The organism is Haloferax marinum, assembly GCF_009674625.1.
GTDB classification, from domain to species: Archaea; Halobacteriota; Halobacteria; order Halobacteriales; family Haloferacaceae; genus Haloferax; species Haloferax marinum.
This window is the reverse complement of sequence record NZ_WKJQ01000002.1, coordinates 1-111,235: the sequence shown is the minus strand read 5'-3', so window position 1 is coordinate 111,235 and position 111,235 is coordinate 1. Positions and strand designations below refer to the sequence as shown.

116 protein-coding genes (1 of these 116 cut by a window edge) are annotated in these 111,235 nt (G+C 60.1%); 73 read left to right on the top strand and 43 right to left on the bottom strand.

Features of this window, described 5'->3' with window-relative positions:
• The 5 genes from GJR99_RS16130 to GJR99_RS16110 all read right to left on the bottom strand — a co-directional run.
• Positions 1–939: the 5' portion of a M20 family metallopeptidase gene (locus GJR99_RS16130; RefSeq protein WP_151114085.1), read on the bottom strand. Its footprint begins 405 nt before the window's first position; 939 of the gene's 1,344 nt are visible here — the first part of the coding sequence; it begins with the start codon at positions 937–939; its stop codon lies beyond the left edge, outside the window.
• 137 nt (positions 940–1,076) lie between these two features.
• The gene (locus tag GJR99_RS16125) at positions 1,077–1,562 is read right to left on the bottom strand and encodes a type IV pilin (protein WP_151114084.1); all 486 of its coding nucleotides are present in this window, start codon (positions 1,560–1,562) and stop codon (positions 1,077–1,079) included.
• Between the two features lie 243 nt (positions 1,563–1,805).
• Complete coding sequence (locus tag GJR99_RS16120; protein WP_151114083.1) at positions 1,806–2,243, bottom strand: type IV pilin; 438 nt, start codon at positions 2,241–2,243, stop codon at positions 1,806–1,808.
• Positions 2,244–2,568: 325 nt separating this feature from the next.
• On the bottom strand, positions 2,569–3,045 hold the full coding sequence (locus GJR99_RS16115; RefSeq protein WP_151114082.1) for an SRPBCC domain-containing protein: 477 nt from the start codon (positions 3,043–3,045) through the stop codon (positions 2,569–2,571).
• A 98-nt stretch (positions 3,046–3,143) separates the two neighbouring features.
• Positions 3,144–3,512, bottom strand: coding sequence for a hypothetical protein (locus GJR99_RS16110; protein WP_151114081.1), 369 nt, complete (start codon positions 3,510–3,512; stop codon positions 3,144–3,146).
• 93 nt (positions 3,513–3,605) lie between these two features.
• Between GJR99_RS16110 and GJR99_RS16105 the strand changes: the two genes are divergently transcribed.
• Positions 3,606–4,025 carry a VOC family protein gene (locus GJR99_RS16105; protein ID WP_151114080.1) on the top strand — a complete coding sequence of 140 codons (420 nt, stop codon included), beginning with the start codon at positions 3,606–3,608 and terminating at the stop codon, positions 4,023–4,025.
• Between the two features lie 91 nt (positions 4,026–4,116).
• A complete protein-coding gene (locus GJR99_RS16100; RefSeq protein WP_151114079.1) occupies positions 4,117–4,725 on the top strand; it encodes a hypothetical protein in 609 nt (202 codons plus the stop codon).
• Between the two features lie 55 nt (positions 4,726–4,780).
• On the opposite strand, the gene GJR99_RS16095 is transcribed toward GJR99_RS16100, so the two are convergent.
• The 3 genes from GJR99_RS16095 to GJR99_RS16085 all read right to left on the bottom strand — a co-directional run bounded on the left by GJR99_RS16095 (position 4,781) and on the right by GJR99_RS16085 (position 8,306).
• On the bottom strand, positions 4,781–5,662 hold the full coding sequence (locus GJR99_RS16095; RefSeq protein ID WP_151114078.1) for a CPBP family intramembrane glutamic endopeptidase: 882 nt from the start codon (positions 5,660–5,662) through the stop codon (positions 4,781–4,783).
• A 90-nt stretch (positions 5,663–5,752) separates the two neighbouring features.
• Positions 5,753–6,613, bottom strand: a complete 861-nt coding sequence (locus tag GJR99_RS16090) for a winged helix-turn-helix domain-containing protein (RefSeq protein ID WP_151114077.1) — start codon at positions 6,611–6,613, stop codon at positions 5,753–5,755.
• A 46-nt stretch (positions 6,614–6,659) separates the two neighbouring features.
• A complete protein-coding gene (locus tag GJR99_RS16085) occupies positions 6,660–8,306 on the bottom strand; it encodes a PAS domain-containing protein (RefSeq protein WP_151114076.1) in 1,647 nt (548 codons plus the stop codon).
• 167 nt (positions 8,307–8,473) lie between these two features.
• Between GJR99_RS16085 and GJR99_RS16080 the strand changes: the two genes are divergently transcribed.
• The 5 genes from GJR99_RS16080 to GJR99_RS16060 all read left to right on the top strand — a co-directional run bounded on the left by GJR99_RS16080 (position 8,474) and on the right by GJR99_RS16060 (position 14,512).
• A complete protein-coding gene (locus GJR99_RS16080) occupies positions 8,474–9,538 on the top strand; it encodes a DUF7350 domain-containing protein (RefSeq protein WP_151114075.1) in 1,065 nt (354 codons plus the stop codon).
• 130 nt (positions 9,539–9,668) lie between these two features.
• Positions 9,669–9,926, top strand: a complete 258-nt coding sequence (locus tag GJR99_RS16075; protein ID WP_151114074.1) for a DNA-binding protein — start codon at positions 9,669–9,671, stop codon at positions 9,924–9,926.
• Positions 9,923–11,320 (top strand): hypothetical protein, encoded by a 1,398-nt coding sequence (locus GJR99_RS16070; RefSeq protein ID WP_151114073.1) that lies wholly within the window; start codon positions 9,923–9,925, stop codon positions 11,318–11,320. The genes GJR99_RS16075 and GJR99_RS16070 overlap by 4 nt, the downstream gene beginning before the upstream one ends.
• 98 nt (positions 11,321–11,418) lie before the next feature.
• A complete protein-coding gene (locus GJR99_RS16065) occupies positions 11,419–14,049 on the top strand; it encodes a heavy metal translocating P-type ATPase (RefSeq protein WP_151114072.1) in 2,631 nt (876 codons plus the stop codon).
• Between the two features lie 82 nt (positions 14,050–14,131).
• Positions 14,132–14,512 carry a high-potential iron-sulfur protein gene (locus tag GJR99_RS16060; protein ID WP_151114071.1) on the top strand — a complete coding sequence of 127 codons (381 nt, stop codon included), beginning with the start codon at positions 14,132–14,134 and terminating at the stop codon, positions 14,510–14,512.
• Positions 14,513–14,543: 31 nt separating this feature from the next.
• Here GJR99_RS16060 and GJR99_RS16055 read toward each other — a convergent pair whose 3' ends face one another.
• Both GJR99_RS16055 and GJR99_RS16050 read right to left on the bottom strand, forming a co-directional pair.
• The gene (locus tag GJR99_RS16055) at positions 14,544–15,002 is read right to left on the bottom strand and encodes a hypothetical protein (protein WP_151114070.1); all 459 of its coding nucleotides are present in this window, start codon (positions 15,000–15,002) and stop codon (positions 14,544–14,546) included.
• Positions 15,003–15,040: 38 nt separating this feature from the next.
• Entirely contained in the window at positions 15,041–15,616 is a 576-nt protein-coding gene (locus tag GJR99_RS16050; RefSeq protein ID WP_151114069.1) for a hypothetical protein, read from the bottom strand.
• A 109-nt stretch (positions 15,617–15,725) separates the two neighbouring features.
• Between GJR99_RS16050 and GJR99_RS16045 the strand changes: the two genes are divergently transcribed.
• The 6 genes from GJR99_RS16045 to GJR99_RS16020 all read left to right on the top strand — a co-directional run bounded on the left by GJR99_RS16045 (position 15,726) and on the right by GJR99_RS16020 (position 22,098).
• On the top strand, positions 15,726–16,340 hold the full coding sequence (locus GJR99_RS16045; protein WP_151114068.1) for a hypothetical protein: 615 nt from the start codon (positions 15,726–15,728) through the stop codon (positions 16,338–16,340).
• Positions 16,337–17,689 carry a hypothetical protein gene (locus GJR99_RS16040; protein ID WP_323849373.1) on the top strand — a complete coding sequence of 451 codons (1,353 nt, stop codon included), beginning with the start codon at positions 16,337–16,339 and terminating at the stop codon, positions 17,687–17,689. The genes GJR99_RS16045 and GJR99_RS16040 overlap by 4 nt, the downstream gene beginning before the upstream one ends.
• A gap of 74 nt (positions 17,690–17,763) precedes the next feature.
• The gene (locus GJR99_RS16035; protein WP_151114067.1) at positions 17,764–18,810 is read left to right on the top strand and encodes a metal ABC transporter substrate-binding protein; all 1,047 of its coding nucleotides are present in this window, start codon (positions 17,764–17,766) and stop codon (positions 18,808–18,810) included.
• A complete protein-coding gene (locus GJR99_RS16030; protein ID WP_151114066.1) occupies positions 18,810–19,643 on the top strand; it encodes a metal ABC transporter ATP-binding protein in 834 nt (277 codons plus the stop codon). Before GJR99_RS16035 ends, GJR99_RS16030 begins: the two co-directional genes overlap by 1 nt.
• On the top strand, positions 19,643–20,614 hold the full coding sequence (locus GJR99_RS16025; RefSeq protein WP_151114065.1) for a metal ABC transporter permease: 972 nt from the start codon (positions 19,643–19,645) through the stop codon (positions 20,612–20,614). The genes GJR99_RS16030 and GJR99_RS16025 overlap by 1 nt, the downstream gene beginning before the upstream one ends.
• A 173-nt stretch (positions 20,615–20,787) precedes the next feature.
• Positions 20,788–22,098, top strand: a complete 1,311-nt coding sequence (locus GJR99_RS16020; RefSeq protein WP_151114064.1) for an MFS transporter — start codon at positions 20,788–20,790, stop codon at positions 22,096–22,098.
• 36 nt (positions 22,099–22,134) lie between these two features.
• Here GJR99_RS16020 and GJR99_RS16015 read toward each other — a convergent pair whose 3' ends face one another.
• Positions 22,135–22,716: a hypothetical protein gene (locus GJR99_RS16015; RefSeq protein WP_151114063.1), complete on the bottom strand. Its 582-nt coding sequence runs from the start codon at positions 22,714–22,716 to the stop codon at positions 22,135–22,137.
• Positions 22,717–22,994: 278 nt separating this feature from the next.
• On the opposite strand from GJR99_RS16015, the gene GJR99_RS16010 reads away from it, so the two are divergent.
• From GJR99_RS16010 to GJR99_RS15995, 4 genes are all read left to right on the top strand, one after another.
• Positions 22,995–23,633, top strand: coding sequence for an NADPH-dependent F420 reductase (locus GJR99_RS16010; protein ID WP_151114062.1), 639 nt, complete (start codon positions 22,995–22,997; stop codon positions 23,631–23,633).
• Between the two features lie 171 nt (positions 23,634–23,804).
• A complete protein-coding gene (locus GJR99_RS16005; RefSeq protein ID WP_151114061.1) occupies positions 23,805–24,119 on the top strand; it encodes a HalOD1 output domain-containing protein in 315 nt (104 codons plus the stop codon).
• 159 nt (positions 24,120–24,278) lie between these two features.
• Complete coding sequence (glmM, locus tag GJR99_RS16000; RefSeq protein WP_151114060.1) at positions 24,279–25,604, top strand: phosphoglucosamine mutase; 1,326 nt, start codon at positions 24,279–24,281, stop codon at positions 25,602–25,604.
• A 229-nt stretch (positions 25,605–25,833) separates the two neighbouring features.
• Positions 25,834–26,439 carry a nitrous oxide reductase accessory protein NosL gene (locus tag GJR99_RS15995; protein WP_151114059.1) on the top strand — a complete coding sequence of 202 codons (606 nt, stop codon included), beginning with the start codon at positions 25,834–25,836 and terminating at the stop codon, positions 26,437–26,439.
• A 104-nt stretch (positions 26,440–26,543) separates the two neighbouring features.
• Here the strand turns inward: GJR99_RS15995 and GJR99_RS15990 are convergent, their stop codons facing one another.
• Both GJR99_RS15990 and GJR99_RS15985 read right to left on the bottom strand, forming a co-directional pair.
• A complete protein-coding gene (locus GJR99_RS15990; RefSeq protein ID WP_151114058.1) occupies positions 26,544–26,966 on the bottom strand; it encodes a hypothetical protein in 423 nt (140 codons plus the stop codon).
• Between the two features lie 808 nt (positions 26,967–27,774).
• On the bottom strand, positions 27,775–28,053 hold the full coding sequence (locus GJR99_RS15985) for a PadR family transcriptional regulator (protein ID WP_151114057.1): 279 nt from the start codon (positions 28,051–28,053) through the stop codon (positions 27,775–27,777).
• A gap of 345 nt (positions 28,054–28,398) precedes the next feature.
• On the opposite strand from GJR99_RS15985, the gene GJR99_RS15980 reads away from it, so the two are divergent.
• The 5 genes from GJR99_RS15980 (at position 28,399) to GJR99_RS15960 (ending at position 34,190) form a co-directional block, all read left to right on the top strand.
• Positions 28,399–28,932, top strand: a complete 534-nt coding sequence (locus GJR99_RS15980; RefSeq protein WP_151114056.1) for a winged helix-turn-helix domain-containing protein — start codon at positions 28,399–28,401, stop codon at positions 28,930–28,932.
• A gap of 524 nt (positions 28,933–29,456) precedes the next feature.
• Complete coding sequence (locus GJR99_RS15975; RefSeq protein ID WP_151114055.1) at positions 29,457–30,098, top strand: DUF7344 domain-containing protein; 642 nt, start codon at positions 29,457–29,459, stop codon at positions 30,096–30,098.
• 301 nt (positions 30,099–30,399) lie between these two features.
• Complete coding sequence (locus GJR99_RS15970) at positions 30,400–31,569, top strand: sugar phosphate nucleotidyltransferase (protein WP_151114054.1); 1,170 nt, start codon at positions 30,400–30,402, stop codon at positions 31,567–31,569.
• Positions 31,569–33,386, top strand: coding sequence for a glutamine--fructose-6-phosphate transaminase (isomerizing) (glmS, locus tag GJR99_RS15965; RefSeq protein ID WP_151114053.1), 1,818 nt, complete (start codon positions 31,569–31,571; stop codon positions 33,384–33,386). Before GJR99_RS15970 ends, glmS begins: the two co-directional genes overlap by 1 nt.
• Before the next feature lie 243 nt (positions 33,387–33,629).
• On the top strand, positions 33,630–34,190 hold the full coding sequence (locus GJR99_RS15960; protein WP_151114052.1) for an ArsR/SmtB family transcription factor: 561 nt from the start codon (positions 33,630–33,632) through the stop codon (positions 34,188–34,190).
• 104 nt (positions 34,191–34,294) lie between these two features.
• Here GJR99_RS15960 and GJR99_RS15955 read toward each other — a convergent pair whose 3' ends face one another.
• Entirely contained in the window at positions 34,295–34,519 is a 225-nt protein-coding gene (locus GJR99_RS15955; RefSeq protein ID WP_151114051.1) for a harpin-binding protein, read from the bottom strand.
• A gap of 161 nt (positions 34,520–34,680) precedes the next feature.
• On the opposite strand from GJR99_RS15955, the gene GJR99_RS15950 reads away from it, so the two are divergent.
• Entirely contained in the window at positions 34,681–35,451 is a 771-nt protein-coding gene (locus GJR99_RS15950; protein ID WP_151114050.1) for a DICT sensory domain-containing protein, read from the top strand.
• A gap of 107 nt (positions 35,452–35,558) precedes the next feature.
• Complete coding sequence (locus GJR99_RS15945; RefSeq protein WP_151114049.1) at positions 35,559–35,915, top strand: hypothetical protein; 357 nt, start codon at positions 35,559–35,561, stop codon at positions 35,913–35,915.
• A gap of 46 nt (positions 35,916–35,961) precedes the next feature.
• Here GJR99_RS15945 and GJR99_RS15940 read toward each other — a convergent pair whose 3' ends face one another.
• Positions 35,962–36,384 (bottom strand): hypothetical protein, encoded by a 423-nt coding sequence (locus GJR99_RS15940; RefSeq protein ID WP_151114048.1) that lies wholly within the window; start codon positions 36,382–36,384, stop codon positions 35,962–35,964.
• Positions 36,385–36,624: 240 nt separating this feature from the next.
• On the opposite strand from GJR99_RS15940, the gene GJR99_RS15935 reads away from it, so the two are divergent.
• On the top strand, positions 36,625–36,990 hold the full coding sequence (locus GJR99_RS15935) for a winged helix-turn-helix transcriptional regulator (RefSeq protein WP_151114047.1): 366 nt from the start codon (positions 36,625–36,627) through the stop codon (positions 36,988–36,990).
• Between the two features lie 5 nt (positions 36,991–36,995).
• Here GJR99_RS15935 and GJR99_RS15930 read toward each other — a convergent pair whose 3' ends face one another.
• Positions 36,996–37,439 (bottom strand): Rrf2 family transcriptional regulator, encoded by a 444-nt coding sequence (locus GJR99_RS15930; protein ID WP_151114046.1) that lies wholly within the window; start codon positions 37,437–37,439, stop codon positions 36,996–36,998.
• A gap of 267 nt (positions 37,440–37,706) precedes the next feature.
• On the bottom strand, positions 37,707–38,924 hold the full coding sequence (gene glmU / locus GJR99_RS15925) for a bifunctional sugar-1-phosphate nucleotidylyltransferase/acetyltransferase (protein WP_151114045.1): 1,218 nt from the start codon (positions 38,922–38,924) through the stop codon (positions 37,707–37,709).
• A 425-nt stretch (positions 38,925–39,349) separates the two neighbouring features.
• Here glmU and GJR99_RS15920 point away from each other — a divergent pair, with 425 nt between their 5' ends.
• Complete coding sequence (locus GJR99_RS15920; RefSeq protein WP_151114044.1) at positions 39,350–40,444, top strand: guanosine monophosphate reductase; 1,095 nt, start codon at positions 39,350–39,352, stop codon at positions 40,442–40,444.
• Positions 40,445–40,490: 46 nt separating this feature from the next.
• Here the strand turns inward: GJR99_RS15920 and GJR99_RS15915 are convergent, their stop codons facing one another.
• Positions 40,491–41,630: an MFS transporter gene (locus GJR99_RS15915; RefSeq protein ID WP_151114163.1), complete on the bottom strand. Its 1,140-nt coding sequence runs from the start codon at positions 41,628–41,630 to the stop codon at positions 40,491–40,493.
• A gap of 736 nt (positions 41,631–42,366) precedes the next feature.
• On the opposite strand from GJR99_RS15915, the gene GJR99_RS15910 reads away from it, so the two are divergent.
• Together GJR99_RS15910 and GJR99_RS15905 are read left to right on the top strand one after the other, a co-directional pair.
• Positions 42,367–42,768, top strand: coding sequence for a hypothetical protein (locus GJR99_RS15910; protein ID WP_151114043.1), 402 nt, complete (start codon positions 42,367–42,369; stop codon positions 42,766–42,768).
• Positions 42,765–44,450: a hypothetical protein gene (locus GJR99_RS15905; protein ID WP_154326123.1), complete on the top strand. Its 1,686-nt coding sequence runs from the start codon at positions 42,765–42,767 to the stop codon at positions 44,448–44,450. Before GJR99_RS15910 ends, GJR99_RS15905 begins: the two co-directional genes overlap by 4 nt.
• 75 nt (positions 44,451–44,525) lie before the next feature.
• Here GJR99_RS15905 and GJR99_RS17870 read toward each other — a convergent pair whose 3' ends face one another.
• Positions 44,526–45,176 carry a helix-turn-helix domain-containing protein gene (locus GJR99_RS17870; protein ID WP_151114042.1) on the bottom strand — a complete coding sequence of 217 codons (651 nt, stop codon included), beginning with the start codon at positions 45,174–45,176 and terminating at the stop codon, positions 44,526–44,528.
• An 87-nt stretch (positions 45,177–45,263) separates the two neighbouring features.
• On the opposite strand from GJR99_RS17870, the gene hutU reads away from it, so the two are divergent.
• Genes hutU through hutH form a run of 4 tightly spaced genes read left to right on the top strand, consistent with a single transcriptional unit; the run spans position 45,264 to position 50,769 of the window.
• Complete coding sequence (gene hutU, locus GJR99_RS15895; protein ID WP_151114041.1) at positions 45,264–47,018, top strand: urocanate hydratase; 1,755 nt, start codon at positions 45,264–45,266, stop codon at positions 47,016–47,018.
• Positions 47,015–47,944, top strand: coding sequence for a formimidoylglutamase (gene hutG, locus GJR99_RS15890; RefSeq protein WP_151114040.1), 930 nt, complete (start codon positions 47,015–47,017; stop codon positions 47,942–47,944). Before hutU ends, hutG begins: the two co-directional genes overlap by 4 nt.
• The gene (hutI, locus tag GJR99_RS15885) at positions 47,937–49,196 is read left to right on the top strand and encodes an imidazolonepropionase (protein WP_151114039.1); all 1,260 of its coding nucleotides are present in this window, start codon (positions 47,937–47,939) and stop codon (positions 49,194–49,196) included. Before hutG ends, hutI begins: the two co-directional genes overlap by 8 nt.
• Positions 49,189–50,769 carry a histidine ammonia-lyase gene (gene hutH, locus GJR99_RS15880; protein WP_151114038.1) on the top strand — a complete coding sequence of 527 codons (1,581 nt, stop codon included), beginning with the start codon at positions 49,189–49,191 and terminating at the stop codon, positions 50,767–50,769. Before hutI ends, hutH begins: the two co-directional genes overlap by 8 nt.
• 84 nt (positions 50,770–50,853) lie before the next feature.
• Here the strand turns inward: hutH and GJR99_RS17535 are convergent, their stop codons facing one another.
• Positions 50,854–50,997, bottom strand: coding sequence for an HVO_A0556 family zinc finger protein (locus GJR99_RS17535; protein ID WP_191967162.1), 144 nt, complete (start codon positions 50,995–50,997; stop codon positions 50,854–50,856).
• 331 nt (positions 50,998–51,328) lie between these two features.
• Between GJR99_RS17535 and GJR99_RS15875 the strand changes: the two genes are divergently transcribed.
• From GJR99_RS15875 to GJR99_RS15830, 10 genes are all read left to right on the top strand, one after another.
• Entirely contained in the window at positions 51,329–54,064 is a 2,736-nt protein-coding gene (locus GJR99_RS15875; RefSeq protein ID WP_151114037.1) for a type II/IV secretion system ATPase subunit, read from the top strand.
• A gap of 3 nt (positions 54,065–54,067) precedes the next feature.
• On the top strand, positions 54,068–54,256 hold the full coding sequence (locus GJR99_RS15870) for a P1/P2 acidic ribosomal protein (protein ID WP_151114036.1): 189 nt from the start codon (positions 54,068–54,070) through the stop codon (positions 54,254–54,256).
• Positions 54,253–56,280: a type II secretion system F family protein gene (locus GJR99_RS15865; RefSeq protein ID WP_151114035.1), complete on the top strand. Its 2,028-nt coding sequence runs from the start codon at positions 54,253–54,255 to the stop codon at positions 56,278–56,280. The genes GJR99_RS15870 and GJR99_RS15865 overlap by 4 nt, the downstream gene beginning before the upstream one ends.
• On the top strand, positions 56,281–56,763 hold the full coding sequence (locus GJR99_RS15860; protein WP_151114034.1) for a DUF7287 family protein: 483 nt from the start codon (positions 56,281–56,283) through the stop codon (positions 56,761–56,763). It abuts the gene before it with no gap.
• Positions 56,760–57,392 carry a DUF7288 family protein gene (locus GJR99_RS15855; RefSeq protein ID WP_151114033.1) on the top strand — a complete coding sequence of 211 codons (633 nt, stop codon included), beginning with the start codon at positions 56,760–56,762 and terminating at the stop codon, positions 57,390–57,392. The genes GJR99_RS15860 and GJR99_RS15855 overlap by 4 nt, the downstream gene beginning before the upstream one ends.
• Positions 57,380–58,366 (top strand): DUF7261 family protein, encoded by a 987-nt coding sequence (locus tag GJR99_RS15850; RefSeq protein WP_151114032.1) that lies wholly within the window; start codon positions 57,380–57,382, stop codon positions 58,364–58,366. The genes GJR99_RS15855 and GJR99_RS15850 overlap by 13 nt, the downstream gene beginning before the upstream one ends.
• On the top strand, positions 58,359–58,817 hold the full coding sequence (locus GJR99_RS15845; protein WP_151114031.1) for a DUF7266 family protein: 459 nt from the start codon (positions 58,359–58,361) through the stop codon (positions 58,815–58,817). The genes GJR99_RS15850 and GJR99_RS15845 overlap by 8 nt, the downstream gene beginning before the upstream one ends.
• Positions 58,810–59,523: a DUF7289 family protein gene (locus GJR99_RS15840; protein ID WP_151114030.1), complete on the top strand. Its 714-nt coding sequence runs from the start codon at positions 58,810–58,812 to the stop codon at positions 59,521–59,523. The genes GJR99_RS15845 and GJR99_RS15840 overlap by 8 nt, the downstream gene beginning before the upstream one ends.
• 246 nt (positions 59,524–59,769) lie before the next feature.
• On the top strand, positions 59,770–60,393 hold the full coding sequence (locus GJR99_RS15835; protein ID WP_151114029.1) for an RAD55 family ATPase: 624 nt from the start codon (positions 59,770–59,772) through the stop codon (positions 60,391–60,393).
• A complete protein-coding gene (locus tag GJR99_RS15830) occupies positions 60,390–62,219 on the top strand; it encodes a DUF7289 family protein (RefSeq protein WP_151114028.1) in 1,830 nt (609 codons plus the stop codon). Before GJR99_RS15835 ends, GJR99_RS15830 begins: the two co-directional genes overlap by 4 nt.
• A 10-nt stretch (positions 62,220–62,229) precedes the next feature.
• Here the strand turns inward: GJR99_RS15830 and GJR99_RS15825 are convergent, their stop codons facing one another.
• Entirely contained in the window at positions 62,230–63,732 is a 1,503-nt protein-coding gene (locus tag GJR99_RS15825; protein ID WP_151114027.1) for a cobyric acid synthase, read from the bottom strand.
• Between the two features lie 189 nt (positions 63,733–63,921).
• Here GJR99_RS15825 and GJR99_RS15820 point away from each other — a divergent pair, with 189 nt between their 5' ends.
• The 7 genes from GJR99_RS15820 to GJR99_RS15790 all read left to right on the top strand — a co-directional run bounded on the left by GJR99_RS15820 (position 63,922) and on the right by GJR99_RS15790 (position 69,648).
• A complete protein-coding gene (locus GJR99_RS15820; protein WP_151114026.1) occupies positions 63,922–65,538 on the top strand; it encodes a long-chain-fatty-acid--CoA ligase in 1,617 nt (538 codons plus the stop codon).
• 187 nt (positions 65,539–65,725) lie between these two features.
• Positions 65,726–66,307 (top strand): nitrous oxide reductase accessory protein NosL, encoded by a 582-nt coding sequence (locus GJR99_RS15815; protein WP_151114025.1) that lies wholly within the window; start codon positions 65,726–65,728, stop codon positions 66,305–66,307.
• Between the two features lie 152 nt (positions 66,308–66,459).
• Entirely contained in the window at positions 66,460–66,984 is a 525-nt protein-coding gene (locus GJR99_RS15810) for a DoxX family protein (protein WP_151114024.1), read from the top strand.
• Positions 66,985–67,170: 186 nt separating this feature from the next.
• A complete protein-coding gene (gene trxA / locus GJR99_RS15805; RefSeq protein WP_151114023.1) occupies positions 67,171–67,512 on the top strand; it encodes a thioredoxin in 342 nt (113 codons plus the stop codon).
• 86 nt (positions 67,513–67,598) lie between these two features.
• The gene (locus GJR99_RS15800; RefSeq protein WP_151114022.1) at positions 67,599–68,948 is read left to right on the top strand and encodes an FAD-dependent oxidoreductase; all 1,350 of its coding nucleotides are present in this window, start codon (positions 67,599–67,601) and stop codon (positions 68,946–68,948) included.
• 94 nt (positions 68,949–69,042) lie between these two features.
• Entirely contained in the window at positions 69,043–69,273 is a 231-nt protein-coding gene (locus tag GJR99_RS15795) for an AbrB/MazE/SpoVT family DNA-binding domain-containing protein (RefSeq protein WP_151114021.1), read from the top strand.
• The gene (locus GJR99_RS15790; protein WP_151114020.1) at positions 69,274–69,648 is read left to right on the top strand and encodes a type II toxin-antitoxin system VapC family toxin; all 375 of its coding nucleotides are present in this window, start codon (positions 69,274–69,276) and stop codon (positions 69,646–69,648) included. It begins immediately after the preceding gene.
• A gap of 327 nt (positions 69,649–69,975) precedes the next feature.
• On the opposite strand, the gene GJR99_RS15785 is transcribed toward GJR99_RS15790, so the two are convergent.
• The 3 genes from GJR99_RS15785 to GJR99_RS15775 form a co-directional block, all read right to left on the bottom strand.
• Positions 69,976–71,073, bottom strand: coding sequence for a Gfo/Idh/MocA family protein (locus tag GJR99_RS15785; protein ID WP_151114019.1), 1,098 nt, complete (start codon positions 71,071–71,073; stop codon positions 69,976–69,978).
• 485 nt (positions 71,074–71,558) lie between these two features.
• Complete coding sequence (locus tag GJR99_RS15780; protein WP_191967161.1) at positions 71,559–72,143, bottom strand: YdeI/OmpD-associated family protein; 585 nt, start codon at positions 72,141–72,143, stop codon at positions 71,559–71,561.
• A gap of 225 nt (positions 72,144–72,368) precedes the next feature.
• Positions 72,369–73,295, bottom strand: coding sequence for a DUF1028 domain-containing protein (locus GJR99_RS15775; protein WP_151114018.1), 927 nt, complete (start codon positions 73,293–73,295; stop codon positions 72,369–72,371).
• Positions 73,296–73,446: 151 nt separating this feature from the next.
• Between GJR99_RS15775 and GJR99_RS15770 the strand changes: the two genes are divergently transcribed.
• The 3 genes from GJR99_RS15770 (at position 73,447) to GJR99_RS15765 (ending at position 75,913) form a co-directional block, all read left to right on the top strand.
• Complete coding sequence (locus tag GJR99_RS15770; protein ID WP_151114017.1) at positions 73,447–73,698, top strand: hypothetical protein; 252 nt, start codon at positions 73,447–73,449, stop codon at positions 73,696–73,698.
• Positions 73,699–73,756: 58 nt separating this feature from the next.
• Positions 73,757–73,909 carry a DUF7837 family putative zinc-binding protein gene (locus GJR99_RS17530; protein ID WP_191967160.1) on the top strand — a complete coding sequence of 51 codons (153 nt, stop codon included), beginning with the start codon at positions 73,757–73,759 and terminating at the stop codon, positions 73,907–73,909.
• Positions 73,910–74,098: 189 nt separating this feature from the next.
• Positions 74,099–75,913, top strand: coding sequence for an acyl-CoA dehydrogenase family protein (locus tag GJR99_RS15765; protein WP_151114016.1), 1,815 nt, complete (start codon positions 74,099–74,101; stop codon positions 75,911–75,913).
• Between the two features lie 237 nt (positions 75,914–76,150).
• Here the strand turns inward: GJR99_RS15765 and GJR99_RS15760 are convergent, their stop codons facing one another.
• A complete protein-coding gene (locus GJR99_RS15760) occupies positions 76,151–77,401 on the bottom strand; it encodes a M24 family metallopeptidase (RefSeq protein ID WP_151114161.1) in 1,251 nt (416 codons plus the stop codon).
• A 151-nt stretch (positions 77,402–77,552) separates the two neighbouring features.
• Here GJR99_RS15760 and GJR99_RS15755 point away from each other — a divergent pair, with 151 nt between their 5' ends.
• From GJR99_RS15755 to GJR99_RS15735, 5 genes are all read left to right on the top strand, one after another.
• Positions 77,553–78,275, top strand: coding sequence for an EthD domain-containing protein (locus GJR99_RS15755; protein ID WP_151114015.1), 723 nt, complete (start codon positions 77,553–77,555; stop codon positions 78,273–78,275).
• A gap of 7 nt (positions 78,276–78,282) precedes the next feature.
• Positions 78,283–78,876 carry an HD domain-containing protein gene (locus GJR99_RS15750; protein ID WP_151114014.1) on the top strand — a complete coding sequence of 198 codons (594 nt, stop codon included), beginning with the start codon at positions 78,283–78,285 and terminating at the stop codon, positions 78,874–78,876.
• Between the two features lie 44 nt (positions 78,877–78,920).
• On the top strand, positions 78,921–79,292 hold the full coding sequence (locus GJR99_RS15745) for a cupin domain-containing protein (RefSeq protein WP_151114013.1): 372 nt from the start codon (positions 78,921–78,923) through the stop codon (positions 79,290–79,292).
• 120 nt (positions 79,293–79,412) lie between these two features.
• Positions 79,413–80,156, top strand: a complete 744-nt coding sequence (locus GJR99_RS15740; RefSeq protein ID WP_151114012.1) for a hypothetical protein — start codon at positions 79,413–79,415, stop codon at positions 80,154–80,156.
• A gap of 61 nt (positions 80,157–80,217) precedes the next feature.
• Positions 80,218–80,409 carry a hypothetical protein gene (locus GJR99_RS15735; RefSeq protein ID WP_151114011.1) on the top strand — a complete coding sequence of 64 codons (192 nt, stop codon included), beginning with the start codon at positions 80,218–80,220 and terminating at the stop codon, positions 80,407–80,409.
• A gap of 9 nt (positions 80,410–80,418) precedes the next feature.
• Here the strand turns inward: GJR99_RS15735 and GJR99_RS15730 are convergent, their stop codons facing one another.
• The 3 genes from GJR99_RS15730 to GJR99_RS15720 all read right to left on the bottom strand — a co-directional run bounded on the left by GJR99_RS15730 (position 80,419) and on the right by GJR99_RS15720 (position 83,532).
• The gene (locus tag GJR99_RS15730; protein ID WP_151114160.1) at positions 80,419–81,363 is read right to left on the bottom strand and encodes an NAD-dependent epimerase/dehydratase family protein; all 945 of its coding nucleotides are present in this window, start codon (positions 81,361–81,363) and stop codon (positions 80,419–80,421) included.
• Between the two features lie 146 nt (positions 81,364–81,509).
• Complete coding sequence (locus GJR99_RS15725) at positions 81,510–83,204, bottom strand: thiamine pyrophosphate-binding protein (RefSeq protein WP_151114010.1); 1,695 nt, start codon at positions 83,202–83,204, stop codon at positions 81,510–81,512.
• A 7-nt stretch (positions 83,205–83,211) separates the two neighbouring features.
• Entirely contained in the window at positions 83,212–83,532 is a 321-nt protein-coding gene (locus tag GJR99_RS15720; protein WP_151114009.1) for an EthD domain-containing protein, read from the bottom strand.
• Positions 83,533–83,654: 122 nt separating this feature from the next.
• Here GJR99_RS15720 and GJR99_RS15715 point away from each other — a divergent pair, with 122 nt between their 5' ends.
• Positions 83,655–84,419 (top strand): IclR family transcriptional regulator, encoded by a 765-nt coding sequence (locus tag GJR99_RS15715; protein WP_151114008.1) that lies wholly within the window; start codon positions 83,655–83,657, stop codon positions 84,417–84,419.
• A gap of 722 nt (positions 84,420–85,141) precedes the next feature.
• On the opposite strand, the gene GJR99_RS15710 is transcribed toward GJR99_RS15715, so the two are convergent.
• The gene (locus GJR99_RS15710) at positions 85,142–85,954 is read right to left on the bottom strand and encodes an enoyl-CoA hydratase/isomerase family protein (RefSeq protein WP_151114007.1); all 813 of its coding nucleotides are present in this window, start codon (positions 85,952–85,954) and stop codon (positions 85,142–85,144) included.
• Complete coding sequence (locus GJR99_RS15705; RefSeq protein WP_151114006.1) at positions 85,951–86,835, bottom strand: 3-hydroxyacyl-CoA dehydrogenase family protein; 885 nt, start codon at positions 86,833–86,835, stop codon at positions 85,951–85,953. The genes GJR99_RS15710 and GJR99_RS15705 overlap by 4 nt, the downstream gene beginning before the upstream one ends.
• Positions 86,836–86,920: 85 nt before the next feature.
• Between GJR99_RS15705 and GJR99_RS15700 the strand changes: the two genes are divergently transcribed.
• Positions 86,921–88,066, top strand: a complete 1,146-nt coding sequence (locus GJR99_RS15700; protein WP_151114005.1) for a thiolase family protein — start codon at positions 86,921–86,923, stop codon at positions 88,064–88,066.
• 18 nt (positions 88,067–88,084) lie between these two features.
• On the opposite strand, the gene GJR99_RS15695 is transcribed toward GJR99_RS15700, so the two are convergent.
• Together GJR99_RS15695 and GJR99_RS15690 are read right to left on the bottom strand one after the other, a co-directional pair.
• A complete protein-coding gene (locus GJR99_RS15695; protein WP_151114004.1) occupies positions 88,085–89,509 on the bottom strand; it encodes a zinc ribbon domain-containing protein in 1,425 nt (474 codons plus the stop codon).
• Positions 89,506–90,669, bottom strand: a complete 1,164-nt coding sequence (locus GJR99_RS15690) for a thiolase domain-containing protein (protein ID WP_151114003.1) — start codon at positions 90,667–90,669, stop codon at positions 89,506–89,508. Before GJR99_RS15690 ends, GJR99_RS15695 begins: the two co-directional genes overlap by 4 nt.
• Before the next feature lie 27 nt (positions 90,670–90,696).
• On the opposite strand from GJR99_RS15690, the gene paaK (GJR99_RS15685) reads away from it, so the two are divergent.
• Positions 90,697–92,061: a phenylacetate--CoA ligase PaaK gene (gene paaK, locus GJR99_RS15685; RefSeq protein ID WP_255518313.1), complete on the top strand. Its 1,365-nt coding sequence runs from the start codon at positions 90,697–90,699 to the stop codon at positions 92,059–92,061.
• Positions 92,062–92,155: 94 nt separating this feature from the next.
• Here paaK (GJR99_RS15685) and paaI read toward each other — a convergent pair whose 3' ends face one another.
• Positions 92,156–92,563, bottom strand: coding sequence for a hydroxyphenylacetyl-CoA thioesterase PaaI (gene paaI, locus GJR99_RS15680; protein ID WP_151114001.1), 408 nt, complete (start codon positions 92,561–92,563; stop codon positions 92,156–92,158).
• Positions 92,564–92,657: 94 nt separating this feature from the next.
• Here paaI and GJR99_RS15675 point away from each other — a divergent pair, with 94 nt between their 5' ends.
• Positions 92,658–93,128, top strand: a complete 471-nt coding sequence (locus GJR99_RS15675; protein WP_151114000.1) for a MaoC/PaaZ C-terminal domain-containing protein — start codon at positions 92,658–92,660, stop codon at positions 93,126–93,128.
• A gap of 72 nt (positions 93,129–93,200) precedes the next feature.
• Here GJR99_RS15675 and GJR99_RS15670 read toward each other — a convergent pair whose 3' ends face one another.
• Complete coding sequence (locus tag GJR99_RS15670; protein WP_225317667.1) at positions 93,201–93,704, bottom strand: VOC family protein; 504 nt, start codon at positions 93,702–93,704, stop codon at positions 93,201–93,203.
• Positions 93,705–93,757: 53 nt separating this feature from the next.
• On the opposite strand from GJR99_RS15670, the gene GJR99_RS15665 reads away from it, so the two are divergent.
• The 7 genes from GJR99_RS15665 (at position 93,758) to GJR99_RS15635 (ending at position 101,430) form a co-directional block, all read left to right on the top strand.
• Positions 93,758–94,762, top strand: coding sequence for an LLM class flavin-dependent oxidoreductase (locus GJR99_RS15665; RefSeq protein ID WP_151113999.1), 1,005 nt, complete (start codon positions 93,758–93,760; stop codon positions 94,760–94,762).
• A gap of 168 nt (positions 94,763–94,930) precedes the next feature.
• Positions 94,931–96,115, top strand: a complete 1,185-nt coding sequence (locus tag GJR99_RS15660) for an ABC transporter substrate-binding protein (protein ID WP_151114158.1) — start codon at positions 94,931–94,933, stop codon at positions 96,113–96,115.
• Between the two features lies 1 nt (position 96,116).
• A complete protein-coding gene (locus GJR99_RS15655) occupies positions 96,117–98,093 on the top strand; it encodes an ABC transporter permease (RefSeq protein WP_151113998.1) in 1,977 nt (658 codons plus the stop codon).
• Entirely contained in the window at positions 98,086–98,850 is a 765-nt protein-coding gene (locus tag GJR99_RS15650; RefSeq protein WP_151113997.1) for an ABC transporter ATP-binding protein, read from the top strand. The genes GJR99_RS15655 and GJR99_RS15650 overlap by 8 nt, the downstream gene beginning before the upstream one ends.
• Complete coding sequence (locus tag GJR99_RS15645) at positions 98,847–99,575, top strand: ABC transporter ATP-binding protein (protein ID WP_151113996.1); 729 nt, start codon at positions 98,847–98,849, stop codon at positions 99,573–99,575. The genes GJR99_RS15650 and GJR99_RS15645 overlap by 4 nt, the downstream gene beginning before the upstream one ends.
• Before the next feature lie 47 nt (positions 99,576–99,622).
• On the top strand, positions 99,623–100,915 hold the full coding sequence (gene paaK / locus GJR99_RS15640; RefSeq protein ID WP_151113995.1) for a phenylacetate--CoA ligase PaaK: 1,293 nt from the start codon (positions 99,623–99,625) through the stop codon (positions 100,913–100,915).
• 128 nt (positions 100,916–101,043) lie between these two features.
• Entirely contained in the window at positions 101,044–101,430 is a 387-nt protein-coding gene (locus GJR99_RS15635) for a PaaI family thioesterase (protein ID WP_151113994.1), read from the top strand.
• Positions 101,431–101,496: 66 nt separating this feature from the next.
• Here GJR99_RS15635 and paaE read toward each other — a convergent pair whose 3' ends face one another.
• The 5 genes from paaE to paaA are packed head-to-tail and all read right to left on the bottom strand — an operon-like array spanning position 101,497 to position 104,246.
• On the bottom strand, positions 101,497–101,667 hold the full coding sequence (gene paaE / locus GJR99_RS17525; protein ID WP_191967159.1) for a 1,2-phenylacetyl-CoA epoxidase subunit PaaE: 171 nt from the start codon (positions 101,665–101,667) through the stop codon (positions 101,497–101,499).
• 2 nt (positions 101,668–101,669) lie between these two features.
• A complete protein-coding gene (paaD, locus tag GJR99_RS15630) occupies positions 101,670–102,095 on the bottom strand; it encodes a 1,2-phenylacetyl-CoA epoxidase subunit PaaD (RefSeq protein ID WP_151113993.1) in 426 nt (141 codons plus the stop codon).
• On the bottom strand, positions 102,088–102,960 hold the full coding sequence (paaC, locus tag GJR99_RS15625) for a 1,2-phenylacetyl-CoA epoxidase subunit PaaC (RefSeq protein WP_151113992.1): 873 nt from the start codon (positions 102,958–102,960) through the stop codon (positions 102,088–102,090). The genes paaD and paaC overlap by 8 nt, the downstream gene beginning before the upstream one ends.
• The gene (gene paaB / locus GJR99_RS15620) at positions 102,960–103,289 is read right to left on the bottom strand and encodes a 1,2-phenylacetyl-CoA epoxidase subunit PaaB (protein WP_151113991.1); all 330 of its coding nucleotides are present in this window, start codon (positions 103,287–103,289) and stop codon (positions 102,960–102,962) included. The genes paaC and paaB overlap by 1 nt, the downstream gene beginning before the upstream one ends.
• A 12-nt stretch (positions 103,290–103,301) precedes the next feature.
• Entirely contained in the window at positions 103,302–104,246 is a 945-nt protein-coding gene (paaA, locus tag GJR99_RS15615; RefSeq protein WP_151113990.1) for a 1,2-phenylacetyl-CoA epoxidase subunit PaaA, read from the bottom strand.
• Positions 104,247–104,349: 103 nt separating this feature from the next.
• On the opposite strand from paaA, the gene GJR99_RS15610 reads away from it, so the two are divergent.
• Positions 104,350–104,988 carry a helix-turn-helix domain-containing protein gene (locus tag GJR99_RS15610; RefSeq protein ID WP_151113989.1) on the top strand — a complete coding sequence of 213 codons (639 nt, stop codon included), beginning with the start codon at positions 104,350–104,352 and terminating at the stop codon, positions 104,986–104,988.
• 53 nt (positions 104,989–105,041) lie between these two features.
• Positions 105,042–105,806, top strand: coding sequence for an enoyl-CoA hydratase/isomerase family protein (locus GJR99_RS15605; RefSeq protein WP_151113988.1), 765 nt, complete (start codon positions 105,042–105,044; stop codon positions 105,804–105,806).
• Positions 105,807–105,809: 3 nt separating this feature from the next.
• Here the strand turns inward: GJR99_RS15605 and GJR99_RS15600 are convergent, their stop codons facing one another.
• The 3 genes from GJR99_RS15600 to GJR99_RS15590 form a co-directional block, all read right to left on the bottom strand.
• The gene (locus tag GJR99_RS15600) at positions 105,810–106,685 is read right to left on the bottom strand and encodes an amidohydrolase family protein (protein ID WP_151113987.1); all 876 of its coding nucleotides are present in this window, start codon (positions 106,683–106,685) and stop codon (positions 105,810–105,812) included.
• A 62-nt stretch (positions 106,686–106,747) separates the two neighbouring features.
• Positions 106,748–107,344, bottom strand: a complete 597-nt coding sequence (locus GJR99_RS15595; RefSeq protein ID WP_151113986.1) for a hypothetical protein — start codon at positions 107,342–107,344, stop codon at positions 106,748–106,750.
• A gap of 453 nt (positions 107,345–107,797) precedes the next feature.
• Positions 107,798–108,403, bottom strand: coding sequence for a class I SAM-dependent methyltransferase (locus tag GJR99_RS15590; protein WP_151113985.1), 606 nt, complete (start codon positions 108,401–108,403; stop codon positions 107,798–107,800).
• Positions 108,404–108,528: 125 nt separating this feature from the next.
• Here GJR99_RS15590 and GJR99_RS15585 point away from each other — a divergent pair, with 125 nt between their 5' ends.
• The 3 genes from GJR99_RS15585 (at position 108,529) to GJR99_RS15575 (ending at position 110,512) form a co-directional block, all read left to right on the top strand.
• Positions 108,529–108,897, top strand: a complete 369-nt coding sequence (locus GJR99_RS15585; RefSeq protein ID WP_151113984.1) for a rhodanese-like domain-containing protein — start codon at positions 108,529–108,531, stop codon at positions 108,895–108,897.
• A 109-nt stretch (positions 108,898–109,006) separates the two neighbouring features.
• Positions 109,007–109,474, top strand: coding sequence for an FKBP-type peptidyl-prolyl cis-trans isomerase (locus GJR99_RS15580; RefSeq protein WP_151113983.1), 468 nt, complete (start codon positions 109,007–109,009; stop codon positions 109,472–109,474).
• 156 nt (positions 109,475–109,630) lie between these two features.
• On the top strand, positions 109,631–110,512 hold the full coding sequence (locus tag GJR99_RS15575; RefSeq protein WP_151113982.1) for a universal stress protein: 882 nt from the start codon (positions 109,631–109,633) through the stop codon (positions 110,510–110,512).
• Positions 110,513–110,539: 27 nt separating this feature from the next.
• Here GJR99_RS15575 and GJR99_RS15570 read toward each other — a convergent pair whose 3' ends face one another.
• Positions 110,540–111,235 carry a cob(I)yrinic acid a,c-diamide adenosyltransferase gene (locus GJR99_RS15570; protein WP_151113981.1) on the bottom strand — a complete coding sequence of 232 codons (696 nt, stop codon included), beginning with the start codon at positions 111,233–111,235 and terminating at the stop codon, positions 110,540–110,542.

The following is a 111,235-nucleotide window of genomic DNA, read 5'->3' as shown; positions in this document are numbered from 1 at the left end:
GTCGCGGAGTGTGTCGAGAACCTGTAGGGTATCGACGCCTGCAGTCAGGCGAATATCCAGTTCTGCCTCGGCTACGTCGGGAACGACGTTGACTCGGTCACCGCCGGAGACGACGCCGAGATTGACCGATGGGCGGTCGAACAACGCCCGTGCGGTGTCGCTTCCGAAGACTGGTTCGTAATACTCGACAGACTCGTCGACGATGGCCTGGACGACAGGGTCGAAGTCGAACTGTAGTTCACGCAGCGACGCCTCGACGTCGTCGACGGCGTCCCAGAGCAACCGTATCGCGTTCGTCCCGAGCATCGGCCGCGACCCGTGGGCGGCTCTCCCGGTCGCTCGGAGGCTCACCCAGATGCTCCCTCTGTCGGCAACCGTAACCGAGTGCGCGCCGTTCTCACAGGTCGTCTCTCCGATGACACACGCGTCTGCCGAGAGCGAGTACTGGTCGAGAAGCGTCGGGAGTCCCGCTTCGCCGGCCACTTCCTCGTCGCTCACGAACGCGAAGACGAGCGTCGCCGCCGGGACGGTGTTCGTCTCTGTATAGGCTTTCGCGACGGCCAGCATCGACGCCACTGCACCCTTCATGTCGGTCGCTCCACGACCGTAGATTCGGTCGCCGTCCCGTTCTCCGAGAGGGTCGTACGTCCACTCTTCTTCGTCGAACGGGACCGTATCGAGGTGGCCCTGTAAGAGAAGTACTCGGTCGGATTTCCCAGAGAGTGTCGCGACGATATTGGGTTTGTTCGGGTCCGAGACGACTCGCTCTGTCTCGAGTCCGAGGTCCGAAAAGAACGACTCGACCCACGTCACGACGTCGCGTGTGTCGCCCGGCGGATTCTGTGTGTCGTGGCCGAGGAGCGTGAGCGCGAGGTCGACGATGTCCTCGCGATGGTCACGAAGATAGGTGACGACGGGAGTGGTGTCGGAAGTCGACATGAGAGTCTCTACTGCAAACGTACGAAGCGACACCGGATAAGTTTGTTCTCTATGTGCAATACTGTAGAACGAGAGCTGTCGCTGTCGGGTAGGGTTCTAGAAAATGTGGTCTGTCTGTGAGGGGGGTTGGGTCCGACTTAGGCGCGCGGGCCGCTCCACTTCTGGAGTGTCGCGGACGACGAGCCTGATTCGGAAGTCCAGACGATGCGGAAGGTGCCAGCGCCGAGGTCACCGGTGCCATCATCGAATGCGGTCACGGCAGTTCCAGCTACAATGTCGTCTCCGGCAGCGATATTACCGAAGTTTTCGAAGCTGTGGGTGGTTGAAAGGGGGGATGCAGCGGTAGTATTTGCTTTGAACTGAACAGTGCTTGTAAGCGTCAGTCGAGAGGCTGCAATCGCATCACCACTTTCGTGAGCCACTACCAACGTATCATTTGTCGTGTCGTTCGTGTACTCGAAGCTGAAACTGGCTTGCGGCGCCGTTTCGCTCACTTGGTCACCCAAGCCGAGAACGAACGTCCCGATGACGGCGGCGAGGATGACTGTGATAGCGACCATGAGGATGACGCCGATGACCGGCGACACTGCACGCGATTCGGTGAGGAATTTTTTGATGTCCATGTATTTCTCCTAGGTAAACCGGCCGACCCCATTCGAATCGAGAACTCCCTGAATCCTCGGTTCCTGTGCCTGTACTCGGTACCTATAGGATATCCTGACGTTCTCCAAGTAGATAAAGTCTAGTTGACAGAAAGTGACGCTGTGGCTCGCACGTGTGACACTCACTGGACGCCGAGAGAGCGGTCGCTCAGGGTTCAAAAAATCGAGGAGGGAGGGGGAGGGGGCCGAGTAGTCGTCAGCGGTTCAGGCGTTGTAGGTGTACTTCTGCAGGGTCGCAGAGTCGCCGTTGTCAGAGGTCCAGACGACGCGGACGGTTTCACCGTCGCCGAGGCCGGTGACCACGAGCTCGCTTCCAGCGTTAACTTGGGTTGCACTTCCGTCGATTACATTCCAAGTCTGTCCATCTTCGTTGACAGGACCTTCGATGGTAATCATCGTGGCGTCGAGAGCATCACCGCTTTCGTGGGTGATAGTCACGGACCCGTTTGCGGGGTCTGCCGCGTTTGCCGTGTAGTCGAAGCTGAAACTCGCCTGTGGTGCGTTGTCGCCGACCTGGTCGCCCAGGCCGAGGACGAAGGTTCCGATGACGGCTGCGAGGATGACTGTGATAGCCACCATGAGGATGACGCCGATGACCGGCGAGACTGCGCGTGATTCGCTGAGGAATTTCTTGATATCCATTGTTCTAATCCAGGACCGGTCTCGGAGCCCGCATCGTGCCCCCGTATACGGGACTTCGAGCGGCTTCTCGTGCCAGTTCCTGTTAGCAGACCATATGTTCAGTATATATTTAATTTCAAGTTGAATAACGGGTCTATTCCACTGGTTTATTCTGGGTTATGAGTCGTATAACGCCCGAATTCGGCGTTTTAGAGAGGGTACCCAATTACGTACCAGAAATGTCTGAAGTCCAAGTGGTCGCACGCGACACCGAAAAAATCGTGTGGAGTTACTGCGGACACGGTGGTGTAGTCCACACCGGTCGAGTGGCGGTCAGAGTATCGGGTCACACTTCGGGTGCGGTGTCGTCCGCGCCAGTCTCGACCCCGGAGGCCACAAGCGCCTCGGCACGGGCTTTCAGCGCTTCGTTCACTGCTTCGAAGTTCCGCCTCGTGTCGGCACCGAACAAGCGGTTGACGACCCCGACGAGGATACCAGAGAACGTCTCGGATTGGGTGAGTCTGGATCGCCCCTCGCCGAGGTCTTCGACGACGAATCGGTGTTCACCGTCGAATAGGCCACGGACGAACAGGTGACCGAGCCATCGAAGTTCACCATCGTCGGCTTGGAGCACTGTCGGTTTGAACGTGGGTAGTCTCCCGGCCTTCGGGCCGGGCGAGACGACGAGTGTCGCCCCTACCTCGGGTGTCCCAGCGATGTGTGTGTAGCCGTTCCACTCTGGGTAGCTATCGAAATCGGTGAGCACCTCCCACACAGTCTCTGCGGGCGCGTCGATGTCGATGGACGTAGAAAGTTGGCTCACGTCCTGAAATCGCTGTGTGAGAGGATAACTGTGTACTGGCGGTGTTGGCCTCGCGAGGTCGTCCCTGCGACGAAGGTACTGTCGTTTCTGAGGGGCGGTTACTGCGGTGCGTGCCAGAACTCTGGCGTCGCCTCGAAATCTATCTCGGCGTCCGAAGGCGCACGCTCGTAGAGTGCGTCGTGAACTGCGTTGTATCCCGCTCTGGCACCCTCTTGTGCGAGCTCCGGGTGGTCGCGCGTGTCGAAGACGATACGCCACTCGCCGTTGGTGAGGTGGAGTCCGAGGATGTACTTCCCGCGGACGTTGACGACGAGTTGGTACGCGTGGGGAATCGTCTCTCCGTCTCGTTCGAGATGGTATCCACGGACGGCAATCGCCTGTTGGACGGCCTCCTGTGCCTCGAGTTCGTCGACGAACGACTCGGGAACGGCCGTGGGCGGAAGCGACTCGACGAGTTTCTCGCTCATAGCAGTATCTCCACGCGTGAGACGGTATAGGAGACACGGTCTGGCCTCACGCAGAACGAAGCGCCTTTTGGTCTCTCCTCCCGCAGGCAAACTATGTCTTCGCTCACTGCACACCACGTCGGTATCACCGTCAGCGACCTCGACTCGACGCTATCGTTCTACCGCGACGTCCTCGGACTGGCTGTCGTAACTCGGTTCGAAGTCGGGGGAGAGGCGTTCTCGACGGCGGTCGGTGTCGAGAATGCGACGGGCCGATTCGCACACCTCGACGGTGGCGACGTCCGTATCGAACTCGTCGAATACGACCCAGTGGGAGACGCTCACTCGGGAGCGACTCTCGACCAACCCGGTGCGACACACGTCGGTCTCTCTGTGGACGACGTGGACGCCGTCGTCGCGGACTTACCGCCGCACGTCGAGACGCTGAGCGACCCGCAGACCACAGAGAGCGGAACACGAATCGTCTTCCTCCGCGACCCAGAGGGGAACCTCGTCGAACTCCTCGAAGTCTAAGTTGGGTCCGGCGTGTGGGGGAAGTCCCAAGTCCTCGACGAACGAAGTGTGACCTAAATGATTGCACGACAGCGCGGTGGAGGTCCGGTTCGTGGGGCGTAGGGAGTCCCTCGACGCGGACGTCTTCCAACCGTTGTGGGCCGCGGGATGGCAGTGGGTGTGGATAGTCGCCGGCGCACTATTCCTTGGCGTGTACCTCGTACTCGAGTTCGGTGACTCCCTCGAGGGAGTCGGGATTATCGCGGGTGGCGGCGCACTCGCGGCACTCGGAATACGGTACGTAAACCGACGGTACGAGACGGTTCTCGACACCGGTATCGAACAGGCGCAATCTATTACCCTCGAAGTACTGGGCACCGAAGACGACGATGTCGAGGTGTCTTCGATACCAACCGACGGGCGAGCCCTTCTGTTGGTCTCGCCCGCGCGCGAGTACGAGTTGACGACACTCGTCGTCAGTTCCGATTCGTTCGTCGTCCACGACGACGCCACGGTCAGTCTCGCACATCGGTACGTCTCGGTCGGTGACGACGCCCACCACTACGAGTACACGGAACTCTCCGCGGTGACGTACGAAGCCGGCCGGCTACGCGTCGTGCAACGAGATGGGACGGCCGACTCCTACGCCGTGTCGAGCGACCCGAAGAGCGCGTTGTCGGCCGCTCGCGAGCGGATTGCTGCGGTCGAAAGCCAGCACTGAACTCACGTCCTGTCCGCTTCGACGAGGTGTGAGACCACGGGATAGTACGTGCGTATCAGTCCTCCAGTTGGGGTGCGGAACTACTGGGACTGCGCCGCCCGGCAGAGAGCTGAATTCCGACGACGGCGACGACGACGGCGACGACGCCCCACGTGATAATCGCGTGCGAGACGTACATCGACACGAGCGACTCCCAGTTGACGACGTCACCGACGAGGACGACGTCGACGTCGAGGGGGACACGCCCCTGTGTCGAGTTATCCGTCCCGTGCATGACCATCGCGAGGAACGCACTCCCGCCGGACCCGTTGTACACCCACGCGAGCAGAATCGAGAACGCGACGATACCGACGAAGTAGGAGGCGGTAAGCACAAGCGGCCAATCGGCCCGCATCCCGCCGGGGAAGACGAACTGTGGCAGGTGCCAACCGCCCCAGAGCAGTCCAACGATAACTGCGGCCCGAAACGCGCCGTATCGTTCCTGTAACTCCGGTTGGGCGAAGCCACGCCACCCCAGTTCCTCCTGTCCACCACCGATGAGCGTTCCGAGGACGATGCCGATGACGATGGATATCGGGTCGAACTCGAAGAGACTCCAGTCGACGGGGCCACCGAGCGCCCACGAGGCGATGCCCGCGGCGTACGTGATGAGAAACGGGATACCGATACCGAGCGCGTACCACTTCGGATGAACTCGGAATTTGAGAATATCTCGTACCCAACCGCGGACGGACTCACCACTCGCAGCGAGGACGATCGCGGCAGCAACACCGGGCGAGAGGGGACTCAAGAACCCCTCGAAGAACCACGTCGTCCACGAGGGCTCCATCCCGGCGAGTTTCACTGCACCTTCGATACTCCACGAGAGAGCGTATGTGAGAACGAAGAACGCGGCGATACGATGCCGGCGAATCCATTCGGTTACGGAGGGGGCCATATCTCGACAGTCGTTGGGAGAGTAGAAATAACTTATCTACTATTTTACATTTTGTCAGGGACACAACTCAAATTCATTTGAGTAATCGAGTCATTCGATATCGACCGACACGGCCCCGCCGAGGATGGTCACGACGAATTGGTCGTCGAGGACGTCCGTCTCGACGCGTGCTTCGAACGGGTCCACGGACGTGAACGTGACCTCCCAATCGATCGTATAGGAGTAGACGTTCCACGGGCGGACGCTCGTCGCGTCACGGCCGTCAGACCAGTACGCTGCGACGAGTGCCGGATGGTAGAACACACAGAGTTCGACGGGGGCATACACCTGATTGAAACACCGCCGGCAGGACGCTGTGACGACGTACTCGTCGGTCCGTGGGGGTGTTCGCTGCCGCCCCGACGCATCCATGATTCCCCCACACGTCGGGCACGTTCCGTCGATGGCCATGCCCAGTTCGTGGTAGACACGGCGGTCACACGACCGAAGAACCTCTTTCGGTGACCGTCCGACCGCCTGTGCCGGAGGGAGGTCGTACTTCGCAACCGTCTCGCCGCACTCGCCACAGGTAACCGACAAGAACGGTTCTTCGAACGCGGCGAGTAGCGCCGTGTGTCCACAGTGTGGACACCGACCGTCTATCGAGACCGTCTCGAACGACGGGTGTTCCGTGTACGTACCCGCGTAGACTGCCCGAACGACCCGTTCACCCGCCTGTGTCAACCCGTACTTGTCACCGGATTTCTGGACGAACACGCCGTCGAGTCGGCCGAGATGATACGACAGTTGGGAGGTGCTCTCGATGTCGAGGCGCTCGTAGAGGTCCGAAAACGTCAGTCGAGACGCTGACTCTCGTGCAGCAGATTCGAGAATCTGGAGGATGTCGAGGCGGAGTTCGCTCCCGAGTGCGCCGAACGCAGACTCTGGATTCCCGTCTCGGTGGTCGGTCATGGTCTCGGTGTCGTGGCCGACGCCCTAAGTTTTCGTTCTCTGGTCGCTACCGTTCGAAACTGTTCGCGCTTTTCGTGTCGTCCTCGTGGGTCGCTTCGACAGGCAGTTCTATCTGCACCGACGCACCACCGAGGGACGACTCGTCCAGTCGGGTGCTGCCACCTGCTTTCGTGACGACCCAGTGTACCAACCAGAGCCCCATTCCCGACCCATGTTCGAGCGGTGTCTCTCGCCCTCGTTCGATGGCTTGCCACTCACTTTTGGGGAGGCCGGGTCCGTCGTCACTGACTCGAACGACGATTCGACCCTCGTCTCGTTGACTCCAGGACACGTCCACGTGAACGTGCTCGCCACCATGTTCGAGTGCGTTGGTCAGTAGTTCGCGGACTGCCACACTGACGCGGTTATCGACGCACACGTCGACACCTGGTCGAATGTCGACGACGACGGTCGAATCTGGATACTCTCCACGCATGTGTTCGGCGGCCCCTTCGACGAGGTCTGTCAGGCACCTCGTGGTCCCGCCCGTCTCTAACACGTCTGCGACTGTTTGGGCTTTCTCGGACAGGGCAACCAGTTCCTTTGCAGCCTTGATGATGTTTTCTGCGTCTTCGAAGGTGTCCTGGTCGTCCGCCTCGGACCGAATCATCTCGGCGTAGCCCTCGATGACGTTCATCCGATTCCGGAGGTTGTGTCGGAACATCCGGTTGAGGACACCGAGTCGCTGTTTCACAACTTCCGAGTCGGTGATGTCTGATTGGATTGCGACGTAGCCGGTTATCTCGCTGTCTTTGAGAATCGGGGCAATCGTCTGAATCGCCGTGTAGAGTTCCCCACTCTTTCGGCGGTCCACGATTCGTTCTTGCCACGTCTCACCAGTTTGGATGGTTGCCCACAGTTCCTCGTAGTACGACGCGTCCATCTCTCCGGAGTTGAGAATGTCTGGTGTCGCCCCGATCGCCTCGTTCCGGGGGTACCCTGTAATCTGTTCGAACGCGGGGTTGACGTACGTGATTTCACTCGTGTCCGTCGTCAGGTATATCGCGTGGCCTGCCTGGTCTATCGCCATCTCGTACTCTCGGAGGCGGCGCTCCCGGCGCTTTTGCTCCGTCGTGTCGACGAGGACGCCGATGAGTTCCGACACTGCTCCGACTTCGTCCCGAATCAACGCTGTCGAGAGGAGAAACTTCCGTATCGACCCATCTCGATTCTTCAGTTCGACTTCGACGTCCGAGACGCCGTCTTCGACGACTGTGCGATGGAGTATCCGTTTGATATCTAGTTGGTGGTCTGTCGTCACCGTCGGGAGCGGTTTACCCAACACTTCGGCTTTCGACCACCCGAATATCTCCGTCGCCGCCTCGTTCCAGCGCGTCACTCGCTCGTCTGGCCTCACGGCGACTATCGGGACTGGTGAGGCCGAGACGACGTTCTCCAGTTGTTCCAACGACGCCTTGACCGACGCTTGTTGGCTCGCTATCTTCTGGTTCTTTCGGTTGACGAGAAAGCCGACGAACGCGCTGGAGACGACGACGAAGAGCAATCCTTTGGTAATCGCGAGCGGTGACGCAGCCGGTGTCCCGAACACGACAGAAAGGGTGAACTCGCCACCAAGGATACCTATCGACCCGAACCCGAGATACGCTGTTGCAATCGCTCGGGCGTTGTAAGTATCTGGTAACGAATCACTCATTCGATAAAAAATGTGGACCACGAATTTAAGGGTAGTGCGTAGTACCAACAGTTGATAAAGAGGGGAACTCGTCTCGAAAGCCAGTCTGAAAGCGGAACCGACATTGCTCTCGGACCGTAATCACCGTCGAAACGCCTCGACGACGGCACGTCCGGGCGCAACGCTCTATGAGACGACGCGACGCACTCAAGACGCTAGGTATCGGCGCGCTGACCGCGACTGCAGGGTGCCTTGGGGGGTTCGAACGACAGTCCGCGTGGCGCGACCCCCCACTCGTCGAAGACCGCCCAGACGCGGTGTATCTCCCCGCCCTCACCGAGGGGATGAAGATGTACGGCAAGACGACTGTCGGACCGTACGGTATCGCACTGTCGTACTCCTACCCCCACCGATTCTGGTCGGTCGCCGGGACGGAGTTGCAGAAGACCGTCGTCGAGGCGGACGATTCGTTGCACCTGATGGCGTCGCTGTGGGACCACGAGACCGGCACTGTCCTGCCGTTCGACGCCGGTGTCTCTATCGAAATCCTTCGAGACGGCGCTCTCGTGAGCGAAGAAGTCGCCTATCCTATGCTGTCACAACAGATGGGAATGCACTACGGGTCGAACTACGCACTCGACGGCGAGGGTGAGTACGAAGCACGAGTGACGGCCGGAGGGACGTCGCTCCACCGGACAGGGTCGTTCGCGGGCCGATTCGAGACGGCGGAGACCGCGACGTTCGAGTTCACCTTCGAGACGGACGAGCTCTACGACGTCGAACTGAAGCGCCTCGGAGACGAGGCGGGGACTCGCGGTGCCGTCCCAGCGATGGAGATGATGGGGATGCCGACTGGCAAAGCCCCGACTGTCGACTCACTTCCCGGAACGCACCTCGGCCGACAGACGAGTGGTGACGCCTACTTCGACGCCTTCGTCGTCGGAGACGGGTCTCGATTCGACGTCGCAGGTTCGTATCTGTACGTCTCCGCCCGAACGCCACACAACGAGTTCGTCCTCCCGATGATGGGTGTTCGCGGAACCGTCGAACGGAGTGGAACGACCATCCTCGACGGTGAACGACTCCGACGAACGTTGGACCCAGACGTTGGCTACCACTACGGAGTCGCCGTCGACTCGCTCGAACGGGGTGATTCGGTGACGGTCGGTGTCGACGTTCCCCCACAAGTCGCCCGGCACGATGGCTACGAGACGGCGTTCCTCTCGTTCGACTCGATGCAGTTCGAGGTATGAATTGGGATAACTCGAGATATGAGTCGGCGATAGTTCGAGACATGAGTCGACGATTCGAGGGACACACACGCGAAGGGCCGCAACAGAAACGTTCAGAACCCGTCACCGCTGAACTTCGACTATCCAACGGATGACCACGGACATCGACGCGAAACAGGACCGACACGTCTGTGAGCGATGCGGCGAGGCCTACCCCGCCGAGCGCCTGCTGGTCCTCCACCGGGGTGTCCGTCACCCCGACGACCTGGACGCTGGAGAAGTCGAAGCGTATCGCGAGGCGTACTACGAGGAAGAACGCGAACTGAAGTCGTTCCGTATTCGTGCCCTCGGCGTCCTCGTCGCACTGTACTTCGGATTTCTCATCCTGTTTATCCTCTTCGCCTCATGATTCGACCGACACAACTCCGCCGCGTTGGCCTCGGCGTCTTCCTCGCCAGTTTGTTCGCACTCCTCTCGGACCCCGCCGCCGCGAGCAACGCCGCCGTCGGCCTCGCGGGCGCGTCACAAGATAATCTCGCCGTCCCCCGATGGCTCTATCTCGCGACCGGCGGTGCGACCGTCGGTGCGTCGGCGCTCCTGGCGAGTTTCGTGACCGACCGACGGTTCATCGACCGGGTCCACCGCTGGCGTCGCTCGGTCGGGTTCGCCGAAACGGTCTCTCGGGGACTCGGAACCGTGGGCCGTCTCCTCGGACTCGCGCTCCTCGCGTTGCTCGTCTACCTCGGATACACCGGCCCACAGGTTCCGACGGTCAGTTTCGCTATCATCGTCACCTTCGCCGGTCTCCGGGCGGGATACACGATGTTCACGTACCTCGTCACCGACACGTGGCGCGTTCTCAACCCGTGGCGGACCCTCACTAGCCTCTTTCCCAACGGGTTCGTCGAGTATCCACAGCGACTCGGACGATGGCCCGCCGTCGCGGGGATTCTCGTTCTCGTCTGGGTGGAGACGGCCGTCGGCGTCACTCGCCAACCGTCGGTGCTCGCCTCCGTTCTCGTCGCGTACACGTTCGTCACTGTCGTCGGGGCAGTCGCTGTCGGCGTCGACGTCTGGTTCGACCGCGTCGACCCAGTCTCTGTCTTCCTGCAGTTCTACGGTCGAGTCGCACCGATTCGCGTCGACGACGGCGGAATCTCGGTTCGCCTCCCTGGGATGCGACTCGTCACCGACGACGACGTCACCGACATCGCCGACGTGGCCGTCGCCGTCGTCCTCGTCTGGGAACTCACGTTCAGCGGATTCGTCACGACAGAACAGGGTGCGTCGGTCGTCAGCGCAGTGGTCGATGCAGGTGTTCCACCACTGGTGGTTTACGCGGTCGTCTATCTCGGAGGGTTCGCTGCCTTCCTCGGACTCTACCTTCTCGCCGCTCGGGTGACGGCCCGGCGTATCGAGACGTTCGAGACGCCACGTGCGCTGGCCGTGACGTTCGCACCGTCGCTGCTCGCAATCGCCGCTGGCTACCACCTCGCCCACTACTTCGGATTCTTCGTCTCGCTGTCGCCCATGCTGGTCGGCGCTCTCTCCTCTCCGCTCTCGCCGCCGGCGAACCCAATCGTCCTCACGCTCCCGGCGTGGTTCGGTGGACTCAACGTCGTGTTCGTCTTGGTCGGCCACCTGTTGGCTGTCTGGGTGGCCCACTCCCAGGCGTATCGTGCGTTTCCGAGTCGGTTGCAGGCAGTTCGTAGCCAGTTCCCCTTCGTCGCCGTGATGATTCTCTACACGATTCTGAGTCTGTGGCTCATCTCGTTGCCGACGGCGTCGCCGCCGTTCCTCTAAATATTAATAACCTACACGAGAATTTTTATTAAAAAAGACCAATTCGGACCCGTTTTATAACAGGTGTATTATTAACTGGTCACTGGCTAGTGCGGGTAATGAGCGAACACGATGGGCGCGTCCACACGGACGAGGTTGACGCGTCCGAAACTCCCTCGGCAGACGACTGCGGGTGTGGGGACGCCTGCGACGTCGACGTTGCGGCCGATGTCACGACGTCGTCACCGGACGGTTCTGCCTCGGCGAGCGCTCCGAATCGGGCAGCGTTTGGCGTCCCTGACATGGATTGCCCCTCCTGTGCCGGGAAAGTCGAGTCGAGTGTCCGAACACTCGACGGTATCGGTGACGTCGACCCGCAGGTGACGACGGGGCGTCTCGTCGTCGACTACGACCCCGACAGAACCACACTCGACGACATCACGTCCAGTATCGAGGGTGCCGGATACACCGTCGCCGACGAACCGACCGTCCGCACGATTACCCTCTCGGTCCCCGACATGGACTGTCCGTCCTGTGCGGGCAAGGTCGAAAACGCCCTCGACACCGTCCCAGGCGTCCTCGAATACGAGACGCGCCCAACTGTGGGAACCGCTATCGTCACAGTCTCCGCCGATACGAATCCCGAGACAGTCGTCGAGGCAGTCGAAAACGCTGGGTACGAGGTCACTGGCACGGACGCGGACGAACTTCCCGACTCGGACAGTGATACCGACCGGTCGACTGTTTGGCGGAGTCGCCGCGCGATGAAAACGTGGGTCAGTGGTGGGTTCCTCGCGGCGGGTATCGCCGCGGAGTATCTCTTCGGAATCGAACTCGTGGTTGCCTCGCTTCTCGGCGTCTCGTTTACACTCCCGGAAGTACTCTATCTCGCCGGTGCCGCCGTCGGTGGGCAGGAGATTCTGCGAAACGGCTACTACTCCGCCCGAAACCGAAGTCTCGACATCGACCTGCTGATGTCGTCGGCGATTATCAGCGCCGTCGTCGCGAGTCTCATCTCTCCGCCGACGAGTCTCTATTTCGAAGCGGCGACGCTCGCGTTCCTCTTTAGCGTCTCAGAACTCCTCGAACGCTACGCGATGGACCAGACGCGGAACTCGCTTCGCGAACTGATGGACCTCTCGCCCGACGAAGCGACTGTCCGCCGCGACGGGACCGAGCAGGTCGTCCCGGTCGAAGCGGTCGAGGTCGGCGACGTCGTCGTCGTCAAACCCGGCGAGAAGATTCCCGTCGATGGCACGGTACTCGACGGCGAGAGCGCCGTCAACCAGGCACCGATCACCGGTGAGTCCGTCCCCGTCGACAAAGTCGAAGGCGACGAAGTCTACGCCGGGACGGTCAACGAAGCGGGCTACTTGGAGGTTCGTGTCGACTCTGCGGCGGGTGACGACACGCTCTCGCGTATCGTCTCGATGGTCGAAGACGCACAGGCGAACAAGACCGAACGCGAACAGTTCGTCGAGCGATTTTCGGGCTACTACACGCCGTTTATGGTCGCCGTCGCCGTCGGTGTCGCGACGATTCCGCCACTCGTCTTCGGGCTAGACTGGGTGACGTGGTTCGTCTACGGAATCACCATGCTCGTCCTCGCGTGCCCGTGTGCGTTCGTCATCTCGACGCCCGTCTCGGTCGTCTCCGGAATCACCTCGGCCGCCCGAAACGGCGTCCTCATCAAGGGTGGGACCCACCTCGAAGCGATGGGGGCGGTCGAAGCGATCGCGCTCGACAAGACTGGGACGCTGACGAAGGGCGAACTCACGGTCACCGACGTGGTCCCACTGAACGGAAACTCGGAAGAAGACGTTCTCCGCTGTGCTCGTGGCCTCGAAGCACGGAGCGAACACCCAATCGGTCAGGCAATCGTCTCACACGCCGCCGACAACGACCTCGACACCCGCGAAGTATCCGGGTTCGAGAGCATCACTGGTAAGGGTGTCCGGGCAGACCTCGACGGCGTTCCACACTTCGCGGGCAAACCTGGCCTCTTCGAGGAACTCGATTTCCACCTCGACCACGTCCACATCACAGACCCCGACGACACGCTCTCGACGGACGTCCAGACGATGTGTGACAGACAGGGGTGTCTCAACCTCGTCGAAGACACGATTCCACGACTGCAAGCGGAGGGGAAGACGGTCGTCCTCGTCGGGAAAGCAGACGAACTCGAAGGCATCGTCGCCGTCGCCGACGAGGTTCGCCCCGAAGCGAAGGCAACCGTCGAACGACTCCGCTCGTTCGGTCTCTCTGTGGTCATGCTCACTGGCGACAACGAGGGAACCGCCAGGGCCATCGCCGAACAGGTCGGTGTCGACGACTTCCGTGCGGGGCTCCTCCCGGAGGACAAAGTCGCTGCCGTCGAAGGCTTGCTCGACGAGTACGAGTCGGTCGCGATGGTCGGCGACGGAATCAACGACGCACCCGCGTTGGCCACTGCGACAGTCGGCGTCGCGATGGGTGCTGCAGGCACAGACACGGCACTGGAGACGGCCGATATCGCACTCATGGCCGACGACATCTCGAAACTGCCGTATCTCTACGAACTCTCTCACCAGGCGAACCACGTCATCCGACAGAACATCTGGGCGTCGCTCGGAGTCAAGGCGCTTCTCGCCGTCGGTGTTCCGTTCGGATTCGTCAGCGTCGCACTCGCAGTGCTCGCCGGCGACGCCGGGATGACGCTCGGTGTGACGGGGAACGCGATGCGACTCGCTCGAATCCGACCCGACGAGTAACACACGCTACCACCTCACGCTGGATTCTCACCCCTCAAGAAACGGCAGGCCGCATTTATTCGTTCGCCCCCGACGAACCGTTATGGCAGATAGTCAACAGACTCGGCGACGGTTCATCTGGCTCTCTGGAACGGCGACGATGGCGGGTCTGGCCGGTTGTTCCGGTGGTGGTGGCGAGACTGAGACAGAGACGACCACTGCTGGAGGCAACGGTGGAACCGGTGGCGTCCCGGAGGAGTACGCAACTGCGACGTCTATCGGTGGTGTGGAACGGAACCCCGAACAACTCTCTACACAGGACGCAGTCGCATATCAGGACGAACCCAAGGAGGGCAAACAGTGTTCGAACTGCCGCTATTACATCGAAGACAAGAACGGCGACGGCGTGGGAGCGTGTTCTATCGTCGAAGGTGAGATTGCACCAGAGGGATACTGCGTGTCGTTCGTCGCGTACGACGGCTGACGAGGCAGTCTGTCGAACCTGAAGACCCGCTTCAATCGTCCGACGTTGGCGGTTCGATAGCGCTCTGAATCCGACACCGAACCGCCCGTTCTTCGCCGTCACGTTCGACTGGAATGACCCACTGTTCTCCGCATCCGAGGACAGTCACCAGCTCACCGTTCTGCCGGTGTTTCACCGAGACGAACACCTCACCTCGTTCGGCGTCGTAATCGACGAGTTCGACGAGGACGTCTTCCCCGGCGATGAGGAGATTCTTCGCTCCGTCTAACTCCGTGACGTACGACTCGGTGTGCCCGTCGGGGCCGGTGACGAACAGTTCGACGACGGGAACGCTCTCGCCGTCCGGGTAACTCACCTCGACTTCCAGCGCTCCCTCTTCGAGGTGGATGTCGTGAATCTCGACTAGTGACGCTGCGATACCGAGCGAGTCCGCTACCTGTTGCCGGAGGTCACCCAGCGGGATTCGAACTGACTTCCGCGTCGTTCCCATACCCACCCCTAGGGACGGGGGGTGTATGAGGGTGTTTGCTAGATTGTTGCGTCGTCCATCGCTTCGGCGAGTCGGGAACCGGGTGGGATTGCCTCCCTGAACGCCGCAGATTCGAAGGGAACTTCACCGTTCACGGAGAGAAACCCGAGTTCGCCGTCTGCTGCACGGTCTAAGTTCGTCAGGAACGCTACTTTTCGAGTCGCGAGAACGTCTTCGACGACGGCCTCGGGTGCGACCGACTCGTAGAGTGCACGATGTTCGTGGACGTGCTCGACGCATCGGACGGTGGGTGCGAACAACAGAAAGACGTGGACACCCGGTCCATCACGGGCGAGTTTCGGTCGAATGTCGTGCTCGTCGTCTTTGTAGAAGTACCGCTCCATCCGGCGATACTGCCGCAGAATCTCGTTGGCTCCGGTGGCGTGTCTGATTGCCGCGTCGGCTTTGAGTTCGATGAGATAGTCGACCGGTTCTGGCGTTCGGACGCGGACGTACACGTCGGCGACACCGCGGTTTCCGTAGTGGTCGTACGGCTCTTCGAGGTGGATTTCGACGTCGTCGAAGGCCGTGCGGAAATGTTCGACGACACGGGTCGCCAACTCGTCTTCGCGCATTCGTCTGTCGATGCGAGGACGTGGTGGGGGAAATGTCCCGCGATTCGGTCGCTTCGGTCTACCCAACCACAAGGAACATAGTCGTCTGGAAGAGTCGATTAACCGACAGATGTCCCTGCAAACTCGCAGACAACTCCTCCTCAGTGGTGGTGCGTCACTTCTCACGGCACTCGCTGGGTGTACGGGCAGTGGCTCCAGTTCCTCCTCTCGAACCCCACACGGCCCTCGACCCGAGGACCTCGTCACCGAGTACGACTACACCGACGTTCGGTCCACGTCCGGAACACCAATCTTCCGAGCGGGAGATAGTGATACGTCGGGTTCGACGCTCGACGCGTTTCTCGTCAGAGCGGACGAAGACCTAGACGATATCGACGTCGTCGCCACCCCCGACGGCATCGACGAGGTCAGACGATTCATCGACGAGACGACGTTCCGCTCTCAGTCGCTGGTCATCGTCCAACACCGGGTCGACGCCTGTCACGATATGAAGCTCAACTACGTCGTCTCACCGCCCGACCACTTCGTCGATGCCGATTTCTGTTACGTCCTTCGCGACGCCGCAGTCGAGTGTTCGGTCGACGACCGGCACGTCGTCGCGTCGCTGATTCGACTTCCGTTCTCGGACTCCGACCGCGATGCGAGCGGATGGAGTCAGGGGGGCGGGCGGAGTTGTCGGCTTCCGCCGTCGCTCCGGAACGAGTCCACCGAGGGGGACACATGACGATGCGTCGGACGCGACGGAACTTCCTCGCGGCCCTCGGGGGAACCGGAATCGCCACACTTGCTGGGTGTACGACTGTACTCGACGGTGGCGGGGACGACCGCCCCGAACTCGACGTCGCGGCGTTACGGGGCGTCGAACGACTCGGCACACTGTCGGTCCCTGTCCGGACGCCGACACCCATCGCACCATGGTTCCTCGAAGAGAGTGACTCGCGCGCGAGAGCGATGCTGGCGTCGGTCCCCGAGGAGATGGACAGTGCGGAGGTCCCGAACGAGGCGGTCCGTCGAATATACGCCGACGCTCGCGAAGACGCCGCCCGGTATCTCGAACGGGCAGGCACTGCGAAGTCACCATACGAGCGATTACGGACGCTCCGCGCTGCTCGCGGGAGCGCGGCGATGGCCAAAGGGACGTACGAGGCGGCAATCGGCGAACTCGACGGGGTCGACGTCCGGTCGGAAGTCGAGTCGGTTCGGTCTGCGGTGGAGTCGTTCAGGTCGGCACATCGCTATCTCGGTGACGAACCCGGACCGACACTGGTCGTTCACACCGACATCGAACAGTTCGCCGCCGCGGCGACACGCTACCTCGGACACACCACGGAAACAGGGCGGTACGCTGAAAGCGCACCGCGAGTGGGCGAGATGTTCGACGAACTCGAATCCGCGCGGGCATCGTTGGCGGCCGCCCGTCACTTCTCGGAACGCTATCGGGCATCACTCTCCGACCCGCAGGAGTTCGGAGACGTGTTCCAGCAATCTGCGTCGTGGCTGGTCGGCGTGGTCGAAGACCGCAGAGACGAATACCCCGACGACTACGGACCGGACAACCCACTCGTCGACCAACTCGACCGCGACCTCGACGATACGCCTGCCCGTGACCTCCTCACTGAGGCGTTCGCCCACCTGCACTTTCGCGTAGACGGTGCACGAGCGGAACTCCGTCGTGACCGAATTGCGAGCGCGCTACTCGAAGTGCACGCCGCCGAACGGAACCGGCGTGCGTTGGAGGCCGCGATATCCGCGGTTCGAAACGGCGCGTTCGGTGCGCCACAGTCTGCGAGCGCGGTCCGCGAGACCAAACTCGCGGCGCTGCAGGCGGTCGAATCCGCCCGCTCGACGTCGGTTTACCCCTCTGTCACACGGCGTACCCTCACCGACGTCTCACACCGACTCGGACAGGGTGACAGCTACCTCGAACGCTCACTGGAGACGGACACGTATCGGTCGGCCCGAAACGCCATGGGCCAGTACGCCTACGTCCAGTTCGTCGCCAGAGAGGCCCCCGAGACGAGCGCGTGGGTTCTCGGCGCGGTCAACGCTGCACGCGACGAACCGACGGGGTAACGCCGGCACCGGAGATAATAATAATCTCTCTAGATATAACAGGACTTATTATCTCGAACAAACTTTCTATTAACATGCGAACACAGACACGGCGTGCGTTCCTCACGAGCGTCGCCGGGATGAGCGCCGCTGGGCTCGCCGGATGTCTCGGGGCGGACGCGACGGACCAGGAGTCGGCAGAGACGCTGGCGAGTGCGTCGTTCTTCGTCTTCGGTGACGTCGCCACCCACGTCGCTGGTGAAGACGCGACGGCCGAGACGCTCGTTCCAGTCGGCCAACACGGTCACGGTTGGGAACCGGGTCCGGACATCCAGGGGCGAATCCTCGAATCGGACCTCTTCGTACACGGGATGCCCACCTTTCAACCGTGGGCTGACGACGTGTTGACCTCGCTCGCTGCCGACGATTCGGACGTGGTTTCCGTCGACGTTTCCGCCGATATCGACCTTCACGAGGCGACCGACGACGGACACGCCCACGACGACGAGTCCACCGCTAGCGGCACGGACGACGCCGACGGCCACGACGACGGCCACGACGACGACCACGACGACGACGCACAGTCAGACTCCGACGAGAGTCACGGTATGGTCGACCCGCACTTCTGGATGGACCCACGCAACGTCGTCACTGCGACTGAGACGCTCCGGGATGCCTTTCAGGCGGTCGATGGGGCAAACGCAGACGCCTACGCGGCGAACGCCGACGCGTATCGAAGCGCTCTGTTGGACCTCGACTCGACGATAGAGACGGCCCTCGAATCTCGCGACCGAGACGTGATTCTCGTGGCCGGTCACGACGCGTTTGGCTATCTCGGCGACCGATACGATATCGACGTCGTCGCACTCACTGGCCTCGGTCCGGACGAGACGCCCTCGCCCCGTGATATCGAACGCGCACAGGCGACCATCGAGGAACACGGGATTCGGCACGTCCTCGCGGACCCGCTCGAATCCGACCGTGCCGCGACGCAGCTCGTGGCGGAGACGGACGCAGAGGCGGTCCTCCCCCTGACGTCTATCCCCGGTCTGACGAGTGAGTGGCGCGAGGCAGGGTGGGGCTACATCGACATCGTGCGCGAGACGAACCTTCCGTCGCTCCAAACTGCACTCGACGCGTGATGACTGCCGTTTCACTCCACGACGTTTCCTTCTCGTACGGTGACCTCTCCGTCGTCGATGACGTCTCGTTCGAGGTCCAAGAAGGTGATTTCCTCGGTCTCGTCGGTCCGAACGGGTCGGGGAAGAGCACACTCCTGTCGTTGATGCTCGGACTCCAGCGCCCGGACGGCGGAGACGTTCGACTCTTCGGTGAACCGGCCCACGAGTTCGAACACGGTGAACGCGTCGCCTACGTGGCACAGGACGCGACGAAGACGTCCCGAGACATGCCTATCACCGTCCGAGAGGTGGTCCGGATGGGTCGTTACCCACGCAATCTGTTCGGCCGGTTCTCTGCTGCCGACCACGCAGCAGTGGACGACGCGCTCGACAGCGTCGCAATCGACGATATCGCAGATAGACGTGTCGGGTCGCTCTCTGGCGGGCAGCGACAGCGTGTCTTCGTCGCCCGCGCACTCGCCGCCGAGGCGGAGTTTCTCGCCCTCGACGAACCGACCGTCGCCCTCGACGCAGAGTCCCGCGAGTCGTTTTACGAACTCCTCGCCGACTTGAACGACACGGGAATGACCATCGTCCTCGTCGAACACGACATCGGCGTCGTCACCGCCCGTGCGTCACGCGTCGCCTGCTTGAACAAACGACTCTACTTCCACGGTGCCCCCGACGACTTCGTCGAAAGCGACGCTCTCTCTGCGGCCTATGGTGCAAATCAGCGGATTATCAACCACGACCACGGCGTCCACACCTCCGACACCGAGGATTCGGACGTGGACTCCGATTCCACCGATGGCTCAGCACCCACCGACTCGACAGCACCTCCGGAGGACCCGTGATGGGTCCCGGTTTGCTACTCGCGTCGACGTCGGCAGCAGCCACCACCGACGTGGTTTCACACCTCCTCGTCGCCTCCGTCTTCTCGGGACCGTTCGACTGGTTCCTCGGCGTCTCCGACATCGTGTTTTCGTGGCTCGCCGGCGTGACGGGACTCCAGTTCCTGACGTACCCCTACATGCAACGGGCGTATCTCTCGGTGCTCGCAATCGGCATCGTTGGGCCACTCGTTGGCTCGTTCTTGGTGTATCGTGACCTCTCGATGGTCGGAGACACGCTCGCACACACTGCCTTTGCGGGCGTCGCCGTCGCACTCTTTCTCGAAGCGGCGCTTTCGATAGCGGTTCCCCCACTCGTCGGTGCGCTCGTCGTCGCGACGATTGCCGCGCTCCTCGTCCAAGCACTCGTCGAGTACACTGGGACACGGAGTGACGCCGCGCTTGCGATGGTTCTCACGGGCGGGTTCGCAGTCGGCAGCGTACTCATCTCGCTTACTGATGGTGGGATATCGGTCGGAATCAACCAGTATCTGTTCGGGTCACTCGCAACCGTCTCTCGGGCCGACGTGGGACTTCTCGCCTCGATGACGCTCGTGGTCGTGGCGGCAGTCACCGTCGCCTACCGGCCACTTCTGTACGTGACGTTCGACGAGACGGCGGCCCGTGCGTCTCGGGTCCACGTTCGTGCGGTGAACACGCTCTTGTCGATTCTCACGGCGTTCGTCGTCGTCAGCGCCATGCGGATTATGGGCGTCATCCTCGTCGCCGCACTGCTCGTCATCCCCGTCGTGACGACCGCACGCATCGGTCGGAGTTACAAACAGTCGCTGCTGTACGGTGTCCTCGCGGGAGAGGTGGCAGGTGTGGTCGGTGTCACGCTCGCGTATCTTTACGGACTCGCGGCCGGTGGCTCTATCGTCCTCGTGGCTATCGCTGGCTTCGTCGTGGTCCAACTCGGTCGTCGATTCGAGTAGCTGTCTGAAATCGTCGCGAGTGGTTCGATTCCGTCGGCGACGCACCCTTCGGAGACGAACGAACTCGGGGCATCGTTCGAACCGACGACGGACTCGTGGTCTGGGTCGACCCGCCGACAGAACGGTCGTCGCCTCGCGTACTTTCTTACCGACGTGGTCGAATCGAACGACCGATGAACGCAGGTCGGGACTCCGTTGACGCGCTGGACTCGTTTCGCCAGTTCTTCGGCCTCGAACGCGACGTGTTCGTCCTCTCGGTGGCGATGCTCGCGTTCAGCCTCTCGTTTCAGATGACGGGACGGTACATCCCCGAGTATCTCCGTGTACTCGGGACGGGTGCGACTGTCGTCGGGTTGTACGGAAGCGTCGGGAACCTCATCGGCGCACTCTACCCGTATCCCGGTGGTGCACTCTCGGACCGACTCGGGTCTCGGCTGTCGCTGACGCTCTTTGGAACCCTCACTTCTGCTGGGTTCCTCCTGTGGTTCGTCGCGCCGTCGGTTCCACCGGTGACGGTGAGTGGTGTCTCGCTCGAGCCGTGGCTGTGGATATTCGTCGGACTCTTCCTCACACAGGCGTGGAAGTCGTTCGGCCTCGGCGCGACGTTCGCCATCGTCAAACAGAGCGTTCCGCCGACGCGACTGGCGATGGGGTTCGCCAGCACCGAGATATTCCGGCGTGTCGGGTTCTTGCTCGGTCCACTCATCGCCGCGGCACTCCTGGCCGTGACAGCGTCGTTCGTCGTCGGATTCAGATACGTCCTCGTCGTCGCCGCGGGGTTCGGAATCGCCGCAACAGTCGCCCAACACGTCCTCTACGACGCCAGCGAAGATTCACTCGGGAAATCGTTCGAAGGACTCTCGCAACTCCGCGAGGACCTTCGCTCGCTCCCGGAGACGCTCCGTCCACTTCTCGTCGCGGACACACTCGTCCGCTTCGCCAATGGGATGGTCTACGTCTTCTTCGTCATCGTCGTCACCGACTTCCTGTCGGTCGGCTTCACTGGGTTCGGTGTCGCGCTCCGCCCCGACGCCTTCTTCGGTGTCTTACTCGGTGTCGAGATGCTCGTCGCCATCGTGACGAAACTCCCCGTCTCGAAACTCGCAGAACGGACGGGACTCAAACCGGTCGTCGCACTGGGCTTTTCGGTCTACGCTGTCTTTCCTGCCCTCCTCATCTTCGCACCGAGCAACCAGTGGGTGCTCGTCGCACTCTTTGCGTTCTCGGGGCTCCGTTTCGCCGGGTTGCCAGCACACAAGGCACTCATCGTCGGTCCCGCAGAACGGAACGCAGGCGGGCGAGTCACCGGTGCGTACTACCTCGTCCGAAACACCGTCGTCATCCCGAGTGCGGCACTCGGTGGGTGGCTCTATGCGAACGACCCGACAGTCGCCTTCGGACTCGCGTCACTCGTCGGACTCGTCGGTGTCGGCTATTTCGCGATTCGGGGAAAAGAGTTCGAAGCCTACGCACGCGGTGTGTAACGCTCGCTCACTTGGGTGCGAACGACGAAACCTCGCTCACTTGGGTGCGAACAACGAAACCTCGAAGTGGTACATCTCGTCGACGTTTCCGTCGAAACCGAGGTGGATGAGGGCCTTCTCACCGCTGGGGATGTTGTTGCTCACGTCTGAATCTTCGCTGAGAAGCTCTCCTGCTTCGTCGTACATCTTCCCGACGACCGAGAGCCGACCGATTGCGGACGTCGCCGAAACCGAGAGACCGATCTTGTAGACTCCGTCTTCTTCGTCGACGGTGGCGTAGTTCTGCCACGCCTTCGCGGAGAAGATGTCAGAGGAGACGACGACGCCGGGTACTGGACCCTTGGTCAGAAGCGTTCCGACGACGTCTGGGTCGTCTTCTTCGCGCGTGAAGTCGATTCTGTCGACCACATCTTCGTCGTCAGACGGGTCTGGCGTTGGTTCGGGCGTCGATTCGGGCGTGGGCTCAGGCGTCTTCGTCTGTGGCTTGGGAGTTTGCTCGTTGCCACCGCTTTGCTGTGAACCTGCGTCTGGAGTCGTGGTGTCGCTGCTCCCACCGAGGCAGCCGGCGATGAGGACGATGCCCACCCCAGCCCCACCAAGAAATTGGCGTCTGTGCATAGGAACACTACGTTCACATTTATATTAATTTATGATTGTCCTGATAGCCTGAACGTATCGGCTCCGAGAACGTCTGAGGTGGTTATTCAGTGCATAATGGTGTCTATTTGGTATCTGATATGTGTGTGTGGGAGCTCCTACTCCTGTGTTTGGCTCACTGCCCGTGAAACGACCGACGACGACTCGCCTTCGCTCGGAGATATCTGACGTCTCGTCCGTCGTGCGTAACAGACGAGAATCGACACAAGATTCAATGTGTCAAACAATCATATTTGTTTATGGACATTGGGATACTCGGTGCTGGTCGGCTCGGTGGGACGCTGGCGCAACTCCTCGTAGAGGTGGGTCACGAGGTAGCCATCGCAAATACGAAAGGTCCCAAATCGCTCGACGACCTCACCGAAATGCTCGGTTCGAACCTTCACGCAGTGACACCAGAACGTGCGATACAGTTCGGTGAGGTCGTCATCCTCGCAGTTCCCTTCCGGAAGCGAGACACGCTCCCCGCTGCAGACCACTTCGAAGAGAAAATCGTCGTCGACGCGACGAACCCGTACACGGAGAACTTCCACGTCATCGACCTCGGTGACCGAACTTCGTCGGAGGTAATCGCGTCGCAACTTCCCGACGCACGCGTCGTCAAGGCGTTCAACACCATCTACTGGGAGACGCTGCGTGACTTTGGTCATCCAGAACTGTCGGAGTCGGAGCGGTTCGCCATCTTCCTCGCTGGAGACGACGCTGACGCGAAAGACGTGGTTGCTGGACTGATTCGTGACCTCGGCTTCGGAGCAGTAGACGCTGGGCCCCTTGCTACGGGTGGGGCGCTGCTAGAACCCGGCGCGGCGCTGTACAACCGCGAGATCTCGACCGAAGAAGCCCGGCAAAAGACACAAGAGCTGTTTGCACGACGGTGAACCAGTCAGGTCTTCCTCACTGTAACGGCCTTTGGTACTGTGTCGTTCGACCAACACCATCGGCACAACTATCTGATTCCTATCTGCATCTGTGACCTTCACAAATCACTACTGTTCACAAATAGCACGGATTTAAGACCGATGAACTCACACCGTGGAATGTCAAGCACCATGATGGCACAGACACTCCAATGGAAACAGTCGCGGGTAACTCACGAAGAAGAGACCGGTGTCTACAGAGTAGACCGAGACCGTTCCGAACCTCTGAGCACGAATGTGGTGATGAGTATTGCAGCAATCGAGGACATCCGCCCGACCCAACTACCACCACTCGCAGGGACTATCGACCCGGACGCCCTCAACACTCTCTTCGAACAATCTGACGACGCAATCATCTCATTTTCATACGCCGGCTATCGAGTGACCCTCGACTCGCTTGGTTCCCTCGAAATCATGCCCGCCGACGATACACGACTCGCACAGTAGTCGGTAGTCAGACCCCACAACCCAGTCTACTCCCCCGCAGGCTGGGATGGTCCCCCCTCAACGGTAGCACAGCCGAACTCCACGGTAGGTGCTACCTTATCTCTCGTCTGTCAGAGTAGGTGACGTATACCAAAACGTACGCTCAGCGTCACATTCTATATGTTCGGAACGAGTGGAATCCGTGGTCCGGTCGGCCGAACCGTGACCGCAGAGCTAGCCCTTCGAATCGGTCGTGCCGTCGGTTGTGACGCACGCACCGTCGTCGTCGGCCAAGACGCCCGCCTCAGTGGCGACGTCCTCGCAGACGCCGTCAGTGCGGGTGTCCGTGAGTGTGGTGCCGATGTCATCCGTCTGGGTGTCGTCTCGACGCCGACTGTCGCCCGTGCTGTCGGATGGACCGGTGCAGACGCCGGCATCGGAATCACTGCCTCACACAATCCCGCGTCGGACAACGGTCTGAAACTCTGGACGCCGAGTGGCCGTGCGTTCGACAAAGAACAGACGCGAAACATCGTCCATCGCCTCAATCGGAACGATATCACCCCCGCAGCGTGGGACGAACTCGGAACCGAACGAACGTGGCCCGACGGGTCCGCACGGCACGTCGACCACCTGGTCTCCTCGTTCGATTCGTTCGACGACGTGGCTATCGCATTCGACCTGGGTAACGGAACCGGGCGAGTTTCGGTAGACGCCCTCTACGAACTCGGTGCGACGGTCAACACTATCGACGGACAGCAGGACGGCCGATTCCCCGCACGAAAGAGTGAACCGAACGCCACGACGCTCTCTGCACTCCGGCGAACCGTCCCCGCACTCGGTGTGGACGTCGGCCTCGCCCACGACGGTGACTCTGACAGGTTGGTCGCTGTCGACGAAACCGGTGAGTACGTCTCTGGTGACCACCTCCTCGCGCTGTTCGCTCGCGACGCGGTCTCTCCTGGAGAATCCGTGGCAGTCCCAATCGACACGAGTCTTCTGGTCCAGGACGTCGTCGAGAGTGCGGGTGGTCACGTGACGTACACGCCAGTCGGCGACGTTCACGTTGCAGAGGCTGTCGAACAACCGGGGTTCGTCTTCGGCGGCGAACCCTCGGGTGCGTGGATTTGGCCGGACGAGACGCTCGCTCCGGACGGCCACTACGCGGCGCTGAAGCTCACGGAACTCGTCGCCCGTGATGGACCACTCTCCAAACAGGTACACTCACTCGGTGGAGACGCATACACCACTCGTCGAGCCAGCGTGACGTTCGAAAACAAACACAAAGCGATGGACCGAATCGCTCGTGACATCCACGCTCAGTACGACAACGTCGATACGACCGACGGCATCCGGGTCGATACCACCGATGGCTGGTTCCTCGTCCGTGCGAGCGGGACGGAACCACTAGTCCGTATCACCGCCGAAGCGCGCGACCCAGAGGACGCAGACCGTGTCTTCGAGGAGATTCGTTCGCTCGCAGACGGCGCACGAGTCGTCGCCTGAGCCGATACTATCGTTCCGTTCGTTCCACCGTTTCGTTCTACCGTTTGTTCCACCGTTTGTTCTTCCACCGTTTGTTCTTTCACCGTTCGTTCTATCGTTTCGTTCGTTTCATCGTCTCGAGCGTTCTCCTCTTATCGAGAGACGGCCGAAACTCCCGATTTTGCTCTCGTCGCGCACACGTTCTCACTGTTTTTAATACGATTACGACTTAGTTCGGCGTAACGAATCGATGGACGACGAATTACCAGACTGTTCACCCCCGACCGACTCGATTACTCGCCGAACAGCATTGAAAGCCGCCGTAGGTAGTGTACCCGTGGTGCTGGCGGGCTGTCTCGGTGGTAATTCCGAACCGAAGCCGGAGCCAATCGACCTCTCTGGTGGCAAAGAAGACGACCAAGGCGGGATGGTCATCGGTAACCACGCCGGCCCAAACGGACAGATATTCTACCGCAACGAATCTCCCGACGGCCACGACAACCCCGCGTGGTTCCACACGTTGAGTATGGGTATGTTTCCGTACTACTTCGAACACGAACGGATGGGCTGGGAGGCGACTGCGATCTACGTCACCGACTACTCCAACGTGGAGTTCACCCTGTCGAGCGACGGTGGTCGACAGTTCATCTCTACGCACACGACTGCCGACACGTTCGGCGATGCCACCGAACTGACCTACGTCGTTGGGAGTTCCGTCTACGGTGGGATGGGGCCTGACCTGCTCCCATTTTCGGACACCGCTGATGCCGACTCGTTCGTCGACGAACACGGCGGGTCGACGGTCGAGTTCTCCGACGTGACGAGCGAGTGGCTGAACGGATATCTCCGGTCGTAACAACTGGCCGTTTGGCGTTCGCCGTAGCTCTGGGGTGATGTCTCTCGACCGCGGTTTGGTCGGTTAAAAGGGTTGGAGGGACGACAGCTGTCCAGATGCCAATCTCAGAATGAGTTGACGGGGACTCGGACGCCGTCGACGTAGACCGACACGGCGTCGGTCGCCTGGAAGTTCGTGATATCTCCGGCAAACCGGTAGCTTCGCGAATCTCCGCTTACGGTTCCTTCTGCCGCAGGCCCGACTGCCCCGGTCGTGCTGAGCGCACCGTGTGCGTTGAGGGGGGTAATCTCTCCGTCGACAGTCACTTCGAACGACGAGAGTGACCCGGTGCCTGCTACGACGAGGGTGTGTTCACCGTCGATGGGGGAGTGTTCGTCGGACTGTTCTGTTGCCGAGCCGACCCCAGAGACTCCTGCGAGCGTACCCGCAGCAGTGACTGAACCGACAAGTGCGAGGTAACCTCGCCGGCCAACAGCATTCTGATCGTTATTCTTGGGGTCCTGCTCGGTGGACCGTTCGCTTACCATGTTTCTGGAGTTGCGGATTAGGGCCATAAATGTTGCGATAATTACATTAGTAAGAATGTATGAATATCTAAAAACGATACTATAGGTTCTGCAATATTCGATATTTCTAATAGGTTGGTTGTCGGACCTGTCCTGGGTAAAACGCCATACAGTGGCTGATTATAGTCGTATTAATCACTTACTTATGACCGTATTAATCGACGTTTTTCGGAGGGTCAAATAACCATATGAAAACTGGTATATTTGGCGCCAATCTAATATCTTGTAAGATGATATATCTCCGCAGCTCATCCGGAGAGCACCCAGACAACGAGGTCCTCACCCCGACGCCGTCTGTCTAAAACTGGGCTGAGTAACGGGAAATTTGGTCACGAACGCCACCGAGGCTGTGTTTTTGGGTCGATTCGGGACATTCTCTGTTCGATACTGCTCTGTCACGGAGTGAACTGTTCCTCGCACTACACCTCTACTCGGTCTGAGTGCGCAGGTTTGTAGCCGAAGCCCGCGATGAGTGGTTCGAAACGAGTCGTGTCCCTCGGGAACTGTTCGGTCGATGCCCTACTCGAGTCGTGTCTGGTGAGGACCACCTGTGCCAGAGCCTGGGGTCTCCTCGATTACACTCGCTGTCTCTCTAGGCAACGTCTCTGAACGTGATGAACGAGGGAAAAAGAGTGCGAGTACCCGGTGTGTTTGCTATCGTGATACGGGCTCGTGGGGCGTCCACTGCCACGAACACGCCATTCCGGTAGCTGTTCGAAGTGACGGGGTTCCGACTCACGTGTGTGTCGGAGTTCTCACTGTCGGGTGCTTACTTGAGGAAACTGACGCGTCGGTCTTCCCACGCACGCCGGTCTAAGATCGACTCTCTGCCTTTTTCAGACATCTCGTAGAAGTTTGTCCGGCGGTCGTGTTGGCCTTTGTTTACGTATCCCTGTTCGACGAGTGCGTCGAGGTTCGGGTAGAGGCGGCCGTGGTTCACTTCTCCGACGTCCTTGCTGATCATCTCTTTGATCTCTTGGCCGGATGGGCGTTCTGCCCCGGCAATCACGTACAGGAGGTCGCGTTGGAAGCCAGTCAATTCGAACATGTAGTCTCAACTCATAATATCGCCGTACTCTGGTATTGTTAGCCACCTCTATACTGGATAATTGGCTTCATTACCGCTGTAACCGCGAGATTGCCTTCGTTCCATCTGATTGACTTTTATCAACGTCGTCGTGATGAGTAATCATCCCGTACATCCAGAAAAAAACGCGTCACTGACCGTCTGTCAACATCTGAAGGTCAGGTGAACATGAACTTAATTTTCCCCCAATAGTACCCCAGTGGATTGCAGAAACGTCACGATAACAAAGGTCACATGTGGTGTAGTTTGTTCAACCGGAGTTAGGTCCATACGCGCGGCGTGCGCGTGACCATCCCGCACACGAAGATGACATCTCTATCCAAAGACGAACTGTTTCGGATCCTCAGCAACTCTCGTCGGAGGCAAATCCTGTATTTCCTCCATCGAGCAGACGAACCGATCACGCTCAAAGAACTCGCTGCGATGGTCGCCTCCAGAGAAAATGAAACGACTATCGAGGAGGTGACCGACGAAGAGAGACAGCGAGTCTACATCTCGTTGTACCAGACGCACCTCCCCAAACTCGAGTCGGCAGGTCTGGTTCGGTACGACGAAGAAGAGCGGAACGTCTCTCTCGTCTCCGACGTCGCCAATCAAGGGTTCTTCTGGATGCAAACCGAGCCGCAGCGTTCGTGGACTCGATACTACGGCTCGCTGGGTGTCCTCGGGTGGGTACTGATTTTCGGTCTCTGGGCTCAACTCCCGATTTTTTCGCTTCTGTCGTGGGCTGGGGTTGCTATCTTCGTCTCGACTGGACTCCTCGTCTTGGTCCTCGCACAGTACTCTCTCGAAGGGCAAAATGGTGCACCCCCAGACGCATTCGAAGCACTCGTCGAGTGAGTTTCACCGACTCACTCCCTATCTCATGTCTCGTGTGCGTCTCGTCTCGTGTGCCGTGTTACTAGTACTCGTGGTGTGTGCAAACATATACAAGTGGTACTCTCACCTTTTGAAACTAGTGAATTTTCAAACCACACACAATAACTATAGAAATTCTGCCAATACATCTGGAATATAGGCTCTAACTTATCCAATTTCGACTGACTGCGCCGTGACTAAGCCAACGAAGCTACTGTTCAGAGTTATTGATAATCTGATTTAGTATAGATTGTTACATGCATTTTACTCGCACATTTTGCGACCCTAACCCTCGGACAAATCAGAGTGTGGGACTGTCAGGCAGATATATATCCTCAACAGCCGTATTGTCTCGATAACCCTCGTGTGTTGGATGCACCTGGTGGAGCACCCAACCTGTGGTTCGTGACTAGCGCGTGGCGATAGACGAGTGCCACGAGACGCTTCACAAAAATACACAGAGATGGCTGACTCGGAGCAATTTCGCGAGTGGGGGAGGAAGGAATATGGTCACAGATTCGTTACAAACTAACACTGATGCCGTCGAACAGACGGCGCCTGAGCAGATTGCAGAAACGACCGGAGGTCCCGGAGAAGTCTCCGAACCACAGGAGCCACAGCAGCTCTCGAAAGACATCATCTTCGAGATACTCAAGAACCAGCGCCGCCGCGACGCTCTCCAGTATCTGAAGAACAACGATGGAGAGGCCAAACTCGGCGACATGGCTGAGTACATCGCAGCCAAGGAAAACGAGATCGATATCAACGCACTCTCGTCGAGCCAACGCAAGCGCGTCTACATTGGTCTCTACCAGTGTCACCTCCCGAAGATGGACTCTGCTGGAATCGTCGATTTCGACAAGAACCGCGGTGACATCACGCTACTCGACACTGCCGAGCAACTCGAAACGTACCTCGACGGAGACGTCTCCGATACACAGACCTCCGACGAGGAGTCGGTGAGTTTCGGTTCGTCACCCAAGCGGAACCTGACGATCGCTGCCGGTGTGGCGGCGACGGTCTCGGCTGGCCTTCTCGGCTTCCCCGGCCTCGAACAGATTCCCGCGGCGGGGTGGGCCGTCCTGAGCACGGCGACGCTCATGGCCATCACTGCGATGGAGTCGTACAAAGGCCGTCTCCACGCGTAACGCCGCAGTTTCAGCATCGCACCACGATGTAACTCGGGGGCGGTTTTTCCCCCCGAGTGTTCACCTGACCGAACGACGGCTATTCTCACGAAATCTGACCGATTAGGAGTTCCCATACTGCGACCTCGTTGATTTTCGGGTGTTGTGGGCCATGCCATTGGTTCACATGTGTATTCCTAAACCCCGAGGCAGTCGGAAGAATTGGCCGTATAACAATCCCTGTCGCTCTCCCAGACTCTCTTATGACTCACTCTCTCTCACGCATCGGTCCCGAAGACACACTCGCAGTGGGGGTGCCGACATGAACGACCGAATCCGCGAAGCTGTCGTCCTCGCTGCTGGCGAGGGCCGCCGACTTCGACCACTGACGACGTTCCAACCGAAGCCCATGTTACCTGTGGCGAACAAACCCGTGGTCGAGTACGTTCTCGACTCGCTGTTCGAGTGCGGCATCGACCACGTCGTGGTCGTCGTCGGATACCGCTCGGAGCGTATCCAGACGTATCTGACCGCGCGCTACCCCGAGGCGAACATCGAATTCGTCCGCCAGGATACCCGCCTCGGAAGCGGCCACGCGCTCTTACAGGCAGAACCCTACGTCGGTGCGTCGTTCGTCGTCTGCAACGGCGACAACGTCGTCGACGCCGATGTCGTCTCGAAGGCGCTAGAACGCTTTTCGGTGACCGACTCGGCCGCGACAGTCGCGGTCGCGAGTTCCGAAACGCCAGAAGAGTACGGTGTCGTAATCGAGAACAACGGTCGAATCTCCGACATCGACGAACATCCCGACCACAACGAGGGCTATCTCGTAAACGCAGGCGTCTACGTCTTCGATTCGACCGTCTTCGACGCGTTACGGCGCACGCCGTCGCACGACGGTGAGACGCGACTTCCGGACGTCGTCCACTACCTCGACGGAACGGTCTCGTCGGTCATCGTAAACGGTGGGTGGCTCGACCCCTCTCACCCGTGGAGACTCCTCTCGGTTACCGAGACGCTCCTCGCACGTCTCGAAACCTCGTCGATTTCGGACTCTGCTCGCATCCACGACCGGGCGGTCATCCAGGACCCAGTCGTCATCGGCGAAGACTGTGACGTCGGTCCTGGAGCGGTTATCGGCCCTGGGTCGTGTCTCCAGAACAACGTCGTCATCGGTTCGAACAGCGTCGTCGAACGGTCTATCATCTCGACCGACGCCCGCGTCGACTCGACGGTCGTCCTCCGCGATTCGGTCGTCGGTTCAGGCGCACACCTCGGCGATGGTGTCGTCTCGCCCGGTGGCCGCGCGGACGTCATCCTCGAAGGCCGTCTGTACACCGACCGCTGCCTGGGTAGTATCGTCGGTGACCGGGCTGAAGTCGGAGCCAACGCGACGCTGTCTCCGGGGAGTCGCGTCGGCGCAGAGGCAATCGTCGGTGTGGGTACGACCGTGCATGGTGACGTTCGCGAGCGCGTGGAGGTGACGCACTGATGTGCGGAATCACCGCCTGCATCGGTGCGGACGACTCGGTCGAGTCACTGGTAGACGGACTCCGGCGCTTAGAGTACCGCGGCTACGACTCCGCTGGTATCGCCGTGAAGAACCAGAGCGGTATCTCACTGACCAAGCGCGTCGGTGAGGTGTCCGAACTCGTCGCTGCCGTCGAAAAGGACCCAATCTCTGGAAGCTTCGGCATCGGCCACACTCGGTGGGCGACGCACGGTGGCGTCACCGACGGTAACGCCCACCCACACACCGACGAGTCGGGCCGCGTCGCGGTGGTTCACAACGGTATCATCTCGAACTACCAGTCACTCCGGGCCGAGCTCGAATCGAAGGGCCACAAGTTCAGCAGTGAGACGGACACCGAAGTCGTGCCGCACCTCATAGAGGAGAACCTCCTCGCCGGTGCATCTCCCGAAGACGCGTTCCGTGCTGCTATCGGCAGCCTCTCGGGGAGTTACGCTATCGCTGCAATCATTGGAGACGAACACGCTATCTACGCGACTCGCTCCGGGTCACCGCTCGTCCTCGGCGTCGGTGAGGGAGAATACTACCTCGCGAGCGACGTGCCTGCGTTCATCCAGCACACTCAGCAAGTCGTCTATCTCCACGACGGTGATTTCGTCGTGACGAGTCTCGACGGCTACAGCATAACTGACTCCGCCGGCCGTCCAGTCGACAGACCGGTCGAGTACATCGAGTGGGACCCCGAGACGGCCACGAAGGGTGGCTACGAGCACTTCATGTACAAGGAAATCAACGAGCAACCCGGCGCCCTTCGGCGGACGACCCAGGGTCGACTCGACACGCGCACGGGCGGTGCCAAGTTAGACGAGTTCCCGCCGGGAACGTTCGCAGACGTACAACAGGTCCACCTCATCGCGATGGGGACCTCACACCACGCAGGCATGTACGCGGCATCACTCCTCAACGCACGTGGAATCCCTGCGTACGCGTTCATGTCGGGCGAGTACTCGGTGGTCAAACCGCCGGTGACTCCCAGCACGCTCGTGGTCGCGGTCAGCCAATCCGGTGAGACGGCGGACACGCTCGACGCTGTTCGCCGCGCTCGCTCTGCCGGAGCGCGAACGCTCGCAGTCACGAACGTCGTCGGGTCGTCGATAACCCGCGAGTGCGACGACGAGTTGCTCCTCCGAGCAGGCCCAGAAATCGGTGTGGCTGCGACCAAGACGTTCTCGTCACAGGTGACTGCACTCGCCCTCCTCGCCGAGCGCATCACCGAAGACTACACGGGGATGAAGTCTACCGACTCACGCGAGTTGATGAATGCACTCGCACGTCTCCCCGGCGACGTTCAGGAGATTCTCGACACCTCCACTGCGCGAGAGGTCGCAATCGAGTACGAAGGCAGCGACGCGTACTTCTTCATCGGCCGGGGTCCTGCGCACCCCGTTGCCCTCGAAGGTGCGCTGAAGTTCAAAGAGATATCGTACGAGCACGCCGAGGGGTTCGCCGCGTCGGAGCTCAAACACGGCCCACTCGCACTCGTCACACCCATCACACCGGTCTTCGCGATATTCACCGGTCACGAAGACGAGGCGACGCTGAGCAACGTCAAAGAAGTGCAGGCGCGCGGTGCGCCAGTCATCGCCGTCACGAGCGACGAGTCGAGTGAAATCGCCGAGTTCGCAGACCACGTGCTCTCGATTCCCGAGACCCACCCCGAAATCGCGGGAATCCTCGCAAACGTCCAACTCCAACTCGTGGCGTACCACGCTGCGAACTTACTCGAACGCCCAATCGACAAGCCACGTAACCTCGCGAAGTGCGTGACTGTCGAGTAAGGCGGGGCGCTCTTTCGGGACGTCCACACCGGCGTGTCCGCAGTTCTTGCCACCCGCGGTTCCGATTCGGTGGGTCGACTCGACTGACCCGACCTCGGTTCTCGGGCCTGTCTTTGTCGTGTCTGTGAATTTTACCGTTCGCTGAGAGCGTGAGACGTCGAGCAAACATATCTGTATTCCAGAAGTTACCTGAATACTGTAGGCGTGGATTACATATCTCTTGACAACGTCTGGTATCTCACGATGACGCGACGTGACCTCGTAGACGACGTTCTCTCCTCGTCGGACGACCTGGATGGTCCACTGACGGACGAGGCTGAAGACGTCACGCCCGCCGAAAGTACGGACGTGTCACCGGAGTCCTCCGACGACGAACTTCTCGATGCACTCGGTGATAGTGTCTCACGCGACGTGTTACTCGCCTGTAAACGGACCCCGATGACCGCAGAAGAACTCGCCGAAGACTGTGGTGTCTCCGAATCGACGATATACCGACGACTCGAGACGCTCTCGTCGCTCGGACTCGTCGAACGAAGTCAGCGCATCGAATCCCCGAGTAAGACGTGTTACGAGACGGTCGTCGATGGCCTCTCGATTCACCTCGGAGACTCCCTGCGGGTGGAAGCCGGTGCGAGCAACTACGTCGTCGACTCGATGCGAACACTTCTCGCTGCTATCGACGTCCAGCAACTCTCCTACGACCGTGAAGGCAACAGTGTGGACGTCCGATTCGAACTGGCTCCACATCTGCTCGACGCGTTGGTCGAACTGTACATCCGAGATACGACCTCACGCGACAGATAACGAGGACACTCGACCCACTCTCGGAGTGACGTCGATTTCACCGATTCGGTACGTTACGTCTCGTCTGCGGTTACGTCTCGCCTGCGTTCGTTACGTCTCGCCTGCTACTGTCTCCACGACTCGTCGACTTCTTCGAGTACGAGCTCGACGGCCTCAGTGGCGTTGCCCGCCGCGATGAGTCTCCACGCCGTTGCGGCAGTGACCGGGCCGATAAACTGTGCCGCTTCGAGGCCGGCGACGATACTCGGTGCTTCACGGGCGAACCACCCCTCGACGCCACCCCCCACGCCGTCGATCTGTGTCGGTAATCGGTCAGACCCCGAAATCATACTGTTTGTACGACTTACAACGGCATAGTTAAGATTCCATAATACGAAATAACGTGGCTCATATGGGCGAGGGAACTCAATTTCGAGTAGCTAATACACTCAAACATCTTGCTTTATTTATGCAAAGAACCATATACCCCTGACTCGTTCCAGGACCCAGTATGTCTCTCAGCGAATTGATCGCTGGCGTCGCTGCCGACGAGCGGACGCTCACCGTGTTCAATCCACGCGGTGACGCTGTCGAGCGTCTCGCAGAACACTTTCAGGACCGCAACATCTCGGTCCGGGCGGCGACTGCTTCTGAGGGACCGTCGAACTTCGCCGTCCTCGGGACGGGAGAGAAGTTTCACACCGCAGTCGACGTGAGCGACGTTCTCAAAGACCAAGACGACGTCGAACCCGGATTCGAGCGAGAGTCGTACGTCCCCATCCTCGACCACCTCGACGAGACGCTGTTCAGGTCGTACGACCGCAAGCAGATGCTCAACGCGACGCGCGAGATAGAAGACCGGGCGTGGCGCGTCGGTGCCGGCGAGTTACACGCTGGCTTTCAGACGGGCGACAACCTTCGGAAGCAACTCGACTCCTATCGACAACTCGGTAGCCGAGACGACCTGTACGTCCACGCGTATATCTACCCCACAGAACCCGTGCCGTCGGTCGAGCAGTTCCAACTCCATCTCGCGCGTACCGAGGAGATTCGCCACTCCTGGTTCGTCGTCTACGACGGCAACGGGGTCGACGATTACAAGTGTGCACTCGTCGCCGAAGAGAACCCACTGGGGTCGGGGTTCAGCGGGTTTTGGACGTACGACCCGTCTACGGTCGATTTCATCGTCAGTCATCTGACGTCGTCGTACTCTATCATCGAGTCCGACGGATTTGGTGGAGACGCGACCGGCGACACCCACGTCAGAGCACCCCCACGCTGAGGGCCGTCGACTCGGTGGTACACGGTGGGATGGTTCGACGTCGAGTGAAAATCAACACCGAGAACTGGGCGCGAATACTTACGAGTGGTGGGTCGCAAGCGGGCCGTATGGTAGATGGAATCCTCCTCGATTCTTCCCAACTGAAGGGGAAAGTAAAGGGTGGCCGCGCCGGCGCGGAGATCGCCGGGATGAGTTACATCGGATACGAGATTGGCGTCACAGAGAACAGTCTCCACATCTACGGAGACCACTCGAACGCCGACATCAAAGACGAAGAGTACCGCTACCTCATCGTCCCGCTGTCTTCGATACGGGGAATGGAACTGAAAGACTTGAGCGACCGGGGGCGTACCATCGAGATTCACGCACTCGGTGATAGCGTCACGCTCCACTCTGAAAACCAAACGCGTCTCTCGGAGAACCTCAAACGCGTGTTTCTCTTGCTCTCTCGATTACTGGCGTGATGATACGGAGTCGGTGCTGACTCGCCGCCCGTGACTGCCGTGAGACTCACCGATTCGTCGGCCGAACGTATCTGACGACTTTGGCTCTCTCCGATAGTTGAATTTGGCTGTCCTCCTCGGCTTTGACGTCGTCTTGACTACAGAACTCGACGACCGGTTCGGTGGTTACCCCTTCGGCGTCCCATCGGAACTCGTGTTCGAGTTCTATCGGGTGGTCGCCGTCTGGTTTCGACGGAGAGTTCACCTCGACGATACGGGCGATGCTTCCGGTCGAAGACTGCGTGACGAGGAGGAACTGGCCCCGCTGGACGCTTCCTTCCGGGTCGGAGATGAAGTGTTCCTCACCGACCCAGATGTTGAGCTCTTCACCCTGTAGGATGACCACTTCCGCGTCGAACTCGAAGATACCGACACCTTCGGTGAGGCTCTCTCCCACGACGATTGCCGCACACGTATCTGGCTCTCTCATGAGTACTGTACGCGTTACAACGGCAGAACCGCTTCGCTCACACCGGTTCGTGGAGAATACTCGACCACCGGTGTTTGGCCGATTGATTGGCGACTGGCCGACTGGCCGAATAGTTGGCGGACTGGTTGGCTGTCCGACGTTCCACACCTGTCTCTGTAGATACACGATGGAACCAGGTTACGGAATGAAAGCAGGTAAACTAGCCGAACCACTAAAGACGGCTCCCACCTACAGCAGGGTATGGCCTCCAATATGACGCTCGACGACGCACCCTGTCCCATCATCGATTCCCTCAAACAGATTGGGTCACAGTGGCGTCTCATCGTCCTCCACGACTTGCAGGACGGCGAGAAGCGGTTCAACGAACTCAAGCGCTCGACGGACGCGAGTTCCCGGACGCTCTCGCGTGTCCTCGACGACTTACAGGAGACGGGGTTCGTCAACCGCCGGCTAGAGGAAGACGCACCGGTCGCGACGTACTACTCGTTGACCGACAAGGGCGTCTCACTGTGCCCGGTGTTCGAGGAGATAGAAGAGTGGGCGGACGAATGGCTCGACGTAGAAGAGCCGTCTGCCGAGTCGGAGTCGACTGAAACGACTGCCTAACTCGTTTAGACTTCGAGAGCGTCGATGTCTGCGGCTTCGAAGACGGTTTCGTGGACGTCGGCGACCGTCACTGCATCGAGTTCGTCGAGCATCGCTTGAATCGCGGGTTCGAACAGTTCGTTGAGTACCGGTTGAATATGTTCTCCGACCGTACACTCGTCGTTCGGTTCGTTCGCGTGGAAACAGAACGGTTCGCTATCCTCCACCGCCTCGTAGATATCTCGAAGTGAGATATCTTCGGGGTCGCGTGCGAGCGTAAACCCGCCGGTCGGACCTCGTTTCGAGTCCACGAGGTCCGCTTCTCGAAGCGAGCAGAGGAGTTGCCGGATGACGACCGGGTTCGTGTTGACGCTCCAGGCGAGACGGTCGGAAGACAGCCGCTCGTCGCTCCGCACGGCTAGGTTCGTGAGCACGTGAGTGGCGACCACGAATCGGCTGCTATTCGACATACTCTCTCGTTCGCACTACGGGCATTTTAGGCTTCACGGTGGGACGCTCCACACTGTTTGGTTCTGTGAATTTGGTGGTCTGTCGTGGTGTGCCCTCGGTTTATGGGGGTTAGTAACGCTACCACGACGATAAGAAAACAGGTATCCACAAATGAGCTGACAAAATTGGACGCGCCCCGTCGTGTGGCTCGATACAGTCTGTCAGAGTATACCGTGGACGTAATTTCTGACGTCCCACGACTCCTGTGATTCACACGACTCTCCCGCTCAGTCGTCGTCTGTCGCTGGGCCGTCGTCGACTCGGTCGTAGAGGACAGATTCGCCCGGATTCACCGTCCCATCGGTCGGTAACCGAACACCGGCGTTGAGCGACGAGTTGATACCCGTCTTGACGCCGTCACCGACGACGACGCCGTACTTTCGGCGTCCCGTAGAGACGAGTTCACCGCGGAGCATCTGTCGAACTGGGGCCCCGTCGTGACGGAGATTGGCGACTTTGGTTCCAGCACCGAAGTTCACGTCACGGCCGAGGATACTGTCTCCGACGTACGCGAGGTGGCCAACCGTCGCCCCTTCCATCAGTACGCTGTTTTTCACTTCGACTGCGTGGCCGACTTTCGCGTTTTCGCCGATGACGGTGTGTCCTCGGACGTAGGCGTTCGGCCCCACCGACGCTCCGCGGCGTATCAACACGGGGCCGTCGATGACGACGCCTGACCGAACTGTCGCTCCCGCCTCGACGACGACGGGGCCGTTGAGTTCGGCGTTTGGTGAGACGTCACCGTCGATGCGTGGGTCGAGTTCCGAGAGTTTCCACTCGTTTGCTTCGAGAAGCTCCCACGGGCGGCCGACGTCGAGCCATCTCTCGAACGCGACACCGCGAACGTCGTACTCGTCGCAGGTTCGTGTGAGGACGTCGGTCAGTTCGAGTTCACCCCGGTCACTCTCGGCGACGTTGAGCCACGATTGCGCTTCGGCGGGAAAGGTGTACGCACCAGCGTTGATGAGGTCAGACGGTGGCTCTGCGGGTTTCTCGACGACGCCGCTGACGAACTCGTCGTCGATCTTCAACACTCCGTAGGAACTCGGGTTGGAGACCCTGAACGACCCGACTGCTGCGTGCTCGCCGTACAACGTCTGCAACGACGCCACGTCGTAGAGGGCGTCACCGTTGAGTACGACGAAGGGTTCGTTGGAGTCGAGAAACGCTGCTGCGGTTCGAACGGCGTCAGCAGTTCCTCGCTGTTCTGCTTGGACGGCGAACTCGACCGGCACCGGGAGGTGGGCTTCCTCGAAGTACGTCCGAACGTCGTCGGCTTGGAACCCCACGACGATGGTGAGCGACGTCGCGCCAGCCTCGATTGCCGCGTCGACGGTGTGTGCGACGAGCGGTTTGTCACCGACCGGGAGCATCGGCTTAGGCCGACGGTCGGTGAGTGGGCGCATCCGAGTTCCACGCCCAGCAGCGAGGATGACTGTTTGCATAGGTGACAGACGCTTCGCGTTGATGTTATTTCTTCACCCCCTAACAGTCGAAATCGGGGGAATGGGGACCAGAAGGGGGATGCTGATTGGGTGTGCCTCTGAACACCTACCGTCACCGACGTGTCGAGGGTCGGTTCGGCAATCGTCTCTGATTTGCCACTGAAAATAACAGTTCCGAATGCCGTGTGAATGCTCCGCTCGTCAGCCTGCGCTCGCACGGTGCAGTCGCTCTGGAGAGTTTGAACCACACGGCCCGCGAACTGCGAAAATGTTGGGGTTACGATTGGTTGGAGATTCGCGTTGGACGCGGCGCCGTGTGTTAGTTAACAGACGAGGTCCAAAACCTAATACTTTCGTTCCACGGCGACAGAGGCCACCTTCGACGGAGTTAATGAGACACATCACTTCGGCTGTGGAGGGTTACGATGGAGATTCGCACAGGACTCTCGTACGGAGATGCATTGCTGATTCCACAGCGCTCACCGGTCGATAGCCGGAGCGACGTGGACCTCTCGACTAACGTGACGCCAGACCTTCAACTGGGGAATCCGCTCGTCAGTGCGGCGATGGATACAGTCACCGAAGCACCGCTCGCTGGGGCGCTCTCAGACCTCGGGGGACTCGGCGTCGTCCACCGATTCCTCGATATCGACGAGCAGGCTGACCACGTCAGCCGGGTCGCAGACTCGGGTGGCACCGTCGCTGGCGCAGTCGGGATCAACGAGTCGTATCTCGACCGGACTGAGGCGTTGCTCGACGCAGGTGCCGACGCCGTCGTGATGGACATCGCACACGGGCACATGGAGCGCTGCCTGGACGCGGTGTCACACATCCGTGACGAGTTCGACCCCGAAATCGTCGCCGGAAACGTCGTCACTCCCGAGGCTGTCGAAGACCTCTGGGAGGCGGGCGCAGGATGTGTGAAAGTCGGTGTTGGCCCTGGGTCACACTGTACGACGCGAAAAGTCGCCGGTGCAGGCTATCCACAACTGACGGCCGTCTCGGAGTGTTCACAGAGGGCGCACGAACTCGGGATTCACGTCATGGCCGACGGTGGCATCCGCACGTCTGGTGACGCTGCGAAGGCACTCATGGCGGGTGCCGATAGCGTGATGATGGGGAGTTTCTTCGCAGGCACCGCCGAATCACCCGGACGCGTCGTCGAAGTCGACGGCGACCAGTACAAACGGTCGCGCGGAATGGCCTCGACGGAGGCTGCGTCGGACCGTGAGGACAAACAGAGCGACGTCGACGCGGGTGAGGGTATCGAAGCCCTGACCCCGTACAAAGGCCCCGTCGAACCGCTCGTCGAGGAGTTCCTCGCGGGCATCCGCTCTGGCGTGAGTTACAGCGGTGGCCATACGATTCCTGCTGCTCGTGAGAACGCGACGTTCGTCCGCGTCGCAGCGAGCGCAAAAGAGCGCGAGGGTGCCCACGGCGTCGCCTTCGCTGACGTCGACGTCGACGTCGAAACCGAGGGCACGAAAGAACGCGAACTGTCGGCACCGATGGCGGACTGACGACGCAGCGTTCGGGAGGTGGCTCGATACTGGTCGGTCACCACGATCACACACTTTTGTTTCTCGTATCCCAGTAGAGTAACCCAGCAGCGACGACTAGCGTCACTGCGAGTCCCACGAACGCGGCGACGTAACTCAGATACGTGGCGACGATACCGACGTATGCCGGTCCGATGGCGTTCGCACCGAGGAAGAATGCCCGTGCTGCGCCGAGGTCAGCACCTCTGTCGCCATCCGGGGCGTTGTCGAAGATAATCGCGTCGGCGAGTGGGAACTCCATCTTGTATCCGACGGCTAGCGTGACGACAGAGAGGTAGATGAACACTCGAGCGTCCGCGAACGAGAGGAGTGCCAACGCACCTGCGGCGACGACGAGTCCCACGATGGCGATAGACTCGCGCCGGAATCTGTCGCTCAGCCCTCCCGCGACCGGTTTGATGGCGATTCCGACGGCGAACACCACGGCGAAGGTCGCACTCGCTAACTGCTGGTCGAAGCCTTTCGATTCGATGAGGTAGGTCGGAAAGAAGTTGATGAACCCGCCGACCATGAAGTAAAACAACCCGAAGGCGACGAGGGTCCGTCGCTGTTCGGGACTGGCGAGGAGTCGTCTGACCGTCCCAGTCGCGTCGAGCTTCGGGCTGCCAACGGTGTATCCTTCGGACGACCAGAGGACGTAGAGGACGGTTAGCCCGCCGAGCACGACGGCGATGGGCAGAAATGGGGTTCGCCACGTCGCGTAGGTGAGCGCGAGAATCGCGAGCCCTGACGCGAGGAGTCCACCGAGGTCGGTTCCCGCGGCGTAGAGACCCAACGCTCGGCCACGCCGTTCGACGAAGAGGTCAGAGAGGAGCGCCCGCGACGGGATGGCGAAGAACCCTTTACCGAGTCCGGTGACGACGGCGGCGACCACGAAGCCTGCGAGGCCACCTGCGAGGCCGAACGTCGCGAACCCGACGACGAGAAGTACGAGACCGGGGACGATGAGCGTCGCCCGCGTCCACCGGTCTGAATACTCGCCACCTGGATATTGCGTGATGGCGTAGACGCCCTGAAACACCGCGAGTGCGATACCTGCAGTCGCTTCAGTTATCTGTAAGTCGTCGATGATGGTCGGGAGCAGTGGTGAGAGGAGAAACCTCCCCGCTTGGAGGACTGCCCACGCGAGTGAGACGGTGAGCAACATCCGACCTCGATATCCTGCGAGCAGGCCGCCGCCGGATGTCGTCTTTTGGTTCACACGCCTCGTATGCCGACCTGTTACCAATGAGTTGTGGTCTCGGAACGCTCTGCGTTCAGTATCCTCGGCTGGTACAGCGTCTCACCCCGTCCGGAGTGGCGTGAGAGGAAACTAGACGTAGGCGGATAATATTGTGTTAGTAGCACAATACTGCTTTACCGATGGTATCTACTAACAGGTACTAAAACGATTCACCACCGACTACTCTCACGACGAACGTTTTGTCCGAATCACACTCAATTTCGGCAGTATTTGGTTTAGAAAGCTATCCGATACCAGTATAAAGAAGGCCCATACTCCATTAAATCGGGGGTTTAGGGGTGTTTGCGTCGGTACTTACAAGTATATAGGAAATCATTAATTTCTGGTATGGGTGGACAACCAATTGACAAAATTTCCGGTGGTGCAGGGTTCGAGTGGGGGGCGAACCCGGCTGCCCGCCGGTTGGCAGGGGTTGGCCTGACCTCACACATGTGTGTCGGGGGGACACACGTGTTCGAGGGTCAGTGCCCGATAGCAGACGGTGGATATGGGTCGTGGGCGGTGAGTGTTCGGACGCGATGCTCCGAGGGGGTCGCGTCCGACGATGGTCTAGAGAGACCACTCTCACCCTCACCAGGTGGCAGTTCGCGTCCGTGTCACCGGGCAGTGGGTTCGGGCACGACTCGGGGTGGATGATTCGATGACACCCGAAAAGTTCCACGCCTCGAAACACGAACCCAGAGGGTTCGACGAGCACACTCCGTCGAACCAGCCGACGACTGAGACGGCTGACAATCGACTTTCGTTGTTCGTCGTCGCTGTCGACGAACACGAGTCCCATTCCGGTGACTGTCTCGACCCGCTTTCAGACATCGCGTGGCTTCAGTTCATCGACGGTCTCGACATGCACGTCGTCGTCGGAGGAGAGAACGACTTCTTCGACACCATCGGCAGTGAGGTCGATTCACAGAACGGTCTCTGGCTCGTCGACGCCGCGGGAACGATTCACAGAAAGTGGGCACTCCCGTCCGAGCGACGAGAGGTCCTCTCTATCGGTCGCGCAGTCGAACAAACGCTCGACACGTGGGGTGACGCCAGATGACGCCACTGTTCCGCGAAATGGACCGCATCAGCCAACGCTTCACGACAGCACTCCGCGGAATCACCGTCGTGAAGACGGTCTGGGCGAACGACGAGGGGCTCTCGGTGGTCCGGTTCGAAATCGACTCGGCCAGAGAAGACGCCGTTCGCCTCCGGATGGTCGAGTCAGTCCCGGACAGTTTCCCGATGGAGAACGTTGGACCGCACCCGAAGTACGGCGGCGACAAGTGGACCAAGACGGACGATGGAGAGTTCGTCTACACCGACCGTCTCGAACCCAACGGAGAGAAATTCACGCTCTACGGCGTCAAGGAACTCTCTTCGAACAACCTCGAATCGTTTCTCACCGACGCGCAGGTCACTATCGACCCGCTGGGTGACGAACCAATAGACGACAGCGGTGACGAATCTACAATGACGACCGAAGACACGGAGAACGACGGACTCGACGACGACGGCACTGACGACGATGCGGACTTCACGCGAGGAGGTGGGAGCACGGAAGAACTCACACGCGGTGGCAGTCGAGAGGACTTCACACGGGGAGGCGGTGGCAACTTCGACGACCGTATCCCACGAGTCGAAGACCTCGGAACCGTGTCTGGTGGGTGGGGTACCGACCAGTCAGGGCAGGGCAACGACCCGTCGAACATCCAGTTCGTGGGTTCGAAGGCACACGCGTCGGAGTCCTCACAGACCGACGAGTCCCGACCGCCGATCGAACTCGAAGAGCCGACGGAGACCTTCGACTCGGACGCGCCCGAGTCAGAGGGAGACGACGCGGACGCGGTCGAGTCAGAGGGAGACGACGCGGACGCGGTCGAGACAGAGGGAGACGACGACGGAGTGGAGTCGGACAGCGTCGATTCACCCGAACTTGTCGAGGAGTCGGATACGACGGACACCGGAACCGACGACACGTCGGCCGAGGACGCTGACGACGACGCCGAAGCAGTCGAGGACGCTGACGCTGAAGCCGAAGCAGTCGAGGACGAGTCGACGCTCGAAGACGAAGCGTCTAACACCACGGACGAAAGCCAAGAGAGCGAATCCGAGGTGACCTCCGGCGACGAATCGCTGTTCGAAGACGCCCACGAAGTCGATGGGGACGACAGTCTCGTCGACGCCCTCGTGACTGAACTGGCTGCACGAGACCTCTCGGACGACGAACGTGCAGTTCTCCGCGAGGCGCTCGGTGTCTCGGCACCGACCTCCGTGGACGTTCGACTCCGACACGTCCAGAACCGCGTCGACGACCTCGATGCGTACACCACCGCGCTCGAGTCGTTCCTCGACGAAAACGGGACTGCAGAGCAGGTTCTCGACGACCTTCAGACGGAGACAGAGGCGATGCGAGACGACATCGAGCGTCTCGAATCGACCCTCGCGGCGTCGAAGGAAGCCATCGAACTCGTCGAACAGCAGGTGACGGCGATAGAAGACCGGATGGTCGACGAGGCGACGTTCGAAGAACGTCTCGGTGAACTCGACGAGAAACTCGTCTCCGAGTCCGAGTTCGAAGCCCAACTCGACGACCTCTCGACCGACCTCACAGAGATTCGAGCGGACGTCGAGACGGGCAAGACGTGGCGCAGCAACCTCTCGCAGGCGATTCAACTCCCGTCCGCGATGATGGACGCCGACGGTTCCGACGGTTCGGAGTCCGACGAACAGGAGTTGTAACTCGACCGCCAGACTGGTCGCTGTTCTCCTCGCCCACGGCCGTCTCTTTTCTCCGGTTTTCTCACGCCGTGTTGGTTAGAACACGTACCGAACGACCGACTCCATCACCTTTCGCTCTGCCCGCCTGAGATGTTCTTCAGCGGTTCGGCGTGAGACACCCATCTCGGCGGCGATGGCTTCGGTCCCCGTCTCGCGAGGGAGTTCGTAATATCCGTGTTCGAACGCGAGTCGCAGTGCTTCCCGTTGCCGACCGGTGAGCGACGGCATCGCGTCGAGCGGTGCCAAAAGTGGTGCGTCTCCGCTTGCGAACGACAGTTCGCGTTTGGACTCGACGCTCACGTCGTACCCGCTGTCTACGAGGTCTCGGAAGCATGCGGTGAGCGCTGGCGCAGAGACGGCGAGTAACCGACAGACCTTCGCCCCGCGGTGGTACCGGAGGGGCGGAAGCAAGAGGACACCGTGCCGTTGGAGGTAGCCTTCGATGTCGTCTATCTCGTGGTGACGGAGGCAGTCGGCGGTGATGGCAACGAGTTCGTCACCGCGTTCGACGGCGACTTCGATACCGACGGTGTCGCGAACCTCTTCGAGGACGTCTGCTCCGACTTCGTGACTCACGTGCAGGAGGTCACAGTGCTCGTTGCACCACAGTTCGATGGACGCGCTGTTCTGTTCTGTGGCCGCCGCGTAGGCGCTGTCGTCTCTGATTCGGAACGTTGCCTCGTACACAAGTGAGGTGTGGTACCGCCATATTATATAAACTCACCACCGCGTGGTGGGGGAACCGATACCCGTCGTGGTCCCGAAGTGAGAGGTATGCACGAACAGCGACCGACCGACCCCACGGGTCGACTCGGCGAACCGAGCGAACAGTGGCGTCGGTATCAGGGGGCACCGACTGGGAGCGATATCGAGTGCAAGGGGTGGCGACAGGAGGCGGCACTCCGGATGCTCAACAACAATCTCGACCCCGACGTAGCCGAACGTCCCGAGGACCTCGTCGTCTACGGTGGAACCGGTCGCGCAGCCCGCTCGTGGGCGGCCTACGACGCGATTCTCACCGAGTTGCGCGAACTCGAAGACGACGAGACGCTCCTCGTCCAGTCGGGCAAACCGGTCGGGAAGTTTACGACCCACGAACGCGCACCACGGGTCCTCATCGCGAACTCGAACCTCGTCGGCCACTGGGACGACTGGAAGCACTTCCACGAACTGGAAGCCCAGGGCAAGATTATGTACGGCCAGATGACCGCCGGGTCGTGGGCGTACATCGGCACACAGGGAATCATTCAGGGCACGTACGAGACGTTGGCCGAACTCGCCCGACAGGAGTACGAGAGCGACCTTCGTGGGAAACTCGTCGTGACAGGCGGTCTCGGTGGAATGAGCGGGGCACAACCGCTGGCCGTGACGATGAACCACGGCGTCTGTATCGCCGCCGAAGTCAAAGCTGACCGTATCCAGCGCCGTGTCGAGACGGACTACTTGATGGAGTTTGCCGACTCGTTAGACGAGGCGCTGGAGAGGGCACACGACGCGCTCGACGCAGGCGAACCGTACAGCGTCGGCGTGCAGATGAACGCCGCCGACATGCTCGAAGCACTCCTCGCGCGCGACGAGATACCAGACGTCGTCACCGACCAGACGAGTGCCCACGACGAACTGGAGGGCTACTACCCGAGCGGTTACTCGGTCGAAGAGGCGGACCAACTCCGTGAAGACGACCCCGACGCCTACGTCGAAGCGAGTCTCGACACGATGGAGCGACACGTGCAGGCCATCCTCGACTTGCAGGACCGCGGTGCAGTCGCTTTCGAGTACGGGAACAACATCCGCGGACAGGTCGAGACACAGCGTGGGATGACGAACGCGTTCGATTTCCCAGGATTCGTCCCTGCCTACATTCGACCGATGTTCTGCCGCGGACGCGGGCCGTTCCGCTGGGCCGCACTCTCTGGCGACCCGGCGGACATCTACCGAACCGACGAGGCGATTCGTGAACTCTTCCCCGAGAACGAGTCGCTCATGCGGTGGATAGACCTCGCACAGGAACAGGTGTCGTTTCAGGGGCTCCCGTCCCGTGTCTGTTGGCTTGGCTACCACACCGACGAGGACGGAGTCACCGAACGCGCTCGCTTCGCGCTGAAAATCAACGAACTCGTCGCTGAAGGCGAGATTTCCGCCCCAGTCGTCGTGACGCGTGACCACCTCGACGCAGGTTCGGTCGCCAGTCCGAACCGTGAGACGGAAGCGATGCGTGACGGCACCGACGCCATCGCCGACTGGCCCATCCTCAACGCGCTTCTCAACACCGCCGCGGGCGCAGATATCGTCTCGGTTCACGACGGTGGCGGCGTCGGTATCGGCAACTCCCTCCACAGCAACAACCACGTCGTCCTCGACGGGAGTGACCTCGCGGCGGACAAAGCCCGCGCGGTGTTCACCACAGACCCCGGAATGGGAGTCGTCAGACACGCTGACGCCGGCTACGAAGACGCACTGGACGAAGCGACGCAGTCGGGTGTCCACATCCCGATGCGAGCGTACGACGCAGCGCGAGGCGACGAATGACGATTCGTGAGCCATCTCACTGGGAGGGAACCTCGTCGGACCCGAACGACGAACAGTTCGGTCACGTCGTCCACGAGACCAGCATCGAAGACGTCGGTGAGTACGACGCGGTGTTCGTCGGCGAACCGTACGATGGTGCAGTCGTCGGCCGGCGTGGCGCGCGCGAAGGACCGACGGAGATTCGTCGGGAACTCGCGTCGGTGAAGTCACACCACTTCGACGACGGTCCACTCTCGACCCTCGCGGACCTCGGTGACGTCGCGTTCGACGACGTGACCGACGACGTTGCCGCGGTCCAGTCGATGGTCACCGATATCACGGCAGACGTGTACGAACGCGGGTCGTTTCCGGTCTTCCTCGGTGGCGACAACTCGTTGACCGTCGCCAACGTCAGGCCGCTTTTGGACCGTGACGTGTCGGTTGGCGTGGTGAGTTTCGACGCCCACCTCGACTGTCGCGACCCCGTCGATGGACCATCGAGCGGGACACCCTACTGGCAACTGTACGAAGAGGGACTCGACAGACTCGCCGTCGTCGGTGCGCGGCACTTCGAGACGTCGACAGCCTACGCCGATTTCTTGGGCGAAGTTGGGGGGACAATCCTCACTGCCGAAGAGGTCGGCCGTGACCCGCTCCAGACAGTCGATTTCGCCCTCGACTCGCTCGCATCCTGCGACGTCATCTTCGTCAGTCTCGACGTCGACGTCCTCGACGAGACTGCCGCACCGGGTGTGAGTGCGCCGACGCCCGGCGGTATCACGACTCGCGAGTTGTACCGGATGCTCCACCACGTCGCGTCCGATTCCCGAATCGCCGGCTTCGAAGTCGTCGAGTGCGCACCTCCGTTAGACGACGACAATAGGACTGCAAAAGCCGCGGCACGGGCAATCGCACACTTCTTGTCGGGGGTGACGTTCGATGCGTGAGTCGAAACGTGACGAATCGCCGACGGCAGCGAACGACACGCTCACAGTCGTCCACAGTGCGGCAGAACTCGTCGTCGGACCTGACGACGACACCGGTCTCGTCGTCTCCGAAGACGCCGCGTTCGCCGCAGTCGATGGACGTGTCGCCGCTGTCGGCCCGACGGAAGAAGTCCTCGCAGACTACCCACTCGACGATGCCGAGACCACGATAGACGCGACTGGAAAGACGGTTCTTCCGGGGTTCGTGGACCCGCACACGCACGCCCTCTTCGCCGGTGACCGTTCGGACGAGTTCGTCGCGAAACTACAGGGCGCCACGTACGAGGAGATACTTGCTGATGGTGGTGGGATTCTCCGGACTGTCGACGCCGTCCGCGAGGCCTCGGACGGCGAGCTAGTTGCGAACCTCACTACCCACCTGGACGAGATGCTCGCCCACGGGACGACGACAGTCGAAGTGAAGACTGGCTACGGTCTCGACACCGAGACAGAACTCCGAATGCTCGACGCGATCGACCGTGCTGGCGAGAATCACCCGGTCGACGTCGTCCCGACGTTCATGGGGGCACACGCCGTCCCACGCGGGATGGATACCGACGACTACGTCGAAGAAGTCGTCACCGAGCAACTCCCTGCCGTCGCAGAACAGGACATCGCCGAGTTCTGTGACGTGTTCTGTGAGCGTGGTGTGTTCGACGCCGACCAATCGCGGCGTATCCTGGAGGCAGGGCGTGAGTTCGGTCTCACGCCGAAGATTCACGCCGACGAGTTCGCCGCTATCGGCGGGACCGACGTGGCGGCCACCGTCGGCGCAGCGAGCGCAGACCACCTTCTGCACACGGACGACGAGGGGCGAGAGACGCTCGTCGAAGCGGGGGTCACACCGGTCGTGCTCCCCGGAACCGCCTTTGGACTCGGTGCGGCGTACGCCGACGCGCGTGCGTTCCTCGACGCCGGTCACGAAGTCGCCCTCGCCACTGATTTCAATCCGAACTGCTTTGCACGAAGCATGGGGTTCGTCGCCACACTCGCCAGCGTCGGGATGCGAATGACGCCACACGAGGCCATCCGCGGCATCACCAGTGCTGCGGCGAGTGCTCTCGGACGCGCTGACGGGACTGGAACTTTGCGTCCCGGAAGTCCGGCCGACGCTGTCGTCCTCGACGCCCCGAACGCGACTCACCTCGCGTATCGGTTCGACACGAATCCCGTCTCGACCGTCCTGAAATCGGGGGTGGTCGTCGATGCGTGAGTCGGCCTCGCTTCCGGACACTGTGGTCCTCGACGGCGAGTCGCTCACGCCAGAAGACGTCGCCGCCGTCGCCCGCGACGACGCACCCGTCGAAATCGACGCTGAGGCCCGTGAGCGGATGCGCGAGTCGCGTGCCCGAGTCGAGTCCGTCCTCGACTCTGGCGAACCAGTCTACGGCGTCAACACCGGCTTTGGTCACCTCGTCGAGACGCACATCGACCGGAAGGACATCGAACGACTCCAGACCAACCTCGTCAGGAGTCACTCGGCGGGTGCGGGTCGTGAACTCACTCGTCCCGAAGTCCGGTCGATGATGGTCACGCGGGTGAACACACTCGCGAAAGGCTACTCGGGGATTCGCCCCGCCGTCGTCGAACTCCTCGTCTCGATGCTGAACGAAGGCGTCCACCCGGCCGTCCGCTCCCGAGGCAGTCTCGGTGCCAGCGGTGACCTCGCACCACTGGCGCACATGGCGCTCGTCCTCATCGGCGAAGGCGAAGCACACGTCGGTGGCGACCGATTACCGGGTGCCGACGCACTGGCCGCGGTCGGATTGGAACCGGTGACACTCAAATCCAAGGAAGGGTTGGCGCTCATCAACGGAACCCAACTCACCGTCGGGCTTGCGTCGCTGTTCGTGGTTGACGCCGAGCGAATCGTGGACGCGGCGGACGCCGCCGGTGCGCTCACGACAGAGGTGACGATGGGCACGACGGCCAACTGCGACCCGGCGGTCCACGAGGTCAGGCCGCACGCTGGCCAACAGGAGAGCGCCGCAGCGATTCGACGCCTCACCGAGGGTTCGACCGTCCTCGAGTCGCACAAAGACTGTGAGCGCGTCCAGGACGCGTACTCGATTCGATGTCTGCCACAGGTCAACGGTGCCGTCAGAGACGCTGTCGGCCATCTGCGCGAAGCGGTGGATATCGAGCTCAACAGCGTCACCGACAACCCGCTCGTCTTCCCTGCGGGGTCGGTTGACGAACGCGCACCCGGAACCGACGTCGCTGCCGTCGTCTCTGCAGGGAACTTCCACGGCGAACCGTTGGCGCTCCGCCTCGACTACGCCGCTGGTGCGCTCACGGAACTCGCGGCCATCTCCGAACGCCGAACCGACCGAATGCTCAACCCCGACGTTCAGGAACCCTACCTCCCACCGTTCTTGACAGAGCACAGTGGTCTGCGGTCGGGATACATGATTGCGCAGTACACCGCCGCGGCACTCCTCAACGAGTGTCGCTCCTTCGGCCGGCCGTCACTCGACTCGACACCAGTGAGTGGAGGGCAAGAAGACCACGTGAGTATGAGCGGGCAGAGTGCGTTGAACGCGCGGGTCGTCGCAGCGAACGTCGCGACTATCGTTGGCGTCGAACTTCTCTGTGGAGCACAGGCAGCAGAGTTCCTCGAAGCGGGCCTCGAACTCGGACGCGGAACGGGCGCTGTCCGCGACGCGATTCGGTCAGTGGTCCCACCGCTGAACGACGATAGGCCGCTCGACGGCGAACTAGAGGACGTCTCCGACCTCGTTCGATTCGGGGCGATTCGTCTCGCAGCGAACGAAGCGACGCGGTGAGTGGTCGATGCGGTGAGTGGTCGATGCGGTGAGTGGTCGACGTGGTGAGTGGTCGACGCAGTCGAACGCGTCGACGTGGTTCCCTTACCAGAGCTGAATCGTGGGCGTCCCGCACTCGTCACAGACGACTGCGTCGTTCCCTTTGTACGTACTGACGACGAGGTCTCCGTCACAGAACGAGCAGTTGTCTTCGTCGAGTCTGTTGAGGAGAACGGCTGATTGAGACATAGTACAGACACGTAGCTCCATTAGCATGAATATTGTCACCGGGGAGATTTTGTGTCGATACACCGGTCCACAGACGATCGATTGGCGCAGACTCCCGGTGAATCGTTTCGCACAGATTTCACCCATTCTCCGGCGATCGTCCTCGTAACCGTCTCAGAAGGTTGTTCCTAACCCCTCGTCTGTGGCCATCTGCGTCGTGATAGCCGGTTGGTAACTATGGATGTTCTAGGTGTTTATTATCTCAAATGGTTAATTCCGCTAATCCTGAAGAACGAACAGGTTCGGCTGGAGCGGTGCGTTCCCGTGTGGCCTCCGCAGAGGTGTCCTCGAGATGAGTCTCGACGGCAACCCACGTTGGGGGGCGGCGGCGACAGTCAGACCGGGTGACGTGACCAAAGGTGTCTACACGTGGGCCGACTTCATGGAGGAGTACGGCTACGGTGACCAAGTTCCCGACCTGTACCCTCGCGAAACGTCAGGCTCTTCGAGTGGCTTCCTCAGTCGCTTCCGGAGTTCGACTCCAGAGCGATTCGTCCCGCACGGGGAAGATTGGGACCGCGTGGAGTTCGACCCGAGCGCCTACCTCGGATTCGACCCTGACGAACTCCCGTCACGACTCGAAGCGGCGGCGGCCAAAGCAGCAGAGTACGGTGCGGTGTTGACCGACGCGACCGGAATCTCACTCACGTCGAAACAGAGCTACTCGTGGGCGCAGTTCAAGCGCGAGTACTACTTCGACGAAGATGGACTGCCGCCGCGTGACGTCGACGGTGCTGTCATCCCGTTCGACCCGAGCGCCTACCTCGGATTCGACCCGGTCGAACTCCCCGGAATCTTGGGCGACGCGAGTCAGCGTGGCACTGGCCTCAAGTCGCTTTCTGACCTCCGGACCGTACAGGTCGACCCCGAACTCGACGAAGACGCGTTCTTCTCGTCGCCGGACGGACGGCCGACGCTCGTCAACCGATACGACCTCGAAAAAGCAGTCCCGGTCGAAAAGAAACCGTTCTTCGTCGAAGTCGAACGCTACTGGGTCAACAAACCGTACGCGTTCGTCATCGTCTTCCACTCTCAGACCGAGAACGAAAAGAAGTACTACGTCGTCGAACCGCACCTCAACGAGATAGAACACAAGGTAAAGGAATTCATCTCGGGCAAACTCCGCACGGCCATCAAATATTCGAGCGACGAGGTTGCTGTCGACGGTGCGCTGGACGAACGCGCCGCGACCATCGAGCGGTTGACCTACCGGATGCTCAACCGATACGACCTCGCGACGAAGACGGCGGCGAACTCGACACTCAGTCGATTCAAACGCCTGCTCGCTATCACTGCGGGTGAACCGGATGGCCCCGTCACGACCGAGGGTGTCCCGCTCGACCCGATTCGCCCGGAACCGGCGGTTCTCGAAGAGAACGCCGACACACTGACTCCCGCGCAGGTTGCGAAGATTCTCTACTTCCTCAAGCGCGACTTCATCGGCTACGGCCGCATCGACGCCATCAAACACGACATCAACGTCGAGGACATCTCGTGTGACGGCTACAACTCGCCGGTGTTCGTCTACCACAGCAGTTACGAACAGGTCATCACCAACGTCGAACACGGAAAGCGCGAACTCGACAACTTCGTCATCAAGCTCGCCCAGCGCTCGGGGAAGGGTATCTCGAAACGCCAACCGCAGGTCGACGCGACGCTCCCCGACGGCTCTCGGGCACAACTCACACTCGGATGGGAAGTCAGCGGCCACGGAACGAACTACACCATCCGCCAGTTCAAGGACGTCCCGTTCACGCCCGTCGATTTGGTCAACTGGCACACCTTCTCGCTCGACGAGATGGCGTATCTCTGGTTGGCTATCGAGTCGAAGCGCTCGCTCATCTTCGCCGGCGGGACAGCGTCCGGGAAGACGACTTCGTTGAACGCCGTCTCGCTTTTCATCCCGTCGAACGCGAAAATCGTCTCTATCGAGGACACGCGCGAGGTCGAACTCCCACAGCGCAACTGGGTGTCTGCGGTCACTCGCCCGTCGTTCACGCAGGACGGAACGGGCGACATCGACGAGTTCGACCTGCTCGAAGCGGCACTCAGACAACGCCCCGACTACATCGTCATGGGCGAAGTTCGAGGTGAGGAAGGCCGGACGCTCTTCCAGGTCATGTCCACCGGCCACACCACGCTGACGACGTTCCACGCCGACTCCGTGGGCGAGGTCATCAAACGCTTCACGACCGACCCCATCAACGTCTCGAAGTCGATGTTCACCGCGCTCGACCTGGTGTCGGTGCAGACGTCCACGCGGGTTCGCGGCCAGAAAGTGCGACGGACGAAGGCAATCACCGAAATCAACCACTTCGACCCCGAGAACGACGAAATCAACGTCAAAGACATCTTCCAGTGGCAAGCGGGCGCCGACGAGTACGTCTCGACTGGCAATTCGAACACGCTGGAGAAGCTCATGTTCGACTTAGGGTGGGACCGCGAACGCCTCGAACTGGAACTGTTCAAGCGAAAGGTCGTCCTCGCGTACATCATCGCGAACGGGTTGAAAGAGTACGCACAGGTCGCCGCGACCATTCAGGCGTTCATCGCCGACCCGGACATGGTGCTGGCGCTCATCGCCTCGGACCGCCTCGAACGCAGTCTCGAAGACCTGCGCAAGATGGAGAGTGTCAAGATAGACATTCAGCCCGAAAAAGAGGCGCTCGTCCCCCGTCCCGACCCGAGTGAGGAACTCTACGCCTACACGCAAGAGATTCTCGAAGACGCGGCCGAGTCGCTGTTCCCCGAATACGACGACTACGAGGTGACGAGCCTCGGAGACGTGTTTGCCGACGCCGTCGCACCGACTGTCATCCCACTGAACCCGCAGTTGCCGGCTTCCGACGACGAGGTTCCAGCACTCCCCGATGGGACAGACGTGACGTCGTCTGCTGGGGACGGCGCCGAAGCAGTCGGAGATGGTGGTGTCGAGAGCGACGAGGAGACTGACGGGTCGCCTGGTGACCCAGCGGAGCCTGATTCCTCGCCTGCTAAAAATGCGGACTCTGACGAGGGCGGGAGGTAAGCGATGGAGTACGTCTACGCGACCATCCTGCTCGAATCGACTGGGACCGACGTGACTGAATCGTCGCTCACAGCAGTCCTCGAAGCAGCAGGTGTCGAAGTCGACCCAGACCGAGTCGCTGGCGTCGTCGAGACGTTCGCAGTCGGTTCCGACGTCGCGACGGTCACAGATGTGGCGGAGGCGTCGCGATGAGTCTCGAACCAGGAAGAGTCGACGACGAGTTCGAATTCGGTGCGCTCGACGCGTTCGGTGATTGGCTCTTGCCCCTCACTCGGCACGTCTTCGTTCCCGACAGCGAGTTCGTCACGAAACTCGAACGCAAACTCGCGGAGTCGCGGATGCCCGACACGGTCGAACTCTACCTCTCTCGAGCGGTCGCTATCGGATTCCTCTCTGGCGTCTTGCTGTGGCTGTTTGGCATCTTCGCAGGGTACGCACTGTTTGCGACGGGTCTCGTCTCGCCGACGGCGTTTTCAGCGCCGACGTTCGGCATCTTCACGATCGACGACGCGACTCGGGCGTTCTTGTTGACGCTCAAAGTCCCGTTTATCGTCTTCCTGACTGGACTCCTCTTCGGGACGTTCGGCTTCGCGACGGCGTTCGGCGGGTTAGTGACGGTTCCGTTTACTCGCTCGTCGGCGCGACGGCGTGAAATCAACCTGCTTCTCCCCGACGTCATCTCGTTCATGTACGCGCTGTCGGTCGGCGGGCTCAACCAACTCGAGATTCTGGAGTCCGTCGCCCGCGCCGACGACACCTACGGCGAGGCCGCACGAGAGTTCCAATCTATCGTCTGGGAGACCGAGTACTTCGACACCGACTACCGGTCTGCGATTCGCGAACAGGCCTCGGTGACGCCCAGCGAAGAACTGAGTCAGTTCCTCGTCGACATGCTCTCTATCATCAACAGTGGTGGCGACCTGACTCGCTTCTTCGACGACAAGCGGTCGAAGCACATGCGAACCGCGCGGAACGAACAGGAACTGGCGCTCGACACGCTGGAACTGTTCGGCGAGATGTACATGACCCTCTCGCTGTTCCCCCTGCTCCTCGTCATCATCCTCGCGGCGATGAGTCTCCTCGGACAGGTCCAAGACTTCATGCTCTATCTGACCGTCTACGGCATCTTGCCGCTTCTCGGCGTCATGTTCCTCGTGATGCTGTCGACAGTTCGCCGCGAAGACCCTGGGTCGGGCTACCTCCGTCCCGAGGACGACTCGTACTACGTCGCCCACGAACACGAAGGGCTCACCGACGTCGGACTCGTCGAGCGGTTCATCGGAACCTACAGCATCTTCGACCGTATCCACGACTACGAAGGAAGCCACGAAGCGGTCGCCATCCTCACGCGCCCGCACCACTTCTTCCGCGACCACCCACTGTACACGCTGGTCGTCACGATTCCAGTGTCGGCCGTCCTCGTCCTCCTCGCGATTGGAAACGGTGCTCCCTCGTCGTGGAGTGAGATTCTGGCCAACCCCGTCGGCGGCACGATTCTCTACCTCTACGTCCCGCTGTACATCGTCTTCACGCCGTTGGCGATATTCCACGAGTGGAACGTCCGGTCGCGCCGTGCCGTCTTGCACAACCTCTCGGATAACCTCCGAAAACTCTCGAGTGCGAACGACACGGGGCTGACGCTCCTCGAATCGATCAAGACTGTCGCGGAGACGACGCCCGGAAAACTCGCTCGCGAGTTCGAGAACATGTACGCGAAAGTCGACTACGGCATGAGTCTCGAAGAGTCGTTACTGGAGTTCAACAACCGCTATCACCTCCCGCGACTCGCCCGGACGCTCAAACTCATCATGAAGGCACAGGAGGCGTCGAACCACATCTCGTCTGTTCTCTCTGCGGCCGCACAGGCCAGCGAGAATCAAGACGACATCGACCGCGAACAGAAGACTCGCACGCGGATGCAGGTTGTCATCATCGTCATGACCTTCCTCACGCTGCTGGCGGTGATGGCCATCCTCAAGACGCAGTTCATCGACGTGATGAGCAGACTCTCGGCCAACGCCTCTGGCGCGACCAGCTTCGGTTCAGGCGTCAACACACCGTTGCTCTCGCTTCTGTTCTTCCACGCGGTGACGCTGCAGGCCATCATCTCCGGCGTCATCTGCGGGTACATTCAGGAAGCAGACGTTCGCAGCGGCCTCAAATACGTCGTCGCGATGCTCACCGTGTCGCTTCTCGTCTGGACGGTGGTGGGGTAGATGACACTCGGTCTCCGTCTCATCCAATTCGGTGGCCGCCCACCACGCGACACACGCGCACAGACGGGTCTCGACTTCGTCGTCGGCGTCGGGTTGTTCTTGCTCGTCCTCGGCTTCCTCGTTCAGTTCGTCCCCGGAATGATTGCGCCCTACAGCGACGACGCAGAACTTCCCGTGGTCGCAGAACGAGTCGCGACGCAACTGACAGAGGTACACCTCGGAAGCTCGACGGCCCCCGGCGAACTGGACGCAACCGACACAGTCGCGTTCTTCACTGGGAGTAACCCGAACTCACTACTCGCAGAACTCGAAGACGATGGCTACTCGGTGAACGTCACAGCCGAAGGCAACGTCGTTGGAGCCCCAACCAACCCTCTCACAGTCGGTGAAACCCCACCCCAAGACGGCTCTGTCGCAGTCGTTCGCCGCGTCGTCTCCATCGAAGGCGAAGACGTGCTCTTCACAGTGAGGGTGTGGCGATGAACGACCGTGGACAAGCCTTCACTGTCGAGGGTCTCGCTGCAGCGATTCTCCTCCTCGGCACACTCGTGTTTGCCTTACAGGCGACGGGCATCACCGCACTTTCGGCGGGGACTGCCGGTGGCGCAGCGGAACTGCAGCAGGCAGACCTCGCTCGGGGTGTCCTCTCCAACGCAGTCGCCTCTGAGACACTGAAACCGTCGCTCCTACACTGGAACGACTCGTACGTCGGCACCGACGGCAACGGCACGTATCACGGTACCGGTGACGATGGGTACTACGTCGCAGGGATGCCGACGGCGTTCGGGGCTTCGCTCGACAGGACACTCGCAGACGCGGGATACGCCTACAACGTCAACGTCTACTACTACAACGATTCGACCGCCGCAGACAACGCGACTGTCGTCTCCCGCCCGCTCGTCGAGCAGGGAACGCCGAGTGACGACGCGATTCGTGCGGTTCGAACGGTGACGCTGTACGACGACGACGTGCTGTTCGACAGCGGCGAAAACTCGACCGACACGACGCTCGCGGAGGCGTGGAACAGTTCGAGTTTCTACATCCCCGACGCGTCTCTCAGTAGTCCGGTCTACAACGTCGTCCAGGTGGAGGTGGTCGCATGGCGACTCTGAGCGCGATTCGACGTGACGACCGAGGGCAACTCCTCCTCGTCGGGGCGTTCATCCTCGCCATCCTCCTCGTCGCACTCGCGATGGTGCTCAACGCCGCCATCTACACCGAGACGTACGCCGCGCAGGGGAACGACCGGGCCGACGTGTTCGATACGGTCCAGTACCGTGGCGACACCGAAGGCGCACTCGAAGGTCTCGTTGCGACCGTCAACGACAGACAGTACATTACGAGAAGTGACGCTAGAGCCAACCTCACCGCTGGTATCGGCGACTGGGACACCATCAACGCCCGCGAACAGGCGGCAACTGGGCGGGCGACGTCGCTCACGTTCGACGAGAGTGATATCCACGTGCTGACGAACGTCTCACAGACGAACGACAGTCTGTCGTTCACCAACAACTCGACCGAACCTGACTGGGCGGTTGTCGAGAACGTAACCGACACGCAGTCGTTCACGCTCGCTGTGGCCCCGACCGACGTCGGAATCACCGAGGCTGACAGCAACGACACCGCAGTCCTCGAATCGAGTGCGTTCCACGTCGAAGTCGTCAACAATTCGACGACGTGGAACGTGTACGTCTTCCAGTGGTCGTCGAACCTGACTGTCGCCGTGGAGTCTTCCGATTCGCCCGGCTTGGACACGTACAACACCACGTACACATCTGGTGAACTGGTCGAACTGAACTTCACCAACGCCAGTATCGATGGGACCGATGCACCGATTCTGCAGTTCTACGGCGACGTCTCGGGTGAGTACACCCTCAACTTCTCGAACGGCGACAACGCGACGGGGAACTACACGCTCGTCGTCGACGGTGACGTGGTGACCCCAGACGACTACTCCGACGACCCTGCCGCTGGCCCGACAGCACGTGCCGTCGTCACTCAACTCGACGTCACCCTTCGATACGAGATGCAGAATCTCAGCTACGAGACGCCTATCAGCGTCACTGGAGGTGCTAACGATGTCTAACCGATTCACGCAGTCCGACCGCGCCGTCTCCTCGACGGTCAACTACATTCAGGTCCTCGGCATCGCAACCTTGCTCATCTCGGGGTTGGTCTTCGTCGCGGCCGACGTCGTCACCGACCAACACGACCGGGCGACGACGGAAGGATTGACCATCGTCGGGACACAACTCGCGGCGGAACTCGAAGCGACCGACGTGCTCGTTCGTTCTGCCGGCACCGATGGATACGTCGAGCGAACTGTCGACCTTCCGACCGTCTCTGGCGGGAGTTACTCGGTTGCCATCTCGGGGACTGGTCCCGTGTACAACCTCACACTCACGACCACAGAGTCTGGTCACTCGGTGACGATTCCGTTCGTCTCGAACACGACTGTCGATGCCCCAACGCCCGTCGAAGGCGAGACGCTCCGTCTCGTCTACAACGGCAGTTCCATGGAGGTCAGAGATGACTGACGACCGAGGCTCGAGCGAACTCCTCTCGTTCGTCCTGGTGTTTGCACTCGTCATCAGCACCGTCACGTTAGTGTTCGCACTCGGCTACCCAGCACTCCTCCACGTGCAGGACGTCGAGCGCAGCACCAACGCCGAACGCGCGATGACGACGATTGCTGACACGATGACCGACGTCACGGTCCACGGTGCACCGAGTCGGGCCACCGAAGTGAAACTCTCTGAGGCGAGTCTGTCCTTCGGAGACCCGGTGACGATAACTGTGAACGGCGAACAGAGGGAGATTCAATCGCTCGTCTACGAGAGGTCAGACGGAACACGTCTCGTCTACGTCGGGGGAGCCGTCTTCCGCGAACAGGCTGACGGTGGATTCGTCGTCGTCCGCGAACCGGAACTCGTCGCGTCCGGACTCGATGACACGGTCGTTCTGGTCCCCCTCACGACGTCGGCGTCCTCGACGGATGCCGTCGCCGGACAGACCGACGTTCTCGTCCGACTCGAGCGCGGGAGTACTCAGACGGTCACCACAGACGGAGATGTGACCATCGAAATCGACTCGTCGCACTCCAAGCTATGGTACGACTATCTCGTCGCACAAGGTGGGAACTGTGGTTCACCCCCGCTCGACGATTCCTCGCCGGTTACCTGTACCATCGACGCCGACCGCTCGTCGGTCACGTTCGTCGAGGTCCACGTCGAGTTGGAGTGAATCGCCCACCATCGCCTCGGTTTTTGGCGCAACCGATATCACACTCGCCTCGTTAGGACTGTCTTATCGCGTGATATGTAGACGTTAGCGAAACTCACGCATCCAAACCGATTCTGTCGGGTGTGACTAACGAAGCGTCATACACGCATACGTACGTTCGAATATGGCGCTCACTTCGTTTTCGTGCCGGGTCGCCGTCGACGCGACGACTCCCGACGCGACGCTTCGCCCGCAGAGGTGGGGTGGATGGTGACCCGACTCTCCACCGGTATCGACGTTCTCGACCAGCTGCTCCTCGGCGGGATTCCGACCGGGAGTCTCGTCGCCATCGTCGGCGCACCAGCGAGTCAGTCAGAACTGTTCCTGTACGAACTGGCGGCTCGAAGGCCGACTCGGTATCTGACGACCGAACGCTCGCAAGCGTCGGTCGAAGCTGTTCTGAACGCACGCAGACACGCTGATTCGGTCAACGTCGTGCAGGTGGACCTTTCGGATAACGCGTCGGGTGTTGGCTCACTCGTCGACACGATTCCCAACGAGACGACGCTCATCGTCGACCCTGCAGACGCGCTCGAGCGACTCGACCACTGGTCGTACGTCGAACTCCTCCAGCGACTGAAGACGCGGATGGTCGAGACGGATGGGGTCGCCGTGTTGCACTGCCTCGACGGAGTCAACCCTCCCGAAGAACGCGATACGACGCTCTACCACGCCGACGTGGTGTTCGCTCTCTCGACGCGTATCGACGACGACGAGATCGAAAACCGTCTCGCCGTCCCAAAGTTCCGCGGCAACCGCGCACTGAACGAAACCATCCGACTCGACATGGGTGAGCGAGTCGTCGTCGACACGAGCAGGAACATCTCATGAGTCCGTGGCGCGGTGGTGGTGCGGGGCGTCGCAAACCGAAGTCCAACCCTCGAGTCCCGTGGCTCTACGCTGTCGTTCGGGATACGACGGCACAGTCCGAAGGGCTGGCAGTCGTGTTGATGCTCTCGATGGTCCTCCTCGGGACGTTGACGGTGCTCGTCGTCGGTGGTGCTGCCATCGGTGACAGTCGGCAGAACGTCCAGATTTCGAAGGCTGAACACGCCATGCGACAACTGGATGTCGGCACGAGTTCGGTCGTCTTCGACAACGCCGACCGGTCGAGTGTCGAGTTAGGTGTCGCCGCTGGTGACGGGCAACTCCGGACGACCGACGACGGATGGATTCGCGTCGAGATTCAGGACGCCGACACCGACTTCGCGTCGGAAAATCGGTCACGAACCTTCCAACTCGGCACAGCCAGCTACCAGAACGGCGACACCACCGTCGCCTACCAAGGTGGTGGCGTCTGGCGGTCTGACGGCAACGCGACTACGATGGTCGCTCGTCCAGAGTTCCACTACCGAAACGGGACGCTCACGATTCCTGTCGTGAACATCACCGAGTCGAACAGCCTCTACGAGGACGTCGAAGTCGTCGAGACTGCCTCGTTCGAGCGGTGGTACCCCAACGCGACGGACGGCCGACCGCACAAACTCGAGAACTCGAAAGTCGTCGTCACCGTCCAGAGTGAGTACTACGAGGCGTGGGGGCAGTACTTCGAAGACGAGACCGACGGCATCGTGACCTACGACCACGCACAGCAGACGGTGTCGGTGAAGTTCCTCGCGCTACCATCGACGTTCTCGATTCAGAACGGTATCGTGGCGACGTCGGGGACAGGGTCGCTCACACTCGCCGGGACTGGTGCGTACACCGACAGTTACGACTCCACGACACCAGGTGGGTACGCTGTCTCGAGAGGTGAGAACGGTGACATCGCGGCCGTCGGTGACGTCACCCTCAAAGGGAACTCCTCTGTCTGGGGCGACGTCTACGCCGGTGGCACGGTTACGATGACGGGAGGTCCGACGCTCAACGGTGACGCCAACGTCATCAACGAGACGAGAGACTACGACCCGAGCGGTTCGTACACCCACAATGGGAACGTCGCCGAGATAGAGGGTGTCGCAACTATCGAACCAATCGACGGATACGTTCGCCAGCAGGTCGAGGCGATTCGCGTCTCCAACGACAACGTTGGCCACCCCCAAATCGACAACGGGACACACCGACTCGTGTTGACGTCTGGCGACTCAGGGGCCATCGAAGCGGGGTCGTACTACCTGACTGACCTCACCCTGAGCGGGTCGAAACTCACACTCGACACCACGGGCGGCGACATCACGCTCGCTGTGCGCGATTACGTCTACATGGAGAAGTCAAAGGGCAAACTCGCAGAGATGGACGTCTACGGTCCTGGTAACGTCACTATCCTGATTCTCGGTGAGTCGTCCAACCCGAACGGATACGACTTCCAGATGACACAGGGGACGTCCGTCTCTGTCCCGAACGACGAATCACCACGACTCCGAATCTACGGAACCTCGTCGTTCGACGCCCAAATCAAGGGGGACAGTTCACCAATCAACGTCTACTTCGTCGGCCTCATCTACGCACCGGCCGGGACCGATGGAACTGGTTCGGTCAACATTCGCCAGGCAGAGGTCTTCGGCGGTATCGTCACCGGGTCGCTCTACGTCGACCAGTACGGAGCGGTCCACTACGACGAGGCACTTGGAATGATAGATCTCCCGCGCTCCCCAACCGTCTCACGTCTCGAATACCTCCACGTCGGTCACCACCAAGTGGCGATTCGTGAGACCTGACGATCAGGGTCTACACTCCTCCGATTTCGAGAATCTGTTCGACATCGACGTGCGTCTCGATGAGTGCGGCGGCCCGCTCGTACGGGTCTGCTGTCTCTGCGCCTGCTTCTTCGTCTGGTCGTTTTCGCCCGGTGTGTTCGTACACTGCATCCACGAACGCCTCCTGCGGTGCCTCGTTTGCGAACAGGTCGTGGATGTACGTCCCAGCGACCTGCCTAACTGCGCTCCCGTCACCTGCGAGTCGTTCCGCCTCTCCGACGACGCGAGTCGTCCCTTGATGTATCTCGTATCCCTCTACGACGCCAGACGCTCCGGCGAGTGGGCCTGCTCCCTCGAACTCCACTGAGACGGCTTCGACTCGCTTCTCGGGCGAGAACGTCGTCACCGTCGGCAAGTAGCCGAGTCCGTCGACCGTCTTGCTGTCTCCCGTCCCTTCGATATCGGCGTCGTCGATTCGCTGTCCGAGGAGTTGATAGCCACCGCAGATACCGACGATTGGACCGTCGAACTCGTCGAGTTCGTCGTCGAACCCTGCCTCGCGAAGCGCGAGAAGGTCGTCGACGGTGTTCTTACTACCGGGAAGGACCACGCCGTCGATGGTCGCCAGCGACGCACCGAGCGGGAGGTACGACACGCGCACCCCCGGAACATCGGCCAGCGGTTCGAAATCTGTCGCGTTCGAGATGCGAGGGAGGCGAGGGACGCCGATGGTAATCGACTGTGAGTCGGGCACGCCGTCGTCGTCACCGATAGTCAGCCACTCACCCTCCGGTGGCAACGAGAGACTGTCCTCTTCGGGGAGGCCGGGGTCGTCGTACGGAACGACGCCGAGGACGGGGACACCGGTTCGGTCCTCGAACGCGTCCAGTCCCGATTCGAGGAGGCTGGGGTCGCCGCGGAACTTCGTGATGACCGCGCCGACGACCTGCTCTCGGAGGTCCGACGGAAGCAGTTCGAGCGTCCCGACGAGACTGGCGAAGACGCCACCCCGTTCGATATCGGCGACGAGGAGGATGTCGGCGTCGGTAAAGCGTGCAGTCTCGACGTTCGCCAAATCCCGGTCGTGGAGATTAATCTCCGCAATCGAGCCTGCACCCTCGGCCACCACGACGTCTGCGTCGGCGGCGAGTCGGTCGAACGACGCTCGTGCGGCGTCGCGGGCGCGGTGCCAGTCGTCTGCGTAGTAGTCGCCGGCGGTGTTTTTGCCGATTGCTCGACCGTGGACGACGAGTTGGGACGCCCCGTCGCCGTGAGGTTTGAGCAGAACGGGGTTGTGGTCGGTCACTGGCGTGACTCTCGCGGCGCGTGCCTGCACGTACTGCGAGACGCCGATTTCACCGAACCCGTCGCCGTCCGAGATTGCCACCGCACGGGCGTTGTTACTCATGTTCTGTGCTTTGAACGGGGCGACGACGAGGCCGCGGTTCGAAAAGAGGCGGCAGAGCCCCGCCGCGACGGTGCTCTTCCCGACGTGACTCGCGGTTCCTGCGACGAGGAGGGTCGGCGTCGTCATTCACCGTCCAGGAGGGCCGGGCGGTTGATAGGTGTTGAGTTCGCCATCGCGTCGGCGCTGTCGAATCTTCGAGCACTCGATAACCGAACGACGGCGCGACACCCACTATATTTGGGGCTCTAGGTTATGTCGCCGAAATGTTGCCGCAACTGGTGCGTTTAGTGTACTCCACGAACCGGTCTTTCACGAATGAAAAAACAGTTGCTCGTGACGGACTTCCTGGATAGAGCGCGAACGTACTACGGTGACTACGAAGCCATCGTCGGCGTGAACGGTGAGCGATTCACGTACGCCGAGTTTGGCGCGCGCGTGGACCGATTCTCTGCGGCCTTGCAGTCCCGTGGTCTCGGAAAGGGTGACCGCGTCGCCGTCTTGGACCCGAACACACACTACCACCTCGAAGCGGCCTTCGGGTCGATGCAGTGTGGCGCGATTCACGTCCCGCTGAACTATCGGCTTACTCCAGACGATTACGAGTATCTGCTCAGTGACTCCGGGACGGACGTGGTCTACGCCGACTACGAATACGCGAGCAAAATCGAGGCGGTGCGCGACGACGTGCCCGCAGAGGTGTTCGTGACGAACGACCCCGCGGCGGTCGATGGCGATTGGATTGGATTCGAGGAGTTCATCGACGAAGCAGACGCAGACGACTACGAGCGACCGGAGATGTCCGAAGACGACATCATCACCATCAACTACACCTCGGGGACGACCGGTGACCCGAAGGGCGTCTGCCGGACGCACCGGACGGAGTCACTCCACGCACAACTCGTCACGATTCACCACCACATCAGCGACGACGACGTCTACCTGTGGACGCTCCCGATGTTCCACGTCAACGGGTGGGGCCACATCTACGCCATCACTGGCCGCGGTGCCAAACACGTCTGCACCCGTGGTGTCGACGCCGGACAGGTGTTCGACGCGATTACCGAAGAAGACGTCTCGTTCTTCTGCTGTGCGCCGACCGTCCTCTCGATTCTTCGAGAGTACGCCGAGGAGAACGACCCCGCGTACACAGGCTCGAACCCGATTCGCGTGACGGCCGCCGGCAGTGCCGCACCGAGTGCGACGATTCGCTACACCGAAGACGAGTTCGGGTGGGAGTTCACCCAACTGTACGGTGCGACCGAGACGGGACCACTCATCGCAACCTCCGACGCACGTCGTCTGATTCCGGACGAAGGCGGCCTCAGGTTCTCGCTGAAACAACGACAGGGTGTCGCACCGCTCGGCACGGACCTCCAGGTCGTCGACGAAGACGGAAACGAGGTTCCGCGAGACGACAGCACCATCGGTGAGGTCGTCGTGCGCGGTAATCAGGTGATGCAAGAGTACTGGAACAAGCCAGAAGAGACGGACGAGGCGTTCAACGACCGTCGCGAAGGCTGGTACCACACGGGTGACCTCGCCGTCGTCAACGAAGACGGGATGATCTCCATCCAGGACCGCAAGAAGGACATCATCATCTCCGGCGGAGAGAACATCTCGTCGGTCGAGTTGGAGGACGCACTCTTCGACCACGACGCTATCGGCGACGTGGCAGTCATTCCTGCACCATCTGAGAAGTGGGGCGAGACGCCGAAAGCGTTCGTCGTCCCTGCGAATGGCGACGTCGAAAACCCCGGCGTCACCGCCGAAGAACTGACCGACTACACCCGTGAGCGTCTCGCCGGATACAAAGTCATCCGCGAGTTCGAGTTCGTCGAAGATATCCCGAAGACAGCAACGGGGAAGATTCAGAAGTACGAACTCCGCAAACGCGAGTGGGACGACGAAGACCAGATGGTCGGTCAAGGGTAAACGTCGACGCCTGTGAGAGGCCGCAGCCCTGGCATTCGATTGGAAAATAGTTTGCTCACAGAGCAAGACTGTTTTTGCGAGCTGGATCAATACTCTCGAATCTGGTGTTTTATCTGGGTTGACTTCTATGTAGTATTGCGGTGATTGAACCAGTCTGCTTTTCTCGCAACGTCGATTACAGTCGAGTATGGACGACGAAGCCTCTGACGTTACGCCGACGAGGCGGGCGTATCTGACACTCGTCGGGTTCACTACGACCACTGCACTCGCTGGGTGCCTCGGCGGAGATACCGATGGCGACGTTCCCACCCCGATCGCGTTGACCGGGAACAAGCAGTGCGACGTCTGCGGGATGATGATCGAACAACATCCGGGTCCAGTCGGTCAACTCTTCTACGCGGGCAACTCGCCGGAAGGCCACGACAATCCTGCGTGGTTCTGTAGTGCGTGGGAGACGTTCGCCTACAATTTCGACCGCACGAACGAGGGGTGGAACCTCGTGGTCGGCTATCTCACCGACTACAGTGCCGTGGACTACGAACTCGTCTTCGACGGCGGGGCGACGTTCATCTCTGCTCATCTCGAGTCGGAGGCGTTCGGCCGGATGGACGAGTTGTACTACGTCGTTGGAACGGAGGTCAAGGGTTCGATGGGGAACGACCTCGTCCCGTTTTCCGACAGGAACGACGCCGAAACGTTCGCTGAGGAACACGATGGACGCGTCTACGAACTGGGCGATATCTCTCGGGAACTCGTCGCGCAACGCTGACGAATCCAGCCGTCCGTTGTCTCACCGTAACACGCCAATGGGTATCGATTCTCACACACGAGTATCGATGATTCTCGATTCCCTGGATTCGGAAATGACGCTCTCTTTATATTCTCTCTGGGGTCGACTGTTCAGTTGTAAGGTGAACTAAGATGACTCAAACTAGCCAGATAGAAATCCTGGGCAACAGAATGGACTTCGACTACTCGCAGGGCGTCACGGGCTACTTGCTCGTTCTCGTCCGTATCATCACTGGATACTGGTTCCTCAACGCGGGGATGGGTAAGCTCCTCGCGCCAGAACCGTTCAGCGCTGCTGGCTGGCTGATGAACTCGAGCGGACCCATCAGCGGGTTCCTCGCGTGGGCGGGCTCCACCCCGTGGATGCTCGAATTCACGAACTTCATGATTCCACTCGGTCAGACCCTCATCGGCCTCGGCATCCTCATCGGAGCACTCACCCGGCTCGCCGCCTTCTTCGGTGGCTTCCTGATGGTGTTCTTCTACCTGGGGAACGCCGACTGGGCGCACGGCTACGTCAACGGTGACCTGTTCGGCCTCCTGATGTTCGCCCTCATCGGCACCCTCGCCGCGGGCCGCATCCTGGGCCTCGACACCATCATCGAGAAGACGGAGTTCGTCCAACAACGCCCGTCGCTGAAGTACCTCCTCGGCTAAACGTGGACGTACTTTCTCTCTTCCTCCTCCCACCTTGTGAGGTGTGTTGAGACGAGTACCGCGAGAGACCACGAGAGAGTGCTGCTATTTCTGTGAACACTGTGCAACTGAGCCGATTCCCGGTCGTGTAGAATTGCTATTTTCAAACAATACTGTTAAGACGACGGAGCGAATACGGTCCCGTACATGTCCGACACGGAACTCGCAACTGACGAACCAATACACGTCGAATCTGTGGAACACTTCAAGGAGGTCGTCGGCCGCGACGGCGTCGTCCTCGTCGACTTCTACGCCGACTGGTGTGGTCCGTGTAAGATGCTCGAACCCATCGTCGAAACACTCGCAGCGGAGACCGACGCCGTCGCTGCGAAAGTGGATATCGACGAGTTCCAGCAACTCGCTAGTGCGTACCAGGTCCAGAGCGTCCCGAACGTCGTCTTCTTTGCCGACGGTGAACCGAAAAAGCGCGTCGTCGGGATGCGCGGTGAAGACGTCCTCCGTTCGGTCATCGACGAACTCTCCTCGTAATTTCGTTGCGACGGTGCCGCCCGATTTACTAGTGCTCTTGTAGAATAAGGGCAATATATTAACGGCTCCTCTGAGAAGATGTGGGTATGGACCCGATAGTCATCGTCGGCGGTGACGCCGCAGGGATGAGCGCGGCGAGTAAGTTCAAGCGTGAACACCCTGAGCGCGACGTTATCGTCTTCGAGAAGGGCGAATACGTCTCCTACGCCGCCTGTGGGATGCCCTACTACATCAAAGGTGCCGTCGAGGAGTTCGACGACCTCCTGCAAGTCTCACCCGAAGCGTTCATCGAAGACCGTGACATCGACCTGCGACTCCACCACGAAGTCGTCGGTATCGACACGGGTGCTCACGAAGTGGCCGTCGACGGACCTGGGGGTTCGTTCACGCAATCGTACGACCAACTGCTCATCGCAACTGGAGCGCGAGCTATCGAACCCCCGTTCGACGGGATGGAGTTAGACGGTGTTCACACGCTTCACAGTCTCGACAGCGCGAAAGCCGTCCACGACGTGATGGAGAACCAGTCGCCGTCGGCAGTCGCTATCGTCGGTGGTGGGTACGTCGGTATCGAGATGGCCGAGGCGTTCGACGCGCACGGCGTCGACGTTCACCTCTTCGAGATGCTGCCACACGTCCTCGCACCCTTCGGTGAGATGGTCGCTGAGCACGTCGAAGACCACCTGCGAGACGAAGGCATCGAACTCCACCTCGAAACGGCAGTCGATGGCTTCGCGGGCGACGATGGCACGCTCGAACGCGTCCTCGTCGGTGACGGCGCGTTCGACGTCGACCTCGCCCTCGTCGGCGTCGGCGTGGCACCGAACGCAGAGCTCGCTTCCGACGCCGGTATCGAACTCGGTGAGACGGGTGCTATCGCAATCGACGAGTTCGGACGAACGAGTGCAGACGACGTCTTCGCCGCCGGCGACTGTGCCGAATCACGACACGTCGTCACTGGTGCGCCCGACTACGTTCCACTCGCACTCACCGCCAACCGGGCCGGGCGAGCAATCGGGCAGACGATGGCCGGCGACGAGACACCCGTCGGGGATATCGCTGGAACGGCCGCCGTGAAAGCGTTCGACCTCGAAGCCGCACGCACGGGTATCATCGACGAATCGAAGGCCCGTGAAGCCGGGTTCGACCCGGTGAGTGTCACCATCGAAGCGTCGTCGCGCGCTCACTACTATCCGGGCGCGAAGCCTATCCATATCACGATGGTCGGAGACCGCGATTCGAAACGAGTTCTCGGTGCTGCGATGGTCGGCCGTGAGGGCGTCGCAAAGCGAATCGACACCGTCGCTGCCGCGCTCCACACTGACACGACCGTCGGCGAACTGGAGTACTTCGACCTCTCGTACGCGCCGCCGTTCAGTCCGACGTGGGACCCAGTGCTCACGACGGCAAAAGTGCTGAACGGGAAACTCGACTGAGCGACGCGCTGACGCGCGTTCGGCGTAGTCGGTTGTGTGGGTATTCGAACGAATCTAGGGAAATTTCTTGTGCGTACCCACTCTATTCGAGAGTATGTCCGAAGTAACGCTGGATGGCCGAGGGCGCCTGACGCTCCCAAAAGAGATCCGAGAGCGCTACGGTGACCACTACCACATCGTCCAGCTTCACGACGGTATCAAGTTGATTCCAATCGAGGACGGCCCGCTCGATGCCCTCCGTTCTGAGTTCGCAGACGTCGAGAAGACGGCGGAAGAACTCCGGCAGGAAGCACGTAACGCAGCACTAGACGAGGCTGGACGCTGAATGTACGCGGAGACAGACTTCCTTCTGGCACTCATCAAGGACGAAGACTGGCTTGGTGACGCCGCAGAGGCAGTATACCGTGACCATCGGGACGAACTATGGACCTCTCAGTTCACTCTCGTCGAACTCCTCATGGTAGCATACCGTGAGGGGCGAGATACAGAGCGAGTCGTCACAAATGCCGCTGCTCTGTTGGAAGTCCGTGGTGACGTGGATACCGTCGTCGCAGCAGCGACCTACGTCGAAGACCACGGGTTCACACCGTTCGACGCACTGCATCTCGTCGAATCAGGTGGTGATACTATCGTTTCGAGCGATGAGACGTACGAATCGTTTGCTCCACGACTCGACCTGAAGGCAGTCCAAGACGACTGACAGCGTTTCACCGGACGTGCTGCATGTGTAGTTTCGACTTCGTGGAAGGACTACCGTTCCAATCGTCGTCAGACGCTGTCTGCTAAATATAGAGGCTGTATGCAGCACCGATTGCTGGTCGGTTTCACGCTCTCAGGGCTGATTCAGGCGTTCCTCCTCTTCTCGGACCTCGTCAATTACGCAGGAGAACATCTTTCTGTCGCCGTCTTCCTCGCCGTCTCCCACGTCAGAAAACGTCCTTCGTTAGTTCCTGACGGACGGTCTGCTTGCCTCCATCGTCGTCAGCACCCTCTGTTTACAGTCGTCATCATCAGTGGCCTTACTGCACTAGACTAACTTGATAACGCGACCTTCGTCCGAAGATTGCTGGATCGCGTCAAGAAGTTTGTGCGCCTCCAACGCATCCTCAAAGCTGGGAGCAAACGGTTCCCCTTCTTGAATCGCCTCTGCCATACGTACATACGCCTGTCCCACGTTCTGTGGTGGGCCAGATGGTACCGATGCTGGCACTAATCGCAGTCGCTCAGGAATTGGCAATTCAACGAGCGGTTCGTCGCCTTGAGCACCAACAAGTTTGATTGGCGTGATCTGGGGTAGCCCCTGGGCCGTTGCAATGATTGTTCCCTTACTACCATAAACAGCCATCCGCCACCCGTCTCCATGGAATGGAACAGCTGATAACTGGTAAGACAGAAGTGCGCCATTGGTGAGTACGCCGTTGATAAGAACGTTGTCGGCTGCTTCTGCATCAACCATCTCACCAGTGTCGACCATACGCAACTTCTTCACTCGTGTTGTGACCCTGGCTGAAACCTCAGCCAGTGACCCGAAACAATACGCAACGTAGTCGAGCGTGTGTCCACCAATGATCGTCATCAAATGGGCACCTCGGTGGACCTCACGCTCGTATTCCGCGCGAGAGGGGCGGTCAGGGGTACTCGTTCCAAGGAACGTCATCTGAACGGAATGGATGTCGCCTAACCAACCTTCATCACATAACTCTTTGATGTAGGTAAGGGAAGGATCGTGGCGCCCTTGAAGCCCAATTGCTGTGACAACATCTTTAGCGTGTGCGAGTGCCGCCATCTCCTCTGTTTCTGCAAGACTTGCACCGAGCGGCCACTCACAATAAACGTGTTTTCCAGCGTTTAGTGCTGGCATCACGACTTCGTAATGGCTTGGTATGTTTACAACAGCCGAGACGATGTCAATGTCTGGTTGCGCCACCAGTTCATTGACATTATGATACGCACGATCTACACCAAATGCTTCTGCGGCAGCGGCAGCCGATTCGGGACGACTTGTACAGAGTGCCACCAACTCAATCTGTTCTATTTCGTGCAATGCAGGTATATGAGCGGCTGGTCCCCAGCCCCTGCCATCGGCGTCTGCCCCCACCAACCCTAACTTTAGTTTGTTTGCCATACAGTTTACTTTCCGAGATACTGTTCACTCTCCTACGAGAAGAAGATGTGTACCCACTGATATCCTACGTGACAGTGTAGTATTCTAATTCCTATTCGCTCAGGAGGGCTGCTGGCGGTTCCGAAACGGTCGGGCGGGCGTTCCGCAATACAGAGAGCCGCCAACTCACCGATTGAGCAGGATTGGAACGCGAAGAGGTTCCCGTCGTATTCTCGCTCATTATCGGTCGACTCACCGTCGATTTCGACTATTCGTTCGTGACCAACTTGCGCTCTCTATGAAGCACACTCACCGCGACCTCACCGAGCGCTGTCAGGAGCAACGCGCTGAACTGAGAGGAAGTACAGAGCAAGAGCGATTAGTACAGGGTGCGTACTGGACGACCGTCTTTGGTGACCAAAGCCGTAACTCTGTCCGCAATGGTGACGAGATGGGCCAGGAGAAGAGAGATCTCTTGAGGAACGGTTACCTCTGAAAAGGCCACATCATAGCCGCCGCTTGCTGTTCTCGTCGTATGCTCGGAGGCCCTGCGCCGCGAGTTCGACCGTTCGTTCGATGCGCTTTTGCTTCGTCTCGTCCGTCTTAGCCTCCTCAACGGCCGCGATGAAAGCATGCTGGTCCGTGTTTGAGAAGTTCTGAAAGTTTTCCCAGGCGGTCTCGTTCTCACGTAGCGCCACCTCGAGTTCGGCCGGGATTTCGGGGTCGTCGCCGACCCGATAGGCAGTCGCCCACTCGCCCGACTCCTTCGCCGCTTCGACGAGTTCCATTCCCGCCGAAGTCATCTTCCCCGCTTCGATCATCGCTTCGACGCGTTCCTTGTTCGCCTTCGACCACTTGCTGTCGGGAATCCTGGGCGTGAACCGGCGGGTGTACGTCTCGTCGTCGATGCCCTTGACCAGGCCGTCGATCCACCCGAAGCAGAGCGCTTCCTCGACCGACTCGCCGTAGTCGATACCGGATCGTTCGGCGCCGACCTTGTAGTAGCCGACCCACAGCTCCGCGACTGTACCGTGGTGCTCTTCCAGCCAGCTACGGAACTCGTTTCGAGAGTCGAAGAATATTGGGTCCATGGCTCAAGAATGATCTCGTCCGTTTATAATCATACTCCGAACGTGGGCGCCAGTGAGGCTTCTCAGAGGATTGAATATGGGTTCATGACTTCGGTAACGCCTTCGCTTGTACTGACCGCTCCGACCATCTCTTGGGATAACGATCTCGTGCTGAATTCGCGCCCTCTATTCAGCACGGCCTCGACGAACTATCACCGATAGAGGAATCCAACAGCGCCGCGTCCCTTATTTTCGCTCCAGGCGCGAGAGGCCGTGCCAGATGGCTTCGACGAGTTTGTCTTCCCCGTCGCCGTCGGCGTCGCTCCACCCGCGAGCGATGGCGTCTTCGAGGACCGAAAGCGAGTGGTTCTCGAAGTTGTTCATCCCACGGAACGACTCGAGGGCGTCGCGGGCCGCCTCGTCGAACTCGCCGGTCGGCGTCTCGTCGTAGAATCCGAGGTCCGAAAGCGTCTCACAGACCGCGTCGGCAGTCTCACCCGAGAGTAACACCGTCTCGTCGGGTTCCTCGCGTTCGAGGAGGGTGATGTCGTAGAGTTTGAACACACGTTCGAGTTCGTCTATCGGGTGTTCGTGGTCGTCGACGCGGACGTCCACCCAGCGGTCGTTGCCGCCGTCGTACCCGCCTTCGGGTTTGGCGATGTACATCGCCGCCGACTGCTCACCGCGTTTGTCGCCACCGGCGTCGTTGCCGGCGTGGAGGGCGGCGAGCAGGCGTTCGGGTAACCCACCGTCTGTCGTCTCGAAGGCTTCCGCCATGGCGTCGAGCGTCTCTTCGTTTTCGAGGATATTTCCTTGGACGGTGTAGGTTGCTCCCTGAATGTCTCCCGCCACGTCGAAACAGTCGTCGCCTGTGAACGCGGCGACACTCCCGTCTTGGCCGACGATACCGACCTGTCTGCTGGGGGCTTCGTCGTCCGCGTCGGTGAGTCGTTCGACGACTTCTTCGGCGGTGTCACCCTCTCGAAGCAGGTCCAGTCCGTCGGGACCGTAGGCGACGTTCGCGAAACTCTGTGTCGCAACCGCCCCGGCGTCGGCACTGACGAACGGGACGACAGACCCGACACTGATGAACTTCGACTGGACGGCGACGCCGACGGCGTTTTGGTCCGGGTCGCGGGCGACGATAGAGAACGTGGATGGTCGCGGTTGCATGTGTGAACTGCTCACCCCGAGTTTGGATAAGCGTTGACGTTGGTGGTGGGTAATGGCCGACAGCAGTGACCACCAACAGTGACCGAGACTGCGGTGAGAGTGTGCTCACTCTCCCAGAAATAATATCATAATTGACATCCTAATCGACACTATGGCTGGCGATAAAGTGAGACGACGCCTGGCCGTCGCTTCTCTCCTCTTTCTCGTCGTCGTCGGGGCGGGTATCGGCGTCTGGAACTACCAAGACGTTCGGGCGTGTCACGACATGTACGACGACGACCCGTCGGTTATCGTCGAGTGTGAGGATTCGTTCACGGACGTCGTTCGTGGAGTGTCGGTTCTCAGCGTCACTGTGGGGTGTGTCGGACTGATACTCACCGTGAGACGCGGGAAACGACTATAGCGACGGCCGAACTATATCGAATCCACGTGACTCAGGACCCACGTGTCCGGAGCAAACTATGAACAGTGATTCGTCGACCATCGGCCGATGCCCAGAGTGTGGTGCCGAACTGAGTCCCGGACAGAAACTCATCGAGTTCGAAGAGAGCGAGGGGACGACTGGCGTGTTCGCAGAGTGCTACTCGTGTGACGAAGTCGTTCGCCCCGAGTAACTCCGCAGTCCGTCCAAATTGTCCGTCTCTCTGTCCGTGGCCCCCCACTCGATAGTGACCGGTCTGTCAACTTCTCGACTCTCGGCAGATGTGAGAAACTGGGTTCCCTCGTGTTGGCAGCGAAATCTCCTGACAATCTAACTGTAGTTCCAGAATACATTTACAACGCATCGTGATTCTAGATACCATATGACAGATACACCGTTCGAGTACGGTGCGTACGAAGAAGGACGCCACGTCAACTACTGGCGTCTGGACCCTGCACTCCGAGCGGAGGCCCAGCGTGTCTATCCTCCCGACGAGTTCGCGTGGGCCAAGAGTCGCCTCGACGAGTTTGGGGAGCTCGTCGGCGACACCATCGCGGACAATGCTGACGTCGTCGACGACAACGGCCCCGAACTCCACACCTACGATAGAGATGGGCACGTCCAGAACGTCGTCGAATACCATCCTGCCCAGTACGAAAACGACCGACTCACCTACGAATCCGGTATCGTCGCGGACGCGTTCGACCCACCTGCCGGCCGAAAGGAACCACTCGGTCTGGTTCACACGCTCACGATGCAGTTGATACTCTCGTACGTCGACACCGGATTCGTCTGTCCGGTGTCGATGACCGCTGGTGCGGCACTCGTCTTGCGGAATCACGACACCGACGGCGAACTCGACGACTACTTCGAGTCGCTCACGAGTCGCTCGCACGAGTCTCTCATCGAAGGTGCGATGTTCCTCACCGAGAAACAGGGTGGGAGCGACGTTGGGGCAGTCGAAACCGTCGCAGAACCGGTCGAGACCGAATCTGCAGACGGCGACCAATCTACCGAACCGCTCCCAGCAGATACCGACGGCGGAGCCGTTCAGACCCGAACGTACGAACTCACCGGTGAGAAGTGGTTCTGTAGCAACATCGACGCCGAGGGGACACTCGCACTCGCACGCCGGCCCGGTGCGCCAGACGGAACTGCTGGCCTCTCGCTGTTTCTCGTCCCGAATCGAACCCGTGACGGCGAACTGAACGACCAACTGTACCGCCGCCTCAAGGACAAACTCGGGACGATAAGCGTCCCGACGGGCGAAGTCGAGTTCGACGGTGCGGAAGCGTACCTCGTCGGCGAACCCGAGCGCGGGTTCAAGTATATGACGACGATGCTCAACTGGGAGCGAATCACCAACGCGGTGGGTGCAGTCGGCATCGTGGGCCGTGCGCTCTTGGAGAGCAAAATCAAGGCGGCAAACCGTGACGCCTTCGGGAACCCCGTCCAGGAGCACCCGTTGATGAAACGTGACCTGTTCGAGATGACTGTCGAGTACGAAGCGGCGCTCGCTTTCTCGATGGAGGCCGGGAAGTGGTTAGACCGGTACGAACGCGACCACGACGACGACGAAGCGTATCGGTTGATGCGGACACTCACCCCGATTGCGAAATATCGAACTGCCCGGATGGCCGTCGATACTGCGTCGTACGCGATGGAGATTCAAGGCGGGAACGGATACGTCGCCGACTTCGTGACACACCGACTCTACCGAGACGCGCAGGTGCTTCCAATCTGGGAGGGGACGTCGAACATCCTCGCACTCGACCTGCTCCGGACGTTCGAGCGTGAGGCGGCCCACGAACGACTGTTCCCGTACATCGACTCCCTCCTCTCGTCAGTCGAACACCCACTCTTCGACGACCTCGTGGACGCCGTCACCGACGAACTCGAATCGCTGAAGCGAGCGCTTGCCACTCTCGCCGAGGCAGACGACGAGTACGCACAACACGAGGCGAAACGACTCGCAGACTACGTCTTCGACGTCGTGACTGCGAGTCTCCTCCTGTCGAACGCTCGACGAGAACTCGATGCCAGCAACGACGCTCGCAAAGCAGTCGTCGCACAGTGGTTCGTCGAACAGACGCTCGGAGATAGTCGCGGACGAAGTATCACCGACGGCGAGGCCCTCCCGCTGCAATACTTCGATGCTGTGGTCAGACACGCGTCGCTCGATGCAGACGCGTTTTAGGAAAAATCAACTTTCTGACTATTACTATTGCGAACTGACTACGACGCAGACGTGTGATGATGTCGAAAATACGGTCGCTAGATACACAACGATTACAAATTTTACAATTTGTAAAAATTGTAGCTTCTGACTAACGCTCGTTCGCTACTGAACTCGTATCGGTGGTGACACTTCTGAATGACTGGACTGACGGCCAAGAACGACAGCGAAGGGCTTGGGAGTGTGTCCGATTTCAGGTCAGTGGTCGACGACGGTAATCTCTTCGACGGGCCACTGACTGAGCAGTTCGACGCCGTCGTCGCGGACGACGACCATCTCTTCGACGCGGACTCCTTGTCTCCCGGCCGGTTCCTGCGTCTCGACTGCCATCGTCATCCCCTCTTCTATCTCGATTGGGTGGTCCGGTGAGAGGCCACGCCAGATGAGTGGGACTTCGTACAGTTGGAGTCCGAGGCCGTGTGCCCAGTGGTTCGTCGTCATCTGCCAGTGTTCGTCTGCACCGTACCAGTCGGCGTGTTCGCCCTCCATGTCCGGGAAGGCCATCGCAATCTCGTCTGTCGTCTTCCCTGGTTCTATCTCGTCGAGGACAGCGTACAGGTTGTCCCGTGCAGTCTCGTAGGCGTCTTTCTGTTCCTGGGTCGGTTCTCCCATCGAGAACGTCCGGTAGTAACACGACCGGTAGCCGAGATAGCCGATGTTGTAGAAGTCGGCGTAGACGAGGTCGCCGGGCCGAATCATCCTGTCTGTGGTGTTCGCCTGGTGTTTCGGCCACGTGTTCGGTCCGGAGGTGATGTAGCCACCCTGTGCCATCGCGCCGTGTCGCCAGAGTTCGCGGACGGCGTCACCCCACACCTCGGACTCGCGTTTGCCCGGTTTCGCGTTGTCGACGATGGCTTGGAACCCTGCCTCACAGATTGCGGCTACCTGCCGGAGACATTCGATTTCGTCTTCGGTCTTCGTCTTTCGGGCGTCTTCCATCACGCGAGCAGTTTCCGCGGGGCGAACGTCGACACCCTTCGACTCGAAGGCGTCGAGGAGGCCGGCGTTCCCGGAGTCGATTCCCATCGGTTCGTTCGACAGGTCGTACTCGTCGAGGGCGTCGACGACTGTCTGGGCCATCTTGTCGATGAGGAACGACCGGGCAGAGTCGCGACCGGAGGCACGCGGGACGTTGCCGAGTCCTGGGCACGCGTAGCGAATGTCGTTCAGCCACGGGCAGTTGTACTTCTGGTTGCTCGCGTGGTCAGCGGTGTCCCAGTGGACGACGTCTCCGTCCTCCATGAGGAGTGAGTAGTGGTCCGCACCCGACCCACCCGTCATGGCGAGGCCGGTCACGTAGCGGATATTCGGGTCGTCGATGAGGAGCATGCTTCCGAGCCCGGCGTCACGCATTCGCTCGAGGGCGCGTTCTTTGCGCTCCTCGCGCATGCGTTTGACGTCGATTCGTTGTTCCCAGTCGACGGCCATCGTGCCGCGGGTGCCACTCATGAACTCCCGCTCGTGGAAAGGCATGATAGTACCTCTCACGAACATCATATTAAATTGTTGTAGATGGTGCCGACGTTGCCGAGACACGCTCCGTCACACGTGCCCATACCTCATGCTTTATTGTGTTATACGTGAACCGCATGGTGTACGCATGTACAAGCACGTAGCTCTGCTTGTCCGCAAGCAGGGGATGAGCCACGACGAGTTCGTCGAGTACTGGCAGAACAACCACACACCGATCGCCCGCGAGATAGAAGGTGTCGTCAGGTATCAGACGGTACTCCCGGCGGACGCCGACGCGGCCGAATTCGACGGTATCGCCGAGTTGTACTTCGACGACCTCGATGCACTGCACGACGCGCTCGGAAGCGAGGGGTCTCGCGACTACGACCCTGCGATGGGGAAAGCCAAGGAGGCCAGAGAAGACGTAGACAACTTCCTCGACATCGAACGACGCCCACGCCTCATCGGCGAAGAGTTCGTCGAGAAAGACGAGACTGGCGGCGACACCACCGGTCTGTACAAACACTCTGCGTTCCTCGTCCGCAAAGACGGGATGACACACGAGGAGTTCCTCGACCACTGGGCGAACGAACACGTCCCACTCGCGCGGGAGATTCCGGGCGTCGTCCGGTACGCCCGTGTCGTCCCGACGGACCCCGAACACGCCGAGTTCGACGGCGTCGCAGAACTCTACTTCGAGAGCCTCGACGCGCTCCGTGCGGGACTCGGCCACGAGTCGTCGCGCGATTACGACCCAGACCACCCGAAAGCCAAAGCACCGAGAGAAGACGTCGATAACTTCCTCTCGCTCGAAGACCGCCCCCGGTTCGTCGGACAGGAGACGGTTCAGAAAGACGTGACGGGGGAGTGATGGTCGGATGAGTTCTGCGGACTTCCGCGAGCAGGTCGAAACTGCCTTTCCGGAACTCGCCGACATCACTGACGACGAACTCCGGGAGAAAGTCGTCGATGCGTGGTGTCTCGGTCTCGAACGTGGCGGATGGCGAGATATCGAGGACATCCCCTACGCCTGGAACATCCACGAGGTGACGAACGTCGAGCACGTCCGCGGTGTGACGCGCATCGCCGTCGACGCCGCCAAACAACAGCGTGACTTCCACGGCGCGGACCCGGACTTCGACGTTATCGTCGCCGCCTGTCTGCTCCACGACGTTGGAAAGTGCTACGAGTACGTCGACTTCGTCGACGAAGACCGACTCACGACGCCCGACCCCGAATACGCCACACAGGAGGTTCCACACTCGCTTTCTGGATACGCACTGGCGCACGAAGTCGGCTGTCCCCTCTCGGTCCAGCGGGCGATTCCGCACTTCATCGGTGAGATTCCGACGCGAACACTGGAGTCCGAACTCGTCAAGAGCGCTAACTCGGCGTCTTCGAACGCCATCACACAGGCGACGATGGGAATCAGCCTCCAAGAGTGGGTCGACGAGTACTCACAAACCACGTGACCGGCCACCTACACCTTTAGCCTCACCACTCGTACGTCGGCGTGATGTACGACAGCGTCAATCTGTCTGACCTCGAACTGCACGAAAACACCATTGCTGACGGACGAGTTCGCGCCGTCGGCTACGAACTCCGCCCGAAGCAGATGCGTCCGTCGGTGTGGGTCTTCGAATCCGGTGAGCGGAGTACCAAACACTATCAGAAAGAACAGGAGGAACTCTATCACGTCCTCTCGGGGCAGTTCGAGATGGAGTTCTTCGACGACGCGGGCGACGAGACGGAGACACTCACACTCGAAACCGGCGACGTCGTCGTCGTCTCGCCAGACGAAGTGCGCCAACTCGAGTGTGTCGAAGACGGTGAGGTGTTCATCGTCGGCGCGCCGAACACGAAAGACGACGGCGTCGTCGTGGACTGACCGGCCGACTCCTTCTCTCACCCGGCGAGAACTGTCTTACACCACCAATAACTCAGCCAGTGTACTGTCTCGTATGCCTCGAAGCGCCTCCAACACGGCCACCACGGCGCGGTGGTCAGAATGAACGCTCGTCAGGTTGGGTTCGTCCTCGTCGCAACAGTTCTCATCGTTGGCCTCGCAGGCGGTGCCCTCGTCCTCGGACAGCAGACCCTCGCCTCCCACTCTCACACGTACGTCTATCGGGTCGCTGTCGACACCGAATCGAACCTGACAGACGTGACGATCTACGCTCCGCTGCCCGTCAACGACGGTGAGACTCTCTTTGAATCGTACGACGGTGTAACCGTCGTTCGGACCCCGCAGGAAGTGTGGGTGCCAGAGCCTGACCCTCGCGCACCCTCAGATACTGGCGGTGACGCAGACTGGTCTGTCGCCGTCGTCGAAACCGAAGACGGGCCAATGTTAGCGTTGCGAGCGACCACCGTCGAGGCCGGGACGTACGTCTTTGGCGCGGATACGCAGTACGAACCGGGCCGAGTTCAGACGGCCGACCCGTGGGACTCCGCGTTCGTCCTTCACCCCGCGGGCGACGTCTCCGAGGACAGGTGTGCGTACCGGTACCGGGAGGACGATATCGAGCGGTGTTACACGCACGATACGCGTCTCTACGCAGACTACGACGCGTCCACCGACGCCAGCGTGATAGTCGACGTGTCGCTCCACGGGCGCTCAGAGTGGACCTTCGCGATGGCGAACGGATGGAATTGGTTCGACCAGCAGACGGCCGTGACGTTCGACGACGAACGGACTGGGTGGGTCGTCGCCGAGGGTTCCCTCCACGGTGGCGCGGGAACCTACCCCTGAGACGTGACCGGCCGCCCTTCTCCCACCGAGATATAAGGTAACACGGGTCATATGTCTGTGTATGGTCATCCCCGGCTACGACCCAGACGACATCGACGAACGACTCGAAGAACTGCTCTCCGACCACGAGTTAGACGAGTATCTCACGGCCGAAGAACGGCAACGATACGAAGAGGGTGCGAGTCTCGTGGACCTCCTGTCGGGCGACGACATCCGCGACTTGCTCGGTGAAGAAGCCGAGACAGACGACTGACGAAGCGAGTCAGACGGGGTCCAGTCCGTTCTCTTCGCGAAGGACGTTGATGTAGTCGCGGAATCCAGTTTCGAGGTCGTACTCTGGGTCGTAGCCGAGGTCTGCTTGCGCCTTCGTCATGTCGAGACGTTGGGTCCACGGAAGTTCCCCCTCGTCGGAGACGGTGAGGTCCGCGTCGGGGATGATTTTCTCGACCGCTTCTGCGGCCTCTCGAATCGTGGCGAGTTCGCCGCGGACGTTGTAGACGCGTTGAGTGAGCTCTTCGTCGGGGGTGAACGCGGCCAGTCGGAACGCCTGTGCGATGTCGCGGACGTGTTGCCAGTCGATGACCTGGTCGCCGTAGTCGACGCTGAACGACTCGCCCAGTGCTGGTTTCTCGACGATGTTGGCGAGGAACGCCGACCCACCTGTCTCCCGGTAGGGACCGTAGGCGACTGTCGGGCGAATCGCGACGTGCGAGACGCCGAAGTCCTCGTAGTAGACGCGTGCTTGGTGTTCGTTGTACTCTTTGGTCGCGCCGTAGAGCGTATCGGGGTAGACGAGGTCGGATTCCGTGACGAACTCGTCACCGTAGTTCGTCGGTGGTGCGTACACCGCCGCCGACGAGGCCCACGCGACGCGTTCGACCTGGTCGGAGAGGGTGCGTGCCGCCTCGAAGATGTTGTTCGTCCCGACCACGTTCACGTCGAGGGCCGCACGAGGGTTCTCTCGTGCAGTCGTCGTCAGGAGCGCCGCGAGGTGGATGACGTGTGTCGTGCCGGTCTCTTTGACCGCTCGAACGACGTCTGTCGGGTCGGCGACGTCACCCCGGCGTATCGTCACGTCGTCGGCGATGCCGAGTTTGTCCAGAATGCGTGGGTCGGTCGAGAGGTCGTACGCGACGACATCGTGGCCCGCTTCTATCAGGTCGAGTGCGACGTACGAACCGATGAATCCGGTTCCGCCGGTGACCATCACGGTCGATGATGACATGCTACCATAGGTCTAACAGCGGGTGAGAAAAGTGTTTCCCGCACCGGCACGGGTTGCCACCGCGGTTTGGCAGTCACAAGATTCGGTCGCCACGAGGTTCGGTCGCCACGAGGTTCGACCGTCTCGTCTTACTCGTGGAGGCCACCAACCGACGCGTAGAACGACGACTGCAGTGTCTCGGCCATATCTTGCTCGCGGTCGATGCGTACGTCGATGACCGTTGGAAGGTCACGTCCCTTCGCGTCCGAAAGTGCGTCAGCGAGTTCGTCCGGTGTCTCTGCTCGGACACCCACTGCACCGAACGCCTCCGCGACACGAGTGAAGTCCGTGTCGTGGAACTCGACGCCTGAGATGTCGTCAGGACCGTGTTGCATCTGTCTAACCATCCCCAGACTGGTGTCGTTGAGGACGACGAACGTCGGTGCCACGCCGTGTTCGACGGCCGTCTCGACGCTGGTCATCGTCATCGCGAACCCGCCGTCACCTGCGACACCGATGACGTGCTTGTCCGTCGCCAGTGCCGCTGAAACGGCGGCGGGCGTCGCCCACCCCATCCCACCGACGCCGCCCGACCCGTAGTACGTTTGCACGGCGGGGACCTGGAGGTAGTTGAGGAGCCAGAATCGGTTGTTTCCCGAGTCGGCCGTGACGATGGTGTCTTCGTCGACGACGCGTTCTATCTCCTTGACTGCCCGTTGTGGGAGAATCGGTGTGGCGTCCGACTCACACTCGGGCGCCGTGAACGATTCGCGCGCCGCCTTGGCTCTGTCTTCTGCCCAGTCGTTGTCCGCACTGCCGGACGCGACGAGTTCTCTGAGTGATTCTGCCGCGTCGCCGATGAGTCCGACGTCGGCGGGGTAGACCCATCCCGCGTTCCGGGGGTCGATGTCCGCGTGGATGATGGTCTGCTCGTCCGGGCGGATGAACTCCGGTGCCTGCCAGTTCGTGTCCATCGGGTTCATTCGACAGCCGACGACGAGCAGCACGTCTGCCTCACTGACGAGTTGATTCGCACCTTCGTGGCCGAACGAGCCGATAACGCCGCCAGCGAGACGGTGCGTCTCGGGGAACGTCGATTTCCCGAGATAGGACGTCACGACAGCGGCGTCGTATGCTTCGGCAGCGTCCTGTAGTTCGTCGTACGCACCTGCCGCGTGAACACCGTTCCCGGAGATGATGACCGGACGGTTGGCACCTTCGAGTGCTTCGACTGCCGAAGCGACGTCACGCGGTGAGGGGGCCGCTTTCCACGTCCGCGTTTGGGTCTCTTCGTCCCACACAGGTGGAATCACGTCGTCCGGATACTCCTCGGTGATTGCGTCACCGTCGAGGATGACTGCCGTCGGCCCAGGCCGACCTGCGACGGCGTGTTTGAACGCGAGTTGGAGACTCCGAATCGTCTCTGTCGGTGTCCGTGGGAACCAGTGTTCCTTGGTGACCGCGTCGAGAATCTTTGGAAGTTCGAGTCCGCCGTAGTCACCGCGAGACTGTTGATACGGCGCAATCGTGGAGTAGTTCCCTCGTTCCGATGCGTCGGTAATCGCCACCATCGGCGAGGAGGCGAGCCGTGCTTCCATCTGCCCGATGAGTCCCAGACTTCCTATCCACGGCCCTTGTCCGGCCAGCACACCCGGCGTTCCGGTCAACCGGCCGTGCATCTCTGCCATGACACTCGCCTCACGTTCGTCACGTGGTCGAACGAGTTCGATGTTCGATTCGGGGAGTTCGTCGAATAGTTCGATGACACGTCCGCCGGGATACCCAAAGACGCGCTCTACACCGAGACGCTCGAGACTCTCGACGAGTCGTTCGCTAGTGTCCATACGTCGGTCACGTCCTGTTTAGTTGGATGGTCTCGTCGACGTAGAGCGTCGGCCCCTGTTCCATGTCGATAAACTCCTCGGCGTCTGCATTCACCCGCTCTCCGATTTCTGAACTGAACGCTGCCTTCAGAGCGTCCATATCCTCGAAATAGAGTTCGACGATGCCGTCGTACTCGGACCGTTCTGGGTCGGTTGGGAGACTCGTCGAATACTTCTGGAGTCCCGGCAGTTCTTTCGCGATTTCTGCGTGTTCTCCGGTCCATCGTTCGACGAACTCGTCGTGTGAGTACTCTGGTTTCCGAACGACTAAATTCACCAATTTAATCATGCACGTCTGCTATCCCACTGGGTAGTACTTTGCTCTATCGCCGATTCGGCCGTTCGAACCTACTGAACAGTTGTTCGAACTGTTCGAACAGATTTATGAGTACTGAGAACAGACAGCATACGATGACTTCGGAACAACGCCGCCCAGTAAAGACTGCGACGACGTCCTTCGCCATCCTCGAATGTCTCAAAGAACGGGGGCCGTTGGGTCCGACGAAGCTCGCGTCCGAACTGGGGTTGGCGAAAAGTACGGTTCACCGCCATCTGAAGACACTCGAGCAAGAGGGCTTCGCCGTCCCAGACGAGGGTGGATATCGAGTCGGCTTGCGACTCCTCGATTTTGGCATCTATGCTCGAAATCAACATCAGTTCTACGAGGTCGCGAAACCGAAGGTCGACGAACTCGCTGAGGAGACGGGCGAGAAGGTGTGGTGTGTCACCGAAGAACAAGGCCGCGGATTCCACCTCTATGGGGCCGCCGGCAAACAATCAGTTCGGACACCCGCCCGCGAGGGGACACGGTCGTATCTCCACCAACTCGCTGCGGGAAAGGCTATTCTTTCAGAACTCCCCGACGAACGGGTCGAAGCCATCGTCGACCAACATGGCCTCCCGGCGAAGACGCCTCACACGATAACGGAGGTGGACGACTTGTTCGAGGAGTTAGAGACGATACGGGAACGAGGGTTTGCCCTCAACCGTGAGGAGATCGTCCCGAAGCTCCACGCTGTCGGCGTCGCCGTCACCGACCAAGACGGCTACCCGGTCGGAGCGATTAGCATCTCGGGGCCGTCGAACCGACTCAAAGGCGAACGACTGACCGTCGACCTTGCGAACCTCCTGCTCGGTGCCGCCAACGAAGTCGAAATCAACCTCAACTTCTCCTAACTGACGGAGTTTGTCCGCTTCGAATCGCTCTGTCGAACATTTGTTCGAATTGCTCGAACGCGACTGCTTATCGAGACCTACCGAATTGGAGACGCTGAGGCCTCAGTAGATTGCTACTCAGCCGAATTACTCGCTCAAACGACTGCTACAGTCTGTTCGAATAGTTCGAACAATTTAACACATAATAATTGTGAAGAACTACTGGACCAACTAGTAATCAAGTGACAATTACGGGTGTACGTCTGTAACGGTTCGGTGCTTCGAACACAGATATCTGTTCAAGAATGGCACAAACCGATGTATGCGTGGATGGCTCATTTCCACGATTCGTGAGCAACGTGTGATCACCGTGTTCCAGCGGTGTCTCTCGGTTTTGGTACTACAGTTCTCTCTAACCCGGACTGATTGGTGATGTAGAGACTCGTCGAACCGCCGGTGAAATTTGAGGGAGGAAGACGACTATCGTTTCCTCGAACGTCGTTCAGTCGTTCGAACGAGCGTTCTTTCAGTTCGTACGCTCGTTCTGATTATACGCACCTCCGTTCGAACATGCGGAACGCTGTCGCACTACTCGTTCCATCCGACGGCATCGAGATTCCCTCGACGAACGATATTTTGTCCAAAAGTCAACCAGATTGGCTGGCAATTCTCGATTTGGCCAGCAGAATTCATTGCGTGACTTGCTTTGGGAACCTCTAGAACGAGTTCGAGCTATTCGAACGTCAGCGTTCGTTCCACTCGGGTTCTCGGTCTTCGAAGAACGCGTCGATTCCTTCGTCTTTGTCTGGACTCCCGAACAGTTGTGCGAACAGTTCTGCTTCGTATTCGATTCCCTGTTCGAGGTCCATCCGTGACGCTGCTTTGACCGCTTTCTTGGCAAATTCGAGTGCGACCGGACTCTTCGTGGCCATCATCTCGGCGAGTTCGTACACCCGGTCGTCGAACGTCTCGTCGGGATGCACTTCGTCGACGAGTCCGATGTCAGCGGCTTCGTCGGCGGAGACGAGTTCGCCCGTCAAGATGAGCCGCATCGCGTTTCCTTCCCCGACGAGTCGCGGGAGTCGTTGTGTACCGCCGCCGCCGGGCATGATTCCGAGATTAATCTCTGGTTGGCCAATCTTCGCTCGCTCGTGTGCAATCCGCACGTCGCACGCCTGTATCAGTTCACATCCTCCGCCGAGGGCGTGACCGTTGATTCGGGCGATGACTGGTTGTCGGAGGTCGTCGACGTACTCGTAGACGCGTGGACGCTTACTCGCTTCGCGCTGTTCGAGCATGTCCCGTTCTCGGAGTTCCTTCACGTCAGCACCAGCGACGAACGCTTTCGCCTCGTCTGCGCCGGTGAGAACGACGACACGGACTGAACTGTCTTCGATGGCGTCGAGGACGCGCTTCAGTTCTGCTCTGAGTGTCGCGTCGAGGGCGTTTCGCGCGTCGGGGCGGTTCATCGTGACGGTGGCGACGCCTTCGACTCTGTCGTCGACGGCGACGTCGACCGTCTCACACTCCGATGCGACGGATTCGATGTCGTTCATCGGCTCATCACGTCCTCACTCACGCCGACTATCTCGCCATCTTCCCAGACGTAGAACCCTTCGCCAGTCTTCTTTCCGAGTTTTCCGGCGCGAACCTTCCGCTTGAGAATCTGCGGCGGACGGAATCGCTCTCCGAGTTCTTCGCGGAGATACTCCAGGATACCCAGACGGACGTCGAGGCCAACGACGTCGCCGAGTTCGATGGGTCCCATCGGGTGGTTGTATCCGAGTTCCATCGAGGCGTCGATGTCGCGTGGTGACGCCACGCCTTCTTGGACCATTCGCATAGCTTCGACACCGAGTGCGACACCGAGGCGTGACGACGCGAACCCCGGAGAGTCACCGACTTCGATGGCGGTTTTGTCGATTCCTTCGACGAACTCCGTCGCAAACGACAGCGTCTCTGCGTCGGTCTGTTCTGCGACGACGACTTCGACCAAGCCCATGATGTGGACGGGGTTGAAGAAGTGGAGACCGATTCCACGTCCTGGGTCGTCGAGTGCACTCATGATTGCGGTGACAGACAACGACGACGTGTTGGAGGCGATGACGGTGTCGCTGCCGACGAGCGACTCGACTTCGCTGACGGTGTCTCGCTTGAGGTCCATATCCTCGGGGACTGCTTCGACGACGAGGTCCGCGTCGGCCACTGCGTCGGACAACGACGTCGTTCCAGTGATTCGTTCGAGCGTCGCCGTCATCGCTTCGGGCGTCACCTTGTCCCGGTCGACACCGCCCTGTAAGTTCCGCTCGATTGCGTCTAGCCCGCTCTGGACGTATTCGTCTTCGATATCTCGCATCGTAACCTCGTGGCCGGCCATGGCGGACACCTGGGCGATACCGTGTCCCATCGTTCCGGCACCGAGTACGCTAACGTGCATTATCACAACAGGACTCGGGAACCATCATAATCGTTTGCCTCTTTTCTGACGAAGGTTCAAGATAGATGGTGTCACACCACTCTGTATGAGCGGTTCCAACGAGCGAGCAGTCGTCGTCGATGCAGTGCGAACACCGCAAGCGAAGAAAGGTGGCGGGTTCGCAGACGTCTATCCAGAAGATTTGGTCGTCTCGGTCCTCGACGCGCTCGTCGACCGAACCGGTGTCGCCCCTGAGGAGTGGGTCGATTTCCGACTCGGGTGTGCGAACCAGGAAGCCGAACAGGGGCGAAACCTCGCACGACAGTCACTGCTGGCCGGGGGATTCCCCGAGTCGGTTCCGGGGGCGACGCTGTCTCGTCTCTGTGGCTCTTCGCTGACGACGCTGAACGACGCTTCCCGCGCCGTCGAGGCCGGTGACGGAGTGGCCTATCCCATCGCTGGCGTCGAACACATGTCACGCGTTCCGTTCTCTGATTGGCTTCACCCCGAACTAAAGACACGATACGACGGTGGGTCGTCGCTTTCGATGGGGATGACCGCAGAGACAGTTGCACGACGCTACGACGTCTCGCGCCGAGACCAAGACGCGTTCGCACTGCGGTCACACGAACGAGCAATCGACGCGCGAACCGCCGGGAGGTTCGACGCCGAAATCGTCTCGGTCGAGACGCCGGACGGAGTCGTCGAACACGACGAAGGGCCACGTGAGGACACCTCGCTGGACGTCCTCGAATCGCTTCCAACGGTCTTCGCAGACGACGACGCGGCGTCTGTCACTCCAGGAAACGCATCACCGTTGACCGACGGCGCTGCGGGAGCGCTCGTCACTGCAGAACGGTACGCCGAAGAGAACGGGTTGCCAGTTCTCGGCCGTGTCGTCTCACGTGCAGTCGTCGGCGTCGACCCGGAGGAGATGGGCATCGGACCCGTGCCCGCGACGCGTGCTGCGCTCGACGAGGCAGGGTTGACGATCGACGATATCGACCTGATAGAACTCAACGAAGCGTTCGCCTCACAGAGTCTCTACTGCAAACGTGAACTCGGTATCGACGACGAGAAGTTGAACGTCAACGGGGGCGCAATCGCCCTTGGCCACCCACTCGGTTGTTCTGGCGCGCGTATCGCGACCACACTTCTCCACGAACTCGACAGACGCGACGGGCGCTACGGCCTCGCGACGATGTGCGTCGGATTCGGACAAGGCGTCGCGACAGTGTTCGAATGTCCCTGAAAATAGTCGTGGGACCGCTTACCGCTCGGCCGCTGTCGGGATTACTTTGAACCCGTACCGGACTACGCCTTCCTGTTCGTAGATACGACGTGGTACGGCCTCGACGCGGTCACCGATAGTGGGCGTCCCCACGGGAGACTGGACGACTTGTGCGGGTATACTCACTGTCTCGTCGCCCTCGGGGCCATCGAACGCGACGACGGCGACTGCGAACGACCCCGAACGTTGCTGTTGTTCGACGAACTCGGGCGGTGCACCTCCTTGTCCGATTCTCGTTGCTGCTTCGACCGTCCCCTCGCCCGCGAGAGAGATAGCCTCGTAGCCTCCGAGCGACCCACAGGCGGCGCACGCTCCTTCCGGTGGGAACGAGAGCATCTCACAGTCCCGACATCGACCGGCGACGAGTCTGTGACGTTGTGGTATCGTCTGTCGCCACGTCGGGACACTCACGTACGCGCCGCCTCCTTCGGGTTCTTCGCCAGTGATGGTCCCACGTCTCCGAAGCGCCTCGGCGTAGGAGAGTTCAGTATCTCCGTCGAGCGCCAGACGAGTTGGGACGTCTCCATCTGCGCTCAGTGAGAGTGCAGTTGCGCCCGCCCCACCGCCGTATCCGACGAGAAGGACCGAAGACGCTCCGTCTTCGAGTGCTGACGCGAGTCCGAGGAACGGCCCTGCCGCACCGGTGTCTCCAGTCTGAGAAACGACGGTCCCCGAAGCGATTTGCGCCGTCGAGACACCGAGTGTGCGCGCGGCACGGTACGGGAGTTTCCCATCTGGTGAGGTGAGTGCAACTGCGTCGACGTCCGACACAGTCGTGCCGAGAACATCGACTGCACCACCGATAGCCGACGTGTACGCGTCTCGTTCGTACTGTGTGATGCCGATCGATTCAGTCTCGGAGTGGCCGCGCCGACGGAACCGCGTTCCAGGGTACGGGTCGCCGAACTCACCGACACCATCGACCACGAGTGGTCCGTCCTCGTCGAGGACGAGTGCGACAGCACCGGCACCTGCACCTGCTCCTTCGTCACTTTCTGGGGTTCCTTCGGGACTCTCTGAGACGACGACGAGTGCGGGTCCAGTGGTGTCGAGCGTCGCCGCCAGTGCAGCTGCACCGGCGCTGGTTCCGCCGCCGTACTGCCGTGTCGACACCGCCTTCGGGATGCCGAGGAGCGACGCGAGGCGCACGGTCGATTCTTCTTCGTCGGCTGGGGGCGTCGTCGTCGCGAACGCGAGGTGTTCGACTTCGAGTGGGTCGACGTCTGCTGCTGCGAGCGCACGCCACCCTGCCTCGACTGCCATCGTGAGCGTATCTTCGTCGGCGTCCGGGATGGCCACTCGTTCGACACCTGCTGCACCGCTCTTCCCCCACGCCTCACGATAGGCGTCTGCAGGAAGATACAGTCGAGGCACGTACGCACCCACGCCAGCGATTTCGTTCATAACACACCCCCTTCGAGGACGTGAACGACCGCAGCACCGCCGGACCCACCGACGTTGTGCGTGAGGCCGACGGTCGCACCCGACACTTGCCTGTCGTCGGCGTGGCCCGTGAGTTGTTTGAACGCTTCGACGACCTGTCCAGCGCCAGTGGCACCGATTGGGTGGCCCTTCGACTTGAGACCGCCAGACGGATTGACGGGTAAGTCACCGTCTAACTCGGTCACACCGTCGTCGATGAGCGTTGCCGCACCGCCGCGCTCGCAGAATCCGAGGTCTTCGTAGGCGAGGAGTTCTGCGATGGCGAAGCAGTCGTGAACTTCGGCGAAGTCGACGTCGTCTGGGCCCAAACCTGCCATCTCGTAGGCCGACTCGGCCGCACGTGCTGTCGACTCGATAGAGGTGTAACTCTCGCGTTGGAAGAGGCCAACCCGCTCTGATGCGGCACCGACACCTGCGACGCGAACTGCGTCGTCACAGCTACTCGCCACGTCTTCGCTGGCGACGATGACGGCCGCAGCACCATCCGAGGTTGGACAGCAGTGATAGAGATTGAGTGGGTCTGCGACGACGGGCGCGTTCTGTGCGTCTTCGAGGGAGCACTCGAATCCGAGATGTGCCTTCGGATTCTTCGCGCCGTTCGCGTGGTTCTTGACAGCGACTTTCGAGAAGTGGTCGGGCGTCGCGTCGTACGCGTCGAGATATGCGGACGCCATCTGTGCGTACACTCCCGAGAACGTCGTCCCGGTCAGACGCTCCCACTCCGTCTCACCGCTCACGCCTAACCAGTACTTCGCTACGTCACCGCTCATGTCGGTCATGACTTCGTATCCTCCGGCGATGGCCACGTCGGCCATCCCACTCTTTACGGCTTGGACCGCCTGCCTGACGGCGTACCCGCTGGCGGCACAGGCGTTTTCGATGCGCGAACTGGGGACGCCGTGAAGCCCGACGTGTTCGGTGACTGCCGGCCCGGATAGACCGAGTTGTCGCCCGCCGACGCCGAGCGAGCCGATGACCGCTTCGTCGACGTCCTCGGGGTCGACACCTCCCGCGCTGTCCATCGCCTCCTCGTAGGCCGTCGCGAACAGCGACCGATAACTCTCGTTCGGGAACGCGCCATACGCTGACTGGCCCGCTCCGACGATGTACGCTTCTCGCATGGTAGTCGCTTGCATGTCCCCCGCGAAATAGGTTCGCTTCCAACCGGTAGCAGAACTGACCGCATCATTTTTATCATCTTCAATCATCGGGTTCGATTGTACATGGTATTCGATAGCATGGAGGCCGCCTCACGAGACGAGTTACGAGAGGTCCAAGACGAGCGACTTCGGGAGATGGTGGAGACTGCGTACGAGAACGTCGACTACTACCGCGAGATGTTCGACGAGGCGGGACTCTCCCCCGACGACATCCAGAGCGTCGGCGACCTCTCGAAGCTACCGTTCACGACGAAAGAGGACTTCCGCGACAACTATCCGACGGGGATGTTCGCAGTCGAGATGGAGGACGTGATTCGGATTCACGCCTCCTCCGGAACGACCGGAAAGCCGAAAATCGTCGGCTACACCCGTGACGACCTCGACGTGTGGAGCAAGGCAGTTGCACGCTGTCTCGTCGCTGCAGGAGTCGGCCCCGACGACATCGTGCAAAACGCCTACGGATATGGTCTCTTTACGGGAGGTCTTGGCCTGCATCAGGGTGTCGAAGAACTCGGTGCGACGGTCATTCCGATCGGAGGGGGCAACACCCAGCGACAGGTCGAGATGCTCGCAGACCTCGGAAGCGACGTCATCTCGTGTACTCCCTCGTACGCGCTGTATCTCGCAGAAGTCGCCGAAGACATGGGATACGACATCCGTGACCTCCCACTGCGTGTCGTCATCTTCGGGGCCGAACCTTGTACCGAACCGATGCGCAAGGAGATCGAAGAACGCCTCGGCGTCACCGGCATCGACATCTACGGTCTCTCAGAAATCGTCGGTCCTGGTGTCTCCATCGAGTGTGAACAACAAGACGGCCTCCACATCTGGGAGGATTACTTCTACCCCGAAATCGTCGACCCGACCACAGGTGAACCAGTCGAAGAGGGACAAGAGGGTGAACTCGTGTTGACGACGCTCTCGAAACAGGCGCTTCCGGTACTCCGCTACCGGACCGGCGACCTGACCACGCTGAACTACGATACCTGTGAGTGCGGTCGCACCGCCGTCCGAATGGACAACATCACCGGTCGGTCTGACGACCTTATCATCGTCCGAGGAGTGAACTTCTACCCCAGTGAAGTCGAATCTGTCGTCCTCGAGTTCGAGGAAGTCGCACCACACTACCGTATCGACATCAGCCGTGAGAACAATCTCGATACGTTGAAAGTCACTGTCGAAGTCGTCGACGACTTCGATGGCTCGATTACCAACCTCAAAAACCGCATCACTGAACGCCTCTCGAACGTGCTTTCGTTCACCCCCGACGAACTGAATCTCGTCGAGTACGGGAACATCGCACGGACAGAAGTCGGGAAGGTCCAACGCGTCTACGACCACCGCGGGCAGTAGTTCCCAATCTCGCTTCTATGTCGTCTCGCTTCTGTACCGTTTCGCTTCTGTACCGTTTCGCTTCCGTGTCGTCTGTGACTGCTTCGACCCCTCGTCAGCGGCCGGGTTTGTACACTCGGCCGCGGAACGTCGCGATTCGCTCGTCTGAGTCGTCCGAGACGACGACTTCGTACTCCGCGGTTCGGCCGCCGAGGTGGGTCTCCTCGGCCACAGCACGAATGGTGTCACCAACCTCTGCTGCCGCGAGATACGAGATATTCGTCTCCAGTGCGAACGCTGCGTCACCGTGACTGTTGGACGCTGCGGCGAACGCTGCGTCGGCCAACGAGTAGATTGCACCGCCGTGTGGCGTTCCGTGGAAGTTCAGGTGGTCTTCTTCGATAGTGAGCGTCGTCTCGGCGTACCCCGAGTCCAGTTTTTCGAGTTCGATACCGACACGTGCGCAAAACGGGTCGCTAGAGGCGAGGTCACGTATCTCTGCGTGCTCGTCTGATGCTGCCATGTGCACACACTCGCCGTCACCAGTCAAGTAGGCACCGACTGTCAGGAAAGATAACTATGTAAAATTCTTTATCCAATGGGGGTGACGGTTGGGTATGGCATACAGCTACGAACCGCACTACTTCGAGGACTTCGTCGAGGGCAAAGAGTTCGAAAGCGTCGGCCGGACCGTCACCGAAGCCGACTTCATGATGCACTCGGCGCTGTCGGGTGACTGGACGGAACTACACACCAACAGCGAGTACGCCGAAGACACCCAGTTCGGCCAGCGTATCGCCCACGGGCCGATGACGTTCGTCCAGTCGACTGGATTCGTCTACCGGTCGGGTATCGTCGAACGGACTGCTATCGCCTTCCTCGGGATGAACTACATGGACCTCCCCAACCCCGTCTTCATCGGCGACACGCTCTCGCAGACGATGGTCGTCTCCGAACAGAAGGAACTCAGCAGTCGAGACGATGCCGGGCTTGTCGTCATCGACGTCACGATGACCAAACAGGACGGCACTGTCGTCCTCGAAGGTGACATGAAGTTCCTCATCAAGACGAAACCAGCCGACGAATAACAGAGTCACTGACCTTCTCTACGTTGTGCAGAACGAAGTGAACCGAGTGCTACTCACCCTCTTTTTCTCCAGTCACCACTCTTTCAGTGGTTCCCCACGCACGAATAGCGCGTCGTCTTCGCCTCTGTCTCGGTAGTCGTCGTGATACTCCATCAACTGAAACAACGCACCCGTCGGATTTTGTGGAGAGACGAACGCTTCGGTCCACCCGTCTTCGACTGCGTACCCGACGACACGTTCCCCAGCCGCTTCCAGTGCGCCGATAGCTACGTCGATATCGACGACTTCGAGTGTGACGTGATGAAGACCGGGGCCGTGTTCGTCGAGATATCTCGTGAGAAACGACTCTCCTTCGACTGGCGCGATGAGTTCGAGGCGTGACGCGTCGCCGAGCACGTACGTCGCCCACTCGAAGGTACCGTCGGAGACCGTCTCCCGGTGGACACGCTCACATCCGAGTGCGAACAGCGTCGGTTCCGCGGTGTCGATGTCGTTCACCGCTATCCCGACGTGGTCGACACGTGCAGGGGGCATCTCGCGTCCACTGTTGTCGCCACCACTGTTGTCGTTCGTCATGCCACAGCATCGCCGGTCCGAACTATTAATAGCCGAGGTAGATACTGACTGCCATGGAAATCGGGACCGGCCTGTTTACGTGTCAGCGACGCCCAGACGACGACCGACCGATGGCGGAACTGTACGACGAGATGTTGACGCTGGGGCGTGCAATCGACGATGCGGGCCTCGCGAGTGCGTGGGTGTCCGAACACCACTTCATGGAAGACGGCTATCTGTCCGGGACGATGCCGGCACTCGGGGCACTCGCCGCAGTGACAGAAAACGTCGAAATCGGCACGTGTATCGCGCTTGCACCGTTGTACGACCCGATTCGACTCGCAGAAGACACTGCGACCGTAGACCTCCTCTCCGGTGGACGAACGACGCTCGGACTCGCGATCGGTTCCAACCCACGGGAGTTCGATGCGTTCGAGGTTCCGCGTGACGAGCGAGTCGAGCGACTCGCAGATACGGTCGAACTCCTGCGAGACGCGTGGTCAGCGGGGCCAGTCGAACACGAATCGTCGTTTCACGAGGGTGCGACTGGAGTCGATATCACGCCGAAACCATCTCGAGACGTTCCGATTATGCTCGGCGGAGCAGCGAAACCTGCCGTTCGACGGGCGGCACGAACTGCTGATGCGTGGTGTGCCCCGTCGTCGCTGTCGATTGGAGGATTGAAGAAACGCGTCGACGACATCAGGAACGTCCGCGAGAGTGAGGGACTCGACGGTGATTTCACCATCTACGTGTTGCAACATGGGTTCGTCGGAGAGTCGAAACAGGAGGCGTGGGACACGATGAAAGATGGATATCTCTACCTTCAGCGTCGATACGCCGAAATCTTCTCCGGTGATGCTGTACCGGAACTCCCCCCAGAACGCCGCCAAGAACTCAAAGAACAGGCGATATTCGGCACACCGGAACAGGTCATCGACGAACTCGAACAGTATCGTGAAGCGCTCGGTGACGATATTCACTTCATCTTCCGAACGTACCACCCTGGAACTGGTACCGACGAGATGGTCGATTGTATCGACCGACTCGGAGATGACGTAGTTCCCCACTTCGCCTGATACGTCTGTACTGACCCCCGGTATTCTTGTTTGCACGCCAACGCAAACATTTAAACGTGAAGGTTATCATGTTACTTATGAACATACACCATGAAGAGAGAGGAGTATTCTTCGAACGGTGGCTACGGCCCTCGTTCGTCCCGACGACGGTTCGTACAGGCGGCAGGGTTGGCAGGTGTTGCTGGACTTACGGGGGTGGCAGGTTGTCTCGGCGGTGGTGGCGGTGGTGGCACGAACTCCATCACGTACGGCGTAATCAGTCCGATGACCGGTCCGTACGGCGGTCTGGCAGTAGGGCAGCGAAACGGGGCTGAACTCGCCATCAAGCACGTAAACGAGAACGACGACCTCGACGTCGAGATTACGGGCGTCTACGAAGACACTGAAGCCGACCCGTCGACTGGGCGACGAAAAGCACAGTCTGTCGTCGAACAGGACGGCGCGTCGTATCTCATGGGTGCAATTTCGTCGAGTGTTGCTCTCGCACTCAACGAGTTCGCACAGGAACAAGAGATCATCTACAACCCCGGCGGGGCTGCAGTCCCCATCACTGGGTCGAACTGTAACGAGTGGGTGTTCCGCGCAGAGACGAACACCGCCCAGATGGCAGAGGCTGTCTCCGACTACACTGCAGAGAACCTCGGGACGAAAGTGTGGTTCCACATTGCCGACTACGCCTACGGCGAATCGGTGATGTCCCGCGTGGAAAAGCGGATGAAGGATGGACACGACATCGAAGTCGTCGGACGAAGTCGCTCGCAACTCGGGTCGACCAACTTCAACTCCTACATCAGTCAGATTGCCAACTCCGACGCAGAGGTTGCCGTCCTCGGGATGACCGGCGGTGACCTCATCAACTTCGTCAAGCAAGCCGCGAGTCAAGGACTCAAAGAGAGCGTGAACCTCATGTCGCCGACTATGACGTTCTCTGTCGTTCGTGGTGCGCTCGGGGAAGCAGCGTACGGAACGTACGGCGGCGTCCGGTACCTCCCAACCCTCGAGACGGGAGACAACCAGTCGTTCGTCGAAGCCTACCGGAGCGAGTACGACGCCGACCCGGACAACTTCGCCCGCTCGGCGTACATGTCTATCAGGATGACCGCTCGCGGAATCGCTGAAGCCGACTCGACCGACCCTGCGGAGGTCAAAGACGTGCTTCCTGGATTGGAGATGGACACCATCCTCGGACCGAATCAGTTCCGCGACTGCGACCATCAGGCGATGAACCCCGTGTGGCCGGGTGAACTCGTTGCACCAGATAGTGGCAGCGGACCTGCCGCGGTCAAACTCGGTGACATGATAGACGGTGTCGACGCGTTGCCAGAATGCGGCGAACTTGGCTGCAACCTCTAGTATGTCTGTCGCCAGCGCTGTCGCAGAGCAGGTCCTCAATGGCCTCGTCGTCGGGATGGTCTACGTCCTCCTCGCAGCAGGACTGTCCATCATCTTCGGCGTGATGGACGTCATCAACTTCGCCCACGGCGAACTGTTCGCACTCGGTGCCTACTTTGCGTTCGCTATCGCCGGTCCACTCGGTGGGGCCGGTTTCTGGGTCGCCCTCGTCGTCGCACCACTCCTCGTGGGCGTCGTCGGCATGGGCATCGAGCGACTCACAGTGAAACGGCTCTACGGTCGTGACCCGCTGTACCATATCTTGTTGACGTTCGGGCTCGTCCTCATCATCAACGACCTCATCACGTCGGTCTGGGGGAAGTCGGCACAGCCGTTTCCCATCCCTGCGGTTCTCGACCAACCCGTCGCACTGTTCGGGTTCAACTACTCGCTGTACAACTACGGAATCATCATCTTCGGGTCGGTTCTCGCCATCGCGACGTGGCTTCTCCTCAACAGAACCCGGTTCGGGATGATCATTCGCGCCGGGTCCGAAGACAGAGAGATGGTCCGCAACCTCGGTATCAACATCGACCGATACTACACGCTGACCTTCGGGTTCGGCGCAGCACTCGCCGGCGTCGCGGGTATCGTCCTCGGTGCGTACCAGAACGTCAGCCCGACGATGGGGTCGAGCGTCATCATTCCGGCGTTCGTCATCGTCGTCCTCGGCGGCCTCGGGTCGTTCCGTGGAGCAGTCGTCGGCGGTCTGTTCGTCGGCCTCGTGCAGACGTTCGCACGGACCTACGCGCCGTTCCTCGAAGGACTCATCGTCTTCTTGCTCATGATTGTCGTTCTCGTCGTTCGCCCAAAGGGGCTCTTCGGCACCAACATCGGGGCAGGGGAACACCACGATGGCGCACTGCTCCACGGAGCGGGCGGTGGCGTCCTCTCGTCAGCCACACGGGCGAAAATCGGATATGCTGCCGTCGGCGTACTCGTGGTCGTGCCGTTCTTCGCGGAGTTGACCGGTGTCACGTACTCCGTGACGCTCCTCGAAGACATCCTCATCTGGGCACTGTTCGCGCTCAGTCTGGACCTCGTCCTCGGATACGCTGGACTCGTCTCCCTCGGACACACGTTATTCTACGGTGTGGGAGCGTACGCGTCGGTGCTGACACTCTTGCACTTCTCGCCGTCCGTCTTCGTCGCACTGCTCGTCGCTGTAGTCGTGTGTGCGGCCATCGCGTGGAGCGTCGGCTACCTCTCGATTCGGGTTTCCGGCGTGTTCTTCGCCATGATTACGCTCGCGTTCGCGGAGTTGTTCTACAACGCCGTGTTCAAGTTCGACTTCACCGGTGGCTCTGACGGCCTCTTCGGTGTCGACGTGTTCTACGGCCTCGCTGGCATCGGAATCGACCCAAGAGAGTTCGAGATTCCACTGGGAATCATGACCATAGACGGCGGAATCGTCCAGTACTACTTCCTCCTCGTGGTCGTCGTCGGGTCGTACCTCCTGGCACGCCGCCTCATCCGCGCGCCCTTCGGGTCGGTCCTTCAGGCGATTCGCGAGAGTGAAGAGCGGGCCTCGTTCGTCGGATACGACGTGACGGCGTACAAACGCCGTGCGTTCGTCGTCTCGGGTGGCCTCGCTGGCCTCGCCGGGGGACTGTTCGCTGCCAACAACGGCTACGTCGCACCGTCGTTCCTCCACTGGGTAAACTCCGGTGAGGTCATCGTGATGACGGTGCTCGGTGGTATGGGGACGCTCTACGGGCCGATGATAGGCGCCGGCGTCTTCGTCGCAGCAGAGGACATCCTCTCGTCGTACATCGACCAGTGGCAGCTCGTCATCGGCGTCCTGTTCGTCCTGTTCGTCATCTTCGTCCCGCGTGGACTCGTCTCACTCCCACAGACAATTGCAGAACAGCCACTGTTCGACTCGGTCGTTCGTGACCGAGCCAAGGTGAACGACCCAGAGGTAGAACGCCATGACTGACTCCATCCTCACGACGCAGAATCTCACGAAAGAGTTCGGCAAACTCGTCGCCGTCGACGACGTGAACCTCGACATCAAACGCGGCGAGTTCCGCAGTCTCATCGGACCGAACGGTGCCGGGAAGACGACGACGTTCAACCTCTTGACCGGAGCACTCCGCCCGACGCGCGGGACAGTGACGTTCAACGGCGAGGACGTCTCTTCTCTCCCACCACACCAACGTGTGCGTCGCGGACTGGGGCGCTCGTTCCAGATTACGAACGTCTTCTCGGGGTTGACCGTCCGTGAGAACGTCCGTCTCGCTGCACAGGCCGCACGGCACGAGGGGTTCACCCCCGTCGAAGAGTATCTCGAACAGAAAGACTCGTTCGACGACGTGAACGAACACACCGACCGCGTCCTCGAACGGTCTGGGCTGTTGGGACGTGGTGAGGAACTCGCTGACGTACTCGCCTACGGTGACAAACGTCGTCTCGAGATCGCCATCGTCCTCGCGACAGACCCCGAGATGGTTCTCCTCGACGAACCCACCGCAGGGATGAGCGCCGAGGAGACGCGTGCGACGATGGACCTCATCGACGAAGTCCTCTCGGACCGGACACTCCTCCTCATCGAACACGACATCGACCTCGTGATGCGCGTCTCTGACCGCATTACCGTACTACACCGCGGGGAGATTCTCTCAGAGGGCTCACCAGAGGAAGTCTCGGAAGACCCTGAGGTTCGTGAAGCGTACTTCGGAGGTGTCGAAGCGTGAGCGACGATATCCTCCTGTCGGTTCGTGACCTCGTATCTGGCTACGGTTCGACACGCGTCCTCCAGGGCATCGACCTCGACGTCGAGCGTGGGTCGGTCGTCACGCTCATCGGTCGGAACGGCGTCGGGAAGACGACGACGCTTCGAACACTCCTCGGAAGCGTGACGCCGACGAGTGGGTCGGTCACGTTCGACGGGAAAGACATCACCCATCTCTCGCCCGAAAAGACCGCTCGGGAGGGTATCGCGCTCGTTCCCGAAGAACGGCGTGTCTTCCCCGGACTGACGGTCCGTGAGAACGTCGAAATCGGGCGTATCGGCGGGCGACAGGATATCGACAAGCCGACCGTCGACGAGATAATCGACGAGTTCGAAAACCTCGTCCGTCACCGCAACAGCAAAGGGGCAAACCTCTCGGGTGGTGAACAGCAGATGCTGGCAATCGCTCGTGCGCTCGTCTCTGCGCCAGACCTCCTGATGCTCGACGAACCCACCGAAGGACTCGCTCCCTCGATCGTCAAGCAGGTCCAGCGCAAAATCAAGCAGTTGAACGACGAGGGCGCCACCATCCTCCTGGTCGAACAGAACGTCCAAGTGGCACTCGACGCCGCAGATTACGTCTACATCCTCGACAAAGGACAGGTCGTCCACGAAGGGCCTGCAGACGAGGTTGCCGCGTCCGACGAGATACTCGACCGATACCTCGGCGTCTCGGCGGCCGAGTGACCGAATCGTGAATAATTTTTTGTGATAGTATGGAGAGCATCTGAACGATGAGGGGCAGCGACGACGGCGACGTGACGCGACTCCCGAGGCCGGAGTTGCGGCGACTACAAGACGAACGGGTACAGGAGGTGGTGAGGTACGCCTACGAGAACGTCGAGTTCTACAAGCACACACTTGGCGCAGCAGACGTCAACCCGGACGACGTAACCGGCGCCGACGACCTCCCACTGCTCCCATTCACGACGAAAGAGGACTTCCGCGACAACTATCCGACGGGGATGTTCGCAGTCGACATGGAGGACGTGATTCGCATCCACGCCTCCTCCGGAACGACCGGCAAACCCAAAATCGTCGGCTACACTCGTGACGACCTCGACGTGTGGCGCGAGGTAATGACGCGTGGATTCCGAGGAGCGGGGCTGACCAGCGCCGACACGCTCCAGAACGCGTACAGCTACGGCCTCTTCACCGGTGGGTTCGGGTTCCACGACGGTGCGACGGCGATGGGGATGAGCGTCGTTCCGGCGGGTGGTGGCAACACCCAACGACAGGTCGAGATGCTCGCGGACCTCGAGAGCGACGCCATCTGTCTCACGCCATCGTACGCACTCTATCTCGCGGAGGTTGCCGAGAGCATGGGCTACGACCCTGCCGAACTACCACTGTCCACAGTTCTGTACGGTGCAGAGCCTTGCACAGAACCGATGCGACGGGAAATCGAACGACGGTTCGACGCGGCGGCAGTCGAGAACTACGGTCTCTCGGAGATTATCGGCCCAGGTGTCGCAGTCGAGTGTCTCGAACAGCAGGGGATGCACATCTGGGAAGACCACTTCTATCCAGAGATAATCAACCCCGATACGGGTGAACCGGTCGAGGAGGGCGAAGAGGGAGAACTCGTGTTGACGACGCTTACGAAGCAAGCACTCCCGGTACTCCGCTACCGAACCGGTGACCTGACGACCCTCGATTACGAGACGTGCGACTGTGGTCGGACCGCTGTCCGAATGAACTCGGTTACGGGCAGAGCAGACGACTTACTCATCGTCCGAGGAGTCAACCTCTATCCGAGTGAAATCGAGTCAGTCGTCCTCGAATTCGACGAGATTGCACCGCACTACCGAATCGACCTGCGACGCGAAGACGAACTCGACCGCCTCGACCTCACCGTCGAACTCGCGGACGACTTCGACGGGTCTCGAGACGAACTCGAGCGGCGCATCCGCACGCGACTGTCGAACGTCCTCTCCTTTAGCCCCGACACGGTCGAACTCGTCGCCCCCGGTGGTATCGAGCGGACGAAGGTGGGCAAAGTCCAGCGAGTCTACGACCATCGATGACGGACAGAACTCTCTGACCATCGACGATGGACAGAACTTTCCGACCACCGATGACGGACTACACAACCAACTACGGCCTGCCCAGCAGGCGACGAAACCAACTTAACACACACCAGAGATAGAGAACTATGGACATCGAGGAATTCTTCGAGAGTATGCCGTTCGCCCAGTTGCTTGGCGTCGAGATAACCGAAGCAGCGGACGGCCACGCAGAGGGGCACATCGAGATGCGCGAGGAGCTGTCGTGGAACGCCGACCGGGTCATGGCCCACGGCGGCGTCACGTTCACACTCGCAGATACGGTCGGCGGTGCCGCACTCGTGAGTCGCGTCGACCAACCGGTCCCGACTATCGACATGCGCATCGACTATTTGAGCGCAGGAACGGGTGACCTTCGGGCAGAGGCCGACGTGGTTCGTCTCGGCGGCGACGTCGGCACTGTCGACGTCGACGTGTACGCGTCGACCGACGACACACTCATCGCCACTGCGAGGGGTGTGTACAAGACTGGGTGAACGGTATCAAAACGGAGCGGGGTTGATTCAGCGGGGGTTCGGGAGAGTCGAGAAGATCAGTGGGAGTTAACCAAACTTCTCGAACGGTTCTTGACAGTCGTGACAGAAGTGCATCGACCGGCAGAGCGACGGCCCTTTCGGGTGTTCGCGGTCGGTGTTCGTCCCATCACAGTAGGGGCACTGTGCCCCTTCTGTCTCGCCCGTCGTCGTGACACTGGGGTCTGAGAGTCGTCGCATGGTCACACACTCAGTCCGAATTCGCGGAGGTCGCTCCGTCCCTGTTCGGTCACCATCGCAGTGGTCCACGCAGGACTCCACACGAGATTTATCAGCACGTCTTCGACGCCGTCGACTGCACCGACTGCGTTGCGGATGTCGTCTTGCATCATGCTCCGAGCGGGACACCCGGTGTACGTGAGCGTCATGTCGATGCGTGCTTCACCCGTCTCGGCTTCGACCCCGACAGCGTAGATGAGACCCAAATCGACGATGCTGATGGGCATCTCGGGGTCTTCGACCGTGTAGAGTGCGTCCCAGACGGCACGCTCGATTCCGACTGCTCCCTCGCCAGTCGCCGGGAGTTCGTCGTGAGGCGTACCCTCCGTGTAGTCTGTGTGTGCGCAAAGTTGCGCGTCGGGCTGTTCGGGGTCGAATTCACTACTCATCGTCTGGGTCCTTCATTATCTTCATCGCGGAGTGCCGACCGAGTTCTCGGTAGCTCTTGGTGAACTCGTCGAAGAGGTCGAACCAGTAGTCAGTGTGTGACTGGTCACGACCGGTCTCGTCCGGAAGGTCGAAGTCCACGTGGTGGACGTCGTACTGTTCGGGTAGTTCTGCCTCCTCGACGTGCAGGCCGGCTGATTCCAACGTCGGGACGACTTCGTCTAACCACGCCTCTCGCATCGACAGGAGGTTCTCGGTTCGCAGACCGAGTTCGTCGATGCGTGCTTCGATCTCCTCGTCTGTCGGTGAGAAGAGCGTCAGCGCGTACGGGAGGAGTCTGTCGACGGCGTCTTGCACCCGTGCACGCGAGTCGTCGTCTTCGCACAGGCGTTCGAGCCAACTGCGGGCGTGTTCGCGGTGGTATCGCTCTTCGGCCAGCACCTTCTCCACGCGGTCGGCGAGGCGTGGGTACGACGAGCCTTCGAGCGCCTTCACGCGGACGAACTCCGCTTCGTCGTAGAGATACGACCGGACGACGAAGTCTGCCCAATCGCCCTCTCCGAAGGGGAGTTCACAGAGCGTGCTGTGCCGCCAGTCGCCAGCCTCACGCTCCCAGATGAGGTCGGGTTCCTCGTAGCCGAAGTCTTCGAGCAGGTCGTACCAGAGACGCGCGTGTCCGAGTTCGTCCTGTGCGATGTTCGCAACAGAGAGGTCGGACTCGATCGTCGGTGCTCGGACCTGCCACTCGGTGTAGCGCTCTGCGATGACGAACTCGTCGTCGGCGAGACGGTACAAGAGCATCTCGACTGCTTCTCGCTGTTCGTCCGTGAGGTCCTGTGGGCCGGGGAGTTGTTGTGCTGCTGCCATCAGTCGTCACCATCCACGACGGCCTTGCGCTGTCGTTCGGCCTCTGCCTGTTCGTCTTCTGACGCTGCAACCTCTTCTGCGGCCGCCTCGAAGTTGTACGTCATGGCCCAGCGGTACGACTTGTCCGTCGTGCCACCGAACGCGACGTCTTCGGTGTCGACTTCACCGATTTCGTCTTTCGGGACGACCCACAAACTGTTCGTGGGCATCCGTCGTGCGTGCTGTACTTCTGCGAAGAGCAACGCCATCTCCCGGTCGGGAGCGTGGACGTTGCCGCAGTGGGTGTGGTAGTCGCCTGCTTTCTTTTGTCGGAAAACTTCCCAAATCATCGAATCACTCCGTTAGTCCGCCGCCTGTGGGCTCGTGCCACCGTACAGGCGCTGTTCGTGGTTGTCCATCGATTCGCGAACCCAGGCGACCGCTTCCTGCGCTTTCTTGCGAGAGTCTATTTGACCGAGGCCAGGTTCGTACTCGTTCTTGGCAATCTGGAAGAACTCGTCCCAGTCGAGCTCGTCTTCTGCGACGTTGTAGGTCCCGTCGTCGTTCTTCTCGATAGTCGGCGTATCCGGAATCACCAGACCGTACTTCTCGGCCTTCGGGATGTAGGTGTTGAGGAACGCGCGACGGAGTTCGTCGTTGGACATCTTCTTCAGACCGACTTCGCTGGCGAACCCGTGGTGGGTCGATTGTTTGTCGGTCGGACCGAAGAACTGGATGATGCGCGGCCACCACTTCTCGAAGGCCGCCTGTGCCATCTCCTGTTCCTTCTTCGACCCGGTCATCAGTTCGTGGAGCACGGCCTCACCGTGTTTGACGTGGAAGCCCTCCTCGAAACAGACCTTGTCCATCGCGTGGGCGTACGGTTCCCACGACGTACTCTTCAGCGTCGCCTGCCGGCGCATCGCCGCTCCGTCCACGAAGAAGGCGATCATCGGCGTCTCGACCCACGACTCCATCGGGTAGTGGAAACAGTTGAGGAACTTCCCTTGCCCGTTTGCGAGTTCGTCGAGCATCTCTTGACGGGTCTTGATGCCGAGACTCTCGGCGGCACGGTACAGCAGTTGTCCGTGACCGAGTTCGTCTTGCACCTTCGCCGAGAACGCCAGTTTCCGTTCGAGGCTCGGGGCCTGGCGGATGAATGGGCGTTCGAGGTACGCACCCATGATTTCACTGTTCGCGTGGAACTGAATCATCCGGGTCGCAGCCTTCCGGTACTCTTCCGGCATGTCGTCTTTCGGGGAGAACTCTCGCGGTCCCGCCCGTTCTTTGACAGTTTCGAGGTCCATCGGTATACACAGAACTATCACGGATAACCACTTACGAATTAGCCCGTCTATAGACGGGGTTTTTATACCTCGGTCGAGTAAGATAGCGTGAGATGATGTGGGGATGATAGATGAATGTCTGGTCACCGAGTTCCGTATCGACGGGGACGACTGTCCACTCGCCCGTGCGACGGAACAAGTTCCCGTGGCTATCGACGCGAGTGCTCCGCAACTCCGTGCCGACGGCAACGTCCTCCTGCACTTTTCGTCGCCACCGGACGACCGACTCCCCGCCGTCCTCGACGACGACGAAAACATCCGGTATCTTCACGTTACCCGTACCGACGAGGCGTACACCTACCGCTGTCTCTCGAAACACCCGTGTGTCGTCCACGAACTCGTCGACGTCGGGTTTCTCGTCGAATCGATGCAGTACAACAACGGTGGTGCGACGATGCGAGGTGCAGTCGTCGGAAACGACGTTCTCAGAGGAGTGATGGAGAAAGCAGGCCAGACAGTCGGGATTCGGCTACAGCGCGTCTATCCGCTCCGTGCGGACGAGGAATCTGCCATCGGTCGGGCTTGGAACCTGACCCCTGCACAAGAAGAGAGCCTCCACGTCGCCTACGAGATGGGCTATTTCGAACTTCCACGGAGTATCACGGCCGACGACGTCGCGGACGAACTCGAAATCAGCAAATCCGCATTCCTCGAACGTCTCCGCCGAGCACAGCAGTCGTTGTTCGGAACGTTGTTCGGCTAGCGGTATCGCGTCTCCCGGCGAGGCTATTTATCTCGTGTCCGTGTAGCGAGCGTATGCGAATCGAAGACGAAACTGGAGTCAGGACGGTCACGTTCGACCGGCCAGAGGTCAAAAATGCATTCACAGCAGACGTGGCCCGTGAGTTCTCTGCGGCACTCGAAGCGGTCACGGCCGAGTCCTTCGACGCAGTCGTGGTGACCGGCGATGGAGACGCGTTCAGCGCGGGCGGAGATATCGAGGCGATGGCAAACCGGGACGAGACTGCCCGCGAAGCGTACCAGCGTGTGCGTGGGACACTGGGTCGCGTGGCAGAAGCCATACTTACCGCACCGGTCCCGGTCGTTGCCCGTGTCAACGGCGACGCAGTCGGAGCGGGCATATCCATCGTCGCTGCGTGTGACTTCGCCTACACTGTCCCCGAAGCACGGTTTGCGGCGTCGTTCGTCAACGTTGGTCTCGTCCCCGACGCCGGGGCGACGGTCACGCTCCCCGAACTCGTCGGCCTTCGGGCAGCCAAAGAGTTAGCGTTCACGGGGAACCTAATCTCGGCCGAGCGTGCGTTCGAACTTGGCCTCGTGAACGAAGTCGTCGCTCCCGACGAACTCGACACTGTGGTCGACGAGATGGTCGAGACACTCGCGTCCCGACCGACCGAAACGCTCGCGCTCGCGAAGGAAGCGATACATGCAAACCTCGGACGGCCGTGGCGAGACGGCCTCGAGCGTGAAGCACAGGCGCAGACGCTCGCATACGACACCGATGCGCACGAAGAAGGAGTCTCGGCGTTCTTGGAGAAACGCCGACCAGAGTTCGACTGAGGCTCAGTCCAGTCCGAGGAATCGCTCGGCGTTCTCCCAGAGAATCTTCCGCTTTACTTCGTCGGGTGCGTCGAAGTGGTCGTCGAACGATTCGAACCAGCGTTCGGGTCGAATCATCGGGTAGTCGGTGCCGAACATCACCTTGTCCTGTAACACGGTCTTCGCGTAGTGAAGCACCTGGTCGTCGATGTACTTCGGAAGCCACCCGGAGAAATCCATGTAGACGTTGCCCTTCTGCTGGCAGATAGCGAGTTGTTCTTTCTCCCACGGGAACGCTGGGTGGGCGATGAGAATCTGTAATTCTGGGTGTTCTGCCGCCACGTCGTCGATGAGCATCGGGTTTCCGTATTTGATTTTGAGACCACGGCCACCCGGTGACCCAGCTCCGAGTGTCGAGTTCCCGCCGTGGAAGATAACGGGGACCCCGAGGTCCTCGATAGTGTCGAACAGTTCTGTGTGGGCGTCGTCACTCGGGTCGAACCCCTGTGCGATTTGTTGAAATTTGAACCCGGACAGACCCAACTCTTCGACACACCGAACTGCTTCGTCGACACAGTCGTCTTTCAGCGGGTCGACGCTTCCGAATCCGACGAAGAACTCCGGATACTCGTCGCGAATCTCGGCCACGTAGTCGTTCGGAACTGGTGGGTTTCCAGTATTCGTCTCGGCGTCCCACCCGAGGAGGATTGCTTTGCCGATACCGTACTCGTGGTACTCCGCTATCATCGATTCGTAGTCCCACGTCTCGATGGCGGTTCCGAACTTGTTTGCTGCGTCCTGCATCATCTCACCGCCGGCGTCCTGGAGGAACTCTGCGGTCGGTTGGTGTGCATGCGTGTCGATAATGCGTGGCTCGTCGAGCGAATCCCTCACGGTCATCGATGAAAGACAGTGCCGAGATGGTAAAAAACGACCGGGCCACTCGAGTTGTGACGTAGCTGTTACGCGTCGGTTTCGTCGAGAACCTCGTGGGCGAGTTCGACCACCCATTCGTGCTCTTCGATAGCCCGACGCAGCGTTTTGTAGTACCCAACGCTGTCTTGCGACGGGAACCGATAGGTTGCTCGCCAGAGAACTGTCGGTTGCTCTGTGACGACGCTCGCATTCTCCCACGTAGTGCCGTTCGACGTATTCGAGACGTAGTCGTCGATTCGTTCTCGAAAGTTCGAGTGGGCCATCTCTTCGTATCGTTCGTCTACTCCGTCGCCGGGAGAGGTGGGAGTGAGGCGGAACTCGAACTGGAACTCGCCGCGGTCGAACCGGTCGACGGTTGGGAAGTGTCTGAAATGTGGGTCGTATCCCCGCGCACGAATCGGACTCCACACGTCGGGCGCGACGCGTCCCCACTCTTTCCCGACGTGGCCAGGTACCCAATTGAGACCGTCCGTTTCGGGCGGGGACGAGACGAGGACGTCTGCCCACTCGTACTGGAGAATCCGACTGACGTACTCGCTACCGACGTTCTTTGCTCGCTCTTCGACTGCCCTGGGTGGTTCCGTATGTGTCCGTTTTGGGTCTCCCCCTTCTTGGTTCCCCATAGATGTCATAACAACGTAGCAACAGATAAAGATTGTAGACGAACACTACCACGTGAAAGTCAGATACACCGATAGTTCGAGTCTGCGTCTCTGTTCGCGGTTCGCTCGACCATCTCGAACGGTTCGAGAGAGGTAGTAACCATTTATGGCACATATTCGAGTATATATTTATCTAGGTATTTTATGCAATCACAGTAGCTGCACCCAGGCTGGCAAACCGACTAACTTCCTACAGAGTGCCTAATGATACAGTTATAGCCGAGGACTCGAACTTGGATGATATCGAATAGACGGGTTCGAAGACTGTCTGAAGATAATATAGTCGAGGTTCCTACCAATTCCAAAACATGCTCGATTGTTCGAATGGGTGCTACTCACGTCTGGTCTGCGTTCCGTGAGTAGTCGAGTGGAGTAGGAACCCAACATCTGCCTGGAAAGATACTCGGAGAGCGGTCACTCCCAATGACGTGAGGGGTACGACTGCGTACCACCACGACTGTTTCGGGCGATGATCGTCGCCGTCGCGGAGGTTCTCCCGTCACGGTCTTCGGTCGACTCCTCGTAATAGAGCACAGTCAAGTCCAGACACGCCCGAAGGAGTTCGTTCGACTGGAATCGGTATCGGTTCGTACTCGGCCCGACCGTTGCAGGCGGCGACGACTGAAGATGATGTTGATAAAAGAGAACTCCCCCCGGTTTTAGCGCTGTTTTGATGGCCCCCAACTTGTCCAGCGTCCGAAAGTAACTGATGGTGACGACGTCGTAGGTACTCTCGGGATAGTCGAACTCAGTGGCGTCGGCCAACACGGTTTGCACCCGGTCGTCGATTCCCGCTTCCTTCGCTCGATTTCTGATAATTTCGAGCCCCGCACTCGACTGGTCGAGCGCGTCGACGTCGAACCCCTCGGTTGCGAGAAATATCGCATTTCGCCCCGTCCCTGCGGCGACGTCGAGTGCGCGTCCCTCGGGAAAGGTATCGACGTACGCACGTAACACTGGAGACGGTTCTGGGTCGGTCGGATACTCACCTTCGCTGAACCGTTCGTCCCACTTGTCCATGCGGCGAGTACGAACCCCTCCCTGTTCAACGTACGCCGTGATTCCCAACCAATTGGGGTAGCGTGGTCTCCAACTGTCTAGTCGAAACACCAACGCTTTGGCTGTCGGACCGTTCGGAGACAACAATGGGGAAGATTCGACCAGACGAACTCGACGCACGTTTAGCCAGCGACACGGAACCGTTCGTCCTCGACATCCGACCGACAGACCACTACCGACGAAACGCCATCGATGGAAGTCACAACGTGCCGGTCTACGACGACATTCGGTCGGGTGACGAGAACTCGCTACGGCAGCACCTCGACGAGATTCCCGGCGACAAAGATATCGTCGTCGTCTGTAAGATGGGGGTCGTCGCGAAGCGGGCGACGAGCCTCCTGCAATCCGAAGGGTACGACGCGAAGACGCTTGCAGGCGGAATGAGCGGATGGACTGGCTACCAAAAGGGGTCGGTTGGCTACAAGATACGGTCACTTCTGTGGAGACTGCTCTGAGAGAGCCACCTCAGGTGCCAACCGACGTTCGGTACGACGAGTGGACAATAGACCGACAATTCGCACGGCAATACTGTCTTTTAACCGTTTCCAGCAGAGAGGTTCGTCCATGGCAATCGAAACTGGTGATGCTGTCTCACTCGAATACGTAGGGAAGCTCACAGACGGGACGATTTTCGACACCTCTCGGCCTGAAGTCGCGAAAGAGGAGGGTCTGGCCGAGGCACAACCCGACCGGGAGTACGAACCACTCACCGTCGAAGTCGGTGCAGGGACGGTAATCGAAGGTCTCGACGAAGCCCTCGTCGGGATGGACGTTGGCGACGAAGAGTCGATAGAGATTCCGCCAGAGAAAGCGTACGGCCAGCCATCGGAAGACCGAATCCGAGAGCACGACACCGCACAACTCCGCGAAGTTCTCGGTGACGACCCCGAAGAAGGCATGTACGTCCAGACCCAGCAGGGCGGTCTCGGCGAAATCGTCCACGCTGACGACGACGTCGTTCGAATCGACTTCAATCACGAACTCGCCGGCGAGACACTCGTCTTCGACATCGAAATCGTCGACGCCAACTGAATACGCGTCACAGACCGGATACTTTTTTCAGACCGAACCGGAGACCAAGGAACGCAGTAGTCACCGACAGTTGAGCAGACACCGACAGTTGTACTCGGTGGTGTGTCCCTCTCACCGCCGGAAGTTCTTATTTGTGCCCGAACATACATGTAGACAATGTACGAAAAAATTCTCTTCCCAGTCGACGAAGCGTCTGAGTCGAGCGCGATACTCCACCACGTCAGTGAGATTGCTCACTGGTCGAACGGCGAGGTGCAACTTCTGTTCGTCGCAAACACGGACCGTGACAGCGTCACGTTGGTGGACAACCAGGTCGTCGACGCACTCGTCGACCAAGGCGAATCCGTAGTGAAGGAGGCAGGAAACACGTTAGACACTCTCGGAGTTACCTACGGGACCGACGTCATCCAAGGGAATCCAGCACCGACGATTGCGGAGTACGCAGACAAATACGACTACGACCTCGTCGTGATGCCCACACACGCCCGGCAAGGAATCTCGCGTCGACTGCTCGGGAGCATCACCGAAAAAGTTGTACGCCTCTCGAAGCGTCCGGTCCTCACTGCCCGGATGGTGTCGACAGACCAGTTGAACTTCCCGTACGAACACGTCCTCATTCCGACAGACGGCAGTGAGTCCGCAACACGTGCCGCAGAACACGGCCTCGAACTCGCTGCTGAAACAGACGCGACGGTACACGTTCTCTCCGTCATCGACGACTCGGCACTCGGCCCCGACGTTCGGTCAGCGCTGTCCGGTAGTGAGTACGAACAAGTCGCGACTACCGCCGTCGAAACCGTCGCCTCTCGAGCAGCAGAACTGGGGGTTTCGCGTGTCGTCGAACACCTCGAATATGGAACGCCGAGCGACGAAATCAGTGAAATCATCGACGAATACGACATCGACGCAGTCGTGATGGGTACGACCGGAAAGAGTGGTATCGACCGAATTTTACTCGGGAGTGTCGCCGAGAAAACGGTCAGAACAGCGCCGGTTCCGGTGATTACGGTCGGTCCGCGAGACGAGTCGTCCGAGTGACGACACTCCTCGCCGATACTCTTCTGTTCAATATTCGGTTCCTTTTCGCGCGCGCTGGCCGCTCTCGATTGGATGTTTCACCTTTCGGACGTTCGTGACGAGGTCGGCAACGTCGTACAGATACTCCGGTTCGTCGTGACTTCCAGTCAAGACGAGTTCGAGACGGTCCGGTTTTCGCTCGGCGAGTTCGACGACGGCGGACGCATCCAGTAACCCCATCGAGACGGCGTACAGAATCTCGTCGAGGATGAGGAAGTGGACACCGTCTTCTGGTGGACCATCGAGAGCAAGCGGGGACGAGAGGTCGGCTGCTGCCGCTGCATCGAGTAGCTCTCTCGCACGGTCCATGCCTGCTTCCGCTTGTTTGGCGTGGTCTTCTTCGTCGCTTCCGTCAGCCATCCCTGCCCACCCGTAGTGCCCACGGTTCTCGAACGAAAATCCTGGCATCGCAGCGATGGCGTTGTACTCACCACGGACTGCTTCGACTGAATCTGCCCCGCCCTTCATGAACTGAAGCATGTGGACTCGAAAACCGTGCCCTGCAGCACGGAAACCCATCCCCAAGGCAGCGGTCGTCTTCCCTTTTCCGTCGCCCCACCACGCCTGTACGAGGCCAAACTCGTCGGGTGCAGCGGGGTCGACATCGACCGCTTCGGGGCGAACGCCTTGCCCAGGTGTGTTCTTTCGAACAGACTCACGGTCAGACACTGGTCTCTCAGTCAT

Bases quoted from the DNA above. Each gene is read 5' to 3' on its own strand.
- GJR99_RS16125 (WP_151114084.1), bottom strand. From the start codon at position 1,562: ATGGACATCAAAAAATTCCTCACCGAATCGCGTGCAGTGTCGCCGGTC.
- GJR99_RS16120 (WP_151114083.1), bottom strand. From the start codon at position 2,243: ATGGATATCAAGAAATTCCTCAGCGAATCACGCGCAGTCTCGCCGGTC.
- GJR99_RS16110 (WP_151114081.1), bottom strand. From the start codon at position 3,512: ATGAGCGAGAAACTCGTCGAGTCGCTTCCGCCCACGGCCGTTCCCGAG.
- GJR99_RS16105 (WP_151114080.1), top strand. From the start codon at position 3,606: ATGTCTTCGCTCACTGCACACCACGTCGGTATCACCGTCAGCGACCTC.
- GJR99_RS16095 (WP_151114078.1), bottom strand. From the start codon at position 5,662: ATGGCCCCCTCCGTAACCGAATGGATTCGCCGGCATCGTATCGCCGCG.
- GJR99_RS16090 (WP_151114077.1), bottom strand. From the start codon at position 6,613: ATGACCGACCACCGAGACGGGAATCCAGAGTCTGCGTTCGGCGCACTC.
- GJR99_RS16085 (WP_151114076.1), bottom strand. From the start codon at position 8,306: ATGAGTGATTCGTTACCAGATACTTACAACGCCCGAGCGATTGCAACA.
- GJR99_RS16080 (WP_151114075.1), top strand. From the start codon at position 8,474: ATGAGACGACGCGACGCACTCAAGACGCTAGGTATCGGCGCGCTGACC.
- GJR99_RS16075 (WP_151114074.1), top strand. From the start codon at position 9,669: ATGACCACGGACATCGACGCGAAACAGGACCGACACGTCTGTGAGCGA.
- GJR99_RS16070 (WP_151114073.1), top strand. From the start codon at position 9,923: ATGATTCGACCGACACAACTCCGCCGCGTTGGCCTCGGCGTCTTCCTC.
- GJR99_RS16065 (WP_151114072.1), top strand. From the start codon at position 11,419: ATGAGCGAACACGATGGGCGCGTCCACACGGACGAGGTTGACGCGTCC.
- GJR99_RS16060 (WP_151114071.1), top strand. From the start codon at position 14,132: ATGGCAGATAGTCAACAGACTCGGCGACGGTTCATCTGGCTCTCTGGA.
- GJR99_RS16055 (WP_151114070.1), bottom strand. From the start codon at position 15,002: ATGGGAACGACGCGGAAGTCAGTTCGAATCCCGCTGGGTGACCTCCGG.
- GJR99_RS16050 (WP_151114069.1), bottom strand. From the start codon at position 15,616: ATGCGCGAAGACGAGTTGGCGACCCGTGTCGTCGAACATTTCCGCACG.
- GJR99_RS16045 (WP_151114068.1), top strand. From the start codon at position 15,726: ATGTCCCTGCAAACTCGCAGACAACTCCTCCTCAGTGGTGGTGCGTCA.
- GJR99_RS16040 (WP_323849373.1), top strand. From the start codon at position 16,337: ATGACGATGCGTCGGACGCGACGGAACTTCCTCGCGGCCCTCGGGGGA.
- GJR99_RS16035 (WP_151114067.1), top strand. From the start codon at position 17,764: ATGCGAACACAGACACGGCGTGCGTTCCTCACGAGCGTCGCCGGGATG.
- GJR99_RS16030 (WP_151114066.1), top strand. From the start codon at position 18,810: ATGACTGCCGTTTCACTCCACGACGTTTCCTTCTCGTACGGTGACCTC.
- GJR99_RS16025 (WP_151114065.1), top strand. From the start codon at position 19,643: ATGGGTCCCGGTTTGCTACTCGCGTCGACGTCGGCAGCAGCCACCACC.
- GJR99_RS16020 (WP_151114064.1), top strand. From the start codon at position 20,788: ATGAACGCAGGTCGGGACTCCGTTGACGCGCTGGACTCGTTTCGCCAG.
- GJR99_RS16015 (WP_151114063.1), bottom strand. From the start codon at position 22,716: ATGCACAGACGCCAATTTCTTGGTGGGGCTGGGGTGGGCATCGTCCTC.
- GJR99_RS16010 (WP_151114062.1), top strand. From the start codon at position 22,995: ATGGACATTGGGATACTCGGTGCTGGTCGGCTCGGTGGGACGCTGGCG.
- GJR99_RS16005 (WP_151114061.1), top strand. From the start codon at position 23,805: ATGATGGCACAGACACTCCAATGGAAACAGTCGCGGGTAACTCACGAA.
- glmM (WP_151114060.1), top strand. From the start codon at position 24,279: ATGTTCGGAACGAGTGGAATCCGTGGTCCGGTCGGCCGAACCGTGACC.
- GJR99_RS15995 (WP_151114059.1), top strand. From the start codon at position 25,834: ATGGACGACGAATTACCAGACTGTTCACCCCCGACCGACTCGATTACT.
- GJR99_RS15990 (WP_151114058.1), bottom strand. From the start codon at position 26,966: ATGGTAAGCGAACGGTCCACCGAGCAGGACCCCAAGAATAACGATCAG.
- GJR99_RS15985 (WP_151114057.1), bottom strand. From the start codon at position 28,053: ATGTTCGAATTGACTGGCTTCCAACGCGACCTCCTGTACGTGATTGCC.
- GJR99_RS15980 (WP_151114056.1), top strand. From the start codon at position 28,399: ATGACATCTCTATCCAAAGACGAACTGTTTCGGATCCTCAGCAACTCT.
- GJR99_RS15975 (WP_151114055.1), top strand. From the start codon at position 29,457: ATGGTCACAGATTCGTTACAAACTAACACTGATGCCGTCGAACAGACG.
- GJR99_RS15970 (WP_151114054.1), top strand. From the start codon at position 30,400: ATGAACGACCGAATCCGCGAAGCTGTCGTCCTCGCTGCTGGCGAGGGC.
- glmS (WP_151114053.1), top strand. From the start codon at position 31,569: ATGTGCGGAATCACCGCCTGCATCGGTGCGGACGACTCGGTCGAGTCA.
- GJR99_RS15960 (WP_151114052.1), top strand. From the start codon at position 33,630: ATGACGCGACGTGACCTCGTAGACGACGTTCTCTCCTCGTCGGACGAC.
- GJR99_RS15955 (WP_151114051.1), bottom strand. From the start codon at position 34,519: ATGATTTCGGGGTCTGACCGATTACCGACACAGATCGACGGCGTGGGG.
- GJR99_RS15950 (WP_151114050.1), top strand. From the start codon at position 34,681: ATGTCTCTCAGCGAATTGATCGCTGGCGTCGCTGCCGACGAGCGGACG.
- GJR99_RS15945 (WP_151114049.1), top strand. From the start codon at position 35,559: ATGGTAGATGGAATCCTCCTCGATTCTTCCCAACTGAAGGGGAAAGTA.
- GJR99_RS15940 (WP_151114048.1), bottom strand. From the start codon at position 36,384: ATGAGAGAGCCAGATACGTGTGCGGCAATCGTCGTGGGAGAGAGCCTC.
- GJR99_RS15935 (WP_151114047.1), top strand. From the start codon at position 36,625: ATGGCCTCCAATATGACGCTCGACGACGCACCCTGTCCCATCATCGAT.
- GJR99_RS15930 (WP_151114046.1), bottom strand. From the start codon at position 37,439: ATGTCGAATAGCAGCCGATTCGTGGTCGCCACTCACGTGCTCACGAAC.
- glmU (WP_151114045.1), bottom strand. From the start codon at position 38,924: ATGCAAACAGTCATCCTCGCTGCTGGGCGTGGAACTCGGATGCGCCCA.
- GJR99_RS15920 (WP_151114044.1), top strand. From the start codon at position 39,350: ATGGAGATTCGCACAGGACTCTCGTACGGAGATGCATTGCTGATTCCA.
- GJR99_RS15915 (WP_151114163.1), bottom strand. From the start codon at position 41,630: ATGTTGCTCACCGTCTCACTCGCGTGGGCAGTCCTCCAAGCGGGGAGG.
- GJR99_RS15910 (WP_151114043.1), top strand. From the start codon at position 42,367: ATGACACCCGAAAAGTTCCACGCCTCGAAACACGAACCCAGAGGGTTC.
- GJR99_RS15905 (WP_154326123.1), top strand. From the start codon at position 42,765: ATGACGCCACTGTTCCGCGAAATGGACCGCATCAGCCAACGCTTCACG.
- hutU (WP_151114041.1), top strand. From the start codon at position 45,264: ATGCACGAACAGCGACCGACCGACCCCACGGGTCGACTCGGCGAACCG.
- hutG (WP_151114040.1), top strand. From the start codon at position 47,015: ATGACGATTCGTGAGCCATCTCACTGGGAGGGAACCTCGTCGGACCCG.
- hutI (WP_151114039.1), top strand. From the start codon at position 47,937: ATGCGTGAGTCGAAACGTGACGAATCGCCGACGGCAGCGAACGACACG.
- hutH (WP_151114038.1), top strand. From the start codon at position 49,189: ATGCGTGAGTCGGCCTCGCTTCCGGACACTGTGGTCCTCGACGGCGAG.
- GJR99_RS17535 (WP_191967162.1), bottom strand. From the start codon at position 50,997: ATGTCTCAATCAGCCGTTCTCCTCAACAGACTCGACGAAGACAACTGC.
- GJR99_RS15875 (WP_151114037.1), top strand. From the start codon at position 51,329: ATGAGTCTCGACGGCAACCCACGTTGGGGGGCGGCGGCGACAGTCAGA.
- GJR99_RS15870 (WP_151114036.1), top strand. From the start codon at position 54,068: ATGGAGTACGTCTACGCGACCATCCTGCTCGAATCGACTGGGACCGAC.
- GJR99_RS15865 (WP_151114035.1), top strand. From the start codon at position 54,253: ATGAGTCTCGAACCAGGAAGAGTCGACGACGAGTTCGAATTCGGTGCG.
- GJR99_RS15860 (WP_151114034.1), top strand. From the start codon at position 56,281: ATGACACTCGGTCTCCGTCTCATCCAATTCGGTGGCCGCCCACCACGC.
- GJR99_RS15855 (WP_151114033.1), top strand. From the start codon at position 56,760: ATGAACGACCGTGGACAAGCCTTCACTGTCGAGGGTCTCGCTGCAGCG.
- GJR99_RS15850 (WP_151114032.1), top strand. From the start codon at position 57,380: ATGGCGACTCTGAGCGCGATTCGACGTGACGACCGAGGGCAACTCCTC.
- GJR99_RS15845 (WP_151114031.1), top strand. From the start codon at position 58,359: ATGTCTAACCGATTCACGCAGTCCGACCGCGCCGTCTCCTCGACGGTC.
- GJR99_RS15840 (WP_151114030.1), top strand. From the start codon at position 58,810: ATGACTGACGACCGAGGCTCGAGCGAACTCCTCTCGTTCGTCCTGGTG.
- GJR99_RS15835 (WP_151114029.1), top strand. From the start codon at position 59,770: ATGGTGACCCGACTCTCCACCGGTATCGACGTTCTCGACCAGCTGCTC.
- GJR99_RS15830 (WP_151114028.1), top strand. From the start codon at position 60,390: ATGAGTCCGTGGCGCGGTGGTGGTGCGGGGCGTCGCAAACCGAAGTCC.
- GJR99_RS15825 (WP_151114027.1), bottom strand. From the start codon at position 63,732: ATGACGACGCCGACCCTCCTCGTCGCAGGAACCGCGAGTCACGTCGGG.
- GJR99_RS15820 (WP_151114026.1), top strand. From the start codon at position 63,922: ATGAAAAAACAGTTGCTCGTGACGGACTTCCTGGATAGAGCGCGAACG.
- GJR99_RS15815 (WP_151114025.1), top strand. From the start codon at position 65,726: ATGGACGACGAAGCCTCTGACGTTACGCCGACGAGGCGGGCGTATCTG.
- GJR99_RS15810 (WP_151114024.1), top strand. From the start codon at position 66,460: ATGACTCAAACTAGCCAGATAGAAATCCTGGGCAACAGAATGGACTTC.
- trxA (WP_151114023.1), top strand. From the start codon at position 67,171: ATGTCCGACACGGAACTCGCAACTGACGAACCAATACACGTCGAATCT.
- GJR99_RS15800 (WP_151114022.1), top strand. From the start codon at position 67,599: ATGGACCCGATAGTCATCGTCGGCGGTGACGCCGCAGGGATGAGCGCG.
- GJR99_RS15795 (WP_151114021.1), top strand. From the start codon at position 69,043: ATGTCCGAAGTAACGCTGGATGGCCGAGGGCGCCTGACGCTCCCAAAA.
- GJR99_RS15790 (WP_151114020.1), top strand. From the start codon at position 69,274: ATGTACGCGGAGACAGACTTCCTTCTGGCACTCATCAAGGACGAAGAC.
- GJR99_RS15785 (WP_151114019.1), bottom strand. From the start codon at position 71,073: ATGGCAAACAAACTAAAGTTAGGGTTGGTGGGGGCAGACGCCGATGGC.
- GJR99_RS15780 (WP_191967161.1), bottom strand. From the start codon at position 72,143: ATGGACCCAATATTCTTCGACTCTCGAAACGAGTTCCGTAGCTGGCTG.
- GJR99_RS15775 (WP_151114018.1), bottom strand. From the start codon at position 73,295: ATGCAACCGCGACCATCCACGTTCTCTATCGTCGCCCGCGACCCGGAC.
- GJR99_RS15770 (WP_151114017.1), top strand. From the start codon at position 73,447: ATGGCTGGCGATAAAGTGAGACGACGCCTGGCCGTCGCTTCTCTCCTC.
- GJR99_RS17530 (WP_191967160.1), top strand. From the start codon at position 73,757: ATGAACAGTGATTCGTCGACCATCGGCCGATGCCCAGAGTGTGGTGCC.
- GJR99_RS15765 (WP_151114016.1), top strand. From the start codon at position 74,099: ATGACAGATACACCGTTCGAGTACGGTGCGTACGAAGAAGGACGCCAC.
- GJR99_RS15760 (WP_151114161.1), bottom strand. From the start codon at position 77,401: ATGAGTGGCACCCGCGGCACGATGGCCGTCGACTGGGAACAACGAATC.
- GJR99_RS15755 (WP_151114015.1), top strand. From the start codon at position 77,553: ATGTACAAGCACGTAGCTCTGCTTGTCCGCAAGCAGGGGATGAGCCAC.
- GJR99_RS15750 (WP_151114014.1), top strand. From the start codon at position 78,283: ATGAGTTCTGCGGACTTCCGCGAGCAGGTCGAAACTGCCTTTCCGGAA.
- GJR99_RS15745 (WP_151114013.1), top strand. From the start codon at position 78,921: ATGTACGACAGCGTCAATCTGTCTGACCTCGAACTGCACGAAAACACC.
- GJR99_RS15740 (WP_151114012.1), top strand. From the start codon at position 79,413: ATGAACGCTCGTCAGGTTGGGTTCGTCCTCGTCGCAACAGTTCTCATC.
- GJR99_RS15735 (WP_151114011.1), top strand. From the start codon at position 80,218: ATGGTCATCCCCGGCTACGACCCAGACGACATCGACGAACGACTCGAA.
- GJR99_RS15730 (WP_151114160.1), bottom strand. From the start codon at position 81,363: ATGGTCACCGGCGGAACCGGATTCATCGGTTCGTACGTCGCACTCGAC.
- GJR99_RS15725 (WP_151114010.1), bottom strand. From the start codon at position 83,204: ATGGACACTAGCGAACGACTCGTCGAGAGTCTCGAGCGTCTCGGTGTA.
- GJR99_RS15720 (WP_151114009.1), bottom strand. From the start codon at position 83,532: ATGATTAAATTGGTGAATTTAGTCGTTCGGAAACCAGAGTACTCACAC.
- GJR99_RS15715 (WP_151114008.1), top strand. From the start codon at position 83,655: ATGACTTCGGAACAACGCCGCCCAGTAAAGACTGCGACGACGTCCTTC.
- GJR99_RS15710 (WP_151114007.1), bottom strand. From the start codon at position 85,954: ATGAACGACATCGAATCCGTCGCATCGGAGTGTGAGACGGTCGACGTC.
- GJR99_RS15705 (WP_151114006.1), bottom strand. From the start codon at position 86,835: ATGCACGTTAGCGTACTCGGTGCCGGAACGATGGGACACGGTATCGCC.
- GJR99_RS15700 (WP_151114005.1), top strand. From the start codon at position 86,921: ATGAGCGGTTCCAACGAGCGAGCAGTCGTCGTCGATGCAGTGCGAACA.
- GJR99_RS15695 (WP_151114004.1), bottom strand. From the start codon at position 89,509: ATGAACGAAATCGCTGGCGTGGGTGCGTACGTGCCTCGACTGTATCTT.
- GJR99_RS15690 (WP_151114003.1), bottom strand. From the start codon at position 90,669: ATGCGAGAAGCGTACATCGTCGGAGCGGGCCAGTCAGCGTATGGCGCG.
- paaI (WP_151114001.1), bottom strand. From the start codon at position 92,563: ATGGCAGCATCAGACGAGCACGCAGAGATACGTGACCTCGCCTCTAGC.
- GJR99_RS15675 (WP_151114000.1), top strand. From the start codon at position 92,658: ATGGCATACAGCTACGAACCGCACTACTTCGAGGACTTCGTCGAGGGC.
- GJR99_RS15670 (WP_225317667.1), bottom strand. From the start codon at position 93,704: ATGACGAACGACAACAGTGGTGGCGACAACAGTGGACGCGAGATGCCC.
- GJR99_RS15665 (WP_151113999.1), top strand. From the start codon at position 93,758: ATGGAAATCGGGACCGGCCTGTTTACGTGTCAGCGACGCCCAGACGAC.
- GJR99_RS15655 (WP_151113998.1), top strand. From the start codon at position 96,117: ATGTCTGTCGCCAGCGCTGTCGCAGAGCAGGTCCTCAATGGCCTCGTC.
- GJR99_RS15650 (WP_151113997.1), top strand. From the start codon at position 98,086: ATGACTGACTCCATCCTCACGACGCAGAATCTCACGAAAGAGTTCGGC.
- paaK (WP_151113995.1), top strand. From the start codon at position 99,623: ATGAGGGGCAGCGACGACGGCGACGTGACGCGACTCCCGAGGCCGGAG.
- GJR99_RS15635 (WP_151113994.1), top strand. From the start codon at position 101,044: ATGGACATCGAGGAATTCTTCGAGAGTATGCCGTTCGCCCAGTTGCTT.
- paaE (WP_191967159.1), bottom strand. From the start codon at position 101,667: ATGCGACGACTCTCAGACCCCAGTGTCACGACGACGGGCGAGACAGAA.
- paaD (WP_151113993.1), bottom strand. From the start codon at position 102,095: ATGAGTAGTGAATTCGACCCCGAACAGCCCGACGCGCAACTTTGCGCA.
- paaC (WP_151113992.1), bottom strand. From the start codon at position 102,960: ATGGCAGCAGCACAACAACTCCCCGGCCCACAGGACCTCACGGACGAA.
- paaB (WP_151113991.1), bottom strand. From the start codon at position 103,289: ATGATTTGGGAAGTTTTCCGACAAAAGAAAGCAGGCGACTACCACACC.
- paaA (WP_151113990.1), bottom strand. From the start codon at position 104,246: ATGGACCTCGAAACTGTCAAAGAACGGGCGGGACCGCGAGAGTTCTCC.
- GJR99_RS15610 (WP_151113989.1), top strand. From the start codon at position 104,350: ATGATAGATGAATGTCTGGTCACCGAGTTCCGTATCGACGGGGACGAC.
- GJR99_RS15605 (WP_151113988.1), top strand. From the start codon at position 105,042: ATGCGAATCGAAGACGAAACTGGAGTCAGGACGGTCACGTTCGACCGG.
- GJR99_RS15600 (WP_151113987.1), bottom strand. From the start codon at position 106,685: ATGACCGTGAGGGATTCGCTCGACGAGCCACGCATTATCGACACGCAT.
- GJR99_RS15595 (WP_151113986.1), bottom strand. From the start codon at position 107,344: ATGGGGAACCAAGAAGGGGGAGACCCAAAACGGACACATACGGAACCA.
- GJR99_RS15590 (WP_151113985.1), bottom strand. From the start codon at position 108,403: ATGGACAAGTGGGACGAACGGTTCAGCGAAGGTGAGTATCCGACCGAC.
- GJR99_RS15585 (WP_151113984.1), top strand. From the start codon at position 108,529: ATGGGGAAGATTCGACCAGACGAACTCGACGCACGTTTAGCCAGCGAC.
- GJR99_RS15580 (WP_151113983.1), top strand. From the start codon at position 109,007: ATGGCAATCGAAACTGGTGATGCTGTCTCACTCGAATACGTAGGGAAG.
- GJR99_RS15575 (WP_151113982.1), top strand. From the start codon at position 109,631: ATGTACGAAAAAATTCTCTTCCCAGTCGACGAAGCGTCTGAGTCGAGC.
- GJR99_RS15570 (WP_151113981.1), bottom strand. From the start codon at position 111,235: ATGACTGAGAGACCAGTGTCTGACCGTGAGTCTGTTCGAAAGAACACA.